The organism is Staphylococcus sp. 2S1 (genome assembly GCF_046721335.1).
GTDB lineage: Bacteria > Bacillota > Bacilli > Staphylococcales > Staphylococcaceae > Staphylococcus > Staphylococcus equorum_A.
The window spans coordinates 1,614,802-1,730,144 of record NZ_JBEUUJ010000003.1; the positions used below are offsets into that span (position 1 = coordinate 1,614,802).

Annotated in this window: 76 protein-coding genes, 2 tRNA genes, 33 pseudogenes and 2 riboswitches (2 of these 113 only partly in view); of the genes and pseudogenes, 72 read left to right on the forward strand and 39 right to left on the reverse strand. The window is 33.0% G+C overall.

What is annotated here, in order from left to right:
- The 3 genes from ABLV90_RS08610 to ABLV90_RS08620 all read left to right on the forward strand — a co-directional run.
- On the forward strand, nt 1-358 hold the 3' portion of the coding sequence (locus tag ABLV90_RS08610; RefSeq protein ID WP_069833049.1) for a DUF418 domain-containing protein. It extends 782 nt beyond the left edge of the window; 358 of the gene's 1,140 nt are visible here — the last part of the coding sequence; its start codon lies beyond the left edge, outside the window; the stop codon is at nt 356-358.
- Nucleotides 359-471: 113 nt separating this feature from the next.
- Nucleotides 472-1,377, forward strand: a complete 906-nt coding sequence (locus ABLV90_RS08615) for a fumarylacetoacetate hydrolase family protein (RefSeq protein ID WP_460872493.1) — start codon at nt 472-474, stop codon at nt 1,375-1,377.
- Between the two features lie 240 nt (nt 1,378-1,617).
- Entirely contained in the window at nt 1,618-2,007 is a 390-nt protein-coding gene (locus tag ABLV90_RS08620) for a YisL family protein (RefSeq protein ID WP_460872494.1), read from the forward strand.
- 82 nt (nt 2,008-2,089) lie between these two features.
- On the opposite strand, the gene ABLV90_RS08625 is transcribed toward ABLV90_RS08620, so the two are convergent.
- Both ABLV90_RS08625 and ABLV90_RS08630 read right to left on the reverse strand, forming a co-directional pair.
- Nucleotides 2,090-3,412: a CoA-disulfide reductase gene (locus ABLV90_RS08625; protein ID WP_460872495.1), complete on the reverse strand. Its 1,323-nt coding sequence runs from the start codon at nt 3,410-3,412 to the stop codon at nt 2,090-2,092.
- Between the two features lie 32 nt (nt 3,413-3,444).
- On the reverse strand, nt 3,445-4,287 hold the full coding sequence (locus ABLV90_RS08630; protein ID WP_427705110.1) for a Cof-type HAD-IIB family hydrolase: 843 nt from the start codon (nt 4,285-4,287) through the stop codon (nt 3,445-3,447).
- Between the two features lie 113 nt (nt 4,288-4,400).
- Here ABLV90_RS08630 and ABLV90_RS08635 point away from each other — a divergent pair, with 113 nt between their 5' ends.
- A complete protein-coding gene (locus ABLV90_RS08635; RefSeq protein WP_460872496.1) occupies nt 4,401-4,709 on the forward strand; it encodes a metal-sulfur cluster assembly factor in 309 nt (102 codons plus the stop codon).
- A gap of 397 nt (nt 4,710-5,106) precedes the next feature.
- Nucleotides 5,107-5,385 (forward strand): annotated as a pseudogene (locus ABLV90_RS08640) (acyltransferase); the annotation flags it as partial.
- 213 nt (nt 5,386-5,598) lie between these two features.
- Here the strand turns inward: ABLV90_RS08640 and ABLV90_RS08645 are convergent.
- Nucleotides 5,599-6,017: pseudogene (locus ABLV90_RS08645) on the reverse strand (nuclear transport factor 2 family protein).
- Between the two features lie 287 nt (nt 6,018-6,304).
- Between ABLV90_RS08645 and clpB the strand changes: the two are divergent.
- The 3 genes and pseudogenes from clpB (at nt 6,305) to ABLV90_RS08660 (ending at nt 11,023) form a co-directional block, all read left to right on the forward strand.
- Nucleotides 6,305-8,914 (forward strand): ATP-dependent chaperone ClpB, encoded by a 2,610-nt coding sequence (gene clpB, locus ABLV90_RS08650; RefSeq protein ID WP_460872497.1) that lies wholly within the window; start codon nt 6,305-6,307, stop codon nt 8,912-8,914.
- A gap of 164 nt (nt 8,915-9,078) precedes the next feature.
- Nucleotides 9,079-10,679: pseudogene (locus ABLV90_RS08655) on the forward strand (IS3 family transposase).
- A gap of 179 nt (nt 10,680-10,858) precedes the next feature.
- Nucleotides 10,859-11,023, forward strand: coding sequence for a hypothetical protein (locus tag ABLV90_RS08660; protein ID WP_427705105.1), 165 nt, complete (start codon nt 10,859-10,861; stop codon nt 11,021-11,023).
- Between the two features lie 89 nt (nt 11,024-11,112).
- Here ABLV90_RS08660 and ABLV90_RS08665 read toward each other — a convergent pair whose 3' ends face one another.
- Nucleotides 11,113-11,307, reverse strand: coding sequence for a DUF2929 family protein (locus ABLV90_RS08665; RefSeq protein ID WP_002508112.1), 195 nt, complete (start codon nt 11,305-11,307; stop codon nt 11,113-11,115).
- A 233-nt stretch (nt 11,308-11,540) separates the two neighbouring features.
- Here ABLV90_RS08665 and ABLV90_RS08670 point away from each other — a divergent pair.
- The 4 genes and pseudogenes from ABLV90_RS08670 to ABLV90_RS08685 all read left to right on the forward strand — a co-directional run bounded on the left by ABLV90_RS08670 (nt 11,541) and on the right by ABLV90_RS08685 (nt 15,246).
- Nucleotides 11,541-12,483: pseudogene (locus ABLV90_RS08670) on the forward strand (beta-ketoacyl-ACP synthase III).
- Between the two features lie 11 nt (nt 12,484-12,494).
- A pseudogene (gene fabF, locus ABLV90_RS08675) lies at nt 12,495-13,742 on the forward strand (beta-ketoacyl-ACP synthase II).
- 270 nt (nt 13,743-14,012) lie between these two features.
- On the forward strand, nt 14,013-14,753 hold the full coding sequence (locus ABLV90_RS08680) for an MFS transporter (RefSeq protein WP_460872498.1): 741 nt from the start codon (nt 14,013-14,015) through the stop codon (nt 14,751-14,753).
- The gene (locus ABLV90_RS08685) at nt 14,704-15,246 is read left to right on the forward strand and encodes a hypothetical protein (RefSeq protein WP_460872499.1); all 543 of its coding nucleotides are present in this window, start codon (nt 14,704-14,706) and stop codon (nt 15,244-15,246) included. The genes ABLV90_RS08680 and ABLV90_RS08685 overlap by 50 nt, the downstream gene beginning before the upstream one ends.
- A gap of 55 nt (nt 15,247-15,301) precedes the next feature.
- Here the strand turns inward: ABLV90_RS08685 and ABLV90_RS08690 are convergent, their stop codons facing one another.
- Nucleotides 15,302-15,676 carry a DUF3899 domain-containing protein gene (locus ABLV90_RS08690; RefSeq protein ID WP_427705097.1) on the reverse strand — a complete coding sequence of 125 codons (375 nt, stop codon included), beginning with the start codon at nt 15,674-15,676 and terminating at the stop codon, nt 15,302-15,304.
- Between the two features lie 244 nt (nt 15,677-15,920).
- Between ABLV90_RS08690 and opp3b the strand changes: the two genes are divergently transcribed.
- The 5 genes and pseudogenes from opp3b (at nt 15,921) to ABLV90_RS08715 (ending at nt 21,625) form a co-directional block, all read left to right on the forward strand.
- Nucleotides 15,921-16,847 (forward strand): oligopeptide ABC transporter permease, encoded by a 927-nt coding sequence (gene opp3b / locus ABLV90_RS08695; protein WP_057512701.1) that lies wholly within the window; start codon nt 15,921-15,923, stop codon nt 16,845-16,847.
- A pseudogene (gene opp3C, locus ABLV90_RS08700) lies at nt 16,847-17,915 on the forward strand (oligopeptide ABC transporter permease). The gene opp3b and the pseudogene opp3C overlap by 1 nt, the downstream one beginning before the upstream one ends.
- A gap of 18 nt (nt 17,916-17,933) precedes the next feature.
- Nucleotides 17,934-19,016, forward strand: coding sequence for an ABC transporter ATP-binding protein (locus ABLV90_RS08705; protein WP_460872500.1), 1,083 nt, complete (start codon nt 17,934-17,936; stop codon nt 19,014-19,016).
- Nucleotides 19,006-19,950 (forward strand): ABC transporter ATP-binding protein, encoded by a 945-nt coding sequence (locus ABLV90_RS08710; protein WP_427705089.1) that lies wholly within the window; start codon nt 19,006-19,008, stop codon nt 19,948-19,950. Before ABLV90_RS08705 ends, ABLV90_RS08710 begins: the two co-directional genes overlap by 11 nt.
- Before the next feature lie 20 nt (nt 19,951-19,970).
- Nucleotides 19,971-21,625 (forward strand): annotated as a pseudogene (locus ABLV90_RS08715) (peptide ABC transporter substrate-binding protein).
- Nucleotides 21,626-21,902: 277 nt separating this feature from the next.
- Here ABLV90_RS08715 and trpS read toward each other — a convergent pair.
- On the reverse strand, nt 21,903-22,892 hold the full coding sequence (trpS, locus tag ABLV90_RS08720; protein WP_427705084.1) for a tryptophan--tRNA ligase: 990 nt from the start codon (nt 22,890-22,892) through the stop codon (nt 21,903-21,905).
- Between the two features lie 304 nt (nt 22,893-23,196).
- On the opposite strand from trpS, the gene spxA reads away from it, so the two are divergent.
- From spxA to ABLV90_RS08745, 5 genes and pseudogenes are all read left to right on the forward strand, one after another.
- The gene (gene spxA / locus ABLV90_RS08725) at nt 23,197-23,592 is read left to right on the forward strand and encodes a transcriptional regulator SpxA (RefSeq protein WP_002483765.1); all 396 of its coding nucleotides are present in this window, start codon (nt 23,197-23,199) and stop codon (nt 23,590-23,592) included.
- Nucleotides 23,593-23,938: 346 nt separating this feature from the next.
- Nucleotides 23,939-24,658 carry an adaptor protein MecA gene (gene mecA / locus ABLV90_RS08730; protein WP_285322872.1) on the forward strand — a complete coding sequence of 240 codons (720 nt, stop codon included), beginning with the start codon at nt 23,939-23,941 and terminating at the stop codon, nt 24,656-24,658.
- A gap of 179 nt (nt 24,659-24,837) precedes the next feature.
- Nucleotides 24,838-25,836, forward strand: coding sequence for a competence protein CoiA (locus ABLV90_RS08735; protein WP_427705081.1), 999 nt, complete (start codon nt 24,838-24,840; stop codon nt 25,834-25,836).
- A gap of 54 nt (nt 25,837-25,890) precedes the next feature.
- Nucleotides 25,891-27,700, forward strand: a pseudogene (pepF, locus tag ABLV90_RS08740) (oligoendopeptidase F).
- Between the two features lie 393 nt (nt 27,701-28,093).
- Entirely contained in the window at nt 28,094-28,630 is a 537-nt protein-coding gene (locus ABLV90_RS08745; protein ID WP_460872501.1) for an NAD(P)-dependent oxidoreductase, read from the forward strand.
- A 236-nt stretch (nt 28,631-28,866) separates the two neighbouring features.
- Here ABLV90_RS08745 and yjbH read toward each other — a convergent pair whose 3' ends face one another.
- The 3 genes and pseudogenes from yjbH to ABLV90_RS08760 all read right to left on the reverse strand — a co-directional run bounded on the left by yjbH (nt 28,867) and on the right by ABLV90_RS08760 (nt 30,714).
- Complete coding sequence (gene yjbH / locus ABLV90_RS08750) at nt 28,867-29,655, reverse strand: protease adaptor protein YjbH (RefSeq protein WP_460872502.1); 789 nt, start codon at nt 29,653-29,655, stop codon at nt 28,867-28,869.
- A gap of 17 nt (nt 29,656-29,672) precedes the next feature.
- Nucleotides 29,673-30,043 (reverse strand): annotated as a pseudogene (locus ABLV90_RS08755) (truncated hemoglobin YjbI).
- Nucleotides 30,044-30,130: 87 nt separating this feature from the next.
- Nucleotides 30,131-30,714: pseudogene (locus ABLV90_RS08760) on the reverse strand (CYTH domain-containing protein).
- A 188-nt stretch (nt 30,715-30,902) separates the two neighbouring features.
- Between ABLV90_RS08760 and ABLV90_RS08765 the strand changes: the two are divergent.
- The 7 genes and pseudogenes from ABLV90_RS08765 (at nt 30,903) to fabI (ending at nt 37,879) form a co-directional block, all read left to right on the forward strand.
- Nucleotides 30,903-31,250, forward strand: a complete 348-nt coding sequence (locus ABLV90_RS08765; protein WP_069818041.1) for a UPF0738 family protein — start codon at nt 30,903-30,905, stop codon at nt 31,248-31,250.
- 16 nt (nt 31,251-31,266) lie between these two features.
- The gene (locus ABLV90_RS08770) at nt 31,267-31,902 is read left to right on the forward strand and encodes a GTP pyrophosphokinase family protein (RefSeq protein WP_460872503.1); all 636 of its coding nucleotides are present in this window, start codon (nt 31,267-31,269) and stop codon (nt 31,900-31,902) included.
- An 11-nt stretch (nt 31,903-31,913) separates the two neighbouring features.
- Entirely contained in the window at nt 31,914-32,723 is an 810-nt protein-coding gene (locus tag ABLV90_RS08775; RefSeq protein ID WP_069818042.1) for an NAD kinase, read from the forward strand.
- A complete protein-coding gene (locus ABLV90_RS08780) occupies nt 32,723-33,577 on the forward strand; it encodes an RluA family pseudouridine synthase (RefSeq protein ID WP_427705073.1) in 855 nt (284 codons plus the stop codon). The genes ABLV90_RS08775 and ABLV90_RS08780 overlap by 1 nt, the downstream gene beginning before the upstream one ends.
- Before the next feature lie 12 nt (nt 33,578-33,589).
- The gene (gene mgtE, locus ABLV90_RS08785) at nt 33,590-34,990 is read left to right on the forward strand and encodes a magnesium transporter (RefSeq protein WP_427707631.1); all 1,401 of its coding nucleotides are present in this window, start codon (nt 33,590-33,592) and stop codon (nt 34,988-34,990) included.
- 9 nt (nt 34,991-34,999) lie between these two features.
- Nucleotides 35,000-36,844, forward strand: a complete 1,845-nt coding sequence (locus tag ABLV90_RS08790) for a cation:proton antiporter (protein WP_460872504.1) — start codon at nt 35,000-35,002, stop codon at nt 36,842-36,844.
- 263 nt (nt 36,845-37,107) lie between these two features.
- Nucleotides 37,108-37,879: pseudogene (gene fabI, locus ABLV90_RS08795) on the forward strand (enoyl-ACP reductase FabI).
- A gap of 173 nt (nt 37,880-38,052) precedes the next feature.
- On the opposite strand, the gene cozEa reads toward fabI, so the two are convergent.
- Nucleotides 38,053-39,138 (reverse strand): lipoteichoic acid biosynthesis protein CozEa, encoded by a 1,086-nt coding sequence (cozEa, locus tag ABLV90_RS08800; protein WP_460872505.1) that lies wholly within the window; start codon nt 39,136-39,138, stop codon nt 38,053-38,055.
- Between the two features lie 337 nt (nt 39,139-39,475).
- Between cozEa and ABLV90_RS08805 the strand changes: the two genes are divergently transcribed.
- From ABLV90_RS08805 to ABLV90_RS08815, 3 genes are all read left to right on the forward strand, one after another.
- A complete protein-coding gene (locus tag ABLV90_RS08805; RefSeq protein ID WP_460872506.1) occupies nt 39,476-41,047 on the forward strand; it encodes an alanine/glycine:cation symporter family protein in 1,572 nt (523 codons plus the stop codon).
- Nucleotides 41,048-41,143: 96 nt separating this feature from the next.
- Nucleotides 41,144-41,890, forward strand: a complete 747-nt coding sequence (locus tag ABLV90_RS08810) for an esterase family protein (RefSeq protein WP_460872507.1) — start codon at nt 41,144-41,146, stop codon at nt 41,888-41,890.
- An 85-nt stretch (nt 41,891-41,975) separates the two neighbouring features.
- Nucleotides 41,976-42,485, forward strand: a complete 510-nt coding sequence (locus tag ABLV90_RS08815; protein WP_460872508.1) for a YjcG family protein — start codon at nt 41,976-41,978, stop codon at nt 42,483-42,485.
- 428 nt (nt 42,486-42,913) lie between these two features.
- Here the strand turns inward: ABLV90_RS08815 and ABLV90_RS08820 are convergent.
- The 3 genes and pseudogenes from ABLV90_RS08820 to ABLV90_RS08830 all read right to left on the reverse strand — a co-directional run.
- Nucleotides 42,914-43,313 (reverse strand): annotated as a pseudogene (locus tag ABLV90_RS08820) (transposase); the annotation flags it as partial.
- A 434-nt stretch (nt 43,314-43,747) separates the two neighbouring features.
- Nucleotides 43,748-44,950: a lipoteichoic acid biosynthesis MFS flippase LtaA gene (gene ltaA, locus ABLV90_RS08825; protein ID WP_427708343.1), complete on the reverse strand. Its 1,203-nt coding sequence runs from the start codon at nt 44,948-44,950 to the stop codon at nt 43,748-43,750.
- Nucleotides 44,928-46,103, reverse strand: a complete 1,176-nt coding sequence (locus ABLV90_RS08830) for a diglucosyl diacylglycerol synthase (RefSeq protein WP_069818204.1) — start codon at nt 46,101-46,103, stop codon at nt 44,928-44,930. The genes ltaA and ABLV90_RS08830 overlap by 23 nt, the downstream gene beginning before the upstream one ends.
- A gap of 430 nt (nt 46,104-46,533) precedes the next feature.
- Between ABLV90_RS08830 and ABLV90_RS08835 the strand changes: the two are divergent.
- The 7 genes and pseudogenes from ABLV90_RS08835 (at nt 46,534) to ABLV90_RS08865 (ending at nt 56,131) form a co-directional block, all read left to right on the forward strand.
- Nucleotides 46,534-48,019: pseudogene (locus tag ABLV90_RS08835) on the forward strand (UDP-N-acetylmuramoyl-L-alanyl-D-glutamate--L-lysine ligase).
- Nucleotides 48,000-48,248, forward strand: coding sequence for a YueH family protein (locus tag ABLV90_RS08840; protein ID WP_427708345.1), 249 nt, complete (start codon nt 48,000-48,002; stop codon nt 48,246-48,248). The pseudogene ABLV90_RS08835 and the gene ABLV90_RS08840 overlap by 20 nt, the downstream one beginning before the upstream one ends.
- Before the next feature lie 12 nt (nt 48,249-48,260).
- Nucleotides 48,261-49,824, forward strand: a pseudogene (locus ABLV90_RS08845) (peptide chain release factor 3).
- A 46-nt stretch (nt 49,825-49,870) separates the two neighbouring features.
- Nucleotides 49,871-50,047: riboswitch (yybP-ykoY riboswitch) on the forward strand.
- 129 nt (nt 50,048-50,176) lie between these two features.
- Nucleotides 50,177-50,980, forward strand: a complete 804-nt coding sequence (locus tag ABLV90_RS08850; RefSeq protein WP_460872509.1) for a TerC family protein — start codon at nt 50,177-50,179, stop codon at nt 50,978-50,980.
- A 284-nt stretch (nt 50,981-51,264) separates the two neighbouring features.
- A complete protein-coding gene (locus ABLV90_RS08855; protein WP_460872510.1) occupies nt 51,265-53,073 on the forward strand; it encodes a trypsin-like peptidase domain-containing protein in 1,809 nt (602 codons plus the stop codon).
- 18 nt (nt 53,074-53,091) lie between these two features.
- Nucleotides 53,092-54,451, forward strand: a pseudogene (locus ABLV90_RS08860) (TrkH family potassium uptake protein).
- 171 nt (nt 54,452-54,622) lie between these two features.
- Nucleotides 54,623-56,131, forward strand: coding sequence for a bifunctional metallophosphatase/5'-nucleotidase (locus ABLV90_RS08865; protein ID WP_460872511.1), 1,509 nt, complete (start codon nt 54,623-54,625; stop codon nt 56,129-56,131).
- A 237-nt stretch (nt 56,132-56,368) separates the two neighbouring features.
- Here the strand turns inward: ABLV90_RS08865 and ABLV90_RS08870 are convergent.
- Together ABLV90_RS08870 and ABLV90_RS08875 are read right to left on the reverse strand one after the other, a co-directional pair.
- Nucleotides 56,369-56,972 (reverse strand): annotated as a pseudogene (locus ABLV90_RS08870) (type II CAAX prenyl endopeptidase Rce1 family protein).
- 6 nt (nt 56,973-56,978) lie between these two features.
- Nucleotides 56,979-57,164 (reverse strand): YkvS family protein, encoded by a 186-nt coding sequence (locus ABLV90_RS08875; RefSeq protein ID WP_002508073.1) that lies wholly within the window; start codon nt 57,162-57,164, stop codon nt 56,979-56,981.
- A gap of 200 nt (nt 57,165-57,364) precedes the next feature.
- On the opposite strand from ABLV90_RS08875, the gene ABLV90_RS08880 reads away from it, so the two are divergent.
- The gene (locus ABLV90_RS08880) at nt 57,365-58,354 is read left to right on the forward strand and encodes a lipoate--protein ligase (RefSeq protein WP_285322898.1); all 990 of its coding nucleotides are present in this window, start codon (nt 57,365-57,367) and stop codon (nt 58,352-58,354) included.
- Nucleotides 58,355-58,453: 99 nt separating this feature from the next.
- Here ABLV90_RS08880 and ABLV90_RS08885 read toward each other — a convergent pair whose 3' ends face one another.
- Nucleotides 58,454-58,672, reverse strand: a complete 219-nt coding sequence (locus ABLV90_RS08885; RefSeq protein WP_069818212.1) for an IDEAL domain-containing protein — start codon at nt 58,670-58,672, stop codon at nt 58,454-58,456.
- A 252-nt stretch (nt 58,673-58,924) separates the two neighbouring features.
- Between ABLV90_RS08885 and ABLV90_RS08890 the strand changes: the two genes are divergently transcribed.
- The 3 genes from ABLV90_RS08890 to ABLV90_RS08900 all read left to right on the forward strand — a co-directional run bounded on the left by ABLV90_RS08890 (nt 58,925) and on the right by ABLV90_RS08900 (nt 59,808).
- Nucleotides 58,925-59,488, forward strand: coding sequence for a competence protein ComK (locus tag ABLV90_RS08890; RefSeq protein ID WP_460872512.1), 564 nt, complete (start codon nt 58,925-58,927; stop codon nt 59,486-59,488).
- Nucleotides 59,489-59,642: 154 nt separating this feature from the next.
- Nucleotides 59,643-59,717 (forward strand) — tRNA-Asn (locus tag ABLV90_RS08895).
- Between the two features lie 2 nt (nt 59,718-59,719).
- Nucleotides 59,720-59,808, forward strand: a tRNA-Ser gene (locus ABLV90_RS08900).
- Nucleotides 59,809-60,011: 203 nt separating this feature from the next.
- Here ABLV90_RS08900 and ABLV90_RS08905 read toward each other — a convergent pair.
- From ABLV90_RS08905 to ABLV90_RS08915, 3 genes and pseudogenes are all read right to left on the reverse strand, one after another.
- Nucleotides 60,012-60,145, reverse strand: a pseudogene (locus tag ABLV90_RS08905) (alcohol dehydrogenase).
- 13 nt (nt 60,146-60,158) lie between these two features.
- Nucleotides 60,159-61,043 carry a permease gene (locus ABLV90_RS08910; protein ID WP_427705056.1) on the reverse strand — a complete coding sequence of 295 codons (885 nt, stop codon included), beginning with the start codon at nt 61,041-61,043 and terminating at the stop codon, nt 60,159-60,161.
- Nucleotides 61,044-61,132: 89 nt separating this feature from the next.
- Nucleotides 61,133-61,453 (reverse strand): ArsR/SmtB family transcription factor, encoded by a 321-nt coding sequence (locus tag ABLV90_RS08915; RefSeq protein WP_285322905.1) that lies wholly within the window; start codon nt 61,451-61,453, stop codon nt 61,133-61,135.
- 156 nt (nt 61,454-61,609) lie between these two features.
- Here ABLV90_RS08915 and ABLV90_RS08920 point away from each other — a divergent pair, with 156 nt between their 5' ends.
- From ABLV90_RS08920 to ABLV90_RS08935, 4 genes are all read left to right on the forward strand, one after another.
- Nucleotides 61,610-61,924: an ArsR/SmtB family transcription factor gene (locus tag ABLV90_RS08920; protein ID WP_427705053.1), complete on the forward strand. Its 315-nt coding sequence runs from the start codon at nt 61,610-61,612 to the stop codon at nt 61,922-61,924.
- Nucleotides 61,924-63,216 (forward strand): arsenite efflux transporter membrane subunit ArsB, encoded by a 1,293-nt coding sequence (arsB, locus tag ABLV90_RS08925; RefSeq protein ID WP_460872513.1) that lies wholly within the window; start codon nt 61,924-61,926, stop codon nt 63,214-63,216. The genes ABLV90_RS08920 and arsB overlap by 1 nt, the downstream gene beginning before the upstream one ends.
- 18 nt (nt 63,217-63,234) lie before the next feature.
- Entirely contained in the window at nt 63,235-63,630 is a 396-nt protein-coding gene (arsC, locus tag ABLV90_RS08930; RefSeq protein ID WP_460872514.1) for an arsenate reductase (thioredoxin), read from the forward strand.
- 510 nt (nt 63,631-64,140) lie between these two features.
- Nucleotides 64,141-64,389, forward strand: a complete 249-nt coding sequence (locus ABLV90_RS08935) for a GlsB/YeaQ/YmgE family stress response membrane protein (protein WP_069818224.1) — start codon at nt 64,141-64,143, stop codon at nt 64,387-64,389.
- A 715-nt stretch (nt 64,390-65,104) separates the two neighbouring features.
- On the opposite strand, the gene ABLV90_RS08940 is transcribed toward ABLV90_RS08935, so the two are convergent.
- Nucleotides 65,105-65,317: a TM2 domain-containing protein gene (locus ABLV90_RS08940; RefSeq protein ID WP_427705046.1), complete on the reverse strand. Its 213-nt coding sequence runs from the start codon at nt 65,315-65,317 to the stop codon at nt 65,105-65,107.
- Nucleotides 65,318-65,492: 175 nt separating this feature from the next.
- Here ABLV90_RS08940 and ABLV90_RS08945 point away from each other — a divergent pair, with 175 nt between their 5' ends.
- Complete coding sequence (locus ABLV90_RS08945; RefSeq protein ID WP_427705044.1) at nt 65,493-66,050, forward strand: GNAT family N-acetyltransferase; 558 nt, start codon at nt 65,493-65,495, stop codon at nt 66,048-66,050.
- A gap of 117 nt (nt 66,051-66,167) precedes the next feature.
- Here the strand turns inward: ABLV90_RS08945 and ABLV90_RS08950 are convergent.
- Nucleotides 66,168-67,107 (reverse strand): annotated as a pseudogene (locus ABLV90_RS08950) (1,4-dihydroxy-2-naphthoate polyprenyltransferase).
- A 189-nt stretch (nt 67,108-67,296) separates the two neighbouring features.
- Here ABLV90_RS08950 and ABLV90_RS08955 point away from each other — a divergent pair.
- The 5 genes and pseudogenes from ABLV90_RS08955 (at nt 67,297) to ABLV90_RS08975 (ending at nt 72,757) form a co-directional block, all read left to right on the forward strand.
- On the forward strand, nt 67,297-68,649 hold the full coding sequence (locus ABLV90_RS08955) for an isochorismate synthase (protein WP_460872515.1): 1,353 nt from the start codon (nt 67,297-67,299) through the stop codon (nt 68,647-68,649).
- Nucleotides 68,642-70,325: pseudogene (gene menD / locus ABLV90_RS08960) on the forward strand (2-succinyl-5-enolpyruvyl-6-hydroxy-3-cyclohexene-1-carboxylic-acid synthase). Before ABLV90_RS08955 ends, menD begins: the two are co-directional and overlap by 8 nt.
- A complete protein-coding gene (menH, locus tag ABLV90_RS08965) occupies nt 70,312-71,118 on the forward strand; it encodes a 2-succinyl-6-hydroxy-2,4-cyclohexadiene-1-carboxylate synthase (protein ID WP_069818229.1) in 807 nt (268 codons plus the stop codon). Before menD ends, menH begins: the two are co-directional and overlap by 14 nt.
- Nucleotides 71,111-71,930: pseudogene (gene menB, locus ABLV90_RS08970) on the forward strand (1,4-dihydroxy-2-naphthoyl-CoA synthase). The gene menH and the pseudogene menB overlap by 8 nt, the downstream one beginning before the upstream one ends.
- Nucleotides 71,931-72,303: 373 nt before the next feature.
- A pseudogene (locus ABLV90_RS08975) lies at nt 72,304-72,757 on the forward strand (MarR family winged helix-turn-helix transcriptional regulator).
- A gap of 71 nt (nt 72,758-72,828) precedes the next feature.
- On the opposite strand, the gene ABLV90_RS08980 reads toward ABLV90_RS08975, so the two are convergent.
- Together ABLV90_RS08980 and ABLV90_RS08985 are read right to left on the reverse strand one after the other, a co-directional pair.
- Nucleotides 72,829-73,992 carry an aminotransferase class I/II-fold pyridoxal phosphate-dependent enzyme gene (locus ABLV90_RS08980; protein WP_460872516.1) on the reverse strand — a complete coding sequence of 388 codons (1,164 nt, stop codon included), beginning with the start codon at nt 73,990-73,992 and terminating at the stop codon, nt 72,829-72,831.
- A gap of 123 nt (nt 73,993-74,115) precedes the next feature.
- The gene (locus tag ABLV90_RS08985; RefSeq protein WP_460872517.1) at nt 74,116-75,120 is read right to left on the reverse strand and encodes an acyltransferase family protein; all 1,005 of its coding nucleotides are present in this window, start codon (nt 75,118-75,120) and stop codon (nt 74,116-74,118) included.
- Nucleotides 75,121-75,324: 204 nt separating this feature from the next.
- Between ABLV90_RS08985 and ABLV90_RS08990 the strand changes: the two genes are divergently transcribed.
- Nucleotides 75,325-75,747: a MarR family transcriptional regulator gene (locus ABLV90_RS08990; RefSeq protein ID WP_002508050.1), complete on the forward strand. Its 423-nt coding sequence runs from the start codon at nt 75,325-75,327 to the stop codon at nt 75,745-75,747.
- 144 nt (nt 75,748-75,891) lie between these two features.
- Here the strand turns inward: ABLV90_RS08990 and ABLV90_RS08995 are convergent.
- From ABLV90_RS08995 to ABLV90_RS09010, 4 genes and pseudogenes are all read right to left on the reverse strand, one after another.
- A pseudogene (locus ABLV90_RS08995) lies at nt 75,892-80,114 on the reverse strand (GW dipeptide domain-containing protein).
- A gap of 968 nt (nt 80,115-81,082) precedes the next feature.
- A complete protein-coding gene (locus ABLV90_RS09000) occupies nt 81,083-81,505 on the reverse strand; it encodes a GNAT family N-acetyltransferase (protein WP_427705036.1) in 423 nt (140 codons plus the stop codon).
- A gap of 78 nt (nt 81,506-81,583) precedes the next feature.
- A complete protein-coding gene (locus ABLV90_RS09005; protein WP_460872518.1) occupies nt 81,584-82,054 on the reverse strand; it encodes a DUF2538 family protein in 471 nt (156 codons plus the stop codon).
- Nucleotides 82,055-82,075: 21 nt separating this feature from the next.
- Nucleotides 82,076-83,382, reverse strand: a pseudogene (locus ABLV90_RS09010) (LCP family protein).
- Between the two features lie 475 nt (nt 83,383-83,857).
- Between ABLV90_RS09010 and ABLV90_RS09015 the strand changes: the two are divergent.
- Complete coding sequence (locus tag ABLV90_RS09015; RefSeq protein WP_460872519.1) at nt 83,858-85,516, forward strand: phospho-sugar mutase; 1,659 nt, start codon at nt 83,858-83,860, stop codon at nt 85,514-85,516.
- Between the two features lie 19 nt (nt 85,517-85,535).
- Complete coding sequence (locus ABLV90_RS09020) at nt 85,536-86,684, forward strand: serine hydrolase domain-containing protein (RefSeq protein WP_427707651.1); 1,149 nt, start codon at nt 85,536-85,538, stop codon at nt 86,682-86,684.
- Between the two features lie 153 nt (nt 86,685-86,837).
- On the opposite strand, the pseudogene rihC reads toward ABLV90_RS09020, so the two are convergent.
- From rihC to folD, 7 genes and pseudogenes are all read right to left on the reverse strand, one after another.
- Nucleotides 86,838-87,748: pseudogene (rihC, locus tag ABLV90_RS09025) on the reverse strand (ribonucleoside hydrolase RihC).
- A 203-nt stretch (nt 87,749-87,951) separates the two neighbouring features.
- A complete protein-coding gene (qoxD, locus tag ABLV90_RS09030; protein WP_002508041.1) occupies nt 87,952-88,242 on the reverse strand; it encodes a cytochrome aa3 quinol oxidase subunit IV in 291 nt (96 codons plus the stop codon).
- Nucleotides 88,239-88,845 (reverse strand): annotated as a pseudogene (gene qoxC / locus ABLV90_RS09035) (cytochrome aa3 quinol oxidase subunit III). Before qoxC ends, qoxD begins: the two are co-directional and overlap by 4 nt.
- Nucleotides 88,835-90,823 carry a cytochrome aa3 quinol oxidase subunit I gene (gene qoxB / locus ABLV90_RS09040; RefSeq protein WP_460872520.1) on the reverse strand — a complete coding sequence of 663 codons (1,989 nt, stop codon included), beginning with the start codon at nt 90,821-90,823 and terminating at the stop codon, nt 88,835-88,837. Before qoxB ends, qoxC begins: the two are co-directional and overlap by 11 nt.
- Nucleotides 90,823-91,945 (reverse strand): annotated as a pseudogene (gene qoxA, locus ABLV90_RS09045) (cytochrome aa3 quinol oxidase subunit II). Before qoxA ends, qoxB begins: the two are co-directional and overlap by 1 nt.
- A 271-nt stretch (nt 91,946-92,216) precedes the next feature.
- Nucleotides 92,217-92,534, reverse strand: coding sequence for a DUF5011 domain-containing protein (locus ABLV90_RS09050; protein ID WP_069816460.1), 318 nt, complete (start codon nt 92,532-92,534; stop codon nt 92,217-92,219).
- 863 nt (nt 92,535-93,397) lie between these two features.
- The gene (folD, locus tag ABLV90_RS09055; protein ID WP_427705021.1) at nt 93,398-94,255 is read right to left on the reverse strand and encodes a bifunctional methylenetetrahydrofolate dehydrogenase/methenyltetrahydrofolate cyclohydrolase FolD; all 858 of its coding nucleotides are present in this window, start codon (nt 94,253-94,255) and stop codon (nt 93,398-93,400) included.
- A gap of 204 nt (nt 94,256-94,459) precedes the next feature.
- On the opposite strand from folD, the gene purE reads away from it, so the two are divergent.
- The 11 genes and pseudogenes from purE to purD all read left to right on the forward strand — a co-directional run bounded on the left by purE (nt 94,460) and on the right by purD (nt 105,696).
- Nucleotides 94,460-94,942, forward strand: a complete 483-nt coding sequence (purE, locus tag ABLV90_RS09060) for a 5-(carboxyamino)imidazole ribonucleotide mutase (protein ID WP_460872521.1) — start codon at nt 94,460-94,462, stop codon at nt 94,940-94,942.
- Nucleotides 94,929-96,063: pseudogene (gene purK, locus ABLV90_RS09065) on the forward strand (5-(carboxyamino)imidazole ribonucleotide synthase). Before purE ends, purK begins: the two are co-directional and overlap by 14 nt.
- Nucleotides 96,063-96,764: a phosphoribosylaminoimidazolesuccinocarboxamide synthase gene (purC, locus tag ABLV90_RS09070; protein WP_427705013.1), complete on the forward strand. Its 702-nt coding sequence runs from the start codon at nt 96,063-96,065 to the stop codon at nt 96,762-96,764. Before purK ends, purC begins: the two are co-directional and overlap by 1 nt.
- Nucleotides 96,765-96,766: 2 nt before the next feature.
- The gene (gene purS / locus ABLV90_RS09075) at nt 96,767-97,027 is read left to right on the forward strand and encodes a phosphoribosylformylglycinamidine synthase subunit PurS (RefSeq protein WP_057511817.1); all 261 of its coding nucleotides are present in this window, start codon (nt 96,767-96,769) and stop codon (nt 97,025-97,027) included.
- Entirely contained in the window at nt 97,027-97,698 is a 672-nt protein-coding gene (gene purQ, locus ABLV90_RS09080) for a phosphoribosylformylglycinamidine synthase I (RefSeq protein ID WP_427705010.1), read from the forward strand. The genes purS and purQ overlap by 1 nt, the downstream gene beginning before the upstream one ends.
- Nucleotides 97,691-99,881, forward strand: a pseudogene (purL, locus tag ABLV90_RS09085) (phosphoribosylformylglycinamidine synthase subunit PurL). Before purQ ends, purL begins: the two are co-directional and overlap by 8 nt.
- Complete coding sequence (gene purF / locus ABLV90_RS09090) at nt 99,860-101,347, forward strand: amidophosphoribosyltransferase (RefSeq protein WP_069816445.1); 1,488 nt, start codon at nt 99,860-99,862, stop codon at nt 101,345-101,347. Before purL ends, purF begins: the two are co-directional and overlap by 22 nt.
- Nucleotides 101,340-102,368: a phosphoribosylformylglycinamidine cyclo-ligase gene (gene purM / locus ABLV90_RS09095; RefSeq protein WP_427707653.1), complete on the forward strand. Its 1,029-nt coding sequence runs from the start codon at nt 101,340-101,342 to the stop codon at nt 102,366-102,368. The genes purF and purM overlap by 8 nt, the downstream gene beginning before the upstream one ends.
- Before the next feature lie 2 nt (nt 102,369-102,370).
- Nucleotides 102,371-102,937 (forward strand): phosphoribosylglycinamide formyltransferase, encoded by a 567-nt coding sequence (gene purN, locus ABLV90_RS09100; protein ID WP_069816441.1) that lies wholly within the window; start codon nt 102,371-102,373, stop codon nt 102,935-102,937.
- A 16-nt stretch (nt 102,938-102,953) separates the two neighbouring features.
- Nucleotides 102,954-104,433, forward strand: a pseudogene (gene purH / locus ABLV90_RS09105) (bifunctional phosphoribosylaminoimidazolecarboxamide formyltransferase/IMP cyclohydrolase).
- Nucleotides 104,434-104,456: 23 nt separating this feature from the next.
- A pseudogene (gene purD, locus ABLV90_RS09110) lies at nt 104,457-105,696 on the forward strand (phosphoribosylamine--glycine ligase).
- Nucleotides 105,697-105,829: 133 nt separating this feature from the next.
- Here purD and ABLV90_RS09115 read toward each other — a convergent pair.
- The 4 genes from ABLV90_RS09115 to graF form a co-directional block, all read right to left on the reverse strand.
- Nucleotides 105,830-106,636, reverse strand: coding sequence for an energy-coupling factor transporter transmembrane component T family protein (locus ABLV90_RS09115; protein ID WP_427704997.1), 807 nt, complete (start codon nt 106,634-106,636; stop codon nt 105,830-105,832).
- Entirely contained in the window at nt 106,629-108,050 is a 1,422-nt protein-coding gene (locus ABLV90_RS09120) for an ABC transporter ATP-binding protein (RefSeq protein WP_460872522.1), read from the reverse strand. Before ABLV90_RS09120 ends, ABLV90_RS09115 begins: the two co-directional genes overlap by 8 nt.
- 12 nt (nt 108,051-108,062) lie before the next feature.
- Entirely contained in the window at nt 108,063-108,638 is a 576-nt protein-coding gene (locus ABLV90_RS09125; protein ID WP_460872523.1) for an ECF transporter S component, read from the reverse strand.
- A gap of 83 nt (nt 108,639-108,721) precedes the next feature.
- Nucleotides 108,722-108,823: riboswitch (TPP riboswitch) on the reverse strand.
- 302 nt (nt 108,824-109,125) lie between these two features.
- Nucleotides 109,126-109,260 (reverse strand): glycopeptide resistance-associated protein GraF, encoded by a 135-nt coding sequence (gene graF / locus ABLV90_RS09130; RefSeq protein WP_218086511.1) that lies wholly within the window; start codon nt 109,258-109,260, stop codon nt 109,126-109,128.
- 255 nt (nt 109,261-109,515) lie between these two features.
- Here graF and auxA point away from each other — a divergent pair, with 255 nt between their 5' ends.
- From auxA to ptsP, 5 genes and pseudogenes are all read left to right on the forward strand, one after another.
- Nucleotides 109,516-110,817 (forward strand): lipoteichoic acid stability factor AuxA, encoded by a 1,302-nt coding sequence (gene auxA / locus ABLV90_RS09135; RefSeq protein WP_427704992.1) that lies wholly within the window; start codon nt 109,516-109,518, stop codon nt 110,815-110,817.
- Nucleotides 110,818-111,021: 204 nt separating this feature from the next.
- Nucleotides 111,022-112,191 carry a class I SAM-dependent rRNA methyltransferase gene (locus tag ABLV90_RS09140; protein WP_285322947.1) on the forward strand — a complete coding sequence of 390 codons (1,170 nt, stop codon included), beginning with the start codon at nt 111,022-111,024 and terminating at the stop codon, nt 112,189-112,191.
- Between the two features lie 57 nt (nt 112,192-112,248).
- A pseudogene (locus ABLV90_RS09145) lies at nt 112,249-112,791 on the forward strand (DUF697 domain-containing protein).
- A 163-nt stretch (nt 112,792-112,954) separates the two neighbouring features.
- Nucleotides 112,955-113,222, forward strand: a pseudogene (locus ABLV90_RS09150) (phosphocarrier protein HPr).
- A 1-nt stretch (nt 113,223) separates the two neighbouring features.
- A pseudogene (gene ptsP, locus ABLV90_RS09155) lies at nt 113,224-114,940 on the forward strand (phosphoenolpyruvate--protein phosphotransferase).
- 221 nt (nt 114,941-115,161) lie between these two features.
- Here the strand turns inward: ptsP and ABLV90_RS09160 are convergent.
- Nucleotides 115,162-115,343, reverse strand: the 3' portion of a protein-coding gene (locus ABLV90_RS09160; protein ID WP_285322949.1) for a glutaredoxin family protein. The gene runs 49 nt beyond the window's last position; only the last 182 of its 231 coding nucleotides appear in the window; the start codon falls outside the window, past its right edge; it ends in the stop codon at nt 115,162-115,164.

The following is a 115,343-nucleotide window of genomic DNA, read 5'->3' on the forward strand; positions in this document are numbered from 1 at the left end:
TTATGCAAACAATACATTTTCAATCATAAGTTCAATGGTTGGCGGTCCGATTCTTGCGATGGGATACATTTTGATCTTTGTTCGTTTATGTCAATATGCCAAAACTGCGAAAGTACTAGACATTTTTAAATATCCTGGAAAACTCAGTTTATCAGTTTATATATCACAAAGTATCATTTTCACATTCATTTATTATGACGTAGGCTTAAGTTTATACAACAAGTTACCGCTCTATCAATCTTATATTATTGTAGTTGTGGTATATAGTTTGCAACTTTTAGCTTGTTATTATTATTTGAAATTCTTTAAATATGGACCCATCGAGTGGTTATGGCGAAAAATTACTTACTTAAAATAAGACACATTAGAGACAAAACAATAGAATTTTGAAAATTCTAGTTATTTATTTGTTATTTAGTAGTAAATATAGTTATAATATGTAATAAGATATAGATGAGGAGCTGATATTGAATGAAATTCCTATCATTCAGACATGAAGGACAGACATCATATGGTGTGAAAGTAAAACGTGAAGAAGTCGCGTGGGACTTACAAAAAGTTTTTGCAGATTTTTCTGAGGGCACATTCCATCCTAAAACGTTATTAGACGGCCTTCAACAAAACCAAGTCGTAGATTTTCAAGAAGAAGTTCGTAAAGCAGTTGTTGCCGCAGAGGATAGTGGTAAAGGCGAAGATTATAAAGTACAATTTGCTGACATTGAATTTTTACCACCAGTAACACCAACTAATAATGTCATTGCCTTTGGACGTAATTATCAAGATCATGCTAACGAATTAAATCACCAAGTTCAACGCTTGTACGTATTTACTAAAGCCGCTTCTTCATTAACTGGAGATAATAGTACAATTCCTAATCATAAAGATATTACAGATCAATTAGATTATGAAGGGGAATTAGGTATTGTTATTGGAAAATCTGGTGAAAAAATACCAAAAGGCTTAGCATTAGATTACATTTACGGTTATACAATTATTAATGATATTACAGACCGTAAAGCTCAAGATGCACAAGATCAAGCATTCTTATCTAAAAGTTTAACTGGCGGATGCCCAGTTGGACCTTACATCGTAACTAAAGATGAATTACCTACACCTGAAGACGTAAATATTGTTACAAAAGTAAACAATGATATTCGTCAAGATGGTAATACGAGTGCAATGATTCTTAAAATAGATGAATTAATTGAAGAAATTTCTAAATATGTTGCTTTACATCCAGGTGACATTATTGCAACTGGCACACCTGCTGGCGTAGGCGCAGGAATGAATCCTCCGCAATTTTTACAACCAGGTGATGAAGTTAAAGTTACAATTGATAACATTGGTACACTGACTAATTTTATCGCAGAAAAATAAACGATATATATTAACCGGGCTAACGTATGTGATGCCCGGTTTTAATATGCGAAAAATAGAATTAACATTGCAATAATGGGCATATTCAAATAAAATAAGTAGTGCAGAATTTCTTTTTTGAAAAATATACTTATTTTGAGTATGATTAAGAAAGGCACCTTTTATTTTACTAATTAAAAGGTGCAACATACTTCTGTTTTACATATTATTGAAGTAAAAATTGTGTGGGGGTTATATATTATGTTACACATGCATATTGCAAGTTGGGTGTTATTAATAATCTTGTTCTTTGTCGCTTATTTTAATTTTTCAGTAAAACAAGGCGCATCACCTTACTTTAAACCGATTCATATGCTCTTAAGAGTGTTTATGGTATTAGTTTTAATTTCAGGTTTTTGGACGTGGATTCAAGCATTTTCATCTGGTAACGCTGGTGGGCATATGTTACTTACATTGAAAATGATTGGTGGCGTAGCAGTAGTTGCACTCATGGAAGTGTCACTTGCAAAACGTAAAAAAGGTCAATCAAGTCATAGTTTATTGTGGACAACGATTATTGTTATTTTAATTACTATGCTTTTAGGTGTTATCTTGCCATGGGGACCAATTACGCAACTATTTGGTTTATAAAAAATTTAAAACATAAATCAAGTTCAATTAAAAAGGGATCTTCCAATTTTGGAAGATCCCTTTTTAGTTTGAATCATTAGTGCTATTTATTACGCGCTTTGTAACCAATCATATTAATGATATCTTTAGGTCTACTATAGGGCGGGGCATAAGCAACTTCAAATTCTGTTAGTTCGTCTATAGTTAATTTATGCATCATTGCCATAGAGAGCACATCTATACGTTTGTCTGCACCTTTCTTTCCAACAGCGACCGCACGTAAAATACGTCGGTTCGTTTTGTCAAAATGAATGCGTAAATGTAACTTTGAATTACCTGGATAATAACCGGCATGTTCTCCTTGTTTGGCTTCAACAGTTCCATAGTCGAAGTTCGAAAGTTCTTGTGGAGATACACCGACACTTGCAAATGTATAATCGAAAAATTTCACAATATTTGAACCTAAATAGCCTTTAAATTGTATAGATGGGTCACCGGCTAATTGTTCTGCAATGATACTTGCACCACGATGAGCACCCCAAGCTAACGGGATATGTGCATTTAAATCTACATGGCGATAATGTGAAGTGATAATATCGCCTAAAGCATAGATGTTAGGAATGTTAGTTTGAAACTGATCATTCACTGGCACATAGCCTTTGTCATCAAGAATGACATTGGATGACTCAATAAATGCTGAATTTGGTTTGACTCCGATACCTTCTATTATAAGGTCGTAATCTTCGACTTTACCTGACTCAAAGTGTACTTCATTACCAATGACTTTGGACACTTGTTCATTTAAACGATAGTCTATATGTCTTTTCTCAATTTCATCGATAATTGGCTGATTCATGTCTTCGTCCATTAATTTATTGAGATGTGTTGAACGATGGACTAATGTAGGTGCGATACCTCTTTCATATAAATTATCTAGAATTTCTAAACCAATATAGCCAGCGCCGATTACGAGTGCTTTTTTTACTTGGTTTGCTTCTATAAAGGATTCAATTGCATCTGTATCTTCCATATTTCTTAAAGTAAATGTCATATCGCTGTTTAAGTTTAACGTATTAGCGCTACAACCAGGGCTTAGAATTAATGTGTCATATCGTTCTTCAAAGGTTTTATCTTGTACGTAATCGTAAACAGTTATGGTTTGTGAAGTATCATTGATTGAGGTTACTTCATGATAAGGTTTCACTACAATTTGTTTAGCATCGTAAAATGATTCTGGTGTTGCTTCTAATATTTGATCTCTTGATGCTACGACATTTCCTAAATAATAGGGCAATGCACAGTTCGCAAAACTCATATCACGATCTTTTTCGAAGACCACGATTTCACTTTCTTGATCCAATCTTCTTATTTGGTCGGCAACGGTCGCACCACCGACAACAGCACCAACGACTACGATTTTATTCATAATAAATTGCCTCCTAGTGAGTAAATCTCATATTAAATATAAGATTTTACAGTTACTTCATACGGAATGTTTAATTGGAAGTAATCATTTAAGTAACGACCAATACCATCATTATTATTTGAATGCGTGATTTCATTTGCAATATGTTTTAACTCATCCAAGCCATTTTCCATTGCGATACCATGTTTTGCGTATTTAATCATTTCTAAATCATTATCTTCATCGCCGAATGCGATAATATGATTTCTATCAATGTCTAAATGTGTTTTAACATAATCAATACCGCGTGCTTTGTTGATACCTTGTTTTACAATTTCTATAACTGGGAAAGGTGAACCCCATCTACGGTGTTCAATATTTTCTGCATAGAATCGTGTAAGCATTTGTTTAACTCTAGGGATCATAAATTCTTCTGCTTCTACTAAAATTGAAGTCGGTGATTCATTTAAACAAGTAAGTAAATCGCCTGTTTCAATTTTTGGCGTACCCATGGAAAAACCATCGAATAATTTTTGATCATAGCTATTAAGAAATACATAATCTTTCACTTCTGCAATAATATTAGTAACGCCAAAATCATTTAAAGATTGAATAATATTTCGAGCTAAATCAAAATCTAATCTTTCATGCATTGTTTCAAATTGATCATCTTTTGGATGATGTACAAATGCGCCATTAAAGTTAACGACAGGTGTATTCATATTAAGTTCATGATAATAAATTTGGCTTGCTCTGTAAGGTCGACCAGTAGCAATCATTAATTTGTGACCTTGATTTTGTAAAGTTGTTAGTACTTCTTTGGTATATGGTGTGATCACTTTTTCATCGTTCAAAAGTGTTCCGTCTAAATCTAGACAAATTAAATAAGGTTTCATGTAAATCTCCTTAATCTTTGATAATTGATGTATGAATATCATAGCATTTTATTGGCGTTTTGTAAGATATTTGATATATTGTTAATAAGATTAAATACGAAGAGGTGAAATTTATGGAGGAAGATTTAAAAGATAGCATATTAGGTGCTTTAGAAATGGTAATTGACCCTGAGTTAGGAATTGATATTGTGAACTTAGGCTTAATATATAATGTGAATGTTGATGATGAAGGCTTATGCACAGTAGATATGACACTGACTTCTATGGGTTGTCCAATGGGGCCGCAGATTATGAATCAAGTGAAAGAAGTATTAGTCGAAGTTCCGGAAGTTAAGGATACAGAGATTAATATCGTTTGGAGTCCACCATGGGGCAAAGATAAGATGTCTCGTTACGCTAAAATTGCTTTAGGCGTAAGCTAAGCTTTAATATTTAGAATGAAAACTAGTCTAGTAAGTACGTTTTTAAATGTACTTTCACTTAGGCTAGTTTTTTTGTTTGAAAACTTTGAGCAATTTAAGGTATTTATTTTTATATTGTTCAATTCATTAAAAGTGTTGTGGTAATAGGTTGCTACGCAGAATTATCTTATCGTTATATTAAGACACCGTTTAGAAAGAATGGTTTCAAAATATTTACGTTAAATAAGCTTAACAAGGGTATATTTATTAGAACTGTAATATTGATTATTATTTTGATTCCAACGCTATTCGTTTTTGTAGGAACCTTTGAACATTGAGGTAAAAATACAGATTCTAATAAAAAACAACTTTTAATACAGTAAAAATTGAGAAAAATTTAGTACATACCATACCATCTGAAGAACAATTAGATGAATTAATTGGTAATTTTAGTAGCGCTAAAGTTTATTTGAAAAACACGAGTGTACTAAGAAAGTATGAGAGACACGTTAATGTGTCGATGAATAATGCGACTGAAAAGCATGATAATGTCACGCTCATCGATTGGTACAAACGTTTTGAGGGTCACTCTGAATACTTTGCACCAAATGGTATTCATTTAGAAAAGTCAGGTATTGAAGCTATGACTGATGAAATATTAAAACATATACTATCTAAAAAATTATGCATAATGTAGAAAGTAATATGTGAAAGTTTGTGATTAAAAGTATATAAAAACGCCCCCAATTTTTGAGGACGTTCAGAATATCAACAAATTCTTATGCTTTGTCGACATTTTTATGCATGTTTTCCAAGGCAATAGCTTCAAACTGTAGTCTTTGTCTATTGCTGTATTTACTAGTCAAGAGTGGTCGTAAAGTAGCAATATGATTAATTGCACCTTTATTCTTTAATATTTTTTATCTTCTTTATGAATAGGGTAGTCATTCGCACTCATATCACGTCTTGTCATGAGGCCTTGGCATTAAATTTCCAATGTTCATTACCATGTGTACGCATCCACTGATTTGTACTTGCATCTCGCCATTCGTATTCAAATCTAACAGATATACGATTGTCAGTATAGCACCACAATGCTTTCATTAATTTATAATCTAGTTCTTTATCCCATTTTCTATAAAGAAATGCTTTTATTTGCTCACGACCTTCGAAAAATTCACTACGATTTCTCCAAACTGAGTCTTCTGTATATGCTAAGCACACTTGTTCTGGATTTCTAGTATTCCATGCAGTTTCTGCCATTTTCACTTTTTGTAAGGCGGTCTGCGCATTGAAAGGTGGCACAGGCGTTTTCATTTCTTCGGTCATTTTGGACACATCCTTTATTGTAAAGTTACAAGCAGTCTAGCAGAGTATATATTTTAATCCAATTTTTACAATGTCATTTAAAAGTATAAAAACAGTGTTTAAGCGTAGTAGAAAATGGGCAAAACACTGATATACACTGACTTATAAAAGAATAAAATAAATTTTAAAATGTAGACTAATTTGTTGATTATTTAAATGAAAAGGACTATAATTAAATTAAGGTCAAAGAAAGTCAAAGTCAAACTTGATTTGTTTTGATCAAACTCTTAATGGTGAGGTGAATCATTTTGGATATTAATCAAATGACCTATGCAGTTCAAGGTGCTTTACAAAAAGCAGTTGAATTGGCAAAAGAAAATGAGAATCAAAATATAGAAATTGAAGCTGTGCTTAAAGCGACACTTGAAGAAAATGAAAGCTTATTTAAAAGTGTTCTAGAAAGAGCAAATATTGATACAGAACAACTTGTTAAAGCATATAATGAAAAATTAAAAAGTTATCCATCGGTTCAAGGAGAAAACATTCAATATGGGCAATACATCAGTCCTAAAGCAAATGAACTTATAAATAAAGCAGAATCTTATATGAAGTCCTATGAAGATGAATATATATCTATGGAACATCTTATACTTTCTGCCATGGAAATTGATGAAACAACAAAACAGTTTATCGGTAACAAAAAAGAGGTCATCGAAGAAATTATTAAAAAAATAAGAGGGGGTAATCACGTGACGTCACAAAATCCAGAATCAAATTATGAAGCATTAGAAAAATATGGTCGCGATTTAGTTGAAGAAGTACGTAAAGGTAATATGGACCCAGTCATTGGTCGTGACGAAGAAATTAGAAATACAGTCAGAATTTTAAGTAGAAAAACAAAAAACAACCCAGTATTGATTGGTGAACCTGGTGTTGGTAAAACAGCTATTGTTGAAGGTCTGGCCCAACGTATTGTACGTAAAGATGTGCCTGAATCTTTACTAGATAAAACGATTTTTGAATTAGATTTAAGTGCACTTGTAGCAGGTGCCAAATATCGTGGTGAATTTGAAGAACGTTTGAAAGCAGTATTAAAAGAAGTGAAAGATTCAGATGGCAGAATTTTATTATTTATTGATGAAATCCATATGCTTGTTGGTGCGGGTAAAACAGAAGGCGCTATGGACGCTGGTAATATGTTGAAACCTATGCTTGCACGCGGTGAATTACATTGTATTGGTGCAACAACGTTAAATGAATACAGAGAATATATTGAAAAAGATTCGGCTTTAGAACGTCGTTTCCAAAAAGTAAATGTATCTGAACCTGATGTAGAAGACACAATTTCAATTTTACGTGGACTAAAAGAGCGTTACGAAGTGTATCACGGTGTCCGTATACAAGACAAAGCAATCGTAGCGACTGCAGAATTATCAGATCGCTATATCACAGATCGTTTCTTACCTGATAAAGCGATTGATTTAGTGGATCAAGCTTGTGCAACAATCCGTACTGAAATGGGTTCTAATCCTACTGAACTAGATCAAGTCAATAGACGAGTGATGCAATTAGAAATAGAAGAAAGTGCCTTAAAAAATGAATCTGACAATTTAAGTAAACAGCGTTTACAAGAATTGCAACAAGAATTATCTAATGAAAAAGAAAAACAAAATGCGATACAATCTCGTGTTGAAGAAGAAAAAAGTAAAATAGCAAAACTACAAGAAAAACGTACAGAGTTAGATGAAAGTAGAAAAGCATTAGAAGATGCTGAAAACAATTATGATTTAGAAAAAGCAGCAGAATTACAACATGGTAAAATTCCAGAATTAGAAAAAGAATTACGTGAACTTGAAGATGCATTCCAAAACGAACAAAACGGTGATAATGATCGCATTATTCGTGAAATAGTAACAGATGAAGAAATTGGCGATATCGTTAGTTCTTGGACGGGTATACCAGTATCTAAACTTGTTGAAACTGAAAGAGAAAAATTATTAAATCTATCCGATATTTTACATGAACGTGTAGTAGGACAAGATAAAGCAGTAGATTTAGTTGCAGATGCTGTTGTAAGAGCACGTGCAGGTATTAAAGATCCAAATAGACCTATCGGTAGTTTCTTATTCTTAGGTCCAACAGGTGTCGGTAAAACAGAACTAGCTAAATCATTAGCATCAACGTTATTTGATTCTGAAAAACATATGATTCGTATTGATATGAGTGAATATATGGAAAAACACTCAGTTTCACGTTTAATTGGTGCGCCTCCAGGCTATGTAGGTCATGATGAGGGTGGACAATTAACAGAAGCTGTTCGCCGTAATCCATATTCAGTGATATTGTTAGATGAAATTGAAAAAGCGCATTCAGATGTATTTAATGTGCTTTTACAAATATTAGAAGAAGGTCGTTTAACGGATTCTAAAGGGCGAGAAGTTGATTTTAAAAATACAATTATTATTATGACAAGTAATATAGGTTCTCAAGTGCTATTAGAAAACGTTAAGGATGCAGGTGTCATCACAGATGCAACTGAAAAAGCTGTGATGAATAGCTTAAACCAATACTTCAAACCTGAAATTATCAATCGTATGGATGATATTGTACTCTTTAAACCATTAACAATTGGAGATATGAGTTTAATTGTAGATAAAATATTAGCACAATTGAACATCAGACTTATGTCACAACGACTCTCAATTGATGTGTCTGATAAAGCAAAAGCATGGCTAGGTGAAGAAGCGTATGAACCACAATTTGGTGCTCGACCATTGAAACGTTTTGTTCAAAGACAAATTGAAACACCATTGGCACGTAAAATGATTAAAGAAAACTTAACAGAAGGCACGAAAGTAAACATAGACTTATCGGATGATGGTTTGACATTTGAAGAAATTAAACCAGACACGGAATAAGTATAATTTTAATTAACAAGCTTCTGATAAGTAAAACATTTAAATAGAGCGTCACCTTAAAATAATAATACGAACCCAATAACAGGAATGGTGTAGCACGTAGATAAGAGTCTGAGACATAAATATCCCATTCTCAAATTAAAAGCAAGCAATCTATTAGTTTGATATGCTCCCTTCAAAGTAGACACTTAAAAAGTAAAAACTTTGAAGGGAGTTTTTTTGTGTCTCAAAAACTTAAAGTAGATTTAAATTCACTTCTTATTGCCTTTGACAAATATGAAGAAGGCATGAGTTTTGCGAATATTGTAGATGAATTAAACCTAGATATTCATACAGGTATATTAAGAGATAAATACTATCAATATTTAGATAAAGGTATGGAATCGTTGATTCCAAAATCAAATAACAATAGTTATTCAAAAGAATTTAAAATGAACGTTGTTGATGAATATTTTCATAGTGAGTTATCTTATCGAGATTTAGCGATTAAATACAACGTGCCATCACATAAGACTATAATTAATTGGACAAAACGTTATACTGAGGATAAAGAGAACCAAAATTATTCTTCAATATCTGAGGTGTATATAATGAAAGCGAAAAAAACGACTTATGAAGAAAAATTAAATATCGTTAAATTTTATCTGGATAATGAATTAAGTTACAAAGAAATAGCCCAAAGATTTAATGTTACTTACGGTCAAGTGTACCAATGGATACAAAAATATAAAGAGCATGGCGGCGACGGTCTAATCGATGGTCGAGGTAAAGGTAAACCTCAATCAATATTAACTTCTGAAGAAGTTAATGAAGCTGAAATTAAAGCATTAAAAGAACGTAATAAAATTTTAGAAATGGAAAATAAAGTTTTAAAAAAATATCAAGAAATAGAAAGAGAGATGATGAATCAAAAATCAAACAAATCACGGCATACGAAACGATCCAAACGCTAAAAGAAGAATATCCTGTTCAACAACTATGCCAAACGCTTGGAATTTCAAGATCCAGTTATTATAAATGGATTCATCGCGTACCTACACAAAGAGATGTAGAAAACGAATCTTTAATGGAAGACATACAAGAAATATATGATAAATATAAAGGCATTTATGGTTACAGACGTATTTACATTTATATTCGAATTAAATTAGGTAAAAAAGTGAATCAGAAGCGTATTTATCGATTAATGAAAAAACTGAGGCTAACTGCTGTCATACGTCGTAAGAGAACACCATATAAACGTTCAACGCCTCAAATCACAGCTGAAAATATATTGAATCGTGAATTTCAAGAAGATAAACCTAACGTTAAATGGTTAACTGATGTAACTGAGTTTCGACTTAAAGCTGGAAACAAAGTATATTTAAGTGCTATTTATGATTTAGGTACAAATAAAATAGTTAGTTATGAAACAAGTGCTTCAAATAATAATCAACTCGTATTTAACACTTTTGATAAAGCAGTATGTAATATGGACTCTACCGAAGGTATTCTTTTGCATAGTGAACGAGGGTACCAATACACATCTAGGCGATTTAGAGATAAATTAAATCGCTTTGGCGTAATTCAAAGTATGTCGCGTGTTAGTAGATGTATAGATAATGGACCAATGGAAAGTGTTTGGGGGATTATTAAAAGTGAGATTTATAGAGGAAATAAACATTATTTATTTGAGAATATAGAAAGAGCTAAAATTATTATAGATGATTATATTCATTTTTTTAATAATGAGCGCATCACATTAAAAATGGCTGATCTCGCTTAATACGAGATCAACCTAAAATTTAATTATTTACTTGTCTACTTGACTGGGTGCAGTTCAGTTTCTAATGGATTGTCGCTTTTCTATGTTAAAATCGGTACAATTATATAAATTCATACAAAAAAATAAGCCACTTTCGTATAATAAAGTTACTCTAACATAACTTTAAAACGAGGTGTCTTATGTATAAGAAGTATAAAAATGTGATTGAAAAGTCGAAATCACTTTATGAAGAACTCATACAAACAGAGATTTTACCTAAGCTCAAATTAGAGATGAATGAAGAAATTAGCAATCAAGATTTAAAAGCTGACAGTGATTTGATGCGACTGCTGACTACAGGATGAGATTGTGCCCGTGGAAAGCGTGCACAAAAAATGCCAACAAAGTCTCTGACTTTGTTGGCATTTTATACGAGTCTAATTATAGACGCGCTCTAATGTTGTTCCTTTGTATCATCATTATTGCCTTTAATAACCATTTCAAATAAAACAATAATAATAGTGAAAAATATCGCGCCTACAATAGGTGTGATGAGGTTAAGCTCGCCACCACCTGCTAAACTATTAAGCACAAAGTTAATCATTTGCAATAAGACAATAGACCAAAATAAAGTTGCGAGGTATTTCATTATGTAATGCCTCCAATATAATATATATAAGTTCATTATAAATAAGAAAGCGCTATTTGTATAGTAGCAAAGTTAGATTCATAGTTTTACATTGTTATAATAGAAGGTTTAAATTATAATTAATCTGTAAAACATCTTATAAGTTAGCTGTTGTTCTTGTATTTGAAATGTGTATTATGTTAAATTAATACCTGGTATTAAAATTAAAATCAAAAATAAGAAGGTGTACAACCATGGACGTGGGTATTAAAGGTTTTGGTGCATACACACCTAAAAATGTTGTAGACAATACCTATTTTGAATCATTTTTAGAAACTTCAGATAAATGGATTTCACAAATGACTGGCATTAAAGAAAGAAGATGGGCAGATGAAGATGAAGAAACTTCAGATTTAGCTTATCATGCAAGTTTAAAAGCGATAGAAGATGCGAATATCGAAGCATCAGAAATTGATATGATTATCGTTGCAACATCAACTGGGGATTTTCCATTTCCTACAGTTGCTAACATATTACAAGAAAAATTAGGCGTTGGCAAAGTTGCTTCAATGGATCAACTTGCGGCATGTAGTGGGTTTATGTATGCCATGATAAATGCTAAGCAATTTGTTCAATCAGGAGACTATAAAAATATACTTGTTGTTGGTGCAGATAAATTATCTAAGATCACTGATTTTACAGACCGTTCAACTGCAATTTTATTTGGTGATGGTGCTTGGTGCAGTTGTAATTGGAGAAGTATCTGAAGGACGTGGTATTTTAAGCTATGAATTAGGTTCAGATGGTTCAGGTGGTAAGTATCTATATTTAAATCCTGAAAATGGAAAAATATCCATGAACGGACGCGAGGTATTTAAATTTGCTGTAAGAATTATGGGTGAAGCGTCTAACAATGCAGTAGCCAAAGCAAATTTAACTCCTGAAGACGTTGACATGTTTGTACCACATCAAGCAAATATAAGAATTATGGAATCAGCGCGAGAACGCTTAGGCATTCCAAAAGAAAAAATGAGTGTTTCAGTAGATAAATATGGGAATACTTCAGCGGCTTCAATACCGTTAAGCATTTCTCAAGAATTAGAAAATGGCAAGATTAAAGATGATGATGTTCTAGTATTAGTAGGATTTGGTGGCGGTCTTACATGGGGCGCTGTAACTTTAAGATGGGGAAAATAGGAGGATAAAATATGACCAAAGAACAACGTGTTGTAATTACAGGAGTTGGAGCATTATCACCTCTTGGTAATGATGCAAAAACATCATGGAATAATGCTCTAAACGGTGTAAGTGGTATTGATACGATTACACGTGTAGATACAACAGATTATAATGTTCATTTAGCGAGTGAGCTAAAAGATTTTAATATAGAAGACCATATGCCTAAAAAAGAAGCACGACGCATGGATCGATTTACACAGTACGCAGTGGTTGCGGCTAGAGAAGCAGTACAAGATGCTAAATTAGTTATTAACGAAGAAACTGCTAATAGAATAGGTGTATGGATTGGGTCTGGTATTGGCGGTATGGAAACATTTGAAATTTCACATAGCCAATTATTAAACCGTGGCCCTAGACGCGTGAGTCCTTTCTTTGTACCAATGCTTATTCCAGACATGGCGACAGGACAAGTATCAATTGATTTAGGTGCTAAAGGACCTAATGGTGCGACAGTGACTGCATGTGCGACAGGTACGAATTCAATTGGTGAAGCATTTAAAGTTATACAACGTGGTGATGCAGACGCAATGATTTCAGGCGGAGCTGAAGCACCTATAACGCATATGGCGTTAGCAGGTTTCAGTGCAAGTCGTGCCTTATCTACAAATGATGATAAAGAAACAGCTTGTAGACCATTCCAAGAAGGTCGTGATGGTTTTATTATGGGCGAAGGTGCTTGGTGTCGTAGTTCTTGAATCTCTAGAGTCAGCTCAAGCGCGTGACGCAGAAATCTATGCTGAAGTTGTAGGTTATGGTTCAAGTGGCGACGCACATCATATTACTGCACCTTCACCAGAGGGCGAAGGTGGTTCACGTGCAATGCAAGTCGCTTTAGATGATGCTTGGTATAGAAGCTAAGGAAGTGCAATATCTTAATGCACATGGTACAAGTACACCAGTTGGAGATCTAACAGAAATCCAAGCAATTAAAAATACGTTTGGACAAGTCTGCTGCATCATTAAAGATAAGTTCAACGAAATCTATGACAGGTCATTTACTTGGTGCGACAGGTGGATTAGAGGCGATATTCTCTGCACTTTCTATTAGAGATAGTCGCATAGCGCCAACAATTCATGCAGATTCTCCAGATCCAGAATGTGATCTTGATATTGTACCAAACAAAGCGGAAGACTTAGAAATTAATTATGCAATGAGTAATAGTTTAGGTTTCGGTGGACACAATGCCGTAATCGTATTGAAAAAGTTTGCTGATTAAATCTATAAACTTTCATTTTAAACGAGTTAAAATGAATATGTCCAAGATATATATAAATTAATGAAAGCAGTCGGAATTTAAAATTCTGGCTGTTTTTTTAGGTTTAGTTTTTATTTTTTCAGTATTAATATGTTTCCGATAATTGCACTTAGAATACATATTTATCATTATTAACTTTATGATGAAAAAATATTGATTTTGAAAATTGTATGTACACAACAAACAATTAATGTATAATAGGAATAATTTCGGAGTCAGGAGGGATGAGATTTGAAGAAATTTATGACGTTATCAATCACTTTGAAAACAAGACTAATAGCGGATTTCATCTTGAATGTAGCAAGTCAAGCGATTTTACCCTTTATGGCTTTATATCTAACGAGCAAAACAAATGCGGTTTTTGTCGGTGCCTTTTTAATGACAAATATTGTTGTTAGTTTTTTCGTGTCTTTTCTAGGTGGATACTTAGGAGACAATTATAATAGGAAGAGAGTCGTTAATTATATACATTTCTTATATGCTATATGCTTAATTATATTAAGTATAACTGTAACTATGGACGGTATCGGTTTAATTATTTTTTGTGCTACTGTATTTATTTTTGAAATTTTATTTGCGGCGAGTCAACCTATTTTTGAAGCGGCTATCATGGATGCGATATACGAAGAGGTAAGGGAATATGTATATCAAGTTAATTATTGGATGTTTAATATTAGTACGGCGATAGGAATGATGTTAGGTGCATTACTATACTTAGGTCACAAGCATTTATTATTTATTATGTTCTTCTTCGCTATGTTAGTGAGTTGGTATTTATTTGAAAAATATTATGATGTAGAACAAATTTATAATAAAAAAGAGCCACTGACCTCTCGCTTTAAACATTTTGTGAATAGTTATCATGTTGTGCTAAAAGATAAATACTATATGATTTTTAATTTAGGAATGATGCTTGGTTTTTATGGCAGAACTCAGTTTAAATTCGTATGTCGTAGTAAGATTGAAAGATGAGTTTGAAGCCTTTCATTTTTTAGGATTTTACATAGATGGCGTAAGGATGTTTACTGTCATTATGATTATCAATACGATCGTGGTAGCGACGTTAACTTTTACAGTGAATCGACTTATAGCGCAAACTTCTAAAAGAGCGGTCTTTATCATCGGTATAGTATTGTATACGGTTGGTTATAGTGTATTGACGTCGACCAGTGCGTTTTGGATATTGTGTTTATTTGCAATCATTGCCACGTTAGGAGAATTAATTTATTCACCAATTCAAAATGCGCAACGCTTTTTAATGATACCTGATGACAAGCGCAGTACGTATTCTACATTTGGTATGGTCTCATATTATGGTGCCAATGTATTATCTAGATTCGGATTAATTTTGGGTGCGTTTTTACTGCCATGGATGATGTCAGTCTATGTTGCAGTAGTTGTATTAATCGGTTTTGTTTTACTTTACTATGCTTTATTCTTTAACCCCAATATAGAAACAAGATAATAAAAAGACTGTATTAGAGTATTGTGGAAAAATGAACAATATCTAATGCAGTCTTTTATATTGCAAAAGAAATACCGATAGAGAGTAATAAATAAAATAAATTACATACAAATGCAATTTTAACCCATGGCGTAACAAAATAATTTTCTTTTTTTGCTTGCGTCGGTTTGAAAAACTCATCATTTTCGAGTGTGTCTTTATGTTTTTTGTTAGTAAGTTGATATTTTAGTCTTCTAAAACCATAACTTGTAGGATCTAAAATACCTTCTTGAACAACGATAACGATAAAGAAGATGATAGCCAATGCAATGGAAATATAGAAAAAGGTATTGATATAAAGTACTAACGTATGTGAAGTAAATAACCAGACTAATAAAGAGAGTATAGGTGTAAAAATAACCCAAATCAGTAAACTTCTTATGTATTTCATATTAACTCCTCCAATTATACAATAAATTTATTGTAACTTAATAAACCTAAAAAATGAATATAAACTTCTATAAATTCAATTATATCAACACTTGTATAAGACTATAAAATAAATTGTTTAAAAATTCTTTAATAATGTAAAGCAAAACAATATTGCTTTACGCGTAAAGGAAAAGTATAATGTTAATAAATATTCTGAATATTTTAAAGGGAATGTTTATTCTGAATTTAAAGGGGGATAAAATATGCTTAAGTATGTTTTAAAGCGTTTGGGATATATGATTTTATCATTATTCATAATCATTACGATTACATTTTTCTTAATGAAGCTTATGCCAGGTTCACCATTTAATGATGAAAAATTAAATGAAGAGCAGAAGCAAATTTTAAATGAAAAGTATGGTTTGAATGAACCTGTACCAGTACAGTATGCAAGTTATTTAAAGAATGTCGTTACAGGGGATTTTGGTAACTCATTCCAATATGATAACCAACCTGTGTGGGACTTAATAAAACCAAGATTATTACCATCGCTTGAAATGGGACTGACAGCTATGGTTATTGGTGTGATATTAGGGTTGATTTTAGGGGTTATAGCGGCAGTACGGCAAAACAGTTGGGTCGACTATACAGCCACCGTCATTTCGGTTATTGCAGTATCAGTACCATCATTTGTTTTAGCAGTATTGCTACAATACGTATTTGCAGTTAGATTACAGTGGTTACCGGTTGCGGGTTGGGAAGGCATATCGACCGCGATACTGCCATCATTAGCACTATCGGCAGCAGTATTAGCAACGGTGGCAAGATACATAAGAGCAGAGATGATAGAAGTTTTAAGTTCGGATTATATCTTGTTAGCACGTGCAAAAGGTAATTCAACAATGAGAGTACTATTTGGACATGCATTACGGAATGCATTGATACCGGTTATTACGATTATTGTGCCGATGTTAGCAAGTATCTTAACTGGTACTTTGACAATTGAAAATATTTTCGGTGTGCCAGGGTTAGGGGACCAATTCGTGAGATCAATCACTACGAATGACTTCCCAGTTATCATGGCGACGACAATTTTATTCAGTACATTGTTTATTGTCTCCATTTTCATTGTAGATATTTTATACGGTTTAATTGATCCGCGTATCCGTGTACAAGGGGGTAAAAAATAATGGCTGATAAAAGAGATGAAAAATTAACAGATGATCATTCAAATGCAGTTATGACACATACTTCAGAAGGTATACCAAGCATCTGATTTTATTAGAAGCAAGAATGACATTGAAAAAGAACCGGAAATGCAAAGAGAAAGTAAAAACTTTTGGCAAGATGCATGGACGCAATTGAAACGAAATAAACTAGCGGTAGTTGGGATGATTGGTTTAATCCTTATCGTACTACTCGCATTAATTGGGCCTTTAATAAGTTCACACGATTTTGCTGAACAAGATGTAGATAGACGTAACTTACCGGCTAAAATACCTGTGCTAGATAAAATACCATTCTTGCCATTTGATGGTGAAGGCGCAAAAGGTGTCGATGCTTATAAAGAAGCAGGCGTTACAGAAAACTTTTGGTTTGGTACAGATCAGTTAGGTAGAGATTTATGGTCAAGAACTTGGCAAGGCGCGCAAGTATCCTTATTTATAGGTGTAGTAGCGGCTTTGCTCGATATATTTATAGGTGTTGTGTACGGGGCAATATCAGGGTTCTTTGGCGGACGGATAGATAATGTCATGCGGCGTATTATAGAAGTAGTTGCTTCGATACCTACACTGATTGTGGTTATCTTATTCGTATTAATTTTCGAGCCATCTATTTGGACCATCATTTTAGCCATGGCACTTACCGGCTGGATTGGTATGAGTCGTGTGGTACGTGGTGAATTCTTAAAGTTAAAAACACAAGAATTTGTCTTGGCATCTACAACATTAGGTGCATCAAAATTAAAATTAATATTCAAACATATTTTACCTAATACACTTGGCGTTATCGTAGTAACTTCAATGTTTACAGTGCCAAATGCCATATTCTTCGAAGCGTTCTTAAGTTTCATTGGTATTGGTGTACCAGCACCTAAGACGTCATTAGGTTCGTTAGTAAATGAAGGTAGAGCAATGCTGTTAATTCATCCGCATGAATTATTTATACCAACAGTAGTATTAAGTTTATTAATTTTATTCTTCTACTTATTTAGTGATGGATTACGCGATGCATTTGATCCTAAAATGCGCAGATAATAAAAGGGGGCAACATTTATGTCAGAACGAGTATTAGAAGTGAATAATTTGCATGTTTCCTTTGATATCGACGCTGGGGAAGTGCAAGCGGTTAGAGGTGTTGATTTCTTTGTCGATAAAGGTGAAACGCTAGCAATTGTTGGTGAATCTGGTTCGGGGAAATCAGTAACAACGAAAGCAATCACTAAATTATTTCAAGGTGATGCGGGGAGAATTAAAAAAGGTGAAATTAATTTCTTAGGTGAAGATTTAGCAAAGAAATCAGAACAAGAATTAATTAAACTTAGAGGTAAAGATATATCTATGATTTTCCAAGATCCAATGACTTCTTTAAACCCAACGATGAAGATTGGCAAACAAGTTATGGAACCATTGATGAAGCATAGAAATTATAATAAAACAGATGCGAAAAAACGTGCTTTAGAGATATTAAATTTAGTAGGTTTACCCAATGCAGAAAAACGTTTCTCTGCTTATCCGCACCAATTCTCAGGTGGACAAAGACAAAGAATCGTTATTGCAACAGCACTTGCATGTGAACCTAAAGTATTAATTGCTGATGAACCAACAACTGCTTTAGATGTAACGATGCGGGCACAGATTTTAGAGTTAATGAAAGAGCTCCAAGATAAAATTAGTACATCAATTATATTCATCACACATGACTTAGGTGTGGTTGCGAATATCGCAGATCGTGTCGCAGTAATGTATGGTGGTCAGATGGTAGAGACCGGAGATGTAGATGAAATATTCTATGATCCTAAACATCCATACACTTGGGGATTATTATCATCAATGCCAGATTTAACTACAGGTTCAGAAACAGAATTGTTAGCTATTCCAGGAACACCGCCAGATTTATTACATCCACCTAAAGGAGATGCTTTTGCAGAGCGTAGTCAATTTGCATTAGATATAGATTTTAAGACGCCACCTCCTTGGTTTCAAGTATCGCCTACACATTTTGTGAAATCGTGGTTGTTGGACGAACGTTCCCCTCATGTCGAGCCACCAGAAATGGTGAAAAAGCGTTTACGTAAAATGCCGAATAATTACGATAAACCTCAACAAGTAGAAAGGGTGTCGTTCGATGGAGAATAATAAAGATGTGCTATTACAAGTGAAAAACTTAAAACAATATTTTAATGAAGGTAAGCGAAATGAAGTTAGAGCCATCGAAAATATTTCTTTCGATGTGTTTAAAGGGGAAACATTTGGCTTAGTAGGAGAGTCAGGCTGTGGTAAATCAACTACAGGTAAAGCCATTATTAAATTGAATGATATTACAGATGGAGAAATTCTATATGAAGGCGTAGATATTCAAAAGATTAAAAATCGTAAAGACTCATTGAAATTTAATAAAAAAATACAAATGATCTTCCAAGATCCCTATGCATCATTAAATCCACGTTTAAAAGTTATGGATATCGTAGCTGAAGGTATTGATATACATAAACTTGCTTCCGGTGTTAAAGATCGTAAGAAACGTGTTTATGACTTATTGGAAACAGTAGGTTTAAGTAAAGAGCATGCCAACCGTTACCCGCATGAATTTTCTGGGGGACAACGTCAACGTATTGGTATTGCACGTGCATTAGCAGTTCAGCCAGAGTTTATTATCGCTGATGAACCGATATCTGCATTAGACGTTTCTATCCAAGCACAGGTTGTAAATTTGTTATTAAAATTACAGAAAGAGCGAGGTATTACATTCTTATTCATTGCCCATGACCTTTCAATGGTGAAATACATTTCTGACAGAATTGCAGTGATGCATTTCGGTAAAATCGTTGAGTTAGGTAGTGCTGATGAAATTTATCATCATCCTATGCATCCTTATACCAAATCTTTACTTTCTGCTGTACCTCAGCCAGACCCTGAAAGTGAAAGAGTGAGAAAGAGAACAGTTTTTAAAGAAGACGCAGAAAACAATGACAAACGTTCATTGCATGAAGTACGACCAAACCATTATGTATTTACAACAGATGAAGAAGCGGAAGCACTGCAATCTGAAACACATGAAACGTCTGTATAAAAGGGGAAAGGGGGATTACGATGAAAAAAATTAAGTTATTTACGATACTTATTGCGCTGACAGTAGTATTAGCGAGGTTGTGGTAGTGCTGAAGGTATATATTCAGATAAAGGACAAGTATTCAGAAAAGTATTATCGCAAGATATTACGTCATTGGATTCAGCATTGGCAACGGATACAGTGTCATTTGATATGTATAACCAAATTTATGAAGGTCTATATACATTAGATAAAGATGATAAAGCGCAACCAGGTGTGGCTAAAGCATTGCCTAAAGAAAGTAATGGCGGTAAAACTTTAACAATTGAATTACGTAAAGACGCAAAATGGTCGAATGGGGATCCAGTTACTGCGCATGACTTCGAGTTTGCCTGGAAGCGCGTAGTGAATCCTGAAACAGCATCTGAGTATGCCTATATTATGTACGATTTGAAAAATGCGGAAGCTATTAATATGGGTAAAAAAGATGTAGATGAATTAGGTGTAAAAGCACTAGATGATCATACGTTGAAGGTGGAATTAAATAAACCAATCCCGTATATTAATGAAATGTTTGCTTTTGGTACATTTATGCCACAAAATGAAAAAGTTGTGAAAAAACATGGTCAGCAATATGGTACTACAGCTGATAAAACAGTGTTTAATGGACCTTTCAAGATAGATCAATGGAGGGTTGAAGATAAAATTCAACTTGTAAAAAACGAAGATTATTGGGATAAAGAAGCGGTTCATTTAGATCGCGTTAATTATAAAGTATTAAAAGACCAACAAGCGGGTGCGTCTTTATATGATACAGGCTCTGTTGATGATACTGTTATTACAGCGGATCAGGTTGATAAATATGAAGATAATGCAGGTTTGAAAAAACGTTTATTAGCAAGTACATTTTATATCAAATTAAATCAAAAAACTGTACCAAGCATTTAAAAATAAAGATATGAGACTAGCAATTTCACAAGCAATTAATAAAGAAGGCTATGTAGATGCTGTTAAAAATGATGGTTCGGAAGCAACAGACGGTTTCACATCTAAATTAACAGCAGAAACACCTGATGGTAAAGATTTTGCGGAAACGATTGATTCGCCATTATCATATAACCCAGAAGTCGCTAAAGCACATTATGAAAAAGCTAAAAAAGATTTAGGTATCAAAGATCTGACATTCACGATGAATACTGAAGATACACCAAGTTCAAAAATTTCAGCTGAGTATATCAAAGCTCAAGTAGAAAAAACGTTGCCTGGTGTCACAATGAAAATTAAACAATTACCATTTAAACAACGTTTGAATCAAGAGTCTTCTGAAACACACGAAGCCTCATTATCTGGTTGGGGACCAGACTATCCAGACCCATTAACATTCTTAAGTATTATGACAACAGGTGCTGCTCAGAATAATACTGGTCGGGGTAGTAAAGAATATGATCAATTAATTGAAGATGCTAATGGCAAATTATTGAAAAAACCGGAAGAACGTAATGTTGCTATGAAGAAAGCAGAAGAAATGATGTTGGAAGATGCACCAGTTGCACCGATATATCAAAAAGGGGAAGCGCACTTAACAAATCCACAAGTTAAAGGCTTAATCTATCACCAAATTGGAGGAGATACATCTCTGAAAAATGTGAGAATAGATAAGAGTATTGATAGAGAAACTGGTGAAAAGAAAGAATAGTTAGTATAGGTTGAAAAATAAAATAAATATTACAAACAGCACATCAACATAAGGTTGGTGTGCTGTTTATTTTTCATATTAAACTAAACTAGTTAGTACTATATGAAATTGAGAAAACATTTCTTGCTCAATTAGTTAAACATGTATTTAAAGCACTGGCTGAAGACTACGGGCTGAGACTGTAATTGTGGAAAGCAAGCACAAAAAATGCCAACAAAGTCACTGACTTTGTTGGCATTTTAATATATTCTAATTAAATAGAATGTGCCCGTTATAATTATCTTTTACGGCCTAAGCCCATAGCTTTTTCCATTTTCTTCAATGTTTTGAAAGAAACTTTTTGAGCTTTATCTCTACCATTATCTAAAATAGTATCTAATTCATCTGAATTAAAGTAGTACTCATATTTTTCTTGAAAATCTGTTAAGAATGTTTTTACGATTTCTGCTAAATCTGATTTAAACACACCATAATTAGAGTCTTTATATTTAAGTTGTAATGATTCTAGAGATTCATCCGTTAAACTAGAATAAATGGATAATAAATTAGAAATACCTGGCTTGTGCTCTCTATCAAATTTTATAATACCATCTGAATCAGTTACTGCACTTTTGATTTTTTTAGCAGCAGTATTTGGTTGGTCAAGTAAGGAAATGAAATTCTTTTGATTATCATCACTTTTACTCATTTTTCTAGTTGGATCCTGTAAACTCATCACACGACCACCCACTTTTGGTATGCGTATTTCGGGTTTAATTAATATATCGTTAAAACGAGAATTAAATCTATCTACTAAGTTTCTTGTTAATTCCATGTGTTGCTTTTGGTCGTCGCCCACAGGGACAATATTCGTGTTATAGATTATGATGTCTGCGGCCATTAACGGTGGATATGTAAGTAAACCTGCTGGAACGCCTTCAGTCTGTTTAGTAGCTTTATCTTTAAATTGTGTCATACGTTCCAATTCTCCAATAGAAGAGATCGAAGTGAGCATCCAACTCGCCTGTATATGCGCCGGTACTTCTGATTGTATGAATAATGTGGATTTCTCTGGGTCGATACCAGAGGCTAAATAAATCGCCGCAAGCTGTCTTGTTTGTTTACGTAACTTCAAACGATCTTGTGGAACAGTAATTGCGTGCTGATCCACGATGCAGAAGAAACAATTGTAATCGTCTTGGACTTCACCAAATTGTTTCAATGCACCAATGTAATTACCAAGTGTTGGAATACCACTGGGCTGGATACCTGAAAATAATGTTTCCATTTTTAGATGCCTACCTTCTAAAATTTAATTTAATACATATTACCTACATTATAACAGTATTTCAATCATTTGTAATTTATGTTAAACTATAGACATATCAATATTTCTATCCGAATTTATTGAGAATTGCTTTTATTTTAAATTTTTTGATAAAAATTAAAGAATTCTCATTTAATTTTAATGTTGAAAGGGTATACTTTGATTGTAAGGTTAAGGAAGACGAAGTTTACTTGAAAGTTTCTTAATCATATAAATATTGAAATCTAATGAATTTAAATTCATGAAAAATAGGAGAGTGAGATGTATGGTAACATTATTTACTTCACCAAGTTGCACATCTTGCCGTAAAGCGAAAGCATGGTTACAAGAACATGACATTCCGTATACGGAGCGTAACATTTTTTCAGAACACTTAACAATTGACGAAATCAAACAAATTTTAAAAATGACTGAAGACGGAACAGATGAAATTATATCTACACGTTCTAAGACTTACCAAAAGCTAAACGTTGATATAGACGCATTGCCGCTTCAAGATTTATATTCAATTATTCAAGATAATCCTGGTTTATTACGTCGTCCAATTATTTTAGACGAAAAACGTTTACAAGTTGGTTATAACGAAGACGAAATCAGACGTTTCTTACCAAGAAAAGTACGTACGTTCCAATTACAAGAAGCGCAACGTATGGTTGACTAAAACAAATCATAATTTACAATATTGGCCATAAAGTAGCATGTTTATGATGTTGCTTTGTGGCTTTATTATATTTAGCATAACAAATAGACTCAGAGTGAAGTCAAATGAACCGATTATTTTATAGTTCAAGACTTTTAAAAACAATGAGCCATTTGATTGAAGAATGATAAAAGTGAAACAAGCACTTGGTAATTAGTGCTGTTTTTTTGGCTTATGTTAGGGTATGTGTTAATATAAGAGACCAATTAGGAAATAGTAAAAATTAATGAAACAAATCAATTGTAATTATTACTACGTTCTAATACAATAATGATTACTATTCATCGACTGTAAGGAGTGAGATGATATGAGAATAGAGCGTGTTGACGATACTACTGTTAAATTATTTATAACATATAGTGATATAGAGGCTAGAGGTTTTAAACGTGAGGATTTGTGGACAAATCGTAAGCGTGGTGAAGAGTTCTTTTGGAACATGATGGAAGAAATCAACGAAGAAGAAGATTTTGTAGTTGAAGGTCCTTTATGGATACAAGTACATGCTTTTGAAAAAGGTGTTGAAGTAACGATATCTAAATCTAAAAATGAAGACCTTATTAATATGTCAGAGAATGGTGATAACGAACAACTTGATTATCAAGTGAACGATTTATTATCACAGACGTTTGATCAAGATGATAGTTTAGAAGATTTATTTGAACAACGTCAACAACAAAAAGAAAGCAACCACAATCAAGATAATAATGACCATAAACAACAAAGCACACGTACAGTAATTGTTAAATTTAACGATTTAGAAGAAGTGATTGATTATGCACACCACAACAATCAATCAGTAGATGACTTTGAAGATTTATTATACAGTTTTAATAATATATACTACTATGCTGTTCATTTTGATGAAACAGTGGATCAAGAATCAATTAATGATAGTTATAGTCAATTACTTGAATTCGCATATCCTACTGACAAATCAGAAGTATATTTAAACGACTATGCAAAAATTATTATGAGTCATAATGTTGCGTCACAAGTACGTCGTTATTTCCCAAGTGCGACAGAATAATATAAAATTTTTAATTTAAAATTGAGACCTGTTGAAATTTAATTTTCAGCGAGTCTTTTTGTGTGCCTTATTTTATTTATGTTCAATTACCAGTGGTATATAAATCATTTGCTATCATTACTATATTTTAAAAGTAATGATTCATTTGTAACAGTGTAATAAAATGAGGTGGTAAAATTATGTTATGTGCAAGAAATGAAAGTAACCAAATCATATCGGCAATGATTGCTCAAAAAGGACATCAATATACGTGTCCGCATTGTAATAATAAAGTTATATTTAAAAAAGGCCAATTCATTGCACCACATTTTGCTCATGTAAGTAAAAGGATGCTTACATGCAATAAAGGAGAAACTTATGAACACTATTGTCTTAAATACCAACTTGCTCAATGGTTTGAAAAATATAATTATAATGTTGCCATAGAACCTTATATAACAGGATGTTATCAATATCCTGATTTAATCATAAATCACAGTGTAGCAATTGAAATACAATTTTCACGAATTACGATATCAAATATAAAAAAACGCAGTATATCCTTACAAAAATGTGGGCTAGATGTTGTGTGGGTTATTAATAATCCAAGTTATGATAAGATAACACAAATTTTAATGCTTACAACTTGTGAACGGACTTATATTAATTTAAAAGAGCACCACTTATTTGCTTGGAATGATTACACACAAGAACTGTACAAATATAAGATATTACAATATCTTGGTGGCAAACGATATGTTGCGAAAAGAGAGATTGTTTCAAATGATGCTTTGGTACATACCTCGACTCATGTAGATATGCAATATAACAATTTAACATTAAAGTTAAGTGAAACTGCAATTATTAAATACTTGAAGCATTGTCGTAATAGGCGTTCGGTACTTGAGCCGAGTCTTAGCGTTATGTACCAATTACAATTATCAGAGTCATGGGTAAGTAAACATCTTGGTATCATTTTCCCAGAACAATTATATGTTAAATCTCATCCAGTATATTGGCAATTACAACTTCTATTTATGTTAAAGCATGTACAATATAAGTTAAGTGATTTTATAAAATTAATTGAGTATAATGAATTTTATACAGGGGATGTTAATAAGGAAGAAATTGCTAGGGAAATGGTTAGAAAATTTCAGAAATTGAATTATAGCATTGGACGTAATAACGTGCAAAAATGATTGTTACGTGAGAAAATTATAATAATGAACTTTATAGGAGGTTTACTTAATATTATGACTGAACAATTAACAAGAGAAGAACAAGAACGTAAATACCCTGAATATACTTGGGACTTAACTACTATTTTCGAATCAGATGAAGCTTTTGAAGCAACATTTAAAGAAGTGGAAAATAACATAGGACAAGAAGAACAATTTAGAGGTCATTTAGCTGATAGTGCAGAAACACTTTATAACGCATTAGCTTTAGAAGACGAACTGGGTTCTCAATTAGAAAAAGTATACGTATATGCTCATCTAAAACAAGATCAAGATACTGCAAATGATAAGTACACGGGATACGAGTCACGTGCACATCAACTTATTATTAAATTTAGTTCTGGATGGAGTTTCTTAGTTCCAGAAATTTTACAAATTGATGAAGCACAAATCCAAAATTTCATTGAATCTAATGATGATTTAAAACGTTATGCATTTGATTTGAAACTGATTAATGAAAAACGACCTCATGTTTTAAGTGCAGATAAAGAAAAATTACTTACTGAGGCACAAGATGCTTTAGCAACATCAGATAATGTATATGGTATGTTTAGTAACGCTGATTTAGAATTTGAAGATGCAATTGATAAAGATGGGAATCATCATTCATTAACTCAAGGTACGTTTATAAAATGTTTAGAATCAGATGATCGTATTTTACGTAAATCTGCATTTGAAAATTTATATAAAGCCTATGGCGCATTTAACAATACATTAAGCGCAACTTTAGGCGGCGAAGTGAAAAAGAATGTGTTTAATGCCAAAACACATAATTACGAAACTGCAAGAGCAAGCAGCATTAAGTAATAATCATATACCAGAAGAAGTATATGATAATTTAGTTAAAACTGTGCATAACTACTTACCATTATTACATCGCTATACGAAATTACGTAAAGACTTATTAGGTTTAGAAGATATGAAGATGTACGATCTTTATACACCTTTAGTTAAAGATGTGAAATTTGAAATGCCGTATGAAGAAGCTAAAGATTGGATGGTAAAAGCTTTACAACCTATGGGCGAAGAATATATGAAAGTTGTTGAAGAAGGGTTAAATCATCGTCAGGTAGACGTATACGAAAATAAAGGTAAACGCTCAGGTGGTTATTCTTCAGGTGCGCATTTAACTAATCCCTTTATATTATTAAATTGGTCCAATACAGTGAGTGATTTATATACATTAGTGCATGAATTTGGTCACTCTGCACATAGTTATTTCAGTCGTCAAAACCAACCGACCAATTCAAGTGGTTATACAATTTTTGTAGCAGAAGTAGCTTCTACATGTAATGAAGCATTGTTAAGCGACTATATGGACAAACATTTAGATGATGAACGTAGACTATTATTACTTAATCAAGAACTTGAACGTTTCCGTGCAACATTATTTAGACAGACAATGTTTGCTGAATTTGAGCATAAGATTCATCAAATCGAAGAGGCAGGAGAACCACTTACAGCAAATCGTATGAATGAAGAATACGCAGAATTGAATAGACAATACTTTGGTGATTCTGTCGAAACAGATGAAGATATTAGTAAAGAGTGGTCAAGAATTCCTCACTTCTATATGAATTATTATGTGTATCAATATGCAACTGGATATAGTGCGGCTCAAAGTTTAAGTCGTCAAATTTTGGCTGAAGGCCAACCAGCAGTGGACAGATATATTAATGAATTCTTGAAAAAAGGTAGCTCAGATTACCCAATTGAAATACTTAAAAATGCAGGTGTAGATATGACAACTCCTGAACCAATTGAACAAGCTTGCCAAGTATTCGAACAAAAATTAGACGCTTTTGAAAAGCTTATGAAAGCTTAGTGTGAATGTATTCGTTTTCAATATGACAAGTTTGTGACAAAGTGATTTTATTTAAACTAAAAGGTTGAAAGACGCATTTTAGCGTGTTATATTATAAACATGAAATTAATCACATAACAAACATACCCCTTTGTTTGAAGTGAGAAAATTTCTCCCATCCCCTTTGTTTAGCGCCGTGTAATCAGACACGGCGTTTTTTTATATCCTTTTTTAATTAAATTCAAAAATATGAATAACTATTCGTTTGACTTTAAAAAATTAAAGTTATAGAATTAACTTGTACTTAAAATAAATACAAGAAAGAGGTTGTATAGATGAAATTAGCAGTTGTAGCGAGCAAATGGTAAAGCAGGGCAACTCATTACAAAAGAAGCCTATGATAGAGGGCTAGACGTGACTGCCATTGTAAGAAGTTCAAATAAAACAGTAGCAGATCAAGTGATTCAAAAAGATTTATTCGATTTAACAATGGCTGACATTGCAGAATTTGATGTAGTTATCGATGCTTTTGGACAACCTGATGAAAATAAATTAGATGAACATAGTAAATCAATGAAACATCTAGGTGATTTAGTAAGTAACAGCAACAAGCGTTTGTTAATTATTGGCGGGGCAGGTAGTTTGTATGTAGATGAAGCACATACGCTGAAGTTGATAGACGCACCAGATTTTCCTGACCAATTTAAAAAGATTAGCCAAGCACAAATCAAAACACTAGAAGAAATACAAAAACGAAAAGATGTAAAATGGACATTTGTTTGTCCCGCGCCAGATTTTCAATATAATGGTGAGAAAACTGGAGAATATAAATTGAGTGCAGACGAAGTTATTGGTTCAAATGTAAGTTATGCAGATTTTGCTCAAGCAATGGTAGATGAAGTAGTAGATGCACAACATATCCAACAACGTTTTGCAGTATTTGCGAAATAAAATAATAATGAAAACTTTAGTAAGATGAGACTATGTCTCAACCCTGAAATATAAATAGTGATTTGGACCGATACTTGTGGAAAAGTACTAGAAGAAGATTATAGATTGAAGCTGTACTAGCGAAAAGTACGCACAAAAAATGCCAACAAAGCCTGTGACTTTGTTGGCATTCTGAGATAGCCTTTAGGGCTATCTTTTTATTTGTTAAAAAGTGTGGTTATCTGTTTATTTCACATTCAAATTTTAGATCTCCAAAATTTTCCATCTGGAGATTTAAGTTTTTCTATCTTTTGTTGCAGTGCTAATTTTTTAAGTTCTTTATTCATTAATTTTTCAGGCCATTCATAAATGGTAAGTAACTCTTCTTTAGTAACTAATTGCTGTTGTTGTATATAACCTTCGAGTGTAGGCGGTAATTTTTTTTCAATAGGTGTTCCAATTAGTTCATTTATGATATACGTATAGATGTGATAAGGATAGAGACCTTCAACTTTCAATCCTTCTTCGTGAACGTCTTCATTAAAGAATACAAGTGAAGGCGCTTCTTCAATCTCCATTTCTCGTGCAATATGCAAGTCTACTTGTAAGCTTTCTTTTAAATAGCTACTATGCAAATCTTCTTTAAAGACTTCATAATCTAACCCCGCATTACTTATGCAATTATTGACCATTGATTCAGTGATTATATCTCTTTTTGGTATAATTTCATTTTGTACAAGGTGTATAAAACGTTCAGCACGTATGCGTCCTTGAAGTTCAGCAACCTTATATGCGAGTGCAATATTATCTAAGTCCGATGTGCTCTGCGCTTGGCATTTTGTTAAGACACGTAAAGATGGATTTAATATATGTCTTATACTGATATATTGCTTATACTCTATACGCAATTTAGAGAGAATTGCTGATAATTTGAAGCAATCTTTACTGAATGGGTCGAAAAAAGAATAAATTTCTATCTTACTCACAGGTGAAAGATTCGCATCTTCACGACTATTAGCATGTATTAATTTTAATTCTTCAGTCATGTACATTTCACCTACAATTAGTTTTCGGTATTAACCATATGATTCGCTGTTAAACGCAATCTTTCATACAAATAATCGCCGACACCGCTTGGAAATCTGCATGCTGAATAGCACTATACATATTTTCAAGCCATGCGTCGCGTTCGTTGTTTGTTATTATAAACTCCATATGACGTCTTTTTAACATTGGATGACCATGTTCTTCTGAATAAAGGCTTGGTCCGCCTAAAAATTGAGTCAAGAATTGTTTTTGTTTTCTACTTGTTTCTTGAAAATCTCCAGGAAACAAATGGTTAATTCTGTCATCTTTTTCCACTAAAAAATAGAAATGGTCAATCATCTTATATAATGCTTCATGTCCAATGATTTCGTAAGGTGTCTGTGTCATTTTATCACCATATTCTCTTAATATATAACTAATATAACACGAATATTTACATTTGGAAGTAATTCGACTTTTTAAACTTGTGCGCAATTAGTTGTTGTTCAAATTTGATTTGCGATTGAAAAATCTTTGTACTTTATTTTCGGGTGTTTCGTGTTTAATGTCGAATGTTTCAAGAATCATTTCAAATTGAATTAAACCATCATCATAATCTTCAACTTCATATTCCAATTCATAATCTTGATAATTTAAATAGTCACTTCTATCTAAAACGAGTAAATTGCCTTGGATTTCTTTTTCTAAACGCGAAGTAGTCAAAGCACCAAGAATAACAAGCTGATTAATGTCAACATTCATTTTAGTTAATTGTTCGGTGATTTCTAATGGTAAATCATTCGCGACTAATTTTTTATTTAATTCGGGTATAACATCTGTTTCAAAATTATATTCCATTAAGCCAACTTCGGCAGTATCTTTAAGGTCATTTCATAGTATTCATCTTTTACGCGTATTCTTAGTGCAGACTTATGTGAGCGTAAATCAAATTGCTCAGTATCTATATAATAGTTTGTTTGACTGAAGGGTTCCATGTCTGGGAAATACTTATTATATATAGATTGGTACTGTGATTGAGATAATAATTGTTTGAATTCAATTTCATTGTTAGTTGCCACGAGAAACACTCCTTTAAAGCATATAATGATTTATTCTAAAACACTTACGACATAATTTAAATTGAACTGCATTTTAAAATTTAAAATACTTTAGGTATTATGCTAAATTGTTGTCGTAACATTAGCCTTGTAACGTGTTATGTGCGATAGAATTATGTTAAAATGAGGGAGAATAAGGAGGAACAAGCATGCGTATTTATGTAAATGAAATTAAAGTAACAGAAGATAGTATTAATTGTTATACAGAAGCGTCTACAGAAGGTCTAGAAGAAGCAGGACAAATGCTTGTTGACAGTGATAATTATAGTTTTGCCTACATCTTGGATGATGGACAATCGTATTCATATTTAATTTTTGTTCAAGAAACTTGGTCTATGCTACATGAAAATAAAGGTAAGAAAATAATAATAAATGATAAATTAGAATTACAGCAGTTCGAAAGGGAATTTAATTACATATTGGATAACATACAAGGTAATTTAAATTATGGTAAAGCGTTTGTTTCCGTTGTAGAAGATACTTTCGAACTAGAGTGAAGCGGAGTGAGGCATTATGAATCAATGGGATCAATTTTTATCTCCATATAAACAAGCGGTGGACGAATTGAAAATTAAATTAAAAGGCCTTAGAAAACAATATGAAGTAGAAGACAATGCTTCGCCAATTGAATTCGTAACTGGCCGTGTCAAACCAATGACTAGCATTATTGATAAAGCAAATAAGCGTCAAATTTCTTTTGATCGATTACATGAAGAAATGTATGATATTGCGGGGTTACGCTTAATGTGTCAATTTGTTGATGACATTGAAGTTGTAGTTAATTTATTAAGACAACGTGAAGATTTTAAAGTTGTGGAAGAACGAGATTACATTAGTAATACCAAACAAAGTGGTTACCGTTCATTCCATGTTATTATTGAATATCCTATTGAAACACTAAAAGGAGAAAAGAAAATATTAGCAGAAATTCAAATCAGAACGCTAGCCATGAACTTTTGGGCCACTGTTGAACATACATTACGTTATAAATATGATGGAGATTACCCACCTGAGATTCAACATCGCCTTGAACGGGCGACAGAAGCGGCGTTTTTACTTGATGAAGAAATGTCAGAAATTAAAGAAGAAATTCAAGAAGCACAAAAATATTATTCTAAAAAACGCTCTAAGAAACATAATAATGATTAGGGGGTGTAATCATGCGTTATACGATACTATCTAAAGGTGATTCGAAATCGAATGCACTGAAACATAAAATGATTAACCATATGAAGGATTTTCAAATGGTTGAAGACCCAGATAATCCTGAGATAGTTATATCAGTGGGCGGTGACGGGACATTGTTACAAGCTTTCCATCAATATAGCCACATGCTATCTCGTTGTGCGTTTGTAGGGGTACATACTGGTCATTTAGGATTTTATGCGGACTGGTTACCACATGAAGTAGAAAAGTTAATTATTGAAATTAATAATTCAGAATTCCAAGTCATAGAATATCCTTTGTTAGAAATTATTGTGCGTTATAACGATAATGGTTACGAAACAAGATATTTAGCTTTAAACGAAGCAACTATGAAAACAGAAAATGGTTCTACTTTAGTGGTCGATGTGAACATACGAGGTAATCAATTTGAACGATTTAGAGGTGATGGTTTATGTGTATCTACACCATCAGGTTCAACGGCGTATAACAAAGCCTTAGGTGGCGCGTTAATTCATCCATCTCTAGAAGCAATGCAAATTGCAGAAATTGCATCAATTAATAATAGAGTGTTTAGAACAGTAGGCTCGCCTTTAGTATTGCCTAAACACCATACCTGTTTGATAACACCTGTTAACCATGACACGATATTAACTACTATTGATCATGTAAGTATTAAACATAAAAATGTTAATGCTATACAATTTAGAGTAGCTAATGAAAAAGTAAGGTTTGCTAGATTTAGACCATTTCCTTTCTGGAAAAGAGTACATGATTCCTTTATCTCTAGTGGGGAAGATGAGTAATGAAATTCACATATGATATTGAATGTCCAGAAATGGTAAGAACATTTTTACAAAAAAACCATTATTCTAAGCGGACTATAAGCGCCATTAAACATAATGGCGCTTTAGTTGTTAACGGACAGCCAGTTACAGTTAGAAAACAGTTAGAAATTGGCGATGTGCTTCAAGTTCATTTAGGGCATGAAACGCCAAGTTCGAATTTGCTGCCTTTTACGGATAGATTGAATATCTTATACGAAGACGAATATTTACTTGTTGTATCGAAACCTGCACTTCAAAATTGTGCACCCTCGAGAGATCATAAACATTTGAGCTTAGTCGAGCAAGTATTAGGCTATTTTAAACAGTCATCTCTCTCAATTACCCCTCATATCGTTACTCGGATAGATCGTAATACATCTGGCATCGTTCTATTTACCAAACATGGATTTATCCATCATTTAATGTCTCAGACACAGGTTGATAAACGATATTTATGTATATGCCATGGGAGTTTGAAAGATGAAGGCTTGATTGATGCACCTATTGCAAGAGATCCATCTAGTATTATTCAACGCCAAGTTAACGTAAAGGGTAAAGAAGCGAGAACACGTTTTAAATGCCTGCAACGTTCTGAAGATTATAGTTTGAGCGAAGTACATTTATTAACTGGTAGAACACATCAAATACGTGTGCATTTTCAACATATAGGACATCCAATCGTGGGCGATGATTTATATGGAGAAAAGCACCCAATATATACACATCAATTATTACGCTGTGTACGCGTAACTTTTATTCATCCAATCACGTATAAAAAGATTGAGATAAATGATGAGTATAGCGCAATAGAATCTATATTTAATATGATATAATTTTTAACATTCATGGAGGTGGGGCCATTGGCTAATGAAAAGGATTCAATCACTTTAGAGGACGAACAAGTATATGATCAAGCGTTGTTAGATGATTTGTTGCTTGAAAACCATATCGATGAATTTAGAAATGAATTTTTAGCGATGCATACATATGAACAAAGTGAATACTTTGAAGACAGCAATGAAGAAATTCGACAAAGAATATTTGAAGTATTATCACCTGAAGAAGTAGCTGATTTCTTTGAACAACTAGAAATTGACGAAGATGAATATGAATCACTTTTTGACACTATGGATGCCGAATATGCGAGTAAAGTGCTAGAAGACATGTCTTATGATAATGCTGTAGATATAATGAATCAGTTATCTAAGCAAAAAATTGTTAGCTTACTCACATTAATGAAACGTGAAGATGCTAAAGAAATCAAAGCATTACTACACTACGAAGAAGATACTGCTGGTGGTATCATGACGACAGAGTATATTTCTTTAAAAGCGACAATGCCAGTTAAAGAAGCAATGATGCACGTAAAAGAACAAGCACCAGATGCCGAAACAATTTATGTTATTTTCACAGTAAATGATAATAAACAACTTGCGGGCGTACTTTCGTTAAGAGATTTAATTGTGGCTGAAAATGATGCATATATTGAAGATATTATGAGTGAACGTGTAATCAGTGCAAATGCGGCAGATGATCAAGAAGACGTTGCTCAAAAAATGCGAGATTATGATTTTATTGCGATGCCTGTAGTAGATTATCAAGATCATTTACTTGGTATTATAACTATCGATGATATTTTAGATGTTATGGATGAAGAAGCTAGCGAAGACTACTCACGCTTAGCCGGTGTGTCAGATGTTGATGCGACGAACGATTCCATTATAAAAACAGCTAGAAAACGCTTGCCTTGGTTAATTATATTAACATTTCTAGGTATGATTACTGCCACAATTTTAGGCTCTTTCGAAGATACTTTATCGCAAGTGGCATTATTAGCTGCCTTTATTCCAATTATAAGTGGGATGTCAGGTAATTCTGGTACACAATCGCTTGCCGTTTCTGTGCGTAATATTTCAACTGGTGAAATTTACGAGCAAAGTAAATTCAAAGTAGCACTGAGAGAAACTGGAAGTGGGTTTTTAAGTGGTTTAATTTGCTCAATATTGCTATTTTTAATTATAATGATACTTTATGGTCAACCGATATTAGCAGTGATTGTAGGCGCTAGTTTGACGATAGCAATGACAGTCGGTACATTAGTAGGCTCAATGATTCCGTTAGTTATGGATAAATTGAAAATCGACCCCGCAGTGGCGAGTGGCCCTTTTATTACAACAATTAATGATATCGTAAGTATGTTAATTTATTTTGGTTTAGCAACGTCATTTATGTCTTATTTAACGTAGGAGGGTTATATGGAATTTCTATCGCTTGTTGTCGTTGTATTAGCGGCATTTTTAACACCAATTTTAGTCAATAGACTACGTGTTAGTTTTTTACCTGTCGTAGTTGCTGAAATATTAATGGGTATCGTTATTGGTCACTCATTTTTAAATTTAGTAGAACGCGATGCGATGCTTAATATTTTATCCACTTTAGGATTTATCTTTTTAATGTTTTTAAGTGGTTTAGAAATAGATTTTAAAGCATTTAAAAAAGATAAAAGTTCGACTACACAAGAAGAAAAATCTAAAAAACAAGAACCTGGGCATTTACAATTAGCAGTTATTGTATTTATGGCTATTATGATTATTTCAATTGTATTTGCTTATATGTTTAAATGGTTCGGATTAATAGATGATGTTTTACTTATGGTAATTATTATTTCCACAATTTCTTTAGGTGTAGTAGTACCAACTTTAAAAGAAATGAACATTATGCGCACTACAATAGGACAATTTATCCTACTTGTTGCTGTACTAGCAGATTTAGTGACAATGATACTTCTTACAGGTTATGGCGCGATGCATGCTTCTGGCAGCACATCACTTTGGTTAATTGGTAGTTTAGTTGTATTTACACTTATCTTTTATTTCTTAGGAGGTATCTTCAAGAAAGCGCAGTTCCCGCAAATGTTGATGGATGGTACGACACAAATTGGAATACGTGCAGTCTTTGCATTGATCATTTTGTTAGTAGCATTAGCAGAAGGCGTAGGAGCTGAAAATATACTTGGGGCATTCTTAGCAGGTGTCGTTGTATCATTATTAGGTCCAGATGAAGATATGGTAGAGAAATTAGATTCATTTGGTTATGGTTTCTTTATTCCTATATTCTTTATAATGGTAGGGGTAGATTTAAATATTCCAGAGTTAATTAAAGAACCATCGTTATTATTAATTATACCCTTTTTAATATTAGCATTTTTAATTTCGAAATTAGTTCCTGTGTTTTACATACGTAGATGGTTCGATATGAAAACAACGATTTCTTCAGCCTTTCTACTAACTTCAACACTATCTTTAGTAATCGCATCGGCGAAAATCGCTGAACAATTAGGTACTATTTCTAGTGAAATATCAGGTATTTTAATACTAAGTTCAGTTATTACATGTGTATTTGTACCTATTGTCTTTAAAAAGATGTTCCCAATGCCAGATGAAGCAACAAGACAAATTGAAGTTAGCTTAATCGGTAAAAACCAATTAACAATACCTATCGCTCAGAATTTAACTTCACAGCTTTATCAAGTTTCACTTTATTATAGAAATGATTTAAGTGATAAACGCAAGCTATCTGATGCCATTTCTATGATTGAAATTGCTGATTATGAAGAAGAGTTATTGGAACGATTAGGGTTATTTGAAAGAAATATTGTAGTCTGTTCAACTAATGATGATGATATTAACCGAAAAGTTGCTTTGATGGCTAAAGCACATGGTGTTAAACGTGTAATTTGTAGGTTAGAATCAAGCTCTAGTGATGTTGAACTACAAAAAGAAGGCATAGAAGTATTCAGTAGTTATTTGAGTAACAAAATATTACTGAAAGGTTTAATTGAAACACCAAACATGCTTAATCTTTTAAGTAATGTTGAAACTTCATTATATGAAATCGCAATGTTAAATCATCAATATGACCAAATTCAATTACGTAATTTCCCATTCGATGGTGATATTATTTTTGTACGTATCATTAGAAATAATGAGTCTATCGTGCCTCATGGTGATACACAATTACGTTATAGAGATAGAGTGATTGTAACTGGCTCTAAAGAATATGTAGATGAATTGAAACGTGAATTAGAATTTTATTATTAGCAACGAGTATAGCGTTAAGTTAAAAAAATGATTTTTATGTACCTCTGACGCTTACTTTTATAATTAGGTTTAAAATGACTTTCATTTGATAGAAAGCGTAGATATTAATTAAATAGATTATAGATAGTAAAAAAACTGTTTAAACAATCAAACCAATGTTAAAATAAGGGATATTGGAATTGGAATCGAGTCAATGAGTCAAAGCTTTTTGATGATTTCTCGAACCGGTTTGAAATGAAAACTTTAATAAAGGAGTTATTCTCATGTTTAATTTAGAAAATAAGACGTTTGTCATTATGGGTATTGCTAATAAACGTAGTATCGGATTTGGTGTAGCTAAAGTATTAGATGAATTAGGTGCAAAATTAGTATTTACATATCGTAAAGAGCGAAGTAAAAAAGAGTTAGAAAAATTAGTAGAACAATTGAATCAAGAAACACATCATATATATCAAATTGATGTTCAAAAAGATGAAGATGTTGTCGACGGTTTTGCTAAAATTGGCGAAGAAGTTGGAAACATTAATGGTGTTTATCACTCAATCGCTTTTGCAAACATGGAAGATTTACGTGGTCGTTTCATAGATACTTCTCGCGATGGATTTTTATTAGCGCAAGACATAAGTTCATACTCATTAACAATCGTGTCACGTGAAGCTAAAAAATTGATGCCTGAAGGTGGTAGTATCGTAGCTACAACGTACTTAGGTGGAGAATTTGCTGTTCAAAATTATAATGTTATGGGTGTTGCTAAAGCAAGTTTAGAAGCAAATGTCCGTTATTTAGCATTAGATTTAGGTGAAGACAATATTCGTGTAAATGCAATCTCAGCAGGTCCAATACGTACTTTAAGTGCAAAAGGCGTAGGCGGATTCAATACGATTTTAAATGAGATAAAAGAACGTGCCCCATTAAAACGTAATGTTGATCAAGAAGAAGTAGGTAAAACTGCGAGCATACTTATTAAGTGATTTCTCTAGTGGAGTAACTGGTGAAAACATTCATGTTGACAGTGGTTATCATATCGTTAAATAATAATCCAAACACCTCTAATACGCAATGTGTAGTAATTAACATTGCACGTTAGAGGTGTTTTTTAAAAACTATAAAAAGTGGCACTATGATGACAAACTAAAAAGCTGAAAGATCCTTATTAATGTAAAGGATCTTTCAGCTTTTTTAGTTAAATAACAATTTTTATAAACGAGCTAATCTTTGACGTCACTATTAGTCGCTTCAATAAGCTGTTGTCTATACCGGAATACATTACGGACGATAGATTTAATAACAGCATATAGTGGCACAGCAACAAGGATGAGTACAAAACCACCAAGGTTACCTGCTGCTAAAATCACAACAATGACTGTTAATGGATGGATGTTTAAAGATTTACCCATAACGTTTGGTGTAATGACATTTCCTTCTAGCTGTTGTGCAATCAGTGTAATGATACAGACCCAAATAAATACCGTTGGACTTTGTATAATGCCAATGATTCCAGCAGGTACAAATGCCATCCAAGGGCCTAGGAATGGAATCATATTGGCAAGACAGGCAAACATAACAAGTAATAATGTATAGTTAAGTCCTAGAATAGAATAACCAATATATAAAATGACACCTAAAATAATACTAACAGTTACTTGACCTTGAATATAAGATTTAACTGTTTCGTTTAAGTCTTTTAATAATTCAACTACGAATACTTTTCTATCCCCTTTAAACAATCTTGCAATAAAAGGAATAAATCTTTCGTGGTCTTTTAGCATATAAATTAGGAAGAATGGCACCATGATGAGCAGAAACATAGTAGAAATAAATGATGTCACGAATCCTAATGAATTAGATAATATGCTAGTAGCGCCATCGCTCATTGATTTAATCATATTATTAATTCTATCTGTTACATCTGTTGGCAATCTTTCCATTTGATCTAAAGCAAAATTAACAATGTGTTGAACTTCATTTTGTAGCGTTGGGATTTGTTTAATTAATCTTGAAATTTGTTCTATTATCAGCGGTGCAATATAACCTACAAAGCTGCTTATAATAATAACTAACGCAATCAAGATAATTGTTATACTACCCCAACGTGGAACTTTGTTTTTTTCAAGTATTTTTTGAAAAGGTAAACAGATATAGAATAAGAAGCCACTAAGTAACAGTGGTAACAACACTGATTGAATAATAACAATAAATGGTGTGAAGACACTATGGACTTCCATTACTAATTTGATTAGTAAAAACAGGATAAGTAAGGCAACACCTGTTCTAAACCAAACCTTATTAAGCATAGGACTTTTCCTCCTAAAAATCGTATTTGAAGTACTATTCAGTATATCTCAAATAGCTACAGAACAAAAGATAAAAATTGATGTCAATTCGATGAATAATGAAATCGATTCAAATAACTTTATAGAATATTAACTAAAGTTACATAATGCATTAAATAGTGTAAAATTATTTCATTGGAAAATTTAAGTTATTAAAAATTTTTATTATTAATTCGCAATTAGAAATATATAAATTGTGAAAAAGATAACTTATGAAATGCGTTGCGCGGAATATTTTATATGTGTATAATGATAAAAAATATCATTATACATAATGGTACAACAAGGGGGATACGTTATGTTAGAGAGTTTACTTACGTGGTTGTATGATATTGTATGGAGCAAGCCTTTAGTCTATGGTTTGTTACTTACAGGGGTATTATTTTCATTTATGATGCGCTTTTTCCAAGTTAGACATTTTAAAGAAATGATACGTCTAATGTTTCAAGGGGAGAAATCACCCACAGGTATATCCAGTTTCCAAGCGATTGCACTATCATTAGCAGGTCGTGTAGGTACTGGTAATATTGTAGGTGTGTCGACTGCCATATTCATTGGTGGTCCTGGTGCGATATTTTGGATGTGGGCATCAGCGTTTTTAGGAGCCGGTAGTGCATTTATTGAATCTACACTCGGTCAGATTTATAAAAGGGAAGAAAAGGGACAGTATCGAGGTGGACCAACATTCTATATCGAATATGGTATCAAAGGTAAACTCGGTAAAATTTATGGTTTAATCTTTGCTGTAGTAACAGTAATTTCAGTAGGTTTATTATTACCAGGTGTTCAATCCAATGCAATTTCTAGTTCAATGAAAAATGCGTTCAGTTTTGAACCTTGGATAGTCGCAACATTTTTGGCAGTAATAATTGCTTTAATTATATTCGGTGGTATTAAATGGATTGCAAACGCCGCGACTGCAGTTGTTCCGTTTATGGCAATTTTATATATTTTAATGGCAGTTGTTATTATATTTATTAATATTGAACAAGTTCCAGCGCTATTTGCTTTAATATTCAAATCTGCATTTGGGTTTGAAGCAGCATTTGGTGGGATCGTTGGGGCAATGATTGAAATTGGTGTTAAAAGAGGTCTATATTCCAATGAAGCAGGTCAAGGGACGGGACCACATGCTGCGTCTGCAGCAGAAGTATCTCATCCAGCTAAACAAGGGTTAGTACAATCATTCTCAGTATATATTGATACACTTTTTGTGTGTACGGCAACAGGTTTAATCATTTTACTTTCAGGTACATATAATGTCACTGGTAATGCTGACATGTCAGATGGTAAAGGCAGTTTAATTAAAGATAGTGGTATTTTTGTAGAGATGTCGAATGGAGATAAAGATTATTCTGGTACAGCAATGTACGCGCAAGCTGGTATTGATAAAGCATTCCAAGGCAGTGGTTATCAATTCGATCCTGCATTCTCAGGAATAGGGTCATACTTCATTGCGATTGCACTATTCTTCTTTGCCTTTACAACAATATTGGCATATTACTATATTGCTGAAACCAATATTACGTATTTAACTAGAAAAAGTTCGAAAAAAATGACTTTTGTTTATATTAATATCACTAGAATTGTTCTCATTGCGGCTACAGTGTATGGGGCAGTGAAAACTGCTGATGTAGCATGGATGATGGGTGATTTAGGTGTAGGTATGATGGCTTGGCTAAATATCATTGCAATTTGGATATTGCATAAGCCTGCAATTAACGCGTTGAAAGATTATGAGAAACAGAAGAAAGACCTTGGATCAGGTAAAAAAGCAATTTATAAACCAGATCCTAAGAAGTTGCCTAATGCTGTCTTTTGGCATAAAGATTATCCTAAACGACTAAAAGAAGAAAAGTTTGAGGAATAACTCAGTATTCATTTTATAAAAAATTAAGTTGAAATATTTTAAAATAATGCGTCTCTTGGTACAATGTCATTAAGACTACTAGGGGGCGCATTATTTATGTATGATTTTCAACCAGGAAGAATTAATAAAATTAATTTTCCTAGCGAATTATTAGAACGAGATGTCACATTATCTATTTATTTACCAAAAGATTTTTCAGAATTATTTAAGTATAAAGTTGTATTTTGTTTTGATGGTTTAGATTTTTTTAGTTTTGGAAGAATTCATAGAAGTTATGAAAGTCTACGTGAAGCGAATGAAATTGAAAAAGCAATCTTTGTTGGCTTTCATTATGAAGACGTTGATAAACGACGTGCAGAATTTCATCCACAAGGTGCGCGTACACATTTAACAGTTAAAGCAGTAGCGAACGAAATTTTACCTTTTATTGATCGAACGTTTCCTACATATAAAGTAGGTAATGCGCGTATAGTACTTGGAGATAGTTTAGGCGGAAGCGTAGCTTTAATGACAGCTTTATCGTATCCAAGAATTTTTAGTCAAGTTGGTTTATTAAGTCCACAACATGATGAAGTGATTCAAACTTTAATTGAACGATGTCAATTTCAAGAACAGTTAACAATATGGCATGCGGTTGGTTTAGAAGAAGCAGACTTTGAGTTACCAACAAATGGTAAGCGTGCAGATTTTCTAACGCCTAACCGTGAACTGAAATCGATTATTGAAGCAAATAACTTCACGCACCATTACATAGAGTTTGAAGGCGGCCATAGATGGAAATCATGGAAGCATTTACTCGATGATTTGCTAAAGTATTTTTTGTCAGATAATATTTCATTTTAATAATCTGAATAAAATTTAGTTTAAAGTAACGAATTTTTCAGAAATTTGATATAATGTAATTATGTTAAACAAAGGAGGAATTTAAATGATTTTAGGATTAGCATTAATTCCGTCAAAAGCGTTTCAAGATGAAGTGAATGCATATCGTAAGCGTTATGATGCTCATTATGCGTCAATTATGCCGCATATCACGATTAAGGGGCAATTTAAAATAAACGATAGCGATTTAGAATCTGTCAAAGAGACAATTAAATCTAGACTTGAGGGTATACCAACCGTTGATGTTCATGCAACAAAAGCATCGAACTTCGCGCCGATTACCAATGTCATTTATTTTAAAGTTGAAAAAACTGAAACTTTAGAAAAATTATTCTACAAATTTAACAATGGTGATTTCCATGGCGTGCCAGATCATTCATTTGTACCACATTTCACAATTGCGCAAGGACTAACAAGCCAAGAGTTCGAAGATATTTATGGACAATTGAAATTAGCGGGTATTGATTATAAAGAAACAATTGAACAACTTTCTTTAGTTTATTACGATGAGAAAGATGAAAAATGGAAAGTATTAGATAACTTTAACTTAGCTTAAATAATGCCCATTAGTAGCATCTATGGTTGCTTACGATAAAAAATGGAATTAAAAGAGGAGTCACTAACAACTTGTTAGTGACTCCTTACAGAGTGTCGACAAAGTCTCCGACTTTGTTGGCACTTTTTTGTGCACGTTTTCCGCGGGCACAGCCTCAGCCTGTAGTCTTCGGCTAGTGCTTTCCCCGCAGGAGTCGGCACAAATTACTGCCATTTTTTAAACAAAAATAATATAATATATTTAAATTAAACAGTGGTGGTATTTGTAATGTTGGATAAATCAATCGATAAGAGAGATCAATATGAAATGATTTCAATATCGGAATCATTTCCTAGTAATCACTTATTACGTAGAGTAGATAATATATTGGATTTAAATTTCATTTATGAACTTGTCGAAGACAAATATTGTCTTGATAATGGAAGACAATCAATAAATATGGACTCATTATCAATGAGTTTTTGTTCTATAGTTAACAAATAGGGACTTTAATAATTTATCCATGATTGGATGTACTCTAAAACGATTGATTGTTCTATATGATGGTTTTTGATTTTGAGATAACCACATCATACGAATACTATCTGAAAGTGCGACTTCAATTCATCGTCCAGAAAATATTGATTGTGTATAAGCATAAAGAATTATTTTCAACATCATTTTAGGGTGATAAGAGGATGCACCATTTAAGTGATTGAATTCGTAGAATTCTGTTTCTGGAATTGTTTCAACAATTTGATTAACTGCATGTGCGATATCATTGTTAGGAATCAAAATTTCAGTTTCCATTGGTAGTGTTAGCTGAGTCATATTATAATTTTTATACATAAGACACCTCGTTTTAAAATTATGTTAGAGTAACTTTATTATACGAAGTGGCTTATTTTTTTGTATAAATTTATATAATTGTTCCGATTTTGTAAAGCGCTGACGCCTAGGGAATAGTATGAGTTTGTAAAACAAATAATATCTCAACTCTATTGCTATATTGGCAGTAGATGACTGAAGTGAAAACGCGCATAATATTAAGCTTGTTTCACTTCTAGTCATCTTTGGCGGGGTGGGACGACGAAATCTTATTAGAAAAATTAGATTTCTGTCCCACTCCCATACCCCCAGGCAAGCATGCGCTTTCAAAATCGGAGATTTTAACATAGAAAAACAGCAATCTATTAGTTTCTAATGGATTGCTGTTTTAATTTGAGAATAGGATATTTATGTCCCAGGCTCCCTATTTTGTGGCTATAATCTCATTGAAAATATTATGAGTTTAGATGATATTTTCTTTTTTTAATAAAATACAAACCATAGAATATAGCTAAGAATAAGAATAATAGTGCTGAGAAATAAAATGTATTATTTACAGAAGCTGTGAATTGAGTAATTAAACCACCGACAAGTGGGCCAATCATTGAACCAAAACCTTGTACACTGTTAAATACGCCCCAAGTTTCTTCTTGCTCATCTATATGTATATGGCTTGCCATAAATGTGTTCCATGCGGGTAGTAATATACCATACATCAGACCAATAAAGATTGCCAATATCCATACAAGTGTAATATCTGTAATCAGTGATAAAGCAAATATCATTATCGTATATAGTAGAAAACCACCAAAAATGACGCTGTACATAAATAATGTGCCATGTCTATCAATGATTTTTGATAAGAAGAGCATCGAGATCGCACAACCAACACCCCCAAAGACAAGCGCCATAGTATATTCTACAGTAGATACTCCGACAACTTTCGTTGCATATGTAGGTAGGATAGGTACTAATGCCGTGATTGAAGCGCCTTGTAACAAAATACCTGGGAATAAAATCAAATGACGTTTTGAAACGTCTACGATTTGGCCTAATTGTTGCTTGACTGGTCGCGTATTATAATTCGTCAGTCTTATCTTCACGAAGTAATACAAAATCCAAGCAATAAGTACAACCAATGACATCATAAACGCAAATTTCGTCGGGTGGAACTTGAAGATAAGGTTCATGCCAACCATGCCGACAAGTAAACCGAGGAGCCATGAAAAATAAACATAACCCATTTGTTTGCCACGATTTTTTTCATCAACACTTGCAAGCATAATGACCCAAATAGGACTAACTGCTATACCGAGTAGTACTGCACTGATAATTAGAACAATCGGAGAAGTCGGGAACCAAATGACTAAGAATAAGCTACCGAATGCAAGTAGGAAACCTAATGTGAGTACGAGTTTTGTGCCTAATCGTTTAAGTAAAAAACCAATCACGAAGTTGGTTGTTGCATCAGCTATAAAATGAGCAGAAATAGCGATAGATGTGACACCTACCGCAATTGAGGTTGCTGTTGGAAGTAATGCTAAGTAACTTAATATATACATACCTCGGGCAAATTCCATTAAGAACAAAATTACTAACAAGATTATAAAGTTTTTATTTGAATGATAATTGTCTTTATTTAACGAAGAGCTTTGCATATAAAGGAACCTTTCCGTAAACTTCTTCATAGCGAGATGAATGATCTAGTAAATTTAACAAGTCATTACACAACTTGTAAGTTGAATATGGAATTCGAGATTCATTCATAGACTGAGTCATTTCTGCTATTTTTGATGGTGTATTTGTTAATGTTGCAACTTGCTGTATTGCTTCTTCAGGTGTGTCGGCAATCAAACCAAATCCTTTTTCTTCAAAGTAATTTGCATTCTCTAATTCTTGACCTGGAGCAGGATTTAAGAAAATCATTGGGGTCTGACGTGTCAAGGCTTCGGATATTGTGATGCCGCCTGGTTTAGTAATCATTAATTGGCTTGAAGCCATCCATTCATTCATATGCTTAGTATAACCTACGATGAGCACGTTGTCGTAATTTTTAAATTGCGCAGATAACGTACGTTTCAATTCTTTATTTTTACCACAAATCATTACGACTTGAGAGTGTGGACTTCGATTTAATATCTCTTGTATCATTTGATCAAAGCCTTTTGATACCCCGAAGGCACCTGCAGACATGAGTATAGTTGGTTTGTCAGGGTTTAAGTGATTTTGACGAAGCCACGATGTTTTATCAATATCCTCTTCAAATTTATCTGCAATAGGGATTCCAGTAACTTTTAAATGCGATTTAGGAATACCTATGCTAGCAAACTCCTCTTTTAAATCTTCAGTAGCTAGATAATATCTTTGAGAATGGGGAGTTATCCAATTCTTTTGCATTCTATAATCTGTCATTACAGTTGCAATTGGAATGTTCATGTCAAATTGTTCTGTCAGAACAGACATTACTGGTGTTGGGAAAGTAAGTAAGATTAAATCAGGCTTTTCCTTTAACAGTAAATTTATTAATTTATTAAGTCCATAGTATTTATAGAAACATTTGTCTAATTGGTCGGGACGACTATAGTAAAATGCTTTGTACATATTCCTGAAATATTTAAAACTGTTAATGTACCACTTTTTACATATAGAAGTCAGTATTGGGTGAGCTTCTAAAAACAAATCATGTTCAATAACTGTTAAATTGTCTAGATTCATTTCGTTAAACTGGTTCACTACACTTTGAGTAACCTGTAAATGACCATTACCAAAGGATCCAGTAAGGATTAGTATTTTTTTGTTTTGAGTAACCATTTAAGCCACCCTCCAATAGTATAAATTTAGCTCATGCTAAGTTTAACGCATTTTCTTGACATGCGAAAGAAAAAACATAATTACAAAAGATTATATCATTTTACATACTGATATGAAATGATTCATACTGAATTCAGAAATGTGTATGCAGAAAATTAAGTCATTGTATATTAATACATTACCACGCTTAATATAATGTATGCTTGAAAAGCAAAAATTAAGCGAATATATAAAAAATATTAACAAACGTGTTACATAAAATTAACAAAGCAATTTAAAGCTAATTTAAACTCAAAAAAATCATGTAATTTTCATATTATAAAAACACACATATAATAGGAAGAAATTATTAAAATCTAGATATTAGATTCTATAAAATCAAAGAAAAATGTGTATAATAGAAGTATTGGAAATAAAGGAGCGATAAATGTTGGATGCAAATTTGTTATTTGAAAAAATTAGAGTAAAACAGGTTGTCGGTACGTTAGAGAGAGATGTAACAGATATCACAACTGATTCTCGTACTGCACAACAAGGCGGCGTTTTTGTAGCATCAAAAGGTTATACCGTTGATAGTCACAAATTCTGTCAAGACGTAGTAAACCAAGGCTGCCAAATCGTCGTTGTAAGTCAGGTGCAAGCATTAGACGGTAACGTGACACAAATCATAGTACCTGATACTTTACGCGCGAGCAAGTCTATTAGCAAATCAGTTATTTAATTATCCAAGCAAACAACTTGTAACTTATGGTGTCACGGGAACAAATGGCAAGACATCAATCGCTACAATGATACACCATATCTATAGAAAATTAGGTAAAGGCAGTGCTTACTTAGGCACAAATGGTTTTCAGATTAATGAAGATAAATCAAAAGGCTCTAATACTACACCAGAAACTGTAGCTTTAACTAAAAAAATCAATGAAGCTGTTGAAAAGAAAGCAGAGGCTATGACTTTAGAAGTTTCAAGCCATGGTTTGTCATTGGGGCGTTTAAGCGGTGTTAACTTCGATGTGGCAATTTTTTCAAATTTAACACAAGATCATTTGGATTTTCACGGTACAATGGAAGCATATGGACATGCAAAATCACTATTATTTAGTCAACTTGGCCAAGATTTGTCTCAAGAAAAATTTGTTGTGTTAAATCAAGATGATGAATTTTCTGAATATCTTGCATCAGTATCACCGTTTGAAGCGTTTACTTACGGCATTAATAATAAAGCACAATTTATGGCTGAAGATATAAATGAATCATTACAAGGTGTGACTTTTAATTTCGTAACACCAGAGGGTAATTTTTATGTGAAATCACCTTATGTTGGACGCTTTAATGTTTCTAATATTATGGCCGCAATGATTGCTGTTTGGAGTAAGGGTGTTAAGCTAAGTGAAATTGTAAAAGCAGTTGAAAGCTTAGAACCAGTGGAAGGCAGACTTGAAGTATTAGACCCAGCGCTACCAATTGATTTGATTATTGATTATGCACATACAGCAGATGGTATGGATAAATTAATCGATGCGGTTCAGCCCTTTACTTCACAAAAATTAATTTTCTTATGTGGTTTGGCAGGAGAAAGAGATATGGGCAAAGCGCCTGAAATGGGACGCATTGCATGCCGTGCAGATTATGTGATTTTCACACCAGATAATCCAGCTAACGATGATCCTAAAGTGTTAACACAAGCACTGGCACAAGGTGCGACACATCATAATTACATCGAATTTGAGGATCGTGCAGAAGGAATACGCCATGCGATTGATATCGCCGAGCCTGGAGATACCGTAGTGTTAGCTTCGAAAGGTAGGGAACCGTATCAAATTATGCCTGGCCATGTAAAAGTACCTCATAGAGATGATTTAATTGGTTTAGAAGCGGCATATAAAAAATTTGGTGGTGGGTCCGTTGAAGATTAGCAATATAAATTGTAATGATGTGCATTCAAATTTATATATTTATGAAGATACGAAAGCGGAAATTTATTTAATTGCGCTCCCAGAATTAAATTGGTCATTAGAAATAGATACAACATTAAATGAAGATGATATCAATGATGAACTTGTGATACACTTGTTTACGTTACTTGATGAGTCTACAGCAACTAAGGTTGCTACAGACATTGTCAGATTGATACTTGAGGATTAAAGGAGATTAAAAATGAGTATAAAGGAAGAAGTAGAATCTAGAAAAACCTTTGCAATTATTTCTCATCCTGATGCTCGGTAAAACCACATTAACTGAAAAGTTATTATTATTTGGTGGTGCGATTAGAGAAGCAGGAACTGTTAAAGGTAAAAAAAGTGGGAAGTTTGCAACAAGTGACTGGATGAAAGTTGAGCAAGAACGTGGTATTTCAGTTACAAGTTCAGTGATGCAGTTTGATTATGATCACTATAAAATCAACATTTTAGATACACCAGGACACGAAGATTTTTCAGAAGACACATATAGAACACTTTTAGCAGTAGATAGTGCTGTTATGGTAATTGACTGTGCAAAAGGAATTGAGCCACAAACACTAAAACTTTTCAAAGTGTGTAAAATGAGAGGTATTCCAATCTTTACCTTTATTAATAAACTTGACCGTGTTGGTAAAGAACCTTTTGAATTATTAGATGAAATTGAATCTACTTTAGAAATTGAATCATATCCAATGAATTGGCCGATAGGAATGGGACAAAATTTCTTTGGTATTATTGATCGCGATTCACATACAATTGAACCTTTTAGAGATGAAGAAAATACACTGCACTTAAATGATGATTTTGAATTAGAAGAAGATCACAAGATGAAAAATGATAGCGCGTTTTCTCAAGCTATTGAGGAATTGATGCTAGTAGAAGAAGCGGGAGAAGACTTTGATAATGAAGCATTATTAAATGGTGAATTAACGCCCGTATTTTTCGGTTCGGCATTAGCTAATTTTGGAGTTCAAAACTTCTTAAACGCTTATGTGGATCATGCACCAATGCCGCATAGTCGTCAAACAAAAGAGGAAGTTGAAGTAAAACCTTATGATTTAGATTTTTCAGGATTTATTTTCAAAATCCAAGCGAACATGGACCCTAAACATAGAGACCGTATTGCCTTTATGCGTGTAGTGAGTGGTGCATTTGAACGTGGCATGGACGTTACATTACAACGTACGAAGAAAAAACAAAAAATCACACGTTCAACATCATTTATGGCTGATGATAAAGAAACAGTAAACCATGCGGTAGCTGGAGATATCATTGGTTTGTATGATACTGGTAATTACCAAATTGGTGACACGTTAGTCGGCGGTAATCAAAAATTTAGTTTCCAAGAACTGCCACAATTTACACCAGAACTATTTATGAAAGTTTCAGCTAAAAACGTTATGAAACAAAAGCACTTCCATAAAGGTATTGAACAATTAGTTCAAGAAGGTGCGATTCAATATTATAAAGCACTACACACAAACCAAATTCTTATTGGGGCAGTAGGGCAGTTACAATTTGAAGTGTTCGAACATCGCTTGAAAAATGAATACAACGTCGATGTTGTCATGGAGGCAGTCGGTCCGAAAATTGCACGTTGGATAGAAAATGAAGAAGAAGTTAAAGATAAGATGAGTACATCGCGTTCAATTTTAGTTAAAGATATTTATGAAAATTATGTATTTTTATTTGATAATGAATTTGCAACAAGATGGTTTGAAGAGAAGTTTCCAGAAATTAAATTATATGGTTTGTTATAAAACTATAATTTGTGTATAATAACGATATTAATAGAATACCTATGACTTTGTAGTCAGAGGGGAGTAACTCAACTGTTATTAAAAAGATATATGAAGCATGCATTTATATGCTTAAGGAAAATACTTTATATATCTTTTTAACATAGTCATTTTATCGTCATTACGAAGCTTAATTGCTTCCGGTAAAATGGGCAGATACAAACTGTCGAGTGAGACCTTTGCTAATAGTGAATAACGCGATCGATTTGTTCTTTAGTGTAAAAAACTAAGTGAACTAAATTAAATAGCGGCAATACACTAACTTAGCTTAGGTCTCTATTTTTATGTTTAAAAAATTAAGGAGTTGTCCTATATGGATCCAAGTATGATTTTACCTTATTTATGGGTGCTCGTTGTTCTAGTATTTTTAGAAGGACTATTGGCTGCAGATAATGCCGTAGTTATGGCAGTTATGGTTAAACATTTACCGCCTGAGCAACGTAAAAAAGCTTTGTTTTATGGTTTGTTAGGTGCATTAGTATTCCGTTTTATTTCTTTATTCTTAATCAGTATTATCGCAAATCTTTGGTGGATACAAGCACTTGGTGCGCTATACCTACTATACATGTCCATTAGCAATTTAATATCCTTCTTTAAAAATAAAGACAAAGAAGAACAAGAAGCTGGAGATGACCACCACTTTGATGAAGATGGTGGAGAGATTCACGCAAGTCCTAAAGCGTTTTGGGGCACTGTATTAAAAGTTGAATTCGCAGATATCGCATTTGCTATTGATTCAATGCTTGTCGCTCTTGCAATTGCAGTGACATTACCTGCAGTTGGCATCCACTTCGGCGGCATGGACTTAGGTCAGTTTGCTGTTATGTTCATAGGTGGTATGTTGGGAGTTGTAATTATGCGTTTCGCCGCAACATGGTTTGTAAATTTATTAAACAAATACCCAGGTTTAGAAGGCGCCGCTTTTGCTATTGTTGGTTGGGTAGGAATTAAATTGGTGGTTATGGTGCTCGCACATGAAAAAATCGCTGTTTTACCTGAACACTTCCCACATAGTACGTTATGGCAATCTATTTTCTGGACTGTCATGATATTATTAGTAGTTATTGGTTGGTTAACTTCATTAAGAAATAACAAGAAAAAAGAAAAACAAAAGTAAATATTAATGTAACTGGAAAAGCTCATAGAGTTTTTCCAGTTTTTTTATGGAAAAATATGTGGAGACAATAAGGTATTTTCTTGGAATTTTAATAGTGTCGTTTACTAAAATTGAGCAAGGATATGTCAAAAAATTTGATAATATCATTTAAAGTTAGAAATTTTGTAAGAAAGTGATTATAATCAGAATGTATCTATTTTTATAAAACAAAATAAAGAAGAATTATCTATTATGATATGTCATAATAGAGTGTGAAGATTTATGTAAGATTAGGGGGAATTAAGGTGACTCAAAATAAAAAACACGTCATTCCTAAAGAAAAATACGGACGTAAACGACGTGAGTTTTTTCATAATGAAGAACGTGAACAACGTGTACATTTAGAGCATGAGGCCAGAGAACAGCGTGAAGAAAAAGCGCAAAAATTAGCCAAAAATAATGAGGAACGTGTGAAAGAAAATTTAAGAAAAGCACGTATCGAAAAGCTAACACAAGAAGAGATACAGCAACAACAGGCTTTGATGGCTAAACAAAGTGGTTCTAAAGAAGATATAGATACATCAAGTGATAAACAGGCATCAGATATCGAACAGTCTTCAAGCTACCCACAGAAGCAAAATGCTAATTATCATTCTCAAAGTAAGTCTGAGCAAGATACTGATTATCGTCGAGACAATAAAGAAAATGATACTGTGGTTACTGACCAGAGCACATTATCAAACGATCAGTCGTCAACAATTGATGAAGAAGATAATTTTTATTCAGAAGAAGCACAACAATCGCGAGTTGAAGCATACGTTGAAGATGAAGATGTAAATTCAAATCAAAATGCAGATGCAGATGCAAAAGAACAGGAAAAAGAGCAAACAACAGAACGTAATAAGCATGCAACTCAACAACAAGAACCAAGTCACGCCAATCAAAATGGACAATTAAGTGGTGTTGATAAAGTTAAATATTTCTTTAAGGAACATTGGCCGAAAGTACTTATCGTTATTGCAGTTATAGTATTATTAACTTTGATGAACGCAATATTTACTAACGTTGATCAAAACGGTAATGATAAAGATAGTATTTTCCAAAGTAATAATGATAAAGAAAAGTCATATACAACAACGATGAAGAGCGCAAATAGTGCTACAAAATCAGTAGTAACGGTTGAGAATGATACAAGCAACAAAGGTTCTTCTGCAGAGAAAGAGACACAAGAAGCAGGTAAAGAAAATGAGCTAGGTTCAGGTGTCGTCTACAAAAAAGTAGGCGACTCTATTTTTATCATGACAAATGCGCATGTAGTAGGAGACAAGAAAGAACAGAAGATTACATATGGCAATGGAGACTACTCAATAGGAAAAGTCATTGGCACAGACAAATACTCTGATATTGCAGTAGTTAAAGCCAAAGTTAAGTCTGGGAGCGACGTTAAACCAATCAAAATGGGTGATTCAAGCACTTTAGTATTAGGGGAACCGATTATCGTTGTAGGGAATCCATTGGGTGTTGATTTTAAAGGTAGCGTTTCAGAAGGTATCGTCTCAGGTCTTAATCGTCATATACCTGTAGATATTGATAAAGATGAACAATATGATGTGTTAATGGATGCATTTCAAATCGATGCGCCGGTAAACCCTGGTAACTCAGGTGGCGGCGTGATTAATAGAGATGGTAAATTAATAGGTATTGCATCGTTGAAGATCGATATGGATAATGTAGAAGGTATTGCATTTGCAATTCCAGTAAATCAAGCTGAATCAATAGCAAAAGAACTTGAAGCTAAGGGTGAAGTCAAATATCCTAATACAGGTATTCGTATCATGAATGTTGCCGATATCGATGATGAAACACGTCAATCATTACAACTACCTGAAGATGTGAAATCAGGTGTATTAATTGGTGATGTTAAAGAAAACTCAACAGGTGAAAAATCTGGGTTGCAAAAAAATGATGTCATAGTAGAATTAGATGGTAAAGAATTAGAAGATAATCTAAGATATAGACAAATTATTTTTAAACATAAAGATGATTTGGATACATTACCACCTAAAATATACAGAGACGGTAAGCTTAAGGATATCAAGATTAAATTGAAGTAGCGTTGAGGTGAATAAACGTTGTCCATTTTCAATCAATTGTTAAAAAAATCAAGCCCTCAACAAGGGATAGTGATGTATTATATTGTTGCAATTATCGTAGCATTTTTATTGCTTAATTTACCATTTGTTCATAAATCTGGGGTTAATGTTGACCCGATTGATTCCTTGTTTGTAGCAGTTTCAGGCGTGAGTGTGACTGGTTTATCACCTGTTAATATCGTCGAAACGTATACTACTTTTGGACAAATCATAATTATGATTATTCTAAATATCGGTGGTATTGGTGTCATGGCCATAGGTACAATGCTATGGGTGTTTTTAGGAAAACATATTGGTATGCGTGAACGTCAGCTTATTATGCTTGATAATAATAAAGATACTATGAGCGGTACAGTTAAACTGATTCTAGATATTGTGCGTACAATTTTAATTATAGAACTTGTTGGTGCCTCATTATTAGCATTTTATTTTTATAGAGATAATCCAGATTTGCAATATGCAATTATGCAGGGCATGTTTGTAGCTGTATCCGCAACGACAAATGGCGGTTTAGACATTACAGGACAATCGTTAATTCCTTATGCCAATGATTATTTTGTTCAAACTATAGTTATGTTTTTAATCATTTTAGGATCTATAGGCTTTCCAGTATTAATTGAAGTTAAAGCATATATTAAAAATAGAATTCCTAATTTTAGATTTTCATTATTTGCAAAAATTACAACAATGACTTACTTAGTATTGTTTGTATTTGGCGCAATAATTATTTTATTATTTGAACATAATCATGCTTTTCAAAATATGACATGGCATAAATCGTTATTTTATGCGCTATTCCAATCTGCAACAACGAGAAGTGTCTGGGTTACAAACTATTGATGTAAGTGATTTTGGAGAAGGTACGAATGTAATTATGAGTATCTTAATGTTTATTGGTTCTTCTCCGAGTTCAGTAGGCGGTGGTATCAGAACGACTACTTTCGCAATCTTAATTTTATTCTTATTGAACTTTAGCAATAATAATGAAAAAACTTCGATTAAAGCATTTAATCGTGAAATTCATACGACAGATGTACAACGCTCATTTGCTGTTTTTACAATGGCAGGAATCCTTACATTTGCAGGTACGATTACGATACTTGTAGTTGAAAATGGCAAACTATCATTTCTACAAGCATTTTTCGAGGTGATGTCAGCGTTTGGAACATGTGGACTATCGTTAGGCGTTACTGATGATATAAGCGGGATGAGTAAGGTCGTATTGATGATACTGATGTTTATTGGTCGTGTAGGGCTTATTAGTTTCATTATTATGATTGGTGGCCGTAGAGAGCCAGACAAATACCATTATCCGAAAGAACGCATTCAAATTGGCTAAAACTCCATTTTGATAATTGTATGATGATTAAATATAAAGTTAACCCCTTCTTGTAACGATAGTGCAAGAGAGGGGTTTTTAATTATTAAAATTCTTAGAATGTAATATTTCCTTTTGCTATCATGGGTATTTAGAAACATGTTAAACTTAGGTAAATGAGGGGAGAGGCATATGAAAAAAAGCGAGAGAATTACAATAGATGTTATCACAACTTCAGATATGCACAGTCATTTTCTAAACGGGGATCATGGTTCTAATATATATAGAGCAGGTACTTACGTTAAAACGAAACGAAAAGAAAATGAACATGTGATTTTGTTAGATAGTGGCGGTAGTTTGGCAGGCTCATTGGCTGCATTTTATTATGCTGTTGTTGCGCCGTATAAGCGTCACCCTATGATAAAGTTGATGAATGCTATGCAATATGATGCAAGTGGTATCAGTCCTAATGAATTTAAATTCGGTTTATCCTTCTTTTCAAGAGCAGTCTCTTTATCTAGGTTTCCATGGCTATCAGCGAATATTGAATATAAGCGTACACGAGAACCTTATTTTTCTACACCATATACGATAAAAGAGATAGAAGGCGTCAAGATAGCTATTGTTGGGTTGACTTCGGACGGATTGATGAACCGCGAACACTTTGAAATGGAGAATGAGCCGCAAATTGATAAAACTTTAGTGGCTTCTAAAAGGTGGATTCGTTTTATTCATGAAACTGAAATGCCGGATTTTCTCATAGTCATATATCATGGTGGTATAAACCAACTTAATAAATCCGCAAATGAACGCGAGCAAAACGTGAATGAAGCGGAAAAAATTATGCAATCGCTAGGTGTGATTGATTTACTGATTACTGGTCATCAACATCAAACCTTTATTGGTAGAGATGATCAAACATTGTATGTGCAAGCAGGTCAAAATGCGGAACAATTAGTTCATGTGAAAATTAACTTTAAGCAAAGAACTACCTCTTATGAGTTAGACGATGTGGAGTCACAAATTGTTGATTTAAATGAGTATAAGGAAGATGAGGATTTATTAAACTTAACATTTTATGATAGAAAAACTGTTGAACATTGGGGCAAAGAAGTTTTAAATGTTACACCTGTTTCTGCTCAAGTAAATGGTTTAGGAGATGTTATTACAAAACCTCATCCTTTCACACAACTTTTACACGACGGTATTCGCTCAGAGTTTGATTATGATATTTCATGTGTACATCTACCTACCAGTGGAGAAGAGGGCTTAGAGGCAACAGTAACCAATGAAGCATTATATAAAGCGTACCCACATCCTGACGTGCCAGTCGATTTAACTATAAAAGGACAGCAGATTAAAGATATTCTAGAATATGGTTATTCACATATAGAATTTAGCCAGGGTGAACTCAGTTTAACGATTATTGATGAAACATTATGTACGTTTTGGCAAGGCGTGGATTACACTATTGATATGAATGTCGCACCATTTAACCGTGTTAATTTAAAAAACATTAGACTGAATCATATGTATCGTGTAAGTATGACAGATTATTGTTATAGAAATTATAGACAGTATTTAGAAAATGCAGTTATTCATGAAACTGGCGAAATAACAATGGTAGAATTAATATCTAGGAATTTGAAAAATGAGCAGTATAAGATAAATCAAAAACAAAGCTTTAATGTAATAACATAGTTTGAAAGATTGTAATATAAATACGACTTCGTACGCGCTAGTATAAGGCAGTGCATCAGTCTCAGCCTGTATTGTTCGGCTAGCGTTTGTATGGCTTAGTGTTGAAATTATTGAAAATGCTTACTCTGCTAATATATTTATTTCATATAATACAAAAAAACTGGAAGATGACCATTGTTTTAATGAGCATCTTCCAGTTTTTAATTTTTAATAGAACGTATAAAGTTCCACAATAAGTTAAGCATGGAATATTAATAGAATTACTACTGCAACGATTTGTGCTATTACAGTGGTAGCAATTCTACGCGTATAAAAGTAGCTTATTGAGAGTGCAATTTGTACGATAAAGATGAAGAAAACAATCCATAAATTATCTAGATAGTAGAATAATGAAGCCGAGCAAAGCGCCGTAATTATAATACTAAGCCAACTTGGTATGTTTAATTTAATCAATTCTTTTTGTAAAACTGTTCTCATATAGAGTTCATGACAAGGTATAACAAAGACTAATGTTATTAACATTTGCCATTTAAAATATACGCCAGTTCGTGTTAATTCTTTAATTAATTCAAGATATTTTATATCCGAAGAAATTGCTCGCAATAATCAGCTGAATAATAATTAATACGATACCAGTAATAATTCCAACACCTAGAGAAGTAAGTAATCTCTTAGATTCTATATCTCTTTGATAAAAGATATAACTAATACCGCCTATAAGCATAATGCCAGTATATAAATACCAATACTCTTGTTTTTCTCCCCACATAATGAAGAGGATGATGTGGAATACAATAAAGCTTAAAAGAAACCAGATTAAAGCCTTTGAAATTCTATGCATTTTTTACTATCCTTCTTGTTCAACGATTGTATATCGCTTATGATTAATAACGGTTTTTTCAGGCAAGTCTAAATCATTGAAATTTTCCATAATTGTTAAGTCAACAATTACTGAATTATCATTAATTTTTTCTACACGGCCTTTTAAACCATCATAAAATTCTACTATATTTCCAACTTCTGCAACAGTCATTTTTAGTCCTCCCTAGAAATGCTAACTAGATAGTATTATACAAAAAAAATTAGGACAAATAAACAAATAACCATTAAATTGTGTGATATAAGCCGATTTTGAAACTTTTTATCATATTTAAAGTAAATGATTGGCATTTTTAGAGGAAATATAGCATAAATAAGATAAGGGTATATTTATAGGGAAAAGGAGTGCAATAGATGAAGTTTATTAATAATAATGATATTACAGATCCAACATTAAATTTAGCAATGGAAGAATATGTTTTAAAAAATATGCCGAAAGACGACAGCTATTTTCTATTTTATGTGAATAGACCGTCTATTATAATTGGTAAAAACCAAAATACGATTGAAGAAGTTAACAAACCATATATTGATGCACATAATATTGATGTTGTGAGACGTATCTCAGGTGGGGGTGCTGTTTACCATGATGAAGGTAATTTAAACTTCAGTTTCATAACAGATGATGATGGTAACAGTTTCCATAATTTCAAAAAATTCACTGAACCAATTGTTGAAGCATTAAAATCGTTGGGTGTTGATGCTGAAATGACTGGTAGAAATGATATTCAAGTAGGTAAAGCTAAAATTTCAGGTAATGCTATGGTAAAAGTGAAAGAGCGTATGTTTAGCCATGGGACATTAATGTTAAATAGTGAATTGAGCGAAGTTCAGAATGCATTAAAAGTAAATCCTGCAAAAATTAAATCTAAAGGAATTAAATCTGTACGTAGTAGAGTCGCAAATATTTCAGAATTTCTTGAAGAACCTATTGATATTGATGACTTTAAAGAAATTATCTTAAAAACTATTTTTGGAGAAGCAAATCAAGTCGAAACGTATCAACTCACAGATGAAGATTGGAAAAATATTGAAAAATTGAGTAACGAGAAATATCGTACTTGGGATTGGAATTATGGTAGAAATCCAAAATATAACTTTGAAAGAGAAGAGAAGTTTGAAAAAGGCTTCGTTCAAATTAAATTAGATGTTAAACAAGGTCGTATTGAGCATGCAAGAATTTTTGGAGATTTCTTTGGTGAAGGTGATATTACAGAACTTGAAAAAGCATTAGAAGGTACGTTACACGAATTTGATAGTATTGAAGAAGCATTTTCAAACTACGATATTTATCATTATTTTGGCGATATCGACCGCCATGAACTCATTAGATTAATGTCATAAGTAAGTGTTATTAATAAGCATAAAACTCAAAAAGGTCTATTCTCTAACTTATTGGTGTAAGTAGGGAATAGACCTTATTTTAAATAACAATCTATTAAATTATCCAACGAGAAATTCCTCCAGGTTTCTGTATTCTTCAGTATATCGTTTGAAATCCTGCTCGTTTTTATTCTTAAGTGCGTGGTCAATGAGGTGTTCTAACTGCTGTTTACGGACATTTCTTAACGACTCATCAATGATTAACTCAATACCTAAATCATTAATCGTTGATACAAAAGATTCTAATGAATTGTATTTAACATTTGTATTGTTTTTCATTTTCAACACAGCCCCTCTATCTATATTTACATATAGTATACAGCCTTTTATTTTTGAAATCAATAAATAGTCAGACTTTTCCGAAAATATAAGTGTAATTTGCAACTTTTCAAAAAATAAGAAAATGCAAAAGTATAATAACTGAAAATCAATTGTAGGAAACTTATAAAATATTTTATTATATAAGTTGATTTTAAAATCTTTGTGTTATATTATTTGAGTATCACCATAAGTTTTAAGGAGGCGTCAGCTATGATTCAACAATACATTATTAAAAAAGGTGATATGGTTCTTCAACCATGTAATTTATCTATAGGACTAAATGAAGGTACTTGTGTATTAAAGTACAAAGAGGAGCGTGATATCGTAAAGGAACGGACACATAAAATTATAGATCGTTCATGTAGATTTTATGGTAGTAGTTATGTATTTAAAAAAGAAGACACAATGAGAATTACTGGCATTAATAGTAAACCCCCAATTTTATTCACTCCATTATTTCCTACTTACTTTTTTCCTACACATTCAGACCGAAAAGAAGAAAACACTTGGATTAATATTCATTATGTACAAACGATAAGAGCTTTAAAAGATAAAAAATGTAAAGTCACATTTGTCGATAACCAAACTATAGTTGTTAATATTTCAGCGCACAGTATGCATCATCAATACTTAAATGGCATATATTATTACTATATGATGGATAGAGCGACTACGGTGGCTACTTTTGATCCTGAATCTCCTATAGACTATACGAAACCACAATTAAATATTTATGAAGCATTAGCAAAATATTCTCTATTTGAAAATAAATAGCAAAACATTTCTGAAATATAAATGTAAAAATGTCATATGTGGAATATTATATTAATTTAGTGTAAATATTCCGCATATTTTTTTGCTAAAGGTACTTGAAAATTTCTCTGTAGTTGATATAATAGTATTTGTGCTTGATTGAGATATCAATTATTCCACAGTAGCTCAGTGGTAGAGCTATCGGCTGTTAACCGATCGGTCGTAGGTTCGAGTCCTACCTGTGGAGCCATTGGAAACGTACTCAAGTTGGCTGAAGAGGCGCCCCCGCTAAGGGTGTAGGTCGCGCAAGCGGCGCGAGAGTTCGAATCTCTCCGTTTCCGTTAATAAAAACAAGATTTTTAATACCGAAGTCCTTAACAGGATTTCGGTATTTTTTGTTTTGAAACTTTAAAATTTGTAAATCCATAAATTATTATTTAATAATATTAAAGTGAGTAATAGATATATGTAACCCAAGGAATCTTCTGATTTTATGGAAGATTCCTTGGGTGTACGTTTTTTTAATTTTTAAAACTTGAGAAAACTAGCAACAATTTTTATTGTCTTCTTCTTTTTTTCGTTATTTTCTTCTTTTTTATCCGTATGTTCTTCAATTTCTACTGAACAACATGATTGTTCTTGTGGTTTTAATTTTTTTAATGCATCTTTGATACCCAATTACTACACCTCCTTAAATAATTAAGTTAACAATTAGACCAGTAGCAATTGCTACGCCTAAAATTGCTATAATAAAAGATATTACAAATTTCTTTTTAAATAATTTGGATAACAATATGACTTCAGGAATACTTGCGCCTGCACCACCTATAATTAACGCCACCACCGTACCTAATGACATGCCTTTAGATACTAATGCTTCAGCTATAGGCAGCATTGTTTCTGGTCTGATATACATTGGAATACCAATAACAGAAGCAATAACAACTGAGATAATACCATCGCCACTTGCATATTGAGTTATAAATGCTTCAGGAATAAATCCATAAATAAATGCTCCTATAAATACACCAATAATTAAATAAGGCAACATTGGATATAGGAAAGCCCAAGCATCATTTAACGCTTGCTTAACACGAGATCCCGATTTATTTGAGAAGAAACCATCGCCTTTAACAGTAACGCCTTTATAACTCTCTGCCAGATTCATTTTTGAAAATACAAGACCTGTTAAAATACTGAAAAATGCTAAGACAATAAAATAAACAACAGCAACTTTCCAACCTAATAGAAGCCAAAGCATAAATATCATGAGTGGATTCATGAGTGGGGAAGCGATTAAGAAACTCATAGCCGGACCAAATGGAACTTTTGAGTTTAATAATCCGGCAAGAATAGGAATAGTGGAACAAGAACAAAACGGTGTAATAGCTCCAAAAGCCATACCCAATACATAGTTTGTTGCTTTGTTAGGTTTGCTCAACAGTCTTCGTATTTTATCTTCCGAAACGAGTTGTTGAATTAAACTTACGATAAAACTTACAATTATAAATAGTGATAACAATTCAAAAAATAACATTAAAAATGTTTTGATGAATTCAAAGATTAACTCTGTCATTAGTGAAGCTCCTCTAAATATATTAATCAACTTTTATTGATGTATTAATCAAAAAAAGTTGATTAATACAATGTGAAATAAGGTGAAAACTACAATATGTTACAGCAAGTATCTTCAGTTAATACGACTTGGATTTGTGCTTCGTTGATTTTGTAGTAGTTCCATGTACCGTGCTTTTCAAGAATTAAAATCTGTGCATCGACTAATTTTTTTAAATGATAAGAAAGTTTAGATTGTTTTAAATCTAATAGCGCTTCTAAGTCACATACACATAGTGATTTATTAGGGCTCTGACTAATTTGATTAAGTATTTTTAAGCGGTTTTTGTCAGCGAGTGCGTTGAACATATTTTCATAATAGGTTAATTTGTCATCTTCATTTAAATGATTCGTATTTTTTATAATGTTCATAAGTTACACCTTTCTAATTAATCAATTTTTTTTGATGTATTAATTATAATATATCATGACGATTATTTCAAATTTCAATTTATAACATTATTAATATCATATAGACAATCATCTATATAGATGATATTCTATGTACTTGTGAGAGGGGAGATAAACGTGTCATATAAAGAAATATCGATCGTATTAAAAGTTTTATCTGACCCTAGTAGGTTAGAAATTTTGGATTTACTTTCTTGTGGTGAGTTATGTGCATGTGATGTATTGGAACATTTTCAATTTTCTCAGCCAACGTTAAGTCATCATATGAAATCGTTAGTAGAGTGTGAGTTAATTACTACACGAAAAAAGGGGAATAAGCGCATGTATCAGCTTAACCACGATGTATTTGAACAAATTAATCAAAGTTTAAATCTAATAAATACTACAAATGAATTATGTGTTTGTAAAGATATGAAGTCAGGTGAGTGTTAATGATGACGATATTAGCAATCACAATCTTTGTATTAACGTTAATTTTTGTTATTTGGCAGCCTAAAGGTTTAGATATTGGTATTACTGCATTAATAGGTGCTGTAGTTGCTATAATCACCGGCGTTGTGAGCTTTTCAGATGTACTGGAAGTTACTGGAATCGTTTGGAATGCGACCTTAACGTTTGTTGCTGTTATTCTAATTTCACTCATATTAGATGAAATTGGGTTCTTTGAGTGGTCTGCTATACATATGGTTAGAGCATCAAAGGGTAATGGCTTGAAGATGTTTATCTTTATCATGCTCTTGGGTTCAGTTGTAGCGACCTTCTTCGCAAATGATGGTGCGGCTTTAATACTTACACCTATTGTATTAGCAATGGTACGTAATTTAGGCTTTGATAAAAAAGCAATATTTCCATTTATCATTGCTAGTGGTTTTATTGCAGATACAACCTCATTACCACTTATTGTTAGTAATTTAGTTAATATAGTTTCTGCGGATTATTTCGATATAGGTTTTATTGAATATTTCAGTAAAATGATCATACCTAATTTATTCTCGTTAATTGCAAGCATTCTTGTTTTATGGTTGTATTTTAGAAAATCTATTCCTGGCAAATTTAACGAAGTAAATATCAGAGAACCAAGAGAAGCGATTAAAGATAAAAAACTTTTTAACATCTCGTGGATCGTACTTGCTTTCTTACTCGTTGGTTATTTAATAAGCGAGTTTATAAATATTCCAGTATCTATTATAGCTGGTATCATTGCTTTAATATTTGTATTATTAGCGCGTAAATCTAAAGCGGTACATACGAAACAAGTAATTAAAGGTGCGCCATGGAATATTGTTTTATTCTCCATTGGTATGTATCTCGTCGTTTTTGGTTTGAAGAATGTCGGCATTACGACTTTACTTGGAGATGTACTAACAAATGTTTCAAGTTACGGTTTGTTTAGTAGTATCATGGGCATGGGCTTTATAGTCGCATTTCTTTCATCCATTATGAACAACATGCCAACTGTATTAATAGATGCAATAGCAATTGGTCAATCGAGTGCCACAGGATTATTAAAAGAAGGCATGATTTATGCCAACATTATTGGATCTGATTTAGGACCTAAAATAACACCAATCGGCTCTTTAGCCACACTTCTTTGGTTACACGTGTTAACTCAAAAAGGAGTGAAAATATCTTGGGGTGTATATTTCAAAACAGGAATTATTATCACAATCCCTGTTTTATTTGTAACCCTATTAGGTTTATATTTAACACTAATTATTTTCTAAAAAGAGAGGTAGTAATAGATGAATAAAAAAACAATTTACTTTATATGTACTGGTAATTCTTGTCGTAGTCAAATGGCTGAAGGCTGGGGAAGAGAAATACTCGGCGAAGAATGGAATGTTTACTCAGCAGGTATCGAAACGCATGGCGTAAACCCCAAGGCGATAGAAGCGATGAAAGAAGTAAACATTGATATTTCAAATCATACATCCGATATGATTGATAGTAATATTTTAAAACAGTCGGACCTCGTTGTTACACTTTGTAGTGATGCTGATGATAATTGTCCAGTTATCCCACCTAATGTAAAAAAAGAACATTGGGGCTTTGATGATCCAACAGGTAAAGCATGGTCAGAATTTCAACGTGTAAGAGATGAAATAGGCGATACAATTAAACGATTTAATGAACTATAAGCATTTAAATTTATTTTGTTATTTTTAAATGAAAAACTTAAAAATGAGTATGAAATAAATCAGAAAAATAATAAAAACCTTCAAAGTAGACACTAAAAGTGAAAACTTTGAAGTTTTTTTATGTCAAAATAGCGATGTATTAATAATTACAGTAGATAGGAATTTAAGTTTTAAATAATAGTAATGTTTTTTAAGAACTAACTAGGGAAAAAGTATATTATAAGCAATAAGATTATAAAAATTAGATATGCTTAGATCTTTACCAATAATACGAGGCAATAAGTTTTTGATTTTAACTCAAGATATTGCATGATTAATATACTTGATGTTGTAAAAAAACATAAAAATATTATAAAACGCCTCTATAGCAGATTTGAAGATAGGTCATTTATGGAAAGTGTTGCAAAATTCTTTTGTTTTTACAATAAATATTGTTTGCGATGTTGTATACAAACAAAAAAAGTGGTAAGCTATGCAATGTGGTAAATTAAGAAAATAGGAGAGATATATATGGGCTTTATTATTATGATTATAGTAGGCGGTTTAATCGGTTGGTTAGCCGGCGCAATTTTAGGTAAAGATATTCCAGGTGGAATTATTGGTAATATTATTGCAGGTTTAATCGGTTCAGCTATAGGTAGTAGATTATTAGGCACTTGGGGTCCAGTTTTAGGTGGCGTTCCAATCTTACCAGCATTAATCGGGGCAATCGTATTAATCCTAATTGTTTCACTTATTATGAAAGCAATTAGAAAATAGTATATAACCACTCACCATTTGGTGGGTGTTAGTACTTAGACAAACCATTTGCTATAAAGCATTTGGTTTTTTTAATAGATACTATTCCTTGAGGGGATATTTGTTCATTCATTTCATTGTTTAATTCTTACATGAAATGGAATAAATATTTTTTCTACTTCAATTATATATTTATTTTGTGTTTTTGCTTTTATATGAATGCAGTCAATGAATAATTGTAATTGATGATATTGTTTTTGTTTTAAAAACAGTAGTGATTTGGGCCGACTCCTGCGGGAAAGCACTAGTCGAAGACTACAGGCTGAGACAGTGCCCGCGGAAAGCGTGCACAAAAAACTGCCAACAAAGTCATAGATTTTGTCGACACTCTGTTACTCACCATTTGGTGGGTGTTTTTTAAATTTTGATAATATTGATACGTCTTTGTACAAATAAAAAAGCTAACCGTTTTCTATTTTAGAAACGATTAGCTTTTTTTATTTTCTCGTAAACTTCAATGTATGTGAAATCTATTTTTTACTTATTAAGTTTTTGATTCCTTTTATAATAAAGCCTACTACTACAGATCTGAAAACACGTGATATAATATTTTTCATTATTAATCCTCCTAAGTTACAATTCAAATTTCCTTAATTTGCTGTATAGTTTCTTTACCCAATTTTCGATGGAATATTGGAGAAAATAGAAAAATTTTTAACTTTTAATAAAATAATGCTTATTTTCCAAAAGAAATAAGACCGTCTTCATCTGCTTTGTTAAAGAAAATCGTAATGATACCACTAATGATAGCGATAACGTATGGAATGCCTGTCCAAAAGAACACTAAATGTACAATACCTTGTAAAAGTTGATTTGAGTAAAATTTATGAATGCCACACCAACCGAGTATAAATGCAAGTATAACGTAAATGACTTTATTTACTTTCATATGTCTAGTCCTTTCATTTTAAAATTATTATCTTAATTATCTCTTATATTAAGCGATTCAACAATCGAAAACAATTAATGAAAAACGAATTCTCGTAAAAAGCCAATTATTGTTTCGAACTTTTTATTTAATTCATATATAATATAGTTAAATAAACATAATAAGGAGCATACAAATGATTAGAAAAGCTAAACCTAACGATAAGCATGAAATTGCAAAATTATGTTATATCATTTGGAGTCAATTAGACATTGACTTAGTGGAATATACTGAAAAAGAGAGATTACTAAAAATTATGGAACAAAGTATGGTGGATGTACAATATAGAGGCCATTATAGTAACACTTGGATATACGAAATCGATGGTGAAATTGCAGGTTGCTTAATTGCATACCCTGGTGATAAAGAGTTAGAGCTTGAAAAGGCTTGGTTAGATATGGAATTAGATGAAGATATTAGAGTTTATGGAACGCCGATGCCAATGAAAGAAGCTAATGATGATGAATGGTATATAGAAACTGTTGCTACCTTTCCAGAATTCAGAGGGCAAGGTGTCGCTACTAAATTAATTAAACATGTATTAGAGACGTATCCAGAAGAAAAATGGAGCTTAAATTGTGATTTACTCAATGATGGAGCGTTACATGTTTATAAAAAATTAGGGTTCCAACCTACAAGTGAATTTGATTTATATGGTCATATGCATTATCACATGGTTCATGTAAAAGCCTGAGCTTTTATTTTTATTCGTTTAAAAAGTAAAAAAATCGATCTTCATGAGTATGAAGATCGAAAAAGTAATACTTACTTTATTTGATTGCTTGGTTAAAGTTGTTTGTTGAGAAATATATTAAATACCACCGAGCAGAGCACTAATATAAATACCAAGTGCATACAGTAGACCGAAGAATGTGTTCGTTTTTCCTGTTGCGACCATTGCTCGGCATCATAGTTGCCGGCGTGTCATTCTTTTTGAATCTACGTACAGCCTTGATAGGTAGCGGGAATGACAGTAAAGCAAGTAAAAAGAAAATTGAACCACCAGGTTGGAAGAACGTAATATAGATAACTAATGCATACGCGACAATGTACATTAATGCTAAGAAGCGTATAGAGTTATTTTTACCTAATAAAATAGGTAATGTCTTACGACCACTTTCTTTATCTTTAACACGGTCACGAATATTATTAGCCATATTGATTAAACCGATTGTTATAACAATTGGAAGACTGATCCAAACAGCTAGACTTTGTAAATTACCTGTTTGAATGAAGAATGCAATTAAAATAATAATCATACCCATGAAAATTCCAGAGAATACTTCACCAAAAGGAGTCCAAGAAATTGGGAACGGCCCACCCGTATATAAATAGCCGATTGCCATACACACGAGTCCAATTGGTATGAGCCAGAACGAACTGTTGATGGCTATAAATAGACCTAGTAAAGCGACAATGACATAAAATGCAATGGCTATATTCATGACTAACTTAGGACTCATGCCATTTCGAACGATTGCACCACCTATTCCTACAGAAGTGTGGTCATCTAATCCTTTTTTGAAATCATAGTATTCATTAAACATGTTTGTTGCGGCTTGAATTAATAAACAAGCGATTAACATGGCTAAAAGCAAAGCAAGACTTAGATGATCTTCACTACCGAGTAGGAATATTTTTGCAGTAGCAGTACCAACAAGTACTGGTACCACAGCGACGGTTAAAGTATGTGGTCTCATTAAGTGCCAGTATTTTCTGACAGTAGAATATTGTTGATATTGAGATGCCATAAAATTTTATACCTCGAATTCTTTTATATTAAAATATTTTTTATCAAATTTATTTTAATGGAAGAACTTGTAAAGGTCAAATAACGTGAAAATTATATAAATGAAATAGGCTAGATACCATACACATATTGTGAAAAGTGGTACAATATTATAATGAGTGCAAACTGATAAATGAAAGAAGTGAAATAGATGACTTTGGACGTCAAGGAAAGTGAAATTGTCGAAGCGGTATACGAAAGTAATCATACTTGGGTTTCTGTAGAAGCAAAATTAAATTATGAATTAGATCCTACTGTATTATTCCATGTTACGGAAGACAGTGCAGGAGACCGTTTTTATTTTAAAAAAAATGACAACAAAACTTCATTCTTTGGCTATCATGCTATTAAAAGATTTAAAAATGACTTTGAAAGTAAACAATCTATTTTCCGAGAATGGGAAAAATATAAAAGTGATATTGATTTAATTCATCCAAATTCAGAACGACATCATTTAAAAATTTGTGGCGGATTCCAATTTTCAACACATAAATCTGGAGATGAGTGGCGTGAATTTGGTATTAATCATTTTATATTACCTGAAGTATTGGTAACTATGGAAGAAGGAAACACGTATATTACCTATACTGTAGAAGCAGATCAATTTGAAATTGACTCATTTTTAACGATTATAGATAAGTTAACTCAAGAGAATGTTAGCCCAAATTTTGAAAAAGGTGAAATTAAACGCATTGAGGATATTTATAAAGATGAGTGGCGTGATTTAGTTAAAGATACAATAGATATATTAGATGAAAACAAAAAAATTGTGCTTGCAAGAAAACGATTGATTATGTTTGATAAAAATATAAACATCCCTTATATCTTAAACCAAGCAACACAAGGTGAACATAATAGTTACTTATTTGTATTAGAATCACAAGACAGTGTATTCTTTTCACAAACACCTGAACAATTAATGGAAATTAATGATGAAATATTATCTACAAAAGCAGTTGCAGGTACGATTAAACGTACACATCAAGATGATGTGGATAATGAAAATATAAATGCATTTTTAAATGATGAAAAAAACTTAAATGAACATCGCTTTGTAGTAGATAGCATATTGAATGACATTGAATTGTATGTAGAAGATATTACTTACAATGAAAAGCCACAAATTTTAACAAATGATCATTTGTATCATTTGTATACGAAAATTAAAGGACAATTGATTAGTGAATCTTACATTGGTTTATTAGATAATCTTCACCCGACGCCGGCACTTGGAGGTTACCCAAAAGAGGAAGCAATTGAATATATTGAACAAAATGAGTTTGGAACACGTGGGCTTTATGGCGCGCCAGTTGGCTATATTGACATGTATGATAATTGTGAATTTATCGTTGCAATTAGATCTATGTTGATTAAGAAAAATCAAGCAACATTATTTGTCGGTTGTGGAATTGTAAGTGATTCTGATGCGGATAGTGAAGTAGAAGAGACTGCTGTTAAATTTAGCCCAATGATGAAAGCATTAGGAGTCGAGAAATATGAATAACCATACAACTGCATTAACAAAACAGGTATTTACTTTTGTTTCAGAACTATATGCATACGGAATAAGAGAAATAGTGATAAGTCCAGGATCTCGTTCAACACCAATGGCAATTGCAATTGAAGCACACCCTAAAATGAAATCTTGGATTCATCCAGATGAACGTAGTGCCGCTTTCTTTGCGATGGGATTAATGAAAGGCAGTGAGCGACCAGTTGCGATTCTTTGTACATCTGGTAGCGCTGCTGCGAATTATACACCAGCCATTTCTGAAAGTAGCTTGAGTCATTTACCACTTGTGGTACTAACAAGTGATCGTCCACATGAACTCAGAGGTATTGGGGCACCACAAGCAATAGATCAAACAAATATGTTTGCAAATTATACACAATATCAATTTGATTTCCCAATTGCTGATAGTAATGATGACCAAGACTTTATGACGAATACAGTTAAATTCCAATTACAAAAAGCGAGTCAGTATTTATATGGCCCGCATCGAGGTCCAATTCATCTGAATTTACCATTTAGAGAGCCACTGACACCTGATTTAGAAAAAGTTGAATGGTTAACTTCAGATACGAAGATTATGCCACATTACCAAAAAACGACGAGTCTCAATGAAATAAATGTAATTGTTAAAAAACGCAAAGGTCTTATTATCGTTGGCGATATGCAAGCATCAAGATGTAGATCAAATACTCACATTTGCGACAATACATGATATGCCTATACTTGCTGACCCACTAAGTCAATTACGTCGTGAGCATCATCCTAATGTAATAACAACCTATGATCTTTTATTTAGAGCAGGGTTGGAAGTGGATGTTGATTTTATAATTCGAGTAGGTAAACCAGTTATTTCCAAAAAAATAAACCAATGGTTAAAAGAGACGAAGGCATTTCAAATTTTAGTGCAGAATAACGATAGACCAGATGCATTTCCAATAACACCTCATGTTTCTTACGAGATGTCTGCAAATGATTTCTTTAGACAATTATCTGAGACGACGACAGTTGAACGGAAGCAATGGTTAGAAAAATGGCAATCATTAGAGAAACATGCCAAAGTTGAAATTAAAGATTATGTGAGAACTGCGACAGATGAAGCGGCTTACGTAGCAAATGTACTAGACAAACTAACAACAGCTGATGCATTATTTGTGAGTAATAGTATGCCAATTCGTGATGTAGATAATTTGTTTACTGACTGTGAAGCAGAGATTTATTCAAATCGTGGAGCTAACGGTATCGATGGTGTTACTTCAACAGCATTAGGCATGGCGGTGCACAAGAAAGTGACATTGTTGATTGGTGATTTAGCCTTTTATCATGATATGAATGGCTTACTCATGTCTAAATTAAATGATATCAACTTGAATATAGTGTTATTAAATAATGATGGTGGGGGAATCTTTTCATATTTACCACAGAAAGATACAGCTGATGCATATTTCGAAAGATTATTTGGCACACCAACAGGATTGGATTTTGAACATACTGCGCTACTTTACGACTTTACATTTAAACGATTTGAATCTATTGAAGCATTTAAATACACTGAGTTATCCAAATTTGGCGCACATATTTATGAAATTATGACGCATAGAGAAGATAACCTACAACAACATCTTAAACTCTATAAAAAGTTGAGTGATATTATCAATGTTACATTATAAATTTCATCGAGCGAATCAATCAACCAATCAATTAATAGTGATGCTACACGGATTTATTAGTGATCAGCACGCATTTGATAATCATATTCAAATGTTGAAAGAAAGCGTAAATATCGTAACAATTGACTTGCCTGGACATGGTGTAGATGAATCTCCATTTAATCAAGAATGGGACTTTCCTTTTATTAGCCAACAGTTAGATGAAACGCTAGAAGTGTTTAGTGCATATCAATTATTTTTACATGGCTATTCAATGGGTGGTAGAATAGCGTTGTATCATGCAATTCATGGCAACACTAAATTGACAGGTCTTGTTTTGGAAAGTACATCTCCAGGCATTGAAGATCAAACAGCACAGATAGAAAGACAACAAGTTGATTATGCACGTGCCCAAGTATTAGAAATTGCAGGATTAGAAGTTTTTGTTAATGATTGGGAAAAACTGCCACTATTTTATACACAACATGACTTAGATAAGATTACTAAATTAAGTATTCGTAACATGAGAATGCGCCAAGACGCATCAAGATTAGCAAAAGCTTTGAGAGATTACGGTACTGGCAACATGCCTAATTTATGGTCGGAATTGAATCAAATACAAATCCCGACATGTATTATTGTTGGAACTTTAGATGGTAAATTTTGTGAAATTGCTCAAAAAATAGTTTCAATTATACCGAAAACTGAACTTTTTGAAATAGCACAGAGTGGACATACTGTTCATGTGGAAGAAATGGCAGAATTTGATAGAATAGTATTAGGTTTTATTCAAAAGGAGGAGCAAAATGACTAGACAGTGGGAAACAATTAAAGAATATAAAGAGATTAAGTATGAATATTACGATGGAATCGCTAAAGTAACAATTAATCGTCCTGAAGTGCGTAATGCTTTTACACCAAACACGGTACAAGAAATGATGGACGCATTTACTAAAGCACGTGATGATCAACGTGTTGCTGTTATTATTTTAACAGGTGAGGGAGATAAAGCATTTTGTTCTGGTGGAGACCAGTCAGTACGTGGCCACGGTGGCTATGTAGGTGAAGATCAAGTTCCTCGTTTAAACGTATTAGATTTACAAAGACTTATTCGTGTAATTCCAAAACCAGTTATCGCAATGGTAAGAGGTTATGCAGTAGGTGGCGGCAATGTATTAAACGTTGTATGTGATTTAACAATTGCTGCAGATAATGCCATCTTTGGTCAAACTGGACCAAAAGTAGGATCATTTGATGCTTGGTTACGGTTCTGGTTATTTAGCTCGTATCGTAGGACATAAAAAAGCACGTGAAATTTGGTATTTATGTCGCCAATATAATGCACAAGAAGCATTAGATATGGGATTAGTTAATACAGTAGTACCTCTAGACGAAGTAGAAGATGAAACTGTTAGATGGTGTGAAGATATTAAGAAACATTCACCAACTGCTTTAAGATTCTTAAAAGCTGCTATGAACGCAGATACAGATGGCTTAGCTGGACTTCAACAAATGGCCGGAGATGCAACATTACTTTACTATACAACGGATGAAGCAAAAGAAGGTAGAGATGCGTTTAAAGAAAAACGTGATCCTGATTTTGATCAATTCCCTAAATTCCCGTAAGGAATTATTATATTAACCGTTATTGAGAGGTTAACATATACTGTCGACAAAGTATCAGACTTTGTCGACATTTTTTTGCGCTTTTGCGCAAGTACAACTTCGACTTTACTATGTATCTTTATACGGAATTATCTAAGATATGATTTCGATCCATTATTGTGACTTTATTCAGTGATTTTGCCCATAGTAAAAGAATAAAAAAGATGAATAACTGGAATCATTACATAGATTTTATTTTTATATAAAAATAAGATAGTGTATCAATTTATAGTTAGAAATACGTTGTTTAAAAAACTCTTTTAATAGTTATAATATATTTGACTATAATTTAAAAATATATTAATATTATAATGAAAAGAAATGAGGGAGAACAATGGCATCAGACGCTAACGACCAAATACGAAAAGAAATGTGCTACTTATTTTATATTACGAGTAAAGAAGTTGTAAATCGTTTTAATCGCTACTTAAAACAGTATGATATAAGCTTTCCTAACTATATTGTATTACTTTATATTGAAAACGATAAAAATGTTTATATTAAAACGTTATGTGATGAACTCTATTTAGATTCTCGGTACTATAAGCCCTATAATTAAACGTTTAGAAAAAAAAGACCTAATTAATCGAATCAGAACAGAAGAAGATGAACGTAGAGTTAAAGTGAGATTAACAGAAAAAGGTTTGAAACTTAAAGAAGAATTCAGCAAAATCTCCGAAGATGTTATTCAACAATTTGATATGGAAGGTGAAGAGTCAGTTACTTATTATCAAATTTTAAAAGCGTTTGCTGAGAAAAATGTTTTTAAGAAAAATGAAGATTTATAAATATAAAGCACCCGCTAAACATTGAAGATAATTCAACATTTAGCGGGTGCTTTTGTGTCTATAATAAAAAATTATTGTTGATAGTATTTCTTAAGAAATTCTTCAAGTCTTCTCATACCTTCTTTTAAGGCGTCAAGTTCATAAGCATAGGATATACGTACATGACCTTTACCTAAATCAGTAAAAGCTGAACCTGGTACCATTGCTACATGTGCTTTTTCAAGTACATTAATACAAAATTCAAAATCGTCATCAGTAAATTTTTTGATGCTAGGGAAGATATAAAAAGCACCTTCTGGCTTAGCATCAAGTTCAAATCCGAGAGACTCTAATTTTTGAATTAAAAAATCACGACGTTCAATATAAGCTTTATTCATATATTGTGGTGCTTCTAAGCCTTCATTTAAAGCGACAATACAAGCAATTTGTGCTGGTACATTTGCACAAATACAATTATAAGCATGCATAAATGTTAACTTTTCAATTAAGTACTCAGGTCCAATTAAAAATCCAATACGGATACCAGTTGCAGAATGTGATTTACTTAAACCACCTACGAGTAAAAGTTGATCGCGGATAGCATCAAATTCTGCAAAAGAAGTATGTTTTCCACTAAATGTGTTTTCAGCATAAATTTCATCACTAATTATGAATATCTCTTTATCTTTCAAGGTCTCAGTGATTGCTTGAACCTCATCATACGATAATATGACGCCAGTAGGGTTAGTTGGATAGTTAAGTAATATTGCTTTTGTATTGTTCGTAATATGAGCTTCTATGGCCTCAGGAGTGATTTTATACTGAGACTGAGTTGTATCTATGAAAATTGGAACGCCACCCAGTGTTTTAATTAAAGGAATGTATCCTGCATAAATAGGGCCAGGAACAATAATTTCATCGCCTTGATTAATAATACTTCGTAATGCTGTATCTAATGCTTCACTAGCGCCATTAGTAATAATAATTTCTTCAGTACTATACTTAAAATGATAGCGTTGCTCAAAATATTCACTTACAGCGTTTCTTGTTTCAAATAATCCTTTATTATGCGAATAGGTTGTTTGATCTTCATTTATCGCATTAATATATGCAGATTTAACTACATCTGGCATAGGAAAATCTGGTTGGCCAATTGTTAAATTGATACAGTTATCAATGTTCTTAATACGACTTGAAAATTGACGTATGCTTGGTGCGCTTAAATATTTAGCATTATTGTTTAAAGAAAGTTTCATTGATTATTTCACCTCGAGATTAAAAATACCGAATTGTATTTTTATATGTATGATTAATAGATATCATCAAATTATTTCTATCATAACATATTTAAAATAAATACAATTCGGTAAAAGCTTTTATTAACCTTTGAATTTAGAAGGTGACTGCAAATTAATAACTGGGTTTGTCCATTTTGATACAAAACGTGTCGATAAAATATAAACAATGAAACATGTTGCACTTAAAAGATAAATATAAGTTAAAACAGATATTTCATCTTTAAACGGATGAAGACCGAAACCACGAACCACTCCGATTACAAGACCATGTAATAAATAGATATGCATTGTTCTACGTCCTATATAAGTAAAGAATTTTTCTTTTTCAGGTATTAAATTCAAGAAAGAAAACATTGTTGCTAAAATAATAAAATAAAGGAGTAATCTTTTGAACGGACTGTAAAGATCTTGTTTCCCTTCTAATGACATATATGGCGAATCACCTAACAACCAGTCTGAATTGATTGGATGAATGGTATAGATTATATAGAAAGTCACTAAAATTATAAAAGCAATAGGGACGAACTTTTTATTTCGTAAAATTTGAGTATGTTTACTTGTAAATAAATAACCTAAATAAAATATCGGAAAGAACATAATCGTTCTTGAAAAACTCAAATAATTATCAATATTGTCAGAATAACCAACAAATAATGAAAAAATGATTGCTATTGGTAAGACAAAATAAGGTTTATAGTCTTTAACAATTACTAAAATCACATGAAAGAAGAATAATGTAAGTAAAAACCAAAGTGCGAACACTGGATCGAAAGGATCGAATTGAACGCTATCTTCTTTACCAGTTAAATAATAATATATAGAGAAAAAACCAAAGAAAATAATATAAGGTATTAATAGTTTTTTAGAGACTTTTTCTAAATAACCAGCTTCTCCTGCTTTTTTTGCAAAGTAACCAGAAATAAATAAAAATGCTGGCATATGAAAGCTGTATATTGTTAAGTACAACGACGATAGATATGTACTCGCTTCATTGTAAGGTTGTAATAAATGCCCAAAGACAACAAGAAAAATCAATATTGCTCTTGCATTGTCAAAAAAGTAATCTCTCTTTTTTAATTGTGCCATGCTTTTTCTCCTTTAAAAGTGCCGGGTGAATTTTATAATCACTGATACTAATTTATTATAAATCATATGAGAAATGCAACAAAATAGATCGATTTGTATTTTATTATTGTATATTATGTAGAATGACATTATAATATTAAGAAATATAATAGTGTCATTTGATTGGTAGTAACAAGTAAATTAACATAGTGGAGATGAAGCAACATGTACAAACAACTAGAACAATTAATTACACTGACGAGTAACGATTTGAACTTAGTAAGTAGAAGGTTTGGCCAACGTACAGATTTAACTTCAGAGCAATTAGAAATGTTAAGAATTTTATACAATTATGAAGTTTTATCTCAATATGACTTAACTATGAAAATTAATAAAGAACAATCAATTGTATCACGTTGGATAAAAAAACTTTGCCAAATGGGTTACATAACTAGTAAACAATCTAATAAAGATTTGAGATGTAAAGATTTAATGGTAACGGATAAGACAAAGGAACTTGTACAACAAATTAATGAGGTAAGGGTAGCTTTAATTGAAGCGCGCTGCCAAAATTTAACTTCACAAGATATAGAAGACTTAAACCATTTGCTATATAAATTAAACGTTCGTCATGCTTATTTACGTTAGATTATTGGGGCTGATTAATTTATATGAAAGCACCAATAAATAAAAATTTAAGAGTACATGTATCACTCATAGAAAATATCTGTTGAGTGATCATGTACTCTTATTTTAATTGTATAAAAGAAAATATAGTATTGTAGGTGTAAATTAAGCTTTATAAGTATTTACATCAAAATATTTACCTAATTTACCCATTGAATCATAGAACCCTTTAATACGTGTGGCATTGTGCTCTGCCCATCTTACGTCAGTTGCGTATTGATGTTCACCTGGATTTTCAGGGTTCCAACGCATTTTATAAAGTGTATTTTGACCTTGGCTGATGTATGAACTTGAGATGAATTTAGCGCCACCAACGATTGCTTTTTTAACTGTATCCCAACCGTTAGATTTGGCAGTAGCGAAACCTTGTTTAACTGCATCGCTATCAACTGCTCCGATACCAAACATATTATAATATTTGTTTGGACCATCTGTTACGACTTTATCATCTACTACATCGCCACCGTTAGCAAGTTTTGAAGTACCATCGCCTGTTTCTAATAGAGCATGTGAGATTAAATAAACTTCATTTATATTGTAAGCCTTAGTCGCTTCACTGAATGCTTCGCCTTGACCTTCTAAAATGCCTTTACCAACTAAAAGTTTATCTAAATCTGCTGAAGCAATATCTTGAGATTTATCTAAACGTAAGAATTGATATTTTTGAGTAGGGTCTTGTGCTAATTTACCAGTATCCATAGCATTTTTTATTTCGATAGGTGTAGCATCTTCCCATTTACCTGGTGTGTGTTGAATTTGAGGTTTGGTTTTTAAACCTGCTTGAATTGCAACAGCTTCATCTAGCGTTAGACCAGATTGATAATATTTGATTAACTCTTTGCGTAAGTCTTCTTCTTTAATCCAAACCATTTGGCCATTAGATAGTTTGCCGTGATACCAAGTCACACCATTGACAACTTGTTTCTCGAATACTGTAAAGATACTTTCATAGAAATCATTTAATGAGCCTGCTGGTTGATTAGAAGTTGGATCTAAGTAATAACTACCATCAGCATTATAAATAACATAATCAAATTTATAAGGTGTAACTGCCGATTTAGTTACGTCAGATGTTTGAGTTTCGGTTGCAACTTTATTATTTGTATTTGTATTTAAATCTTTAGCCGCAATCCATCCAGTCTTGTTATTAACATTACCGTACACGTATTCATCTTTATCCACTTTAACTGATTTAGAAGCATTAAATTGATTGTTTTTCACATTTTTTAATGAGTCTAATTGTTGAGCTTTTGTACCCCAAGGTACTGCATAAAGTCCATTATTTGTAGATTTAATTGTGAATTGACCATTTTTAGCAGATGTTTTACTTAAATCACGTGTATTGATGTCTTTTGTATTAACCCAACCTAATGGTGTGTTTTGGTTAGAATTTTGAATTAATACGTAAGTGTTATCGCCTTGTGTACGTTGTTTTGTAACGTTAAATGTACGGCCTGATAATTTAGATGCATCTTTGGCTTTTGTATCATTAACTTTAGTCTTAATACCAGAATTTGTATTATTTAATTGACCAATTTTACTTACTGATTGAGTTGGGTTTGCTGTATTTTTAGTAGCAGACTTCATTAACTGTAATATCACCGGTTTGCATCCAACCTATATTACTATTCGTTTTGTTATCTGTTATTAAGTAGAAACTATTACTTCCAAGTGTAGCTTTTTTACTTAATTTATAAGTATTGCCATTCACATATGGTTTTTGTACACCTTGTTTGTCGTAAACTGAAGTGTAGACACCATGATTTGTTTTGGCTACAGTACCTTGTTGGTTAGTAAGATTAGTTACTGATAATTGACCTGTATTTGCGGGTGGGGCAACAGTTGAACTTGGTGAAGACAACTTACTTAAACTTACCCAACCAGATAAATCATTTACAGAGCCATAAACATAGTTTGTTTTACCAATTTGTTGTTGTTTCGTTGCTTTAAATGTTTGGTTAGCGTTACCTGAAACAGTTCCAGCTTTTTGAGAGCTAGTACCCCAAGGGACTGTATATAAAATTTCGCCTGGTTTAATATTATAAGTTTTATTTATCGCAGTAACAGGTTTAGCTGTATTATAATCCACATCATTTTGGTGAACCCAACCAATTAAGTTCCCTTTATTATAATCAATTACCAAATAGAAATTTTCGTTGCCTATTTTGGCTGATTTTGTAACTTTTAGTGTTTGATTTGTACGATCAGTTTTTTTACCTTGGTGGTCATAAACTGTTGCATATAAGCCATCATTCGTAGTATTAATACGGCCAACACCATTATTAGCTTCTACTGTTAATGAACCTGTTTTTGGTGGGGTAACAGTACTACCAGTGTTACTAGAACCACCCGTACTACCTGAGCCACCAGTATTGCTAGAACCATCTGTATTTGTAGATTCGTCTTTGCCACTAGTACTACCTGAAGATGTTGCTCCCCAAGGTGCTACTTGACCAGTTTTAATTAAATATTTTTCATAGATTAGGTCATATAATTCATCATAACTGTAGTTATATGAAGCTAAGTAACCATGAGGGTCCGTATGATTAGAACCACCTAGGAAAGTACTAACGGCTTGGTGAGTCCAAACTGTACCTTGTCCATCGTACTCAGCACTATCTGGTGAAAGACCATAATATTGTAGGTTTGTTGCCGCATAATCAGCATAATTGTTAATTGAACGTGCAAATGAATCATAATCATGTGTATGAACTAACTCAACATGAATAAATCGATCGTTTGCAGCTGGACCGACGCCCCAAGCAAGATAGTCAGTATTTGCAGTTTCAATAATACGATTACCGTCAATATATGCATGAACAAAAGCACTATTATAATTATTCTTCATGTAGTTAATTTCACCAGTAATAGTTGAGTTATCATTTGCAGTTTCGTGTAAAACGATACCTTCTGGTTTACCATAACGATAATTATATTGCGGTAAATAACTTGCAATATCTTGTTCATAATTTGGAGCTTGGAAGTTATTGTTACGAATATAGTTATTAAGTGATGAACTCACTTGTGGACTATATGCTCGGTAGAGAACTTGTTGTGCCCGCTTCTCTTGTTATTGCAGAACGCGTTGAAAGCGTATTATTTACATTAGCTGATGCTACTCTTAATTTAGGAGTAGCTTCTGTACTTACTGTTGTCGCAGTAGTACTTGGCGTACTAGGCTTAGTTGCAGTTGATGTTGCCTTACTATCTTCGCTTGTGCTTTGTTCACTTACGTCAGAAGAGGCATCTACTTTATTATCTTCAGAAGCTTTAACATCTTCATTAGAAGCATCTTCTTCAGTAGCTTTAGCATCTTCAGAATTCTGTTCACTTACGTCAGAAGAAGTGTTGTCTTCTTTATTATCTTCAGAATCTTTAGCATCCTTATCATCTTGAACGTCTTTATCAGAAGTATCTTCTTCAGATTGTTGAGTATCTTCAGAATCTTGTTCGTCTAAGTCAGAAGAAGTATCTTCTTCAGATTGTTGAGCGTCTTCAGAATCTTGTTCGTTTAAGTCAGAAGAAGTGTTGTCTTCTTTATTATCTTCAGAAGCTGTAGCATCCTCATCATCTTGAACGTTTTTATCAGAAGCGTCTTCTTCAGACTGTTGAGTATCTTCAGAATCTTGTTCACTTACGTCAGAAGAAGTGTTGTCCTCTTTATTTTGTTCAGTAGATTGACTAGTTTCACCATCTTGAACGTCTTCATTAGAAGCATCTTCTTCAGTAGCTTTAGCATCTTCAGGATTCTGTTCGTTTACGTCAGAAGAAGTGTTGTCCTCTTTATTTTGTTCAGTAGATTGACTAGTTTCACCATCTTGAACGTCTTCATTAGAAGCATCTTCTTCAGTAGCTTTAGCATCTTCAGGATTCTGTTCGTTTACGTCAGAAGAAGTGTTGTCCTCTTTATTTTGTTCAGTAGATTGACTAGTTTCATCATCTTGAACGTCTTCATTAGAAACATCTTCTTCAGTAGCTTTAGCATCTTCAGAATTCTGTTCGTTTACGTCAGAAGAAGTGTTGTCCTCTTTATTTTGTTCAGTAGATTGATTAGTTTCATCATCTTGAACCTCTTTGTCAGAAACATCTTCTTTAGTAGCTTTAGCATCTTCAGAATTCTGTTCGTTTACATCAGAAGAAGTGTTGTCCTCTTTATTTTGTTCAGAATTTTGATTAGCTTGATTGTCTTGAACGTCTTTATTAGAAGTGTCTTCTTCAGTAGCTTTAGTATCTTCAGAATTTTGTTCGTTTACATCAGAAGAAGTGTTATCTTGAGCTGTATTTTGTTCAGTAGCTTGCGTATTTTCAACAGTTTGATTGTTATTAATTGGAGTTGTTGTATCATCAGTTGAATTATCTTCATTATTTTGAACATTAGTATTTTCCTCAGATTGTTGAGCATTTTTAGAACTTTGTTCGTTTACGTCAGAAGAAGTGTTGTCCTGAGCTGTATTTTGTTCAGTAGTTTGCGTATTTTCAACAGCTTGACTGTTATCAACTGCAGTAGTTGCATCATCAGTTGAATTGCCTTCGTTGTGTTGAATATTTTGATTAGAAGTATCTTCTACAGATTGTTGAGTCTCTTCGGAATCTTGTTGGTTTAGGTCAGAAGAAGTATTGTTTTGAGCGGGCTCTTGTTCAATACTTTGAGCATCTTCAGAATCCTGAGTGTTTTCAGTTACTTCATTAGCCTCAGATTGCGTATTCGCTTGGTCTTCTTGGCCTGAAGTTTGTTGATTGTATGTATCTTGACTTGGTGTTTGCTCAGAGTTCAACTCATCTAATTCTGCATCGTAAGTATTAACTTCGTTTGCTAAGGTCTGTTCAACTTGTGTAGGGTCTTGGTATGATTGTGTACCTGAAATATTAGTGGTAGGTTTACTAACTTCAGATTTGATTTGTTCACTTTGTTTAAGTGTATTCTTATCATCTAACACATTCTCGTTTGTAGATTTATTTTGTACGTCATCTGCAGCTTGTGCTTGATGAGATGTTAAAGCTGTACCTGCTAACGTTAGTGCTACCATCGACGGTACTTTATAAGTAAACTTTTTCTTAGTCATTAAACTGCCCCTTTAACTATATAATTTAATGTCTATTATAATACGACTTTTGGAGGAGTGGTTTACTTTTTACTGATTTGTAATATAAAATTAATCTAATTAAGTTTTGGAAAAGTTATAACATCTGATTTAATGCGTTATAAAGCTTAATTTTGAAAATATTGAAATATTACACAAATCGAAATATTACAAAAGATAGTTGCAATATAAATACAAAAACATATTAAATTGGGTTAAATTGATTTTGTCATAGCAATATGATCAATATTTTCCTCAATAAAAATCTTTCCAAAAGGTTTATATCCTAGAGATTCATAAAAAGTTTGAGCATGGCATTGTGCATTTAGCATTAAGGAATGATGGCCTTGATTTTTAGCGGATTCTTCTAAAAATTGCATGAGTAGTTTGCCATATCCAGATTTTCTATGAGATAAAATAATAGCAACTCTTTCTATTTTAACGGCATTGTCATAAGGACGAAATCTACCAGTGGCGAAGGGGATGTTGTTTTCATCATATCCAATGATATGCGTAGCAATAGCTTCGTATTGATCTATTTCATTTTCTAACGGTACACCTTGTTCAAGAACAAATACTTGTTTTCGAACACTGTATGCATCTTCCATCATGGAAGGCGTGGTAACAATTTTAAACATAACAATTCCTCATTTCATTTATTTTGGTTAAAAAAAGACCCTATCAAAGTTTAATATGATAGGGCGTTAATTTATTGATTATTGTGCTTCTTTTCTAATTATCGCAGTATATTGCCAAAAAATTCGCATTTGAGCAATATTCCAATTATTCATACCCATAGTAAAACCAGACGGTCTGAATAAATTAACATCTGTAACCTCTAATGCGACCGCAATAAGATATTGGATAGGTACGCTAATTTCTTTCATTGTTTCTGTTATACCATTTTGATTATAAACCCACGAAAACGGTAATTCTGATTCAAAAACATCAACTTTTTCGAATATTTCTGGAAGTCCAACAATATAACATGCACCATCGATGATAGGGTTGTTATCACTATCTTTATAATATATGCGTAAAGCTTCATAGTTTTCACGGTGTTCATGATTGACATAGAAAAATTCATTTCTAAAAAGCGCCATATCTTTGCTGTGTATCATTTGTTGTTCTAAAACATTAAACATTCCGTTTACATGAGCAAGTTTTTCGTATGTTTTGCGTGACATATAGTGAGCTCCTCTCCACAGTTAATATTGATTAGTTGGTACTTCTTGAGCATTTTGTTGTTGACTAGGATCTACCTGTTGCTGATTAGGATCAGTTTGTTGCATGTTGTTATTCTGTTGTTGCTGATTATTATTGTTTTGTTGTTGGTTAGGGTCTACTTGTTGTTGATTAGGATCAGTCTGTTGCTGGTCGCTATTCTGTTGTTGTGAATTATCGTTGTTTTCAGTGTTATTTAATTCAGATGAATTGTCTTCATCTTCATCATTGGTAGTATCATTTTGATTTTTTCTAAGTAGGCTACTGTCTAACTCTGTTTGTGGTACGAGTGTACCATAAAAATCAGTGACACGTTGATTTAAGAAATCACTTGTATCTTCAATCTTAGGTAAATTTAAATCATCACGTAGTAAATTTGAAGTGTCTTGAATACTATTAATATCTGGATTGTAATAATAGATTCCATTTAAGTAATCATCTTCACCTTCAAGTTGTTTACTTTTGATTTCAACATCATCTTTTAAATAAGATGTTGCAAGAGCTTTTACCTCATCATAGCTTAAATTATGTTTTGAATTATTCCCAACTATTTCAATAACATCATCTAGTTTACTAAAGGAACCAAGCATTTTGTGCCTTAGCAAAGAGTTTTTTAATTAACTCCATTTGTCTTTGACCACGTTTTAAATCAGAATCATGATGTCGTGTTCTAGCGACTGCTAATGCTTCGTCGCCATTTAGTTTTTGATGTCCTTTTTCAACTTTTATTTTGCCACTGTCATCAGTATTTGGTTCACTGATGTCATAAGGGACATTATATTCAATGCCACCAAGTTCATCAACAAGCATCTACGAATGCATCCATATTAATACGTACATAATAATCAACCGGTACGTTTAAAGTAGCTTCTACAGAATCCATTGAAGCTGTAGGTCCACCATAAGCATGTGCATGCGTGATTTTATCGTAATAACCTACTTTTGGAATATAACTGATTGTATCACGTGGAATGCTTAGCATTCTTATTTGTTCTTTATCGGAATTAAATGTTGAAAGAATCATTGCATCGGTTCTTGATTGTTCAGTACTTTGCCCATTTTTTTCTCGTCCACTATTTCCATCAATACCTAAAAATAAGATAGAAATAGGATCTTTAGAAGGATCGACTTTAGATTCACGAATGTTTGATTTCCTAGAGGAGTCACCATCGTTAAAAGAATTCTCAAAAGCGCCTTGAGATGATTTGAGTAGAATGATAGCAAATATAACCGGAACAACGACAAGAACTAAAGATAGAAATATTAAAAAATATTTTAAAAATTTATTCATGTTTGAAGCTCCCCATGTATATGATTTTGTACATGTTACTATATTATCGTTAAATGTTATAGCTCTTTTAACTATATTAAATATTTGTAAAGAAGAAAATGTACTATAACTTATAATTTTATTACTATAGCTAGTAAATATCAACTATGAATGTGTTATTTTCAAGTTTAAAGTAAAATTAAATCAGGGTATGTGAAGTATAATGCTTATATATTGGAATTTATCAGTAGAAACTAACAAAATTGTCATTTGCTTAGAAATGATTTATAGCGATACATGAGCTATAATATATAATAGAAATATCATCTTGTGAACAATAACTGTGTTTCAAGGAAATGACAAAATAATTATAAATATAAGAAAAAAGGGCTTTGCTACGTTATAATTTAAGAACAATGCTTTCTATAAAATATTTTTAAAATAATAATTGAAATGGATATATCTTTAGCAAAAGATATGAGGAGGAAAAGCGAGTATGAAGCAAGAATGGTTAGATAAAATAGATGAGAGTTTAGTGAAAGATTTTTATGAAATACAAACAGAAACAGAAAAAGAAGAAGGGTTCAAAGGAAGTTTAGCTTTTGGAACTGCGGGTATTAGAAGCACTTTTGGCTTAGGACCAGGAAGATTAAATGCATTTACAATTCGCAAAGTGGCTTTAGGTTTAGCTCAATTTTTAAGAAGTAAAATTGATTCACCAACTGTAGTAATACACTTTGATACGAGATTTTTATCTAAAGCATTTTCACAAGAAATGGCTAGTGTGCTAGCTAATAATAATGTTATACCTATTTTGTCAGAAGATTATAAATCTACTCCAGAGTTATCATTTGCCGTTAGACATTTGAATGCAGATGCAGGTGTGATGATAACAGCTAGTCATAATCCTAAAAATTATAATGGTATAAAAATTTATGATGAAAAAGGCGGCCAATTATTACCTGATGAATCCGAACAACTTAGTAATTATATTAATACGATAGAATCTCCATTATCGATTAAAAAGGGCGATTTTGAAGTATTAAAAGAAAATAATAGAATTAAATATATTACTAGTGAAGTAACTGAAAAATATAAAAGTGAAGTTAAAGATTTAGTAGGTTCGATTGATGAAAAAGGTGCAAAAGTAGTATTAACCAGTTTACATGGTACAAGTTTACCGTTAGTTTCAAATATATTAACAGAATTGGATTACCAAAATTTTGTGATAGAAGAAGAGCAATCTACACCGGATGGTAATTTCCCAACTGTAGAAATTGCTAATCCTGAAGATGAAACTGCTTTTAATTACGGCCTAGCACTTGCAGAAAAAACAGATGCACAACTGATCATAGCTACAGACCCTGATGCAGATAGATTTGGTTTTATTGAGCGTTATGGAAAAAATGAATATAGATATTTTAATGGTAATGAAATTGGGTTACTGTTTATGAAATTGAGATTCCAAGAATTAGTTGAAGCAAGCGCACCACTTTACATTATTAAATCTATCGTCACAAGTGAGTTAGCAGAAAGATTAGCATTAGCGTTAAATGTACAAGTTAATAATGTGCTGACTGGATTTAAATATATTTCTGATTTAATTGAGCAAAAAGGTGCAGACAATGAGACGCAATTATTACTCGCATTTGAGGAAAGCCACGGCTATTTAGCGAAATCAATTTCTAGAGATAAAGATGCAATTCAAATGGTACCTTTATTAGTTAAATATAAAAATCTATTATCTAAAAATGGTTTAACATTTAAAGACACTATGGAAGATATTTATCAAAATATTGGTGCATTTAAAGATAGAACACTCGCACCGTCATTTGAAGGAGCCGAAGGTGTAGAAAAGATTTCGAATATAATGAGTCAATTTAGAAATAACGATATATTCTCAATTTGTGGTATGGATGTAAAACAAATAGAAGACTATCATACAGGTGAAAATAGAAATGTTATAGAGGGTACAACTGAAGCATTAACGTTACCGAAAACGGATTTAATTAGATTTATTTTTGATAATGGATTTATCGCGCTTAGACCATCCGGAACAGAGCCAAAAATTAAACTCTATTTCTCTCTGAATGTAGAAGATATAGATGCAATTACAGATCAATTTGAAAAAGACTATATTCAAAATATAGATTAATTTATGTAGAGGCGACAAGATGACATCAAAAAAACTAAAACAACTTATGATTTTTTTAATCTTTATTTTAACAATAATCACTTTTACAATTGGATACAGATATTATCAAGATAATAAACAAGACACGAAATACCAAAGTATTCATACGAATAATTTAAAAACAGTAATGGATAAAAACAACCCACAAATAAACGCGATTCATCAATATTTAGAAAAAGTTAATTTTAACGGCACTGTAGCTGTTTTTGAACGTGGTCAACTTAAATTAAATAAAGGCTATGGTTTCAAAAATTTTGAAACAGATGAAAAGAATAGGGCAGACACATTATATTTAATCGGATCTTCTCAAAAATTCACCACAGGATTAATGCTTAAGCAATTAGAAAATGAGCAAAAAATTAATATGAATGATGTGGTTAATCAATATTTGCCATGGTTCAAAACATCTAAACCTATTACATTAAATCAGCTTATGCTTCATCAAAGCGGTTTATATAAATATAAAGCTTCAACCTCTTATAAAAATTTAGATAGTGCAGTACAGTCAATACAGCAGAGAGGGATTGAGCCTAAATTTTATAATAAAAATAGATATAATGATGCTAATTACTTAGTTTTATCTCGTGTGATAGAAGAAGTAACTGGTGAATCTTTTTCAAAGAATTTCGAAAACAGATTATCAAAGCCATACGGATTGGAGCATACGGCATTTTTTAATGATGAAACTTTCAAAAAAGATATGGCGGAAGGCTATAAAAAAGATGAAAATACAGGTGAACCGGTTAAGCAGAAGCCTAATGTTTTAAACCAATATTACGGCGCTGGTAATTTATATATGACCCCTCATGATATGGGGAAATTGATATTAACTCTACAAAACAACGAACTGTTCAAAGATAATATAACAACGCCTTTACTACATGAAAGTTTAACGCCACGTTATCCAAAAGCGTATCGTTATGGTTTTTATTCACTTCCTAATAAAAATCGAATTAATGGTGGTTTTTTTGGACAAGTATTTACGGCATATTTTAATGACGACTATATTGTGGTGCTTGGGACAAATTATGAAGATAATGATGTGAATAATGAGGAAAAGATAAAACACATTTTTAATAAATTACTAAAACAAGACAAGCCTTATAATATAGTAGGGCAACGTTATTAATTACTTGATTATTGTAGTAACCTAAAGTGAAGTAATTTAAAACACTCCTAACTGCAAAGTGTAAAGGTATAACCTTTAACTTGATGACAGTATTAGGAGTGTTTTTTCTTAAGTATAAATAATAGTCATATTATGCTACAAATCATATTCAACTTATTTACAGTATTTTAGTGCATTGACGAACATGTCCTCAAACGTATCTGGATGAATGGACATGACCACTGAACAATTAGGGAAGCGAGATTTGAAATCAGTTACTGTTGCACCTTTTGTAAAGGTACCACTCGTTTCTATTTGTACATCAGCCTTCCTGTACATTGAATTTTTCAGGATGAAGCAAATAAAGCACAGTATATGCATCGTATACATTAATCCCTTTTTCAAAATCATCGCCTTTGTAATGCTTGAAGATTTGATGCAACATATCACCAGTTTCATTTAGTGTTTGGAGATTATTTACAAATGAATGGCTTAAAGTTGAACTTCTTGCTACATCAAGTCCTACCATAGTTAAAGGCAAACCAGAATTAAAAACAATTTGTGCGGCTTCAGGGTCACAATAAATATTGAATTCCGCTAAAGGGGTGACATTACCACGTCCTCGCGCTTCCTCCCATTAACACAATTTCTTTAACATAATCTTTTACTTCTGGATAAGTAGAAAGTAATAAGGCAATATTCGTTAATGGACCTATAGGTATAAGTGTTATAGGAATTTCACTATTTAATAAAGCTTTTCGCATTGCTTCGACAGCATGTGTTGAAGCTAAATCTTTTTCATTTGCTTCAGGAAATGGATAACCATCCATACCTGACTCACCATGAACTTTGCTTGCATTTACAATATCGGAAAGTAATGGTTGAGAGGAACCTCTATGAACGGGTACATCACTTGCAAAAAATTGCTTAAGTTTCAATGTATTCGCTGTTGTTTTTTCAATTCCAACATTACCATTAATTGTCGTAATCATTCGTAAATCAAAGTTAGGGTGATTCAGCGCAATGCTTATAGCGACGGCATCATCAATACCAGGATCGGTATCTATAATGATTGGTTGTTTCATAATTGTTAAGTCCTCCTAAATCATTTTGTTATTGTATGGATCCATTTTACATTGTTTTCTTTTAAAAGTGTTGTATATAAATTAATGTGTATTTATATTGAGCATAAAAGTAGGGAAGAAACATAAAATTTAACGGGAACTAACTTCTATCATTTAATTAATAATAAAAAAAGACTTCTCTAAAAGAGAAGTCTTTTCTTGGATTATAAGTGAGCTGAGTGTCCACCTTGCATTACCCAATAAGTACCAATAACAGTAATTAAAGTAATGATAATCGCAAATATAACTTTAAATGCTTGTAAGTTTCCGTCTCTACCTTCAGTTAAGTGCATGAACATTAATAATTGAACTGCGGCTTGTATAAAAGCAAAACCAAAAATGATGGTAATCTTAACGTTAAGTTCCATAGATGTGTATAAAGTTACAAACACTGCTAATATTGTCAGAACGATTGAGGCAATAAAACCTACTGTGTGTTTTACTATTGTATTCATCCGCTAAACACCATCCCTATCATATATACGGCAGTGAAGATGAAGATCCATACAACATCTAAAAAGTGCCAATATAAACTTACTATAAATAATTTAGGAGCATTGTCTTTATTTAATCCTCGCATGGCTACTTGAATTAATAAGCAGATAATCCAGACGATACCTAACGATACGTGGGCACCATGTGTTCCTAATAGTATAAAGAAACTAGACCAATAAGAACCAATAGAAAGATTAACACCCTCATGTACATAGTGCGTGAATTCATAGATTTCAAAACCTACGAACACGATACCTAATAATACAGTGATAATCATCCAAATCATCATTAATTTTTCTTTCTCTTTTCTCATGTAGTAAATTGCAATACCACATGTATAAGAACTAATTAATAAAGCAAATGTCATTATCAATATGAGCGGTAATTCAAATAACTCGGTAGTCATTTTACCAAGCATAATCGCCACCGTGTTGCAGTGTTAGTAACGCCGCAAATAACGTCCCGAATAATGAGAATTCAGCTGTAAGGAAAATCCAAAAGCCAAGCTTATTTAATTCACCTTCATGCGAACGTTGATCAATTGTGTTTGCATCATGACTCATGACTTACAGCCTCCTTTTCTTTTATACGTGCTTCACGTAAACGTTTTTCAGTCTCAGCTACTTCAGAAACTGGTATATGATAACCGTGATCTACTTGGAAACTACGATAAATCATAGTGCCAAAGATACCAATTAAGCAAAGAATAGCCGGTAGCATTGTTTCAAATACTAGGAAGAAACCACCAATAGTGAAGAATATTCCCATGAACACACCAACTGGCGTATTATTCGGCATGTGGATATCTGTGTAATTATGGTTATCTAAATAATGACGACCATGTTCTTTCATATCAACAAATGTATCATAGTCGTTCCAGTCTGGCGTGATAGCAAAGTTGTATTTAGGTGGCATTGCTCCCGCAGTTGACCATTCTAATGTACGACCTAAGCCATCCCAGTTATCACCAGTTGCTTCACGTGGTGCTTTGAAGAAACTGTATACAATACTTGCGACTAAGAACATAAAGCCTAATGCCATTAATAGGGCACCGAAAGTTGAGATTACGTTTAGTAACCACCAACCATCTTCTGGCATGTAAGTGTATAAACGACGTGGCATACCATCAAGACCTAGTATGAATTGAGGTATGAAACAAATGTTGAAACCGATCATAAAGAACCAGAAACACCATTTATTTAATTTCTCGTTCAACTTAAATCCAGTCATCTTAGGCCACCAGAATATTAAAGCTCCTAGACAGGCAAATACAACCCCCGCTACTAATGTGTAGTGGAAATGGGCTACTAAGAAGTACGTGTTGTGGTATTGGTAATCTGCTGCCGCCATAGAAAGCATAATACCAGTTACCCCACCAATTAAGAAGTTAGGTATGAATCCTAATGCAAATAGCATTGGTGATTCAAAGGTAATACGACCTTGGTAAAGCGTGAACAACCAGTTAAATATTTTAACACCGGTTGGTATACCAATAAGCATTGTTGAAATCGAGAAGAATGAGTTAATTAATGCACCATTACCCATTGTGAAGAAATGGTGAACCCAAACTAAGAAACTTAAGAATGCGATACCCGCAGTCGCCCAAACCATACTTTGGTGACCAAATAGGCGTTTACGCGCAAACGTTGGAATGATTTCAGAGTATATACCGAATGCCGGGAGGATAACGATGTATACTTCGGGGTGCCCCCATACCCAGAAGAAGTTAGCCCAAAGCATTGGCATACCGCCATTAGCAACTGTAAAGAATGCTGTACCGAATATATTATCGGTTGTAAATAGTGCTAATGCTACTGTTAGTACTGGGAAAGCCAAGATAACGATTAAAGCTGTAATGAAAGTAGTAACCGTAAACATTGGCATTTCCATAAATTTCATTGTAGGTGTTTTCATTCTAAGTATAGTTACGAAGAAGTTAATACCTGTCATCAGTGTACCGATACCAGAAATCTGTATTGCAATTAAGTAATAATTGACACCTGGCCCGGGACTGAATTCGCCCGCGAGTGGTGCATAGTTAGTCCAACCAACTGCGGGTGAGCCTCCGATTATAAATGACAAGTTGAATAAAATCATACCTGAGAAGAATAACCAGAAACTTACGCTATTTAATACAGGGAATGCAACGTCTCGAGCACCAATTTGTAAAGGTACAATGACATTCCATAAACCAAATATGAAAGGCATTGCCATAAAGATAATCATGATAACACCGTGTGTACTAAAAACTTCGTTATAGTGATTTGAGTCCAAGAACGTATTGTTAGGAATCGCTAATTGTGTACGCATCATTAATGCGTCAATACCACCACGAACGAACATTAATACAGCACAGATTAAGTACATTGCCCCGATTTTCTTATGGTCGACAGATGTGAACCATTCTCTGTATAAATATTTCCATAATTTAAAATAAGTAATTACTGCGATTAGTCCAATGATTCCAAATGGAGCACCGATTTGTGCCATTGTAATCATCCAAGAACCTTCAACAAGTAATTGATCCCATGGAAAATTCATTAATGTCCACCTCCAGATTCATGCTCTTTTTTCTCTATTTCAGATACTTTTTCGTCTTTAGCACCTTTAGAGATTTTGTCCATTTCCTCGACGTTATGTGTTTCCTCGTCTTTGAATTCACTGTTGTATGGTTCATCGTTGCCAAGAATCATGGCTTTCATACCATGTCTCTCATAGTTCGCATTTGTGATTTGCGGTTTACGTGCGGGTTGATCAGGTTCATCTAACACATCTTCAGTTAATTCTTCTTCAGTGTTAAAGTTCGGATCTTTTTGTACGTAATTGTAGCGATCATAAGCGTGGAAAATATACTCAGGATCTGCCGCAGGATCAACAAATGCTAGATGGGTACCACTGAAAGTTAATTCTTCATTTTCAGTAGTTGGTAAAAGTTGCTTATCAAATGTATCTTGATCTAACTCTTTTTTACTTTGAGCATCTTTGACCCAATCATTAAATTCACTTTGACTTACTGAGTTAACATCGAAAGTTTGACGAGAAAAACCTTCACCATTGAAGTTTGAGTTACGTCCACGGAACGTACCTTCTTCACTGGATGTTAATGTCCAGTCCATCGTCATACCTGTCATCGCGTATTTCTGACCACCAAGTTGTGGTATCCAGAAACTTGTCATCATATCCATTGATTGGAGTTTGAAAACAACTGGACGATCTTTCGGTATTGTTAAGTGATTAACAGTTTCAATTTTTTCTTCAGGATAACTAAAGAACCACTTGTAACCAAGCACTTGTAGCATAAACTACAATTGGATCATCCTCTTTGTCTGGTGTTTCCTCATACATGTAAAGTGATTTCACCGTTGGAATGGCTATAGCAATTACAATGAGAATTGGAATAATGAACCAGATCGATTCAAGTAAAAAACTATGATGCATTTTTCCTGTTTCCTCTGTCTTGCCCATTCTATATTTGAATAGAAAGACTGTGAACAAGAGAATTACAGCGACAACTATAGCAAGCATGAAGATGATTGAATAGATAATCAAGAACTTCGTATCACTTGCCATTGGCCCTTTTGGGTTTAAAACTTCTACATTCTCACAACCACTAAGTAAAATTAGCGAGCCAAAGAGTAGAAGCAAAGACTTAAATTTTGACACTTTTTTGACCTCCTAATACTACAATTGTAGGGCTTAACATCAATTTTAAGATATTACGCAATTATTACAAGTGTTTGTGCGAAAAAAATTATTGTAAAATTAAAAGAAACCCAACAGAACCAATGTCTGACGGGCTTTTAAAGATTTGTTAAAATTATGTGTACATTTTGTGAAAAGTGTCATAATTAAGTCGAAAGAGTAATTTTGTCTTAAAAACTGTGATAATCGTTATCATTTACGATTTCTTGAGACTATGTATGAAATCTATGTGTTACTTAACTTCAACATAACGTATTGATTTTTTTATAGCGCCATTTGAATCTTCAACTTTATATTCAACTTTGTACTTTCCAGTTTTATTTGTATTTATATCTCCATCAACGGTAATTTTATGAGTTAAATCGCCATCTTCTTTATCAAAGGCACTTACACCATTAAGTAAATTGTAATCGTCACCTTTTTCGATGATTGTATCATTAGTACCTTTTAGTTCTGGTGTTGAATTATCAGTAGCTTCTGCACTTAAGTTAGGTGACACAAGTGTAGCAGATACGCCTAAGGCTGATAATGACTGTATTAGTTTGTTCATAACGTTAACCTCCGTATGACCGTCATTTGTTTTATTCAACTATACTATACTTTAAATGAGTTTAGAATACATCGTACTATAGTCCTAATATAACTTATGACTTTGAATCTAGCTGTAATTTTCAGTTAACATTTAGTAAATTGAACGTTCTGAGAATTTTGACATAACAAACTTCAAATGATATTAAATTTTATTCAAAAGTAGCGTAGGGGGTTTAATTGAAAATGAAAAGATATCGTCGGAAAATCTCAGTTAATTTTTTATCGAAGTGATTGAAGCGATATATTATTGTAGAAAGTGGAAAATTGGAATGTCATGTAATAGACACTATCATGTAATAGACACTATTTAATAGTAGGAGATGACTTAAATCACTTACTTATACTGTCAAAAGAGATGATAATAGAGATTATGAATGTGAAGTTTCTTCAATAATATATGATGGGCTTAATGAAAATGACTTTATTCATTTATCTACACCATAATAAATGAATAGTAAGTTAGAAAGCATAGCAACAGTGGAAGAAAAAGTTGAATATATTATTCTTAACAAAACTGCACAAGGTTATATAGCAAAATTTTAACTGAAATAGTTTTTTTAAAGAGATTTAGAAATATATAGAGGAAGCTTTTTCTTGAAATCTATTATCACAACTTTACGATAAATAGACGTCGATGAATCGAAAATACATGTTGAATTATTTATACCTAAAATAATTGTTGCTGTGTAAGTATTATTTAGTTGAAGCATTTGAATCTTGAATATTATATAAAAAAGAGAGGTTAGATATCACAAAGTGCAATCTAACCTCTCTTTATTCATATATTAATAGTAACAATACGCACTAATCATTCTCGAACGACTATTCAATGCCTCTACGCATTTTTTCCGCCATAAGTGTATTATTTAAAACCATAGTAATAGTCATTGGGCCAACGCCACCAGGAACTGGAGTAATTGCACCCGCAACTTCTTTTACTTCATCGTAAGCAATATCACCTTTTAATTTACCATTTTCGTCTGGCGTGTTACCAACATCAATCACAACTGCGCCTTCTTTGACATCTTCTTTTGTAACTAATCCTGGACGACCGACAGCACTAACGATGACATCAGCATTTTTTAAATGACTGTGCATATCCTTAGTTCTTGAATGAAGAATCGTAACAGAAGCATTTTTTTGTAATAATAATTTAGATACAGGTTGTCCTACGATATGACTACGTCCGATAACAACTGCATCTTTTCCTTCTAAATCAATGTCAGCATGATTCAATAATTCCATAATACCTAATGGTGTACATGGAACGAAAGTTTGTTGGTCTATATAAAGTTTACCAATATTTTCAGGGTGGAAGCCATCCACATCTTTTGCTGGATCTATAGATTCTATAACTTTTTGTTCGCTTACTTGTTTTGGTAAAGGTACTTGCACTAATATACCGCTCACAGTATCATCATCATTTAAACGTTTAAGTTCGTTTAGAACGTCTTCTTCAGATGTTGATTCATCTAAATGTACGATTTCAGAAATCATACCAATTTTTTCTGCTGCTTTCTTTTTAGAATTTACATAACTTTGACTTGCACCATCGTTGCCTACAAGTATTACAGATAATTTAGGTGTGTAACCCTTAGATTGCAATGCTTCAACTTGATCTTTAAGACCTTGTCTGTAATCTTTTGCAATTTGTTTTCCGTCTAAAATTTTAGCGACCATGAAAAAATCCTCCTCCAATGTGTGTACTTTACTTAACTTTAACATAAAAAACTTGATGAATAACAACCAAAAGACGTAGATTGAATCATTTTTTTGATTTAAAGTTCGATTTTTGATTGAAAAACCATCATTTAGTTGTTATGCTATATCTGTAATATACATCTAATAGTAGTAACATTTCAAATTTCTGAAAGGGTGTTCATTGTGAAAGTGGTAGTTATAATGGGGAGTTCTTCAGATTGGGAGACAATGAAAGAAAGTTGTCTTATGCTAGATCAATTAGAAATTCCTTACGATAAAAAAGTAGTTTCAGCGCATCGTACGCCACAATTAATGTTTGAATTTTCTAAAGAAGCAAGAGACAAAGGATACGACGTCATTATTGCTGGAGCAGGTGGTGCAAGACATTTACCAGGTATGGTAGCATCAATGACAACATTACCTGTGATTGGGGTGCCAATCGAGTCAAAAAGTTTAAAAGGATTAGATTCGCTATTATCTATCGTTCAAATGCCTGGAGGTATACCAGTAGCAACAACTGCAATAGGCAAAGCTGGTGCCAAGAATGCGGGCGTGTTAGCGGCTAGGATTTTAAGCATTGGCAATAAAAAAGTCGAAAAGAATTTGGAAAATTTCGAAAAATCATTAGTTGAGAAAGTGAGTGAAATGCAACATGAGCTTCAGTAAATTAAAATTCGGTTCCACTATTGGTATTATTGGCGGAGGTCAGCTGGGTAAAATGATGGCACAATCTGCACAAAAAATGGGGTTTAAAGTTATTGTACTTGATCCTGATCAAGCGTGCCCATGTCAATATGTTGCCCATGAATTTATTAATGCCGCTTATGATAATCAAGAAGCTTTAAATCAACTTGGTGAATCATCGGACGTCATTACTTACGAATTTGAAAACATTTCAGCTAATCAACTGCAAACACTAGTCTCAAAATACAATGTTCCTCAAGGCTATCAAGCAATTCAGTTGCTACAAGACCGATTGACTGAAAAACAAACATTGCAAGCAAGCACAAACTCAAATTGCACCATTCGTTCAATTATCTGAACCAAGTGATTTGAATCAAGCAATTGAAACCATTGGTTATCCATTTATCGTAAAAACACGTTTCGGTGGTTATGATGGGAAAGGCCAAGTTTTGGTTAAAGACGCAACTCATATTGATGAAGCAAAGTTGCTTGTTGATAAACAAGAATGTGTAGCCGAACAATTTCTAGACTTAAAAAAAGAAGTTTCACTTACAGTGACGATTGGCAATGATAACCAAATCATGTACTTTCCACTCCAAGAAAATGAACATCAAAATCAAATACTATTTAAAACAATTGTACCAGCCCGTACAGATAACGAAAAAGAACAGGCAACACAAAATGAAGTTAAAAAAATTATTGACCACATCCATTTTGTAGGCACATTTACAGTGGAATTCTTTATCGATGCACAGAATCATTTATATGTTAATGAAATTGCACCGAGACCACATAATTCGGGACATTATTCTATAGAAGCATGTGATTACTCTCAATTTGACACACATATATTAGCGATTACAGGACAAAAATTACCGCAATCTATTGAATTGCTAAAACCTGCAGTAATGATGAATTTATTAGGTAGAGATTTAGATCTTTTAGAAGATCAATTTGCTGATCATCCAGACTGGCATGTGCATATATATGGTAAAAACACACGTAAAGCAGATAGAAAAATGGGTCATTTAACAGTTTTAACTGATGATGTGACTCGTTCTGAAGAAACATTGTTAAACACATTTGAAGGGAGATACAACTAATGTCTTTGTTATATGAAGGGAAAGCGAAAAGAATTTTTTCAACTGGAGAACCTGAAATACTACGCATTGAATATAAAGATGAAGTGACAGCCGGAAATGGGGCTAAAAAAGATTTCATAGAAGGTAAAGGACGATTAAACAATCAAATTACTTCTAGAATTTTTAATTTTATAAAAGCTCAAGGCGTGAATAGTCACTTTATTGAACAAACTTCTGAAACTGAACAACTTGTGAAATCGGTAGATATTATTCCTTTGGAAGTAGTAGTAAGAAATATTGCAGCTGGTTCTATAACAAAGAGATTAGGTTTTGAAAAAGGCCATGAATTTGATGCTCCACTCGTAGAGTTTTTCTATAAAAATGATGATTTAAATGATCCATTGATTACTGAAGATCATATTAAGTTATTACACATAGCAACAGATGATGAAATTGCTATTTTAAAAGAAGTGGCTAAAGACATAAACGCGATACTTGTTCAATTAATGGATAAAATGGATTTAAGATTAGTAGACTTTAAAATCGAATTTGGGCGTACGACAGATGGTCAAATAATATTAGCTGACGAAATTTCACCAGACACTTGTCGCATATGGGATAAACATAGCGATACAAATTTTGATAAAGATGTATATCGTGAGGACACGGGATCAATTATTGAAACATATCAAACTTTCTTAAATAAATTGGAGGCATTATAAAAATGAAAACAATCGAATTACACATCACTTTACAACCGCAAGTACTGGATACACAAGGACAAGCGTTAAACCGCGCAGTACATGATTTAGGATATAAACAAGTAAACGATATTCGTGTAGGTAAAGTTTTATATATGACAATTGATGAAGCAACTGACGAAGCTGTACACAATGTAATTACAACACTAAGTGAAAAATTATTTGCTAACACTGTAATTGAAGAATATAGTTACAAAGTTTTGGATGAAGGAGAGAAAGCTTAATGAAATTTGCAGTGTTGAAATTTCCAGGATCAAACTGTGACCGAGATATGTATAACGCGGCAGTGAAATCTGGTGTCCAAGCAGAATTTGTAGATTATAGAAATACTTCTTTAGAAGGGTTTGATGGTGTACTTATACCTGGTGGCTTCTCATTCGGGGACTATTTACGCTCAGGTGCGATGGCGAGTGTTGCACCGATTACAGAAGAAGTTAAACGTTTTGCAAATGAAGGGAAACCGGTTTTAGGTGTATGTAATGGTTTTCAAATTTTGACTGAAATTGGATTGTTACCAGGTGCATTATTGCATAACGATTCTCATTTATTTGTTAGCCGTAATGAAACTTTAAAAGTTGTAAATAATAAAACGATGTATACCAATTTATATGAAGCGAATGAAGAAGTAATTTATCCAGTTGCACATGGTGAAGGTCACTATTATTGTACGCCAGAAATGTATGAAGCATTAGAAACCAACAATCAAATTATTTTAAAATATCTGGACAATCCGAATGGTTCGTATAATGACATAGCCGGAATTATTAACGAAAAAGGAAATGTGTGCGGTATGATGCCACATCCAGAACGCGCAATTGAGTCAATTTTAGGCACTGATAGTGGAGTGAAATTATTTGAAGCAATGGTAAATAGTTGGAGGGAACAAAATGTCTAAATTTTTAGAGCCAAGTTCAGAGGAAATTAAATTAGAGCGCTTATATAAAGATATGGGTTTAACTGATAAAGAATACGATAAAGTTTGTGAAATCTTAGGACGTGAACCTAATTTTACTGAAATAGGTATTTTTTCTGTAATGTGGAGTGAACATTGTTCATACAAACATTCAAAACCATTTTTAACACAATTTCCAACTTCTGGTAAACATGTATTGATGGGACCAGGTGAAGGCGCTGGTGTTGTAGATATTGGCGATGATCAAGCAGTAGTATTCAAGGTTGAATCACATAATCATCCTTCAGCAGTAGAACCCTACCAAGGCGCAGCTACAGGTGTTGGCGGTATCATTAGAGATATTGTTTCTATGGGTGCAAGACCTATCAATTTATTAAATAGTTTACGTTTCGGTGAATTAACAGAGAAACAAAATCGTCGTTTATTACGTGGTGTTGTCGCCGGTATTGGCGGTTATGGTAACTGTATTGGTATCCCGACTACTGCAGGCGAAATTGAATTCGATAGTAGATATGATGGTAACCCCTTAGTTAACGCTATGTGTGTGGGTGTTATTGACCACGATATGATTCAAAAAGGGACTGCTAAAGGTGAAGGCAACCCAGTCATCTATGTTGGATTAAAAACCGGCCGTGATGGTATTCATGGTGCTACATTCGCTTCTGAAGAACTAAGTGATGATAGTGAAAGTAAACGACCATCTGTTCAAATTGGTGATCCATTTGTTGGTAAAAAATTAATGGAAGCAACGCTCGAAGCAATTACATTTGATGAACTTGTAGGGATACAAGATATGGGCGCAACCGGACTTACGTCCTCATCTTCAGAGATGGCAAGCAAAAGGTGGCAGTGGCTTACATCTTAAACTTGAAAATGTACCGACTAGAGAAGAAGGCATTTCACCATATGAAATGATGCTCTCTGAAACACAAGAACGTATGCTACTTGTTGTTGAAAAAGGTACAGAAGATAAATTTTTAGAATTATTCGACAAACATGAACTAGATAGCGCAGTAATTGGTGAGGTAACAGATACAGATCGCTTTGTTCTTACTTATGAAGGCGAAGTATATGCTGACATACCAGTACAACCGTTATCAGACGAAGCACCTGTATACACTCTAGAAGGTGAAGCGCCAGAATATAATACAGCAAAAAATGATTATAGCAATATTGATGTAGAAAATGTGTTTGACCAATTACTACAACATCCTACGATTGCATCAAAACGTTATTTATACGAACAATACGACCAACAAGTCGGTGCAAATACTATTGTTAAACCAGGTTTACAATCATCTGTAGTACGTGTTGAAGGTACAAATAAAGCTATCGCATCAACAATCGATGGCGAAGCACGTTACGTCTTTAATAATCCATATGAAGGCGGGAAAATGGTCGTTGCTGAAGCATATCGCAATTTAATATCTGTAGGTGCTACACCATTAGCTATGACAGATTGTTTGAATTATGGTTCTCCAGAAAATAAAGAAATCTATCAACAACTTGCAGACTCAACAAAAGGTATGGCAGAAGCTTGTGAAGTTTTAAGCACCCCTGTCGTGTCTGGTAACGTGTCATTATATAACGAAAATAGAGAAGCATCTATTTTCCCAACACCTGTTGTAGGTATGGTTGGATTAATTGAAGATATTCAATATCTAAATGAATTTACGCCGCATGCAGGAGATACTTTATACATTGTTGGTGAAACAAAAGATGATTTTGGCGGAAGTCAAATTGAGAAACTACTTTACAAAGAGGTCAATCATGAGTTTGAAACGATTGATTTATCAGATGAAGTACGTAAAGGCGAAGCTATTAAACAAACAATTCGTAATGGTGTTGCGTCACACGTACAAACAGTTGGTAAGGGTGGATTATTAGTGACATTGGCACGGATAAGTGCATATCATCAATTAGGTATGAACGTTAATTTAGATGTTACAAACGAACAACTTTTCAGTGAAACTCAAGGACGTTATGTTGTTGCAGTTAAAGAAGGTCAATCGTTCGATGTAGAAAACGCAGTAGAAATTGGTAAGTTAACTCAAGACGGCCAATTCCTCGTATCAAACAAGGAAGTTCAAGTAACGCGAGAAGTTAAAAATCTGAATGAATTATGGGAAGGGGCTATTCCTAAATGTATGACTACAGTGGATTAAATGAAGAGTGTGGTGTATTTGGAATTTGGGATCATCCAGAAGCCGCACAGTTAACATATATGGGGTTACACAGTTTACAACATCGTGGCCAAGAAGGCGCTGGTATCGTGTGTTCGGATGGCGAATCACTTGTTGGGCAACGCGGTATGGGTTTACTTACTGAAGCAATTTCAGATACCCAACTTGAATCTTTTAAATCCTATAAACATGCAATCGGTCATGTACGTTATGCCACTTCTGGTAATAAAGGAATAGAAAATATCCAACCATTTTTATATCATTTTTATGATATGAGTGCCGCAGTTTGTCATAACGGTAATCTAATTAATGCACAAAGTTTAAAAAGATCGTTAGAGCATCAGGGGTCTATTTTCCATTCTTCATCAGATACAGAAGTAATTATGCATTTAATACGTAGAAGTAAGGCGCCAACCTTTGAAGATGCGCTTCAAGAAAGCTTGAGAAAAATCAAAGGCGGCTTTACTTTCGCATTATTAACAAAAGATGCGTTGTATGGTGCAGTTGATCCTAATGCAATTCGCCCGTTAGTTGTAGGCAAAATGAAGACTGGTGCATATATCATTGCTAGTGAAACATGTGCGATTGATGTACTAGGTGCAGAATTTGTGCAAGATATTCATGCAGGTGAATATGTTGTGATTAATGACGAGGGTATTAGAGTAGAGTCTTATACAAGACATACGACAACTGCAATTTCAGCAATGGAATATATTTATTTCGCAAGACCTGATTCTACGATTGCTGGTAAAAATGTTCATGCAATTAGAAAACAATCAGGTAAACAGCTTGCTCAAGAAAGTCCAGCTGACAATGCGGATATGGTCATTGGTGTGCCTAATTCTTCTCTATCTGCGGCTTCAGGTTACGCAGAGGAAAGCGGATTACCTTATGAGATGGGACTTGTTAAAAATCAATACGTAGCGCGTACATTTATTCAACCTACACAAGAATTACGAGAGCAGGGCGTACGTGTTAAGCTGTCTGCAGTTAAAGATATCGTTCATAATAAAAATATTGTACTTGTAGATGATTCCATTGTAAGAGGTACGACAAGTAGACGCATTGTACAAATGCTAAAAGACGCAGGTGCTAATGAAGTGCACGTTCGTATTGCTTCGCCAGAGTTTATGTTTCCAAGTTTTTATGGCATAGACGTCTCGACAACAGCTGAACTGATTTCTGCGAATAAATCGCCTCAAGAAATTAGTGACCATATTGGATCAGATTCTTTAGCATACTTAACTGTCAATGGGCTTATTCAATCTATTGGTCTGAATGAAGATGCACCTTACAGTGGTTTATGTGTAGAAAGTTTTACTGGAGATTACCCAGCTGGACTTTATGACTATGAGTCAGACTATCTAGAGCATTTAAGTGAACGTCAAAAAGAATATTTAGCAAATCATACACAATACTTTGATAAAGAGGGGAATTTAAATGTCTAAAGCATACCAACAAGCAGGTGTCGACATTAACGCAGGTTATGAAGCGGTAGAACGTATGTCGAGTCATGTTAAAAGAACGATGCGTAAGGAAGTACTTGGTGGACTTGGCGGTTTCGGTGCAACATTTGATTTGTCGCAATTGAATATGAAAGCGCCCTTACTTGTCTCAGGAACTGATGGTGTTGGAACAAAGTTAAAATTAGCTATAGATAACAATAAGCACGATACAATAGGTGTCGATGCCGTTGCAATGTGTGTGAATGATATTTTAACAACCGGTGCAGAGCCACTTTATTTCTTAGATTATATTGCAACACATAAAGTAATTCCAGAAGTCGTTGAACAGATTGTCAAAGGGGTAAGCGATGGCTGTGAAGAAACAAACACTGCACTTATTGGTGGAGAAACAGCTGAAATGGGAGAAATGTATCACGAAGGAGAATATGATTTAGCAGGTTTTGCTGTAGGCGCTGTAGAAAAAGATGAATATATCGATGGCACTTCAGTTGCACCAGGACAAGTTATTATAGGTCTTGAATCTAGTGGTATTCATTCAAATGGTTATAGTTTAGTTAGAAATTTAATTAACAAATCAGGAATTAATTTAAATGATAAGTTTGATGAACAACGCACATTCTTAAATGTCTTTTTAGAACCTACACGTTTATATGTTAAACCAGTGCTTGCTGTAAAAGATGCAGTGAAAATCCATGCAATGACGCATATTACTGGTGGAGGTTTCTATGAAAATATTCCTAGAGCATTACCTGAAGGAGTTACAGCAAAAATTAATGTGTCAAAATTCCCAACACCGCAAATATTTGACTGGTTACAAACACAAGGGGAAATCTCAACTGAAGAAATGTATAATGTTTTTAACATGGGCATTGGCTTTACATTAATTGTAGACAAAGAAAATGAAGCAACAGTGTTGAATATATTGGAACAACAACAAGTTAAGGCATACCAAATTGGTGAAATCGTTAAAGGTGATCAACCAATTCAATTATTGGGGGTATAACTGTGACTAAAATAGCTATTTTTGCGTCAGGATCAGGTAGTAACTTTGAAAGCATCATGACTCAAATCGAAGAAGGTAATTTACCTCATATAGAAGTCACTGCCTTATACACAGACCAAGTAAGTGCTTATTGTATTGAACGTGCTAGAAAATATAATTTAGATGTTCACATCAATGAACTTAAAAATTTTCCTTCTAAAGCAGATTATGAGCGTAAAATTATCGAATGGCTTACTTCAGAGCAAGTAGAATGGATTGTTCTAGCAGGTTATATGAAGCTGATCGGTGAAAATATATTAAAAGCATACAATAGACGTATTATTAATATACACCCTTCACTGTTACCTAAATATAAAGGTAAAGACGCAGTAGGCCAAGCTCTGGAGAGCGGTGATACGATTACAGGTACAACAGTGCATTATGTGGACAGTGGGATGGACACAGGAGAAATTATCGAACAATGGACATGTGATATATACCCGGACGATACGAAAGAACAACTAGAAGAAAGAATTAAAGTGATGGAACATGAATTATATCCGAAAGTGATATCCAAAATCATTAAATAAGAGGTGCCAATACAAAATGAAAAAAGCAATTTTAAGTGTGTCTAATAAAAGTGGTGTTGTGGCATTTGCCCAATCCTTAAACGAATTAGGGTATGAGTTATATTCTACAGGTGGCACGATGCAAGCTTTAGTCGAAGCGAATGTTCCAGTAAAATCAATTTCAGAATTAACACAATTTGAAGAAATTATGGATGGAAGAGTTAAAACATTACATCCATCTGTTCATGGAGGTATACTAGCTGATCGAGATAAGCCAGAACATTTGCAACAATTAAAAGCGCAAGATATTGATCTTATAGATATGGTGGTAGTTAATCTATATCCATTTAAAGAAACTGTAGCGAATCCTGATGTTACAGAAAGCGATGCAATCGAAAACATCGATATCGGTGGACCAACTATGTTACGTGCTCGCAGCTAAAAACTTTAAACATGTCACGACAGTCGTACATCCAGCAGATTATAATGAAGTTATTGAAAAACTGAAAAATGACGATTTGGATGAAGCATACCGTAAGTCACTGATGATCAAAGTGTTTGATCACACAAATCAATATGATGCAGCAATTGTTGAATTCTTTAAAGATAATAAAGAAAGTCTACGCTATGGTGAAAACCCACAACAATCAGCACAGTTTATTCGTACATCTACTGCGGCGCACACACTTGGAGGCGCCAAACAGTTACATGGTAAACAATTAAGCTATAACAATATTAAAGATGCAGATGCAGCTTTATCACTTGTTAAGCAATTTGAACAACCAACGGCAGTAGCAGTAAAACATATGAATCCTTGTGGTGTAGGTGTTGGAGAATCAATTAATGATGCTTATCAATATGCCTTTGAAGCGGATAGTCAATCTATTTTTGGTGGAATTGTCGCTTTAAATAGATCTGTAGATAGCACGTTGGCAGAAACTTTACATGAAATATTCTTAGAAGTTATTATTGCTCCAAAATTCACACAAGAAGCATTAGACATTTTAAGTAAAAAGAAAAATATACGACTTTTAGAAATTGATATGACGATTGATAACAGTGAACAAGAAGTCGTGTCTGTTTCAGGTGGCTATTTAATACAAGATAAAGATAATGTGAAATTAACACGTGACGATATGAAAGTAGTCACAGAAGTTGAACCTACCGAAGCGCAATGGGATGCAATGTTATTAGGATGGAAAGTGGTTGCATCTGTGAAAAGTAACGCAATCATTCTCAGTAATGCGAAACAAACAGTCGGAATTGGCGCAGGACAAATGAACCGTGTTGGGTCAGCAGAAATCGCCATAGAACGTGCGATAGAAATGAATGATCAAGTTGCAATGGTATCAGATGGTTTCTTCCCAATGGATGATACAGTTGAATTAGCAGCTAAGTCAGGTATCAAAGCGATTATTCAGCCAGGCGGTTCAATTAAAGATCAAGCATCTATAGATATGGCAAATAAATATGGTATTGCAATGGTAACTACAGGCGTTCGACACTTTAAACATTAAGGGAATTGGAGGCAATAAACTTTATGAAAGTACTCGTAATTGGTGCAGGTGGCAGAGAGCACGTTATAGCGCACAAATTGAAGCAATCACCACTTGTTAATGAAATATTTGCAATCCCAGGTAATGACGCAATGTCGAATGTTGCACAGGTACATAGTGAAATAGCAGAAACAGAACATGAACAAATTGTAGCATTTGCACAACAACATGATATTACATGGGCAATCATTGGCCCTGAGCAACCTTTAACAGATGGATTAGCTGACAAATTAGAAGCTGGACAAACAAAAGTATTTGGACCTAATCGAGCAACTGCACAAATCGAAGGTTCAAAATTATTTGCTAAAGAATTAATGGAAAAATATGGTATTCCAACTGCTGAATATACAGAAATTACAAATAAGCAAGATGCATTAGCTTATATTCAATCATGTGAGTATCCAGTTGTATTGAAAAAAGATGGATTAGCGGCAGGTAAAGGGGTTATCATTGCGGAAAGCTATGAGGAAGCATTATCAGGTGTAGAAGAACTTTACCCGGAAGAAGAAGGCATTGTGGTTTTCGAACAATTTCTTGAGGGTGAAGAATTCTCGTTAATGACTTTCGTAAATAATGACTATGCTGTGCCATTTGATTGTATAGCGCAAGACCATAAACGGGCATTTGATGGTGACTTAGGTCCGAACACCGGAGGTATGGGTGCGTATTGTCCAGTGCCTCACATTGAGGATGCTATTATCAAACGAACAAATGAAGAAATTGCGCAGCCTATTGCCAAAGCATTGGTTAGTGAAGGCTATTCATTTTTTGGTGTACTATACATTGGAGCAATTATTACTGATGAAGGACCAAAAGTAATTGAGTTTAATGCCCGTTTTGGTGATCCTGAAGCTCAAGTACTTTTAACACGTATGGAAAGTGATTTAATGCAAGCATATTTTAGATTTAGAAGCTAAAAAACCAATTCATTTTCAATGGAAAGCCGATTCTGTAGTAGGCGTTATGCTTGCATCTAAAGGGTATCCAACAAAATATGAAAAGGGTAAAACTGTTTCAGGTTTCGATTTAGATGGTCAATACTTTGTGAGTGGATTAAAAAAAGAACAAGATATATATGTGACATCTGGTGGGCGTGTTATTCTGGCCTTAGGTGAAGGCAAAGATATTGCAAGTGCTAAAGCTAAAGCATATGAAGCGGTCGATAAAATCAAAAGCAATGCATTGTTTTATCGAAAGGACATTAGTGATAAAGCACTTAAATAACAATTAAAGTAATTTATATATAGATATTTTGAATTATATAAATTGAATAAGTTATCAAAAAAGCGTTAAGACAAAGTGGTTTAAGTTTTGTCTTAACGCTTTTGTGTTTAAATTACATGGACAGTAATGTAATTTAGTAAATACTTGAAATACGCACATCATTAATTCCTGTGATTTGAACATATTGTGCTAGGAAATATGCAACAATTAAAATAGAACTTACAACTACGATTAATAAAAGATCTTTATACGAGAAAGGTGCATAATAATAGTATGTTCTAGGTCCGTCTTTAAATCCTTTCTTCTCCATAGCAACTGATAATTGATGCGCTTTTCTAATGTTTTGACTTAGTAGTGGTATTACAAGATGTTTTAAACGTTTAAAGCCTCTGTAATTACGTGAATCAATCATTTGATAGCGCATTTTCAATGATTTTCTGAGTTGAAATAATGAAGTGAACATTAAAGGAACCATTCTAATTGCCGCCATAAATGCATATGCTATTTTAGGTTTAACTTTAAGATGTTGCATAAGACTATAAAAAATCATGACAATTTGTGATGTGAAGGCAATTAAAATTCCAAAAAGAGAAATAGTTGTCGTACGCATTGCTAAGTGCAAACCACGATATAAACTTTCGGTAGTAATTTGAATAAAGCCTAATTTAAATATTGTATGTGTGCCATCACCATAGAAAATCATGAATAAAGCAGATATCAAACTAAAAGTGATAGTAAAGAGTATGAAAATAAAAGTGATTTTGAATTGCAATCCATTAAATAAAAGTAAAAATATCAACATTAATAACATTATATAGAGCATGTAATCAAATTGATGTACAAAGATAACAAAGAAAAACAAAATGACTGCCATTGCTAATTTAGTAATAATGTTGACGTCGTCAACAAATGAATAGTGTTTTTTCCATATCTCAAACATAAGTATCACCCTTTAGTTCAGTTAATTGATGTTGATTGACATGAAGTCTTCGGGTTGGATACCGTGCAATAATTTCTGAATCATGCGTTACCATTACAATCGTTTGTCCATTTTGTACACGTGATTGGAATAATTTAATAAGGTTGAATGTATTATGACTATCGAGACCAAAGGTAGGTTCATCAAGTAAAATAAAGTCAGAAGATGAACTTAGTGCAATTGCAACGCTTAGACGTCTTTTTTGACCCATAGACAGTTCATATGGATGTTGTGCTTTAACTGCTTGTAAATTAAGTATTTCAAGCATATTCTGTGTTTCTCGCTCAGCTTCAACAGTTGAACGTGTTTTATTCTTATATTGAATATAAATTTCATCATATACAGAATGAGTAATAAATTGTAATTCGGGGTTTTGATAAACTAAATACATATGCTTTGCGGCAGTTTTAATTTTTGATAATGCATGATTGTTAAAATACATTTTACCATCATATTTAATGAGTTGCATCATCGATTCTATTAAGGAAGTTTTGCCGCTACCATTTGAGCCAGTGATGGTGATCCATTCGCCAAGACAAATGTTTAATTCTGATATGTTGATTAGTTGCTGTTTACCTCGTTTAATCAAGCCGTTTTTAAATTTAAAGGTATCATCTGATTGTTGTGTAGTTGAAACATGTTGTGTTTTTAATGATGGTGGGGCGGATTGCCAAGCATTAGGATGCCACACACCATATTCCGTTAATAGATGCTCATAGTCATGCAATATCTTATTAGGAGGTGCATCGGCTATTATGGCACCATCATAATTTAATAGAATGACACGATCAACATGTTGCCAAATATGTTCTACTTTGTGCTCTACAATTAATACAGTTTGGTCATGCCACAATGCTTTTATTTTTTGCCATAAATCCGCAGTTGCATCCACATCTAGCATTGCTGTTGGTTCATCTAAGAATAGGGTGTTTGCTTGTTGTAACAAAGTTTCTGCAATTGCTAATTTTTGTTTCATTCCACCGCTTAATTGATTAATATGTTGATTTTCATCGACATTTAAATCTACTGCCGCTAAGGCAGATTGAATACGGCTTTCCATTTCATCGCGTGGTACACGCAAGTTTTCTAAAACAAAAGCAAGTTCCTCATATACTTTTGGCATACAAAATTGAGTGTCTGGATCTTGAAAAATAACGCCACAATCCTCATCAATTTGTAATTCATCATATTTCATAGGTAAATCTATAAGATTAGGAACGATACCACTTAAAACGTTTAATAACGTACTTTTACCTGAACCAGAAGGACCTAAGAGCAATACTTTTTCTTTGTCTTTTATATGAAGTGTTAAATTATCAAATATTTTATTATGACCGTTAGGGTATTTTAAACGTAAATTTTTTGTGACTATCAAGTTTATTGCTCCTTATAAATTGTCGTAATCGCTCTGAGTTGCAGGTCTGAATAATTTAGTGACACCAGTTTGATCTAAGGCTTTCACAATATAGTAAGATAAAAGGCCCGCTACGACAATTCCACTTATAAGTCTAAATACTATATATAATGTAAGGTTCCAACCAGCTATTTCACCGAGATAACCATAAGCAAAATCTAATGGCAATGTTGATACTGAAGCCAAGAAACCGGCTAACATTGCAACCATTGCTGAGCGAGATTTATATCTGAAAAGCGCAAAGATGAGTTCACATGCTAATCCTTGTATTAAAGCATAAACCATTGTAGCAATATCAAAACGGCCCATGACAATCGTTTCACCAAGACCTGCAGCAAATTCGGCTAAAATAGCGATACCTGCTTTTGGAATAATAAGATAAGCTACAATAGCCGCCATAAACCAGGCTCCGTAAGTTAGTTCTTCAAAATGAAGCCCTGTAACTTGTAGTGCTTTATAGACAAAATTCCAAATGTTATAAATGACGGCGAAAACTACTGCTATTAATACAGTTACTAGTATCTCAGAAAGTTTTAATCCTTTTGACATATATACTCCTCCTATATAAAAAAACGCACAACCTTCTAGAAAGGTGCGCGTTAAATACAGGCATACGGATACCATTTTTTAATAAGTATCGCAGTACACTTTCCTACGCTAGTTTAATCTAGATCAGGTTCAAAGGGTTTGAGGGTATACCTCATCTCAGTCACTAAACACCCCTAGTGCGAATGATTATTTAATTTAACTCTAATGTATGATTTTTAATCACTTCTGTCAAGGTTGTAAATGAAGCTAATAAAAAATATTATGTATTTCAAGATATATTTAGCCTTCTACTATATTAAAATAGCTATATGTTTCATGTTAGGCGGAAAGTGAGGGAATATGGCAGAAAACTAAAAAAAGAGCGAAACAGCAATCAAAAATTTGATTCTGCATTTTCGCTCCCACAAAGTAGAATAGCTATCAAATAGCTACTACTAGTATAATAATTAAGCCTGACACAGGTATTTATGTCTAAGTGATACTTTTATTAATCAAAAGTATCTTGAATATTTTTTTGCGTTTCTTCGCTATTTTTTTCAGATGAATCTTTTTCATCTTTTAATTTATCTTCAGTTTCTTTAGCTTTTTCAGCTGCTTTTTTATTTAATTCTTCTTTACTCATAAACAAAACACTCCTTCATGTTTAATCATCTATACAACCTAAATACCACGAAGAGCAAAGGGCTAAACAAAAGTACTTAAAAAATGGAGGAGAAAACTGTAAAATTAAAAGTAATATTAAATAAATTGTTTAGAGTAAAGGTATATGTGGAAATTTGACTATACAACTAATTTATATCATACTATAGACTTATTTATTGAGATTATTAAAGACAAGAGCTAAATGTTAATATATAATAACTTTGAGGTGAATGGTATGTCTTTTATGAAGAAACACGCTGAGATATTATATAGTTATATTATAGGCATCGTTTCGCTTTTCACAGGTCTCATCATTTTAATTAATTTACCAATGATTCATAAATTAAATGGCAAAGGTAAAATTGATTTACACATTCATAATGTATGGGATTTTATAAACGCATTTTTTGCTGAAATAATTAGGGTAATGAGCAATTACATAGGGAATTTTCCAGTAGTTAGCGCCATTTTAATAATTATATTTGGCATTGGATTAATTATGCTAGGAATGACTTTATTTAGAACAACACGATATGACTACGATATTTCAATATTCTTTTTAGTTATTGGTATTCTCTTCTTTATCATAACGCTAATCTTGATGACCCAAGTTTATAGTTTTTTCGCTATTATTTTCGTAATACCATTTGTGATTCACATTGGTTATATCGTTTATAAAGATGAGTTAAATAAAGAACATAGAAAATATCATTATTTATGGATTATTTTCAGTTATGGGTTTAGTTATTTGATAACACAATTGGTGTTATATGGAAGAATTGAGAGTGATGAAATTATACCAATTGACATCTTAAGCGTTAACACATTTTTCATAATTATGTGGTTACTGGGACAAATGTCAATTTGGAATTTCTTATTCTTAAGAAGATCATTACCATTAACAAAACAGGAATTAGGCGAAGAAGAACCAGAATTATCTAGAACGAGTAAAGACACTGTAACGAACCAAACGATGGAACGTTGGAAAACTTTACAAGACAAAACGACAGAATTTACGCGTAAGACTCGTAGAAGTGTAGATATTCAGAAAGCAAGAGATAAGAAAGATAAATTTATTGAAAAATGGAAGAATATTATTGATATACAAGATGATGATGTTCCAAATTGGATGAAGAAACCAAAATGGATTAAACCTAGTTATGTAGAATTATTTTGTGGCGCGGTTTTATTATTCTTCACATTGATTGAATTTAATAATAGAAATTCATTATTTGTTTCTGGTAATTGGGAGATTGGCCAAACGCAATATGTCATTGAATGGATAACGTTGTTCATCTTAATGATTATCATCATTATTTATATTTTAACGACATTGACGAATTATTTGAAAGGCCGATTTTATTATCTACAATTATTTATGGTAAGTTTATTATTCTTTAAATTATTTACTGAATTTATGAATATCATGGTTCACGGATTATTGCTTTCAATTTTCATTACACCGATTTTAGTTATGATGTTAATTGCAGTTGTAGTAGCGTTTATAATTAAATTACGAGAACCTTCTAGAGATTAAAAACTTAATAATGTTGTTTGACGAACCTATCTTCCAATCGGTTGGAAGATAGGTTTTTTTATTAAGAAAGTTTAAGAATGACAAATACTTAGTCAAAACGTTTGAGTTAAATGAATATTAATGATGTTACGATGTACTTGAAATGATAAAATAGGTAAGCGACAGATAAATATAAAAAAATAGTAGAAAGGCTGACATAATTTTATGAAAACTGCCACATTAAATAGAGGTAAAGAAACAAAATATTTAAATGAATATCCATTGGTAAGTGAAGATGATATTTACGCACATGATCACTTACATGAAGGAGATTTATTTCAGCTACTAAATGATAAAGATCAGTATATCGCAACTGCGTATGTTGGACGTCAACATAAAGGCATCGGTTGGGTATTGAGTTACTCACGTGATGAAGTGGTTAATACACAATTTTTTGAAAAATTATTTGATATTGCGAAAAAAGAACGTGAATATTTTTATAATGTAGAGGGCACAAATGCATTTAGAGTATTTAACGGCGAAGGTGATGGTGTTGGTGGTCTCACAATCGACAACTACAATGGTCATTACTTAGTTCAATGGTATTCTAAAGGAATCTATAAGTTCCGTTATAATATTTTGAGTGCACTGAAAGCAATATTCGGTTATACGTCAATTTTTGAAAAATTACGTTTTAAAGATGCCGCTGTAGAAGGTGGCTTCGTTGACGGAGATGCACCAGAATTTCCAATTGTCATCGAAGAAAACTTCACATTTTACAATGTACATTTAAACGATGGACCTATGACAGGTATCTTTTTAGATCAAAGAGAAGTAAGAAAGAAATTAAAAGAGCAATACGCGCAAGATAAAAATTTACTAAACTTATTCAGTTATACAGGGGCATTCTCAGTTGTAGCCGCAGATAATGCAGAGATGACAACAAGTGTTGATTTAGCTAACCGCTCTCGTGCGCTTACTGAAAGTAATTTCGGTTTAAATTCTATAGACCCGGCGTCACAATATATTTATGTTATGGATACTTTTAATTTCTATAATTATGCACGTCGTCATGATTTCTTCTACGATACAATTGTGATTGATCCACCAAGTTTTGCGAGAAACAAGAAAAAAACATTTTCTGTCTTAAAAGACTACGATAAATTAATCGTTGGTGCACTGGATATACTAGGTCCTGAAGGTACATTACTATTATGTACAAACAACAGTACATTTTCATTAAAAGCATTTAAAAATGTAGTTACGGAAACGTTAACTAAAGAAGAAGTGGACTTTGAAATCATTGATGTCATGGGCTTACCAAAAGATTTTAAAACGCATGCACACTACAAACCTTCAAAATATTTAAAAGCGATTTTTGTAAAAATACAGTAAAGTGTGAAAAAACGGGTATTATTCTTAGTGTATAGAAATTACTAAGGAGTGAATATAATGAGTTTTAAAAATAAAATCACAAATAACGTTACACAAAAAGTAGGAAACAAAGTTTTAAATATAGAAGATATAAAAAATAAAGGTAGTATACCAACAACATATAACGAAATTGAAGAGCGTCGCCAACGTGCAGAGGCTTTAGTGAGAAAAAATCAATGCTATCATCTGGCGTAAGTGTAGTACCTATTCCAGGTTTAGGCTTCAGTGTAGATATTAAACTTATGAAAGATGTTATTGAAGACGTAAATAAGATTTATGGTCTTGATCATAAACAAGTTAATACAATGGGAGACGACATGAAAGAACGTGTGCTAACTACGGCGGCAATTCAAGGTAGCCAATTTATCGGTAAAAAAGTATCTAGTGCTATCCTCAAAGTAGTTATTCGTGATGTAGCGAAACGTACTGCGACAGAAACAAACGAAATGGTTCCCAGTAGTAGGTCAAGCAATCACTGCTTCTATAAGTTATTATTTCATGAAAAAAATAGGCAATGATCATATCCAAAAATGTGAAAAAGTTGTTAAATCACTCGTGTAAAACTACAGCGTTTTCACAAATTGTTAAATAATCGCTGAATATTGTCATGACATGGGTGCAAGGAATTGAATTTATATATATAATTTGGTAATCTTATTATATAAAACTATGTTAGGTTTTATAATAAACTAACGATTCTAACTATACGAAGGAGAAATAAATTATGGAACAAAAATCATATGTAATTATCGATGAAACAGGTATTCACGCTCGTCCAACCGACAATGCTTGTTCAAACTGCCTCAAAATTTGATTCAGATATTCAATTAGAATATAACGGTAAAAAAGTTAACTTGAAATCAATCATGGGTGTTATGAGTTTAGGTGTAGGTAAAGATGCTGAAATCACTATCTACGCTGATGGTAGCGATGAAAAAGACGCAATCGAAGCAATCACTGAGATTTTATCTAAAGAAGGATTAACTAAATAATATGTCTAACTATATAAATGGTATTGCCGCATCTGATGGTGTAGCGATTGCCAAAGCATATTTATTAGTTGAACCAGATCTTTCATATAATAGTGAAAAGATTACAGATATCGACGCTGAAATTGCTAAGTTCAATGATGCCATCGAAACATCTAAAGTTGAATTAACAAAAATAAGAAATAACGCTGAAAAAAATCTAGGTGCTGATAAAGCAGCAATTTTTGATGCTCATTTATTAGTTTTAGATGATCCAGAGTTAATTCAACCGATTGAAGACAAGATTAAAAATGACCAAGTTAACGCACCAACTGCATTATCTGAAGTAACTGGACAATTCATTACTATATTTGAAAATATGGATAATGAATACATGAAAGAACGTGCTCGCTGATATCCGTGACGTTTCTAAACGTGTGTTAGCACATATTTTAGGTGTAGAGTTACCAAACCCAAGTATCATTGATGAAAGCGTTGTTATAATCGGAAACGATTTAACACCTTCAGATACTGCTCAGTTAAATAAAGAATTCGTGCAAGGCTTTGTAACAAATATTGGTGGAAGAACATCACACTCAGCAATTATGAGCCGTTCTTTAGAGATTCCTGCAGTTGTAGGTACAAAATCTATTACTAAAGACGTTAAACAAGGCGATATGATTATCGTTGATGGATTAACTGGTGAAGTAATTATTGATCCTACAGATGATGAAGTGATCGCTTATGAAAATAAACGTGAACGTTTCTTCGAAGATAAAAAAGAATTACAAAAATTGCGCAATGAAGAAACAAAAACAATTGACGGTAAACATGCTGAATTAGCTGCAAACATCGGTACACCTAATGATTTAAAAGGTGTTATTGAAAATGGTGCAGAAGGTATTGGTTTATATCGTACGGAATTTTTATATATGGGTAGAGATGAAATGCCTACTGAAGATGAACAATTCGAAGCCTATAAAAAAGTTTTAGAAACGATGGAAGATAAACGTGTTGTTGTACGTACATTAGATATCGGTGGCGATAAAGAGTTACCATATTTGAATCTACCTGAAGAAATGAATCCATTCTTAGGTTATCGTGCGATTCGTTTATGTTTAGACCAACCTGATATTTTCAGACCGCAACTTCGTGCATTATTACGTGCATCTGTTTACGGTAAATTAAATATCATGTTCCCAATGGTTGCAACAATCAATGAGTTCCGTGATGCTAAAGCATTATTACTTGAAGAAAAAGAAAACTTAAAACAAGAAGGTACAGAAGTTTCTGATGATATTGAATTAGGTATCATGGTTGAAATTCCTTCAACTGCCGCATTAGCAGATGTCTTCGCAAAAGAAGTTGACTTCTTCAGTATTGGAACGAATGATTTAATTCAATATACAATGGCGGCTGACCGCATGTCTGAACGCGTTTCATACTTGTATCAACCATACAATCCTTCAATTTTACGTTTAGTAAAACAAGTGATCGAAGCATCACATAAAGAAGGTAAATGGACTGGTATGTGTGGCGAAATGGCAGGCGACGAAATCGCTATTCCATTACTATTAGGCTTAGGATTAGATGAATTCTCAATGAGTGCTACATCAGTACTTAAAGCGCGTCGTCAAATCAAAGGTTTAAGCCAAAATGAAATGGAAGAATTGTCACAAAGAGCAATTAATTGTGCAACTTCTGAAGAAGTACAAGAACTAGTTGAGCAATATGCTAAATAATAAATAATAATTGAACATTTGAGTTCGAAAAAAGCTGATAGACCATTTATAGTGGCGCTATCAGCTTTTTTATTTTGCTATGAATTAAAAAAATTAAGAATTAACGTAGTAAGTCATTGCATGTTGTTAAACAGTAACTTTGTAATAACACTAAAAATCATATAGTTTAGGAAGTGAAAGATTTACTCATTCAAATGTAGAATAGCTACATTGCTTGATGATTATTCTATATTTAAAGTATGGTTGATTTTATCAATGTCAATTTGGTACATCGGCTCATTATTCAACAAGATAAAAGGTGTGGCGAAAGCATCATAGTCTATCATTTCATTTCTATATTTGGAATTTGAGATGTTTTTTTCGCTATATGACACGCCTTTATCTGACAAATAGTTTTTAATAA

Bases quoted from the DNA above. Each gene is read 5' to 3' on its own strand.
- ABLV90_RS08990 (WP_002508050.1), top strand. From the start codon at position 75,325: ATGTACAAACAACTAGAACAATTAATTACACTGACGAGTAACGATTTG.
- ABLV90_RS08635 (WP_460872496.1), top strand. From the start codon at position 4,401: ATGGAGGAAGATTTAAAAGATAGCATATTAGGTGCTTTAGAAATGGTA.
- ABLV90_RS08985 (WP_460872517.1), bottom strand. From the start codon at position 75,120: ATGGCACAATTAAAAAAGAGAGATTACTTTTTTGACAATGCAAGAGCA.
- menH (WP_069818229.1), top strand. From the start codon at position 70,312: ATGTTACATTATAAATTTCATCGAGCGAATCAATCAACCAATCAATTA.
- ABLV90_RS08710 (WP_427705089.1), top strand. From the start codon at position 19,006: ATGGAGAATAATAAAGATGTGCTATTACAAGTGAAAAACTTAAAACAA.
- ABLV90_RS09015 (WP_460872519.1), top strand. From the start codon at position 83,858: ATGAAGCAAGAATGGTTAGATAAAATAGATGAGAGTTTAGTGAAAGAT.
- purQ (WP_427705010.1), top strand. From the start codon at position 97,027: ATGAAATTTGCAGTGTTGAAATTTCCAGGATCAAACTGTGACCGAGAT.
- ABLV90_RS08935 (WP_069818224.1), top strand. From the start codon at position 64,141: ATGGGCTTTATTATTATGATTATAGTAGGCGGTTTAATCGGTTGGTTA.
- ABLV90_RS08775 (WP_069818042.1), top strand. From the start codon at position 31,914: ATGCGTTATACGATACTATCTAAAGGTGATTCGAAATCGAATGCACTG.
- ABLV90_RS08910 (WP_427705056.1), bottom strand. From the start codon at position 61,043: ATGACAGAGTTAATCTTTGAATTCATCAAAACATTTTTAATGTTATTT.
- ABLV90_RS09050 (WP_069816460.1), bottom strand. From the start codon at position 92,534: ATGAACAAACTAATACAGTCATTATCAGCCTTAGGCGTATCTGCTACA.
- mecA (WP_285322872.1), top strand. From the start codon at position 23,939: ATGAGAATAGAGCGTGTTGACGATACTACTGTTAAATTATTTATAACA.
- ABLV90_RS08790 (WP_460872504.1), top strand. From the start codon at position 35,000: ATGGAATTTCTATCGCTTGTTGTCGTTGTATTAGCGGCATTTTTAACA.
- ABLV90_RS08735 (WP_427705081.1), top strand. From the start codon at position 24,838: ATGTTATGTGCAAGAAATGAAAGTAACCAAATCATATCGGCAATGATT.
- ABLV90_RS08880 (WP_285322898.1), top strand. From the start codon at position 57,365: ATGAAGTTTATTAATAATAATGATATTACAGATCCAACATTAAATTTA.
- ABLV90_RS08815 (WP_460872508.1), top strand. From the start codon at position 41,976: ATGATTTTAGGATTAGCATTAATTCCGTCAAAAGCGTTTCAAGATGAA.
- ABLV90_RS08940 (WP_427705046.1), bottom strand. From the start codon at position 65,317: ATGAAAGTAAATAAAGTCATTTACGTTATACTTGCATTTATACTCGGT.
- qoxD (WP_002508041.1), bottom strand. From the start codon at position 88,242: ATGAATACAATAGTAAAACACACAGTAGGTTTTATTGCCTCAATCGTT.
- graF (WP_218086511.1), bottom strand. From the start codon at position 109,260: ATGAGTAAAGAAGAATTAAATAAAAAAGCAGCTGAAAAAGCTAAAGAA.
- mgtE (WP_427707631.1), top strand. From the start codon at position 33,590: ATGGAGGTGGGGCCATTGGCTAATGAAAAGGATTCAATCACTTTAGAG.
- ABLV90_RS08945 (WP_427705044.1), top strand. From the start codon at position 65,493: ATGATTAGAAAAGCTAAACCTAACGATAAGCATGAAATTGCAAAATTA.
- ABLV90_RS08830 (WP_069818204.1), bottom strand. From the start codon at position 46,103: ATGGTTACTCAAAACAAAAAAATACTAATCCTTACTGGATCCTTTGGT.
- ABLV90_RS09140 (WP_285322947.1), top strand. From the start codon at position 111,022: ATGAAAACTGCCACATTAAATAGAGGTAAAGAAACAAAATATTTAAAT.
- ABLV90_RS08625 (WP_460872495.1), bottom strand. From the start codon at position 3,412: ATGAATAAAATCGTAGTCGTTGGTGCTGTTGTCGGTGGTGCGACCGTT.
- auxA (WP_427704992.1), top strand. From the start codon at position 109,516: ATGTCTTTTATGAAGAAACACGCTGAGATATTATATAGTTATATTATA.
- ABLV90_RS08805 (WP_460872506.1), top strand. From the start codon at position 39,476: ATGTTAGAGAGTTTACTTACGTGGTTGTATGATATTGTATGGAGCAAG.
- purC (WP_427705013.1), top strand. From the start codon at position 96,063: ATGTCTTTGTTATATGAAGGGAAAGCGAAAAGAATTTTTTCAACTGGA.
- ABLV90_RS08630 (WP_427705110.1), bottom strand. From the start codon at position 4,287: ATGAAACCTTATTTAATTTGTCTAGATTTAGACGGAACACTTTTGAAC.
- ABLV90_RS08865 (WP_460872511.1), top strand. From the start codon at position 54,623: ATGAAAAAAAGCGAGAGAATTACAATAGATGTTATCACAACTTCAGAT.
- trpS (WP_427705084.1), bottom strand. From the start codon at position 22,892: ATGGAAACATTATTTTCAGGTATCCAGCCCAGTGGTATTCCAACACTT.
- ABLV90_RS08660 (WP_427705105.1), top strand. From the start codon at position 10,859: ATGTATAAGAAGTATAAAAATGTGATTGAAAAGTCGAAATCACTTTAT.
- ABLV90_RS08875 (WP_002508073.1), bottom strand. From the start codon at position 57,164: ATGACTGTTGCAGAAGTTGGAAATATAGTAGAATTTTATGATGGTTTA.
- ltaA (WP_427708343.1), bottom strand. From the start codon at position 44,950: ATGCAAAGCTCTTCGTTAAATAAAGACAATTATCATTCAAATAAAAAC.
- qoxB (WP_460872520.1), bottom strand. From the start codon at position 90,823: ATGAATTTTCCATGGGATCAATTACTTGTTGAAGGTTCTTGGATGATT.
- ABLV90_RS09125 (WP_460872523.1), bottom strand. From the start codon at position 108,638: ATGTCAAAAGGATTAAAACTTTCTGAGATACTAGTAACTGTATTAATA.
- ABLV90_RS08620 (WP_460872494.1), top strand. From the start codon at position 1,618: ATGTTACACATGCATATTGCAAGTTGGGTGTTATTAATAATCTTGTTC.
- ABLV90_RS08780 (WP_427705073.1), top strand. From the start codon at position 32,723: ATGAAATTCACATATGATATTGAATGTCCAGAAATGGTAAGAACATTT.
- ABLV90_RS08885 (WP_069818212.1), bottom strand. From the start codon at position 58,672: ATGAAAAACAATACAAATGTTAAATACAATTCATTAGAATCTTTTGTA.
- ABLV90_RS08850 (WP_460872509.1), top strand. From the start codon at position 50,177: ATGGATCCAAGTATGATTTTACCTTATTTATGGGTGCTCGTTGTTCTA.
- ABLV90_RS08770 (WP_460872503.1), top strand. From the start codon at position 31,267: ATGAATCAATGGGATCAATTTTTATCTCCATATAAACAAGCGGTGGAC.
- ABLV90_RS08915 (WP_285322905.1), bottom strand. From the start codon at position 61,453: ATGAACATTATAAAAAATACGAATCATTTAAATGAAGATGACAAATTA.
- ABLV90_RS09020 (WP_427707651.1), top strand. From the start codon at position 85,536: ATGACATCAAAAAAACTAAAACAACTTATGATTTTTTTAATCTTTATT.
- ABLV90_RS08890 (WP_460872512.1), top strand. From the start codon at position 58,925: ATGATTCAACAATACATTATTAAAAAAGGTGATATGGTTCTTCAACCA.
- ABLV90_RS08955 (WP_460872515.1), top strand. From the start codon at position 67,297: ATGACTTTGGACGTCAAGGAAAGTGAAATTGTCGAAGCGGTATACGAA.
- ABLV90_RS08810 (WP_460872507.1), top strand. From the start codon at position 41,144: ATGTATGATTTTCAACCAGGAAGAATTAATAAAATTAATTTTCCTAGC.
- opp3b (WP_057512701.1), top strand. From the start codon at position 15,921: ATGCTTAAGTATGTTTTAAAGCGTTTGGGATATATGATTTTATCATTA.
- purM (WP_427707653.1), top strand. From the start codon at position 101,340: ATGTCTAAAGCATACCAACAAGCAGGTGTCGACATTAACGCAGGTTAT.
- ABLV90_RS08980 (WP_460872516.1), bottom strand. From the start codon at position 73,992: ATGAAACTTTCTTTAAACAATAATGCTAAATATTTAAGCGCACCAAGC.
- ABLV90_RS09115 (WP_427704997.1), bottom strand. From the start codon at position 106,636: ATGTTTGAGATATGGAAAAAACACTATTCATTTGTTGACGACGTCAAC.
- ABLV90_RS09000 (WP_427705036.1), bottom strand. From the start codon at position 81,505: ATGTTTAAAATTGTTACCACGCCTTCCATGATGGAAGATGCATACAGT.
- ABLV90_RS08685 (WP_460872499.1), top strand. From the start codon at position 14,704: ATGGCAGAACTCAGTTTAAATTCGTATGTCGTAGTAAGATTGAAAGAT.
- ABLV90_RS08690 (WP_427705097.1), bottom strand. From the start codon at position 15,676: ATGAAATACATAAGAAGTTTACTGATTTGGGTTATTTTTACACCTATA.
- purF (WP_069816445.1), top strand. From the start codon at position 99,860: ATGTATGACTACAGTGGATTAAATGAAGAGTGTGGTGTATTTGGAATT.
- folD (WP_427705021.1), bottom strand. From the start codon at position 94,255: ATGGTCGCTAAAATTTTAGACGGAAAACAAATTGCAAAAGATTACAGA.
- spxA (WP_002483765.1), top strand. From the start codon at position 23,197: ATGGTAACATTATTTACTTCACCAAGTTGCACATCTTGCCGTAAAGCG.
- purS (WP_057511817.1), top strand. From the start codon at position 96,767: ATGAAAACAATCGAATTACACATCACTTTACAACCGCAAGTACTGGAT.
- arsB (WP_460872513.1), top strand. From the start codon at position 61,924: ATGATGACGATATTAGCAATCACAATCTTTGTATTAACGTTAATTTTT.
- ABLV90_RS08615 (WP_460872493.1), top strand. From the start codon at position 472: ATGAAATTCCTATCATTCAGACATGAAGGACAGACATCATATGGTGTG.
- cozEa (WP_460872505.1), bottom strand. From the start codon at position 39,138: ATGCTTAATAAGGTTTGGTTTAGAACAGGTGTTGCCTTACTTATCCTG.
- ABLV90_RS09005 (WP_460872518.1), bottom strand. From the start codon at position 82,054: ATGTCACGCAAAACATACGAAAAACTTGCTCATGTAAACGGAATGTTT.
- ABLV90_RS08665 (WP_002508112.1), bottom strand. From the start codon at position 11,307: ATGAAATACCTCGCAACTTTATTTTGGTCTATTGTCTTATTGCAAATG.
- ABLV90_RS08705 (WP_460872500.1), top strand. From the start codon at position 17,934: ATGTCAGAACGAGTATTAGAAGTGAATAATTTGCATGTTTCCTTTGAT.
- arsC (WP_460872514.1), top strand. From the start codon at position 63,235: ATGAATAAAAAAACAATTTACTTTATATGTACTGGTAATTCTTGTCGT.
- yjbH (WP_460872502.1), bottom strand. From the start codon at position 29,655: ATGACTGAAGAATTAAAATTAATACATGCTAATAGTCGTGAAGATGCG.
- ABLV90_RS08765 (WP_069818041.1), top strand. From the start codon at position 30,903: ATGCGTATTTATGTAAATGAAATTAAAGTAACAGAAGATAGTATTAAT.